This window comes from Polymorphobacter sp. PAMC 29334, from assembly GCF_019431245.1.
GTDB classification, from domain to species: domain Bacteria; phylum Pseudomonadota; class Alphaproteobacteria; order Sphingomonadales; family Sphingomonadaceae; genus Polymorphobacter_B; species Polymorphobacter_B megasporae.
In genome coordinates, this window is record NZ_CP080242.1 from 746,641 (window position 1) to 841,599 (window position 94,959).

Below are 94,959 nucleotides of genomic sequence, written 5' to 3' on the forward strand. Positions count from 1 at the left end.
CCTGGTTCTGATTGTTGATCATGTCCATCAGCACGACATCGCCAAGCTTGCCGCCACGAGCCTGCTTGATCGCTTCCCGTGCATGCGGCTGGTATTGCATGCGGTAGGCGATCATCAGGCGGACCTTGGCGCTCGCGGTAGCGGCGATCATGTCGCGGCACTCGTGCGCGGTCGTCGCCATCGGCTTTTCGCAAAGCACATTCTTTTCAGCCTTTGCCGCGGCGAGCACATCGCGATGGTGCAGCGCATTCGGGGTTACAACGTACACCGCCTCGACCGCCGAATTGCTCGAGATGCGCGCAAAATCATCATAGCCGTAACAGCAGTCGGCCGGGATCCCATACTGCGCGGCGATGGCCCGGAGCTTGTCGGGCGTGCCGCTGACGAGCGCGGCAAGCCGGCCGTGCTTGGCCTGCGCAAAGGCGGGCAATATTTGCTCGAGCGCCAGTTTGCCGAGACCGACGACGGCAAAGCCGACGCGCTTGTCACGAGGATCCGGGTTGGGCGGCTGTTGCGGCTGGCTGTCGCTGGGATCGCTGCTCGGCGGAAATTGGACTTTGCCGTCGCTCACCACGCCGGCGTCCACCGCCGGCGGGCGGGAGGTTGCGGCATTGGCGCTCGCAGCCAACCCGAGGCCGACGGCACCAGCCGTCGTCATCACAGTCCTGCGATTGGGCAAATCCACATCCTTGGACATCAGCATTTCTCCAGCGTTGTCGAAGAAATGCATCGGCTCCACGGTGGTTGCGCGGTTTTAGGAGTGCGACAGTCTGGGTCGGATCGCGCGCGCAGGAAGCTGCGTAGGATGCGTGGCTGCAGGCCGCTCCGGCCGCAGCGCTCGCTCACTCTTTCTTGATGACGGCGTCGGCCTTCTTGTCGATCTTGCCCTCTTCGGCTTTAGAAATTCGCCCAGCCTTCTCGGCCTGGCTCGCCCGCGCCTTGGCATTCTTGGCGTGAGCGGCGTCTTCGATCGGATAAGCGCGCTTGTCGGGTTCGGCGAATTTGCTCGCCGGGAGCTTGTCGCGATCGGCTTCGGATAGCTTTGCCATAGTCAGAGTCCTCCGATGGCTGAAACGCCGCAAGCCTTGTGCGGTTCAGAAGTCGAGCTCGACACGGCCTGCCAACACCAGCGCGTTGCGCACCGCGATTGTCGCTGCCGGATGGCGACGTATTGCGTATCGGGGGCAGGGTCACGCCACGTGCCGCATGCGCGCCGTAATTGAGTTCATAGACAGTCGTACGCCGGGAGCTGTCGCCGGTCATTCTCAAGGCTGGCGTCGAGGGTAAGCTGACGCTCCATATAAGCATCGGCGGCGACATCGCGACGTCGGTCGACCCGTTCTACAACAATCTGTGGGTCGACAAGAGTTTATGGCATCAAGGCGACAATTCTCGCGGGCAGGTTTCGGCGTTCGTCGAGGTCGACCTAATCTTCTACACTGAAAAATATACGGTCGACATCATCAGCTTCGACGGCATCGACAAGAGCATTCCATTTCAAAGCCAGCGCTGGGACGACATCCATGCGCTGATCCCGTCGATGATCGTAGCGAAACCCGATTGGCCGCGAGCTAAAGGCGACGACGCGGGCGTCGCGCCGACGACATCCGCGTCAGATTTGCGTTTCAAAAGTATCCACTCCGGTTTCCCACTATACGTGGCAATTGAGGTAGTTGGACCGGATGTTTGCAGGAACAGGACCGGTTGCTGCCTGTCCGCTCTCGGGATTTAAAGCGGCAAAGCGGCCATTCCAATCCCTCGCCTAACGCCGTCTGAGAACGCGATTGCGGACATCTTCTATGGATGGTCGTGCTTGCAGCCTATAATGTGGCGACATGATCACCTGCCTTGCTGTTGCCGGTTATCGCTCGCTCCGCAACGTGACGCTTGAGCTGGGGTCGCTGAACATCGTCACAGGAGCAAACGGCAGTGGCAAATCGAGCTTGTATCGAGCCCTGCGCCTGCTGTCCGACGCTGCACTGAGCCGCGCGATCGCGTCGCTGGCGGCAGAGGGCGGACTGGCATCAACATTGTGGGCAGGTCCGGAGCGTTTCAGCCGCGAAATGCGAGCCGGTACGATGCCGGTCCAAGGGACCGTTCGCGCCGGACCAGTCAGCCTAAGACTCGGGTTCGCGTCCGACGATTTTGGTTATGCCATCGATCTTGGCCTGCCGATCCCATCCATGACTCGCTTCAGCTACGACCCCGAGATCAAGCTCGAGGCGGTCTGGACCGGGCCCACACTAGGACGTTCAAACCTTTTTGCCGAACGTCGAGGCAAGCTTGTCCGGGTTCGCACTGGCGAGACCGGCGAGTGGCACGAAGTCGTCAGGGATATTTCGGCCGTCGACAGCATGATCGCGCAGTGCGCCGACACGGCGGATGGCTTGGAGCTCCTGATCTTGCGCGAGCGGATGCGCGCCTGGCGCTTCTACGATGATCTGCGGACCGATCGTGACGCACCGTCGCGGCGGCCGCAGGTCGGAACCTTCACCCCAGTACTCGCCGGCGACGGCTCGGACATCGGCGCCGCTGTTCAGACAATCATCGAGATCGGCGATGCCGAGGCACTGCGTAATGCGATCGCAGACGCGTTCGACGGTGCCATGATAAGTGTCGGCGATCGCTTCGAAGTCGAGATGCGACAGCACGGGCTGCTCCGACCCCTCAGCGCTCCAGAGCTGTCGGACGGCACGCTGCGCTACATCCTCCTCGCAGCCGCCCTGCTCTCGCCGCGACCGCCGGAGCTGATGATCCTCAACGAGCCCGAGGCCAGTCTTCACCCCGACCTGCTCGCCCCCCTGGCTCGCCTGCTCGTCCTGGCTTCGACGCGGTGTCAGATCATCGTCGTATCGCACGCGCAGAAGCTGGTGTCCGCGCTGATGGACGTTGGCGACGCCACCCAGATCGAGCTTCAAAAGAACATGGGCGAGACAACGGTCGTCGATGCCAGTGCACCAGTGTGGAAATGGCCCTCGCGCTGAGGCCGTTCCCACTGGGTCAAGCATGGGGCCGGATGCTGGGCGGCACCTCCCGGCAACCCACCGCGAAACATCCGCCGTTCGGATGCGGCCAGAACTGCCCCGTACGATCCGTGGATCGCCATTGAATTTAACGGCAATACGCCAATGTAATCGACATCTGTGGAGAATGCTGATGACCCCTGACGAGCGCCAGCGCTTGTGAAAAGCTGACTGCTTGGAAAGACTATGCGACAGCGAGCGGCCCCTCGCGGCGGCAATGATCCGTCTCGGCACGGTGTAAATAACGATATCTGCAAGGGCATCGGGCAACTCATATTTAGGGCCCGTCGGCACGGGTAGAGTGCCGCTTTGCTTTGAGAGGCCGCGCTGACGAAGCTTACGCTCGACATTTCAGCTCTCGACGAAACTTGAGTGGGGGCAGTTCGTTTCGCACTCGATGTGGCTCGCTCGCACTAGTATGGCTCTGCCCCGTCTAACTGTCGGGACGACATGTGCCGTTGCCGTGGGTGTTCCGGCCCGCGACGAGGTCGCCCATATCATCCCCTGCCTGGCCGCCCTCGATCGTGCGGCTGAGCAGGTGCCTGCGCCTGTGACGATCGTCGTCGGTGCCAACAACTGCGCCGACGATACGGCGGTCGTGGCGCGCGCATTCGCGGCCCGATGGGCGCGGATCGAAGTCGAAGAGATTGCCTTGCCCGTTGATCGCGCACACGCTGGCGGCGCGCGTCGGCACGTCATGGACCGGGCCGCCGAACGCGCCGGTATCGGTGGCGTCGTGATGACCACCGACGCCGACAGCCACGTCGACGTCGACTGGATTGCTGCAAACCTTAGCGAGATTGCGATTGGTGCCGATGCGGTCGCGGGCGTGATCGCGTTCGATGCGGCGGCGCGGGAGGCGCTGCCTAACCTCGATCACCGCGCGGATGAGTGGCAGCTGGCGGCGCTGCATGCCCGGCTTGAAGATTTGCTCGACCCGCGTGCGCACGACCCTTGGCCGCGCCACATATGGGCTTGGGGCGCGAGCCTGGCGATGACTGTCGAAACCTATCGGGCGGTTGGCGGTGTGCCGCTGATCGCGCTTGCCGAGGACCGCGCTCTCGCCGATGCTATCGAGCGCGCCGGATTTCGCCTGCGTCATAGCCATGCGCCGGTGGTATTCACGTCGCCGCGGCTGACAGGCCGCGCGCCTGGCGGTTTCGCCGATCTGATTGCCAGTCATGCCGCCAACGCCTCGCCTTGTGACGTCGCGCTCGAGCCAACGCGAGTTTTAGTACAACGTTTGATCCTCCGTGCGCGGCTCCGACGCGAGATGAACGGCGATTTTCCGGCGTATTGGGCGACTGTCGAGGCCACGTCCTTGCGGTTGCGTCGGCAACGGCTACGACCCGCCCTTCTCGCTCAAGAGGTCCGGTTGGCAGAGAGGCTTATCGTTTCGCTGAAATGCCGCGAAAACCGTCGACACGATCGTCGTGCCGACGGTGTTACCGCGTGACCTGTGTCTCAAGGCTGCAGTGATCGTCGGGATAATCGCGCTTCAACGGTGCGCTTCGTACCGGTCCTCGCGCGGTAGGCCGAATTCGATCGCCGACGCAGCGGCAACACAGCCACGCTGGTCGACTAGGAGCTTTCCAATACAGGCGATCAAAGATGCCGCGAGGATAATCTAAGCTGCAAGTAGCGCCCTTCGACAATGGTCAAGATAAGCAGACTTGTGGATGCCGACAAGGTCGACGACGCTCGACCAGAGCCATGTCGGCGCGTCGAGACTTTTGGACCTTTGCCGCGTGAGCTCGGCGGCCCATTCGGTCCGTTGATGGTTGTCGAGCTGCCGCCCATGCGCGCGCCCAACGACCGACGCCAGCGACCTTGCGACCTCCCGCGCCTCGTCTGCGGTGAGCTCATCAAGTTCGGTCTTCAGGTCTTGCGGCATCAGTTCGCGGATGACGACGGCCGTACTGCCGAGCCGTCCGGCACCCATACGCTCGCCGAGGTGCGGCGACAGCGCCCGGGCTCCGGTAACGACACGCATCGCGTTATCGCGCGGCATCTCAGCGTGCTCATCACGCGGCGCAGCAGCCTTTGTGGCTTCCTTGATGTCGAGCAGCGCCGGCGACCCATCCGGTCCAAGCCGGGCGATCACTGTATAGCGCAGGCGGCCGAGCGAACTGCAGCCCTTCATCCAGTATGCGGCATCGAGCAGTTCGAGCGCTGTGTCATCGTTGCCACCGGCATTAGATCGCCACTGACGAGCGACGGTGTCAGAAGCGAGCAGGTCGCTGAGCAGACGTCGTTCTTCCTTGGTAATCGGCCAATACTTAGAACCGAGCGGAATGACAGGCCGGATATCCTCGATGCGCTCTTCCGCCAGGTGCTTCCACCGCCGTCGTCCAGCAACCTGCAGCAGCTTGCGGATCGGAGCCGCTTGATCGTCGTCGTTGGCACCATCACGACCTGCCAGTCCCTCGACATAGCCTGCAATGATCGCCTCGATCATTCGCGCGGTTGCTGCGCCGGGGAGGTCGAACCCGCGGGCCGCAGCAGCGAGCGACAGCGCAAGTCGAATAATGTCGTGGGCTGGGTTGCCGATAACGGTCTGATCGAGATCACGGATCTGGATCTCGACCTTGCCCTTCGCATCGGCGAGCGGTCCCAGATTGCCGAGATGGCAGTCGCCGCAGATCCAGATCGACGGCCCCGTGGGCACCTTGCCGTCACTCTCCGCCAGCCATTCGTAGAACTTGACCGTGCTGCCGCGCACGTAGGCGTGCTGAGACCGCGCCATTTTTAAAGTTCGGGTTTGTCCCAAGACCTCTGCGCGGTCGGCAACGGCGACTAATTCGCGCTTTGACATCGATTATGCGTTTCCACGATCAAAGATTTGCCTGCTCATCGGTGTCGAGATCGGCGTCCGGCGGGTAGTAGAGTTGCGCGCACTCGGCGCGGAGAACGCCGCCCTCAACGGAAAGGTCGTCGCGATAGGCGTGGGTTACAAAGTCGAGCGTATCGATGCCGCGCGCCTCGAAGTACATCTTGTGAACGTCGTCGCGACCCGCACCGTAAACGATGCGTTCGACCTTTGCCCAGATCGACGCCATGGTGCACATCCCGCACGGCTGCAGCGTTGAGTATAGCGTCGCCCCCCGCATCTCGCCGCCGACGTTATGTTGTGTTGTGACCGCTATCCCTGCCTTGCGAAAGGCGACCATTTCGGCATGCGCGGTTGCATCGTGCAGCGTCTCGCACTCGTTGTGCGATGAGCCGACAATCTTGCCGTCGAGAACGATAACGCACCCGATCGGCGCCGATGCTGGATCATCGCCGCGCGAGGTGGCGACCGCGATCGCCTCGCGCATCCAGTGCTCGTACTCAGTTGTCGCCATGTTGCCTCCGCGATCTTTCTTTCCGAAACGAGCAAAGACAGTCAAGGCGCGCTGGGACCGCACCCGAGCCTCGCTGGCTCTGAGCGATCGTCATGACCGCTCGTTATTCGCGGTCCAGTTTGCGCAGGAGCGCTTCCATGGGATGAATGTTTGATCTGGGCGGAGCATGGGGCCCCTTGCGGGTGGCTCCAGAGAGCCTCCAACTTATCGTCGGCATAGCCTATGTTTTCTCCGCAGCCGCACCTGCAGCCCTCGTGTGCCAGCGTGAGACAGTATCATCGAACCAGATCTCCGGGAGAAAATGCCGACGCAAGCGAACCAGCGTCGGCGATCGGCGGGTCAGGCCACCTTGGCGGCGGCCACTGGCGGGGTGCCGAGCGGACCACGACGGTCGACCACACTGATTCGCTGCGTCCTCGCCGATTCGACGAGGCGCTCGAGAACGCCGTTGCCCGGGTAGGCAATCACGTAGCGGGGCTTGATCGACAGGAACTGTTCGTTGCGACGGAACCCGGCACGCTGGCCGAGCTTGGGGTCGAGCCCGAAGACGACCTGCGGGATCTTCTTGCGCTCGGCCCAGCCAGCAGCAAAGCGATCGATGCCCTTGGTGTCCCCACCGTGGACGAGAACCATGTCGCCGACACGGTCGTGCACCCGGTCGAGGGTGCGGAAGAGATCGTCGGCGAACTGTTTGGCCTGCGTCTCGTCGATGACCATGCGTCCGCCCGAGAATACCACCGGCGTTCCGGCTGGCATCGCCTGAGCTTTCCTGATCTCGGCGCGGGCACGGATGAACGCGCGGCCTTCGACGACTGCCGAGGTCATCCCGGGGACCGAACGACCGCCGCGCTGGGCACGCCAGCTATAGCTGGTCTCGGCGCAGTAGAGCATCGCGGCCTGTTCGCGCATGACCTGGAACGACTGCATCACCTGCTCGGTCTCGCGGGCGCGATCGATCACGGTTTCAAGGTTGGCGCTGCCGATCTCCGACTGATCGCGGTCACGGACGAGAATGCGGATCTCGTCGCTGAGGTCGTCGAGCTTGCGCTCCTGCTTCTCACCGGCCCGGTGGAAGATGTTGACGAACTGCCATGCGAGATCTTCAGCGGGTTTTTCCATGGGCGTATCGGCGAGGACACCGAACATCTCGTTCCAGGCGGCGCGGACTGAATGTTCGAGCGCGTCGTTGCCCGGAAAATCCTGCGAGGGTTCGGCGTCCTTGACGCTTAGGCCCTCGAGGCCGGCGGCGAGGAGAATGGAGGCGAGACTGGCTTGCATCGGGAAAGCTCCTTGGATGTCGCCGGCAGGAGATCCGTCGGCGTGAGCCCGACAAGACCGGTTGCCCTGGCAGCGGCACCGAGCGCGAAGACGCGAGGGGAACCCATGATACGCGGGGTGGTGCGGGCAGCGCGTTCCCCGGCCCCGCGTCAGCGGAGAGCCGGAGAGAACGAGCAACACGGCCCGCGGGTCAGGGGTTGCTGCTGCCGGGGCTGCCGGTCAGGGCTCCCTCTAAGCCGACGGACCCTCGCCGATGACTTGCAAGCCTGCTACCGTGCATGCGCGTTACCCTTCTCCTGTCGGCGGCAGAGGGATGACGGCATGACGTGCCTCAAATTATGGAGCTCGTCGCGGTCGAACAGCTCCCAGTCGCAGCTCTGATGTTCGGCCGTCGCCAGGATCGCCCAGAGAGTGTCCTAGCGCCCGGCCAGTTTGTCGTCTTCGAGCACCATGCCAGTGTGGCTGAGAAAGCTATACGGATGAGAGACGACAGGAATGTTGTGATAGTCGCGCGGACGTCACGGATCCCCGCCATCGAACAGCGCATCGATCGCAGCGAATTCGGGCTATGGCAGAGATCCGGTTGAGACATGGGCGAGGCCGCTGATACACACTGTAAGTTTCTTGGCTGGAGTGGCGCGGAGGTGTGAGGCAGGGAAGAAAGTGCTTCGACGGTGCATCGCGGTGCCGTGGCCTGTATCGAACCACGACGTTGGATGCCGCCGGGTGAAGCCGCGGCGTGTCGAGCAGGTCGGCACATGGTATTGCCGGGGAATGGACAGACGTAGAATTCAGACGCTGCTCCATATCTAACGCAAGCGTTCGAACTGTATGGGTCCTCCGGTGCTCATGCTGATCCGGGTTAAGGCCGATCGGATCTCCTCGCTTGGAGAGCCAATGGCAATTTGAGTAACTTCTTAAGCGCCTGGCATGACCATCATACTTATAGAAGAGTTATGGTCATGCCGTGTTCCGTCAGCGGCTCCGCCCGCAAATGGAGACCTGTACAGCAATTGTATAGGGGTGGGCTCAGAATCACCTGCCCGATACGTGCAAGTGATGATAGCTTGCGTGATGTGCACCCCCGATTTTCATCCAGCGGGAACTAGAGACCGGCTGTTATTGTCGCGCACGAGCGCGGGCGAAGCAACGGGCGGGGTTAACCCCGCCCGATAAGTTTCGAGACCGGCGGCGAATGCCGCTGGGTTGGCTTGCGTGGCGCGATATAGTGCCAGTCGATGCCCACGTCGCCACACGAGGCAGCACCGCGTTCGACGTCAGCTCAGTGCCATTATGGCTGACGATCATCTTGGGTGTGCCGCGCCTGGCGATGAGGTCGGTCAGCTCGCGGACCACCCACCAGACTGAGATCGACGTATCGACCACCGCGGCCAGACCCACCTGTGTCACGTCGTCGGCGATGTTGAGCACCCGGAACCGCCGCCCGGTGGCGAGCTGTCGTGGACGAACTCGAGGCTCCAGCGCCGATTAAGTAGCGCGATCACTGGTGTCGGTGCCGGCGCGCCCTCGCCCTGTCCTGCGACGGACCGTCAGCCCCTCCTCGCGATACAGGCGCTGGTTCTTCTTGCGGTTGATGGCAACGCCGTCGCGGCGGAGCAGGATGTGCAGCCGTCGATAGCCGAACCGCCGACGCTGCTGTGCCAGCTCATGCAGCCGTGACCGCAGCTCGCCATCATCGGCCAGGCACGAGCGATACGCATACTCTTACGATCCGACCCGACGACCATGCACTCACGCCATTCGCTCATGCCCAGCGTCGTCTTGAGATGCGCGACCGCCTCCCGAATCGCGGCGGGCGCTACAATTTACCGGAGCGGTATTTTCGGCCAGAAGATTAGGTATCCCGAGATAGAATCCAGACTATTTACTAAGATAGCGCGTTATCGATATTGTACTGCCGCCTTCATCGTTTTCACTGACCCCTATAGCTATTATTCCTGATGGTGTTTCGACCGTCCTCATTGACGACGATAAGTCTATCATGGAGCGTATCGGCTTGGCGTTCGAGAGATGTATTCGCCGATCGTAGAAGCTTCTTACCGTTCCTACATGATCACTACTCTGCATTATGACAACTTCTAAAGGTCCGTGTGCATAAGCACGGCCTTGTTTCTGTGATATCAAAACCTCACTTCCAGGATATACCGATACCCACGACGGTAGATCGATTGGGAATGGGACTTTTCTCTCTGGAACCATTGTGCCAGCATATTTTTTGAAATCTGTGACATCGGGCCTGCCGCTGTCATCGGCGTAACGTGTAGACTGCGATATTCCTTGTCCGCACCCGCTCAAGAATAACGAGACAAGGCATAGCCCTAGCAAATTTGTTATCGTACGTCTTTGGTCCATCCTTGGTTAGCCTTTGCAACTGCAGCGCGCCCACCGCTTGTTGTACATAACGAAAGGAGGCTCGAGGCGCTATCAGGTTAACTCGTTTCAATCATAAATATGAATCTTCCGCCTGCACTGTCCGCTCTGACCGAGGTTATATCAAGTTTGATGTATGGCGATATCGATTAAATCCGCGGAACGTCCGAAGCTGTCGGGTAACCCGATACTGGTTCGGAACTCGCAGAGCCTCGGTATAGGGGGCTAGTCATCCTTATACACTTCGGTAAGCTCATTCACTCTGACTGTCATACGTCGCGCCAGCTACCAAAGGTGTTAATTTGCAGTCCTATTCCACAAGGAACTTAAGGAATTTGCTTGCCCTACCGCACCATCCACGATCACGCTCTCTGAATAGCGCCGATCCACGCAAGGGTCCAAGCGACCCTTCCCAAATTCAAGGATGCCAAAGAGGCTACAGGAGCCAATTTATCGTCTACGACCCCGATCCACTCACTTTCGGCTGTGACAGCTGAACAGTCTTAGCCTAAATTTCAGATTCAGGTCAAGCCTCGTTCACGAGGCTTCGGAAGTGACTCGTATCTGTGCAATCTGCTGCTATGCGTGCCCTTTGGTCGTTAGGGTTGCAATGGACTCACTGATGGTACGACATCGCGCTGATATCGACGGCCTTCGCGCAGTGGCGATCGTGCCGATCGTGCTGTATCATGCGGGCATCGAAACGCTGCGCGGCGGCTATACCGGCGTTGATATCTTTTTCGTAATTTCTGGGTTTCTAATAACACAAACCTTGATGGCTGATCTTAGTATTGGCAAATTCTCGGTTTTGACATTCTATCAAAAAAGAGTCGCTCGAATATTTCCTGCGTTATTGATTGTGCTAGTCTTTGTTGTCTTATTGACCCCTGCGATAATAATAATTCCGAGCGATATCGCTGCGATTGATGAAAGTATAGTTGCTGCTGCCGCATTCATGTCAAATATGTATTTTTGGTCACAAGTGAGCTATTTTGCTCATGCAGCGGAGTCGCAGCCACTTTTGCATACATGGTCGCTCGGCGTCGAGGAGCAGTTTTATATATTCTATCCCCTACTATTGATTGTACTACATCGATTAGCGAGTAAGCATCTCATCCTTGTTTTGGCTGCTATAGGAATACTATCGTTCGGTATAGGTCTGCTGATACAGCCGCGGTTTCCGTCGAGCGACTTTTATCTTTTACCGACCCGCGCCTGGGAACTCTTAGCTGGCGCCCTTCTCGCGTTGGACGCCTTTCCAAATATAGGCCGACAACTTCGCGCGGCGCTTGCTTTTGCAGGTGCCGGTCTTGTGGTTGCCAGCATGTTTTTTCTTCCGCACTGGCTTCCCTTTCCGGCGCCATTTGCATTGGTACCGGTCGCCGGGTCAACGCTGCTTCTAGGATATGGGGAGAGAACTATAATCGGAAAAGGTCTATCGTGCGCACCTATGCGCTGGATAGGCAAAATATCTTACTCACTCTATCTTTGGCATTGGCCTCTCATTACCTTTTACAGGCAACAATTCGGAGATATATTATCACTTCGCGAAACATTATTTCTAGTAGCAATGTCGGTTATCGCTGCAACGGCCTCTTACTATATCGTCGAGCAGCCAGGCCAACGATGGCTGCGCCGTCTCCCGAAGAAACGCTCGGTGGGGCTTGGAATGGCTTGTGTTTTAGCGATTGGGACCTTTAGTTTTGTCCTCGCTAACGCCTCGAACCACCTCTGGCCAATAAATTCAGAAGCTGCGCGGATCGCTGAGTTTCAAAACTATCCCCGGATGCGACATGATCATTTCGACAACAGGATGCCGCGTTGCTTCGTAGGCAGTCCTAACGAACAATTAGATACGAGTAATTGCTTGGCCACCAAGGCCGGCATGAGAAATGTAGTGCTTTTGGGAGATAGCCATGCTGACATGTACGGCACTCAATTACGTCGACTTGCTCCTGACGTAAACTGGCTTCAGGCAACCTATTTTGGTTGCCCACCGATCGTCCGAGGATCGCGGGACTGGAGGTGCAATGCGATGATCGAGCAGGTTATTGGGCCACTTGCGGCTTCGGGAAAAATTCAGGGCATCATTCTGGCAAGTCGCTGGCGCGCTGATCAAATAGGGCGCCTCAGTGAAACGGTTCGACTTCTAAGTACTAAGGGATTACATGTGATCGTAATTGGGCCGGTTGATGAGTATGAAGGCAGCTTCCCAAGCTTGCTAGCTCGTGCGGTGCAGGCCGGAGACCCTGCATCGGTTCGGCGATTTTTGACCCCGGATCGACCGCAAGTCGACGCATTGGTTAAAGCAGCTGCAATTGCATCAGGGGCAAGCTACATCTCTGCATATTCGGTTATCTGCCCAGCCGGCACATGCCTGCTCTTCGCTGGAAATAGGACGCCGATGCATTTCGATTACGGCCATCTTACCGAACCAGGTGCCGAGATGGTGGTCCGCGCAATGCTCCCGTTGCTTAGGTTCGACGCGCCTCCTCAATCCCATGAATCCCGAACAACTGCGGCGCGCGAATCATCTCATCTTACGAGACCAGATAATTGATCCTATTGTAAAACTGGGTCTGTGCGAGTACTTACCATTTTTGACTTTTAATACCTAAAGCAACTAACTAGAAGTTAGCTAATGTCATTCTTCGGTATTTTAAAAATCCCCGGCACTGGACAATAAATGGACAATTTTGCCGCATTAGCCTTTGGCAGTTCATCGCAACGATTGTGATCGCTATCAAGAGACTTTATAACGTAGCATAACACGCTAATGAACCAAAATGTGGCTAAGCCTGTGGCAAACGCCCAACTTCCAAAACGCATAATCCGCATTTTAAACCTCACGTACCTACCGCCTTCCAAACAGTCCGCACTCCTAAGCGAAAAGTGTTATCATCACCATCTCTTCACTGATTGATGACGTGAGGATCTCGGTCACCGAACACCGACCTAGCCGTCGGTAGCTCGGGACCGAGCGCTATTAGTCGTTTATCTAGACCTCACTGAGCAGCGTGACGAGCGTCCATTCTGGCCGTCGCGGATGGCGTGTAGCTTTAAGTTCAGAAAGCCTTAGGCCCGTCCGCTAAATTTACCCATCCGGTGGAGGCCGCCTTTCGCGCGGGACTAACCTGCTGAAGTAGCACTGGCGCAAGCGAAGGTGTCAGCGACGGTGCGATGGAGCCAAGCGACAGTGTTTTCGGGCGTCGATCGGCGCCGCGTGTGGACAAGACTAGCAGAATAAGTTTCTGGTTTCAGCGTAGTGCGGGCCGGGGGCGAACGGCGCGGAAATCGCCCGGCAGGCTGACCTTCGACCAAGCTAGCTTCACTGCTGGCGGCGCGATCTTGCCGAGCCGGCGGTACCGGGGATCGCGGCGGTCACGGTCAGCGTCGAGCCGGCGCCGACGGGACCAGAACCGGCGATCGTGGTCGAGCTCGTCGGCGGCGTCCTGCGGATCGCGGCTGATGCGCCGCCGGCACTCGTTGCAGCGGTCGTGCGGTCGCTGCAGCGATGATCCCGCTCAAGAGCGACGTGCGGATCGGCTCACACCGACCACACTGACATGCGACGCGGCATGTTTGATCTGGCGTTGCAGGTGCATTTTTGGTTAAGCCGCGACCCGGATACGGGCGACCTGTATATCTTCCGGGACCGACGCGGCGATCGGGTTAAGGTGCTGTGGCACGACGGCGTCGACTTGTCGCTGCACGTCAAGCGGCTCGATCACGGCGCTTCATCTGGCCGTCGGCGAACGACGGCGTCATGGGATCACAGCGTCGCAGATGGCGTGTCTGCTCTAAGCGATCGACTGGCGTAACCCGCGTCTGACGTGGCGTCCTAGTGCTGCCGGATGCTGCCGGATGCTGCCGGATGCTGCCGGATGCTGCCGGATGCTGCCGGATGCTGCCGTCGGGGCTAAAATCTTTGGTTCGCAACGTCTTTCTGCTGGTTATGCCGGACATAACAACGGTGCCTTCAAGCGATGTCACGCCGAGCCGCACGGCGCTCGCGAACGCCTAGGACGAGGCCGCCTGGACCCGGACGATCAACGCCGATCTGGCGGCGCGGGTCGCGCTGCTCGAGCCTCAAAACGAGAAGATGCGGCGGGCGCTTTACGGTGAGCACGCCGAACGTGGCCATCTCCTCGTTGACCAGCTGGAGCTCGCGTACGAGGAAGCGAAGTCACCGCCAGCGACGACGAGGCGCAGGGCATTGGACCTGCAGCCGGCACTGGGGTGACGGCTGTTATCAAAGCGTGTCCGTCGCGGCAGCCGCTGCTCGCGCATCTGCCATGCGAGCGGATCGTCGTCCCGGCCCCGTCGAACTGCCCGTGCCGCGGGTCCGATCGGCTGTCAAAGCTCGGCGAGGAAATCACCGAGACGCTCGAGGTCGTGCAGAAGGTGCAAGAGCGCTTCGCCTTCCGCGCCTGCGAGCCGGTGACCCAGCCGCCGGCACCGTTTCACGCAACGCCGCGTGGACTGTTCGGGTCGAGCTTCCTGGCAATGCTGCTGTTCGAGAAGTTCGGGCGCACCAGCCGTTGAACCGGCAGCGCGACCGCTACGCCCGGGAAGGCGTCGATCTTAGCCCTGTCGACGCTGGCCGATCAGCTCGCCGCCACGGCGCTCAAGCCCCTATACCTGCTCATCGAAGCGTAAGTGCTCGCCGCCGAGCTAATGCACGGCAACGATACAACGATCCGGGTGTTGGCCAAGACCAAGACCGACATCGGGCGGGTGTGAAATTATGTTCACGATGACCGGACGTTTGGCGGCCCGGCACCGCCGGCAGCGCTGTTCCGCTACACGAACGACCGTCGTGCCGAGTGCCCGGTGGCGGACCTCAACGGCTATAACGGCATCCTTCAGGCCGATGCCTATGCAGGTCACAATGCCCTGTCTCGCGCTGGACGATCACCGATCCCGCTAACCCGTGCACTTTGCTGAGCGCACAGCCGGCGCAAGTTCTTTGAGCTCGCCGACGCAGCGACCTAGCTCAAGTGGTGCAAAGGGCTGCCGGTCATCTCGCCGGTCGCAGCGGAGGCTGTTTGGCGCATCGACGTGATCTTCAATGTCGAACGCACCATCCCCGGCACGACCGCCCTGCATCTGCTCGCAGTCCGCCAGGAGATCGCCGCTTACTGGTCGCGAGCCCGCGCAATTGGTGGCGCTCCCAGCGCGCGTCGCCCGCCACAACCCGGTCGCCGGCGCGATCGATTACATGCTCAACGACTGGAGCGCCGTTACCCGGTTCCTCGCCGACGGCCGCATTTGCCTGACCAACTACATCGCTGAACGTGCGCTGCGCGGCATCGCGCTCGGCCGGAAGGCTTGGCTGTTTGCTGGCTCCGACCGGGGCGGCGACGCTTTGCATTCATGTACTAGCTTATTGTCACGGCCAAGCTCAACGACGTAGATCCGCGGGCCGGGCTCGCCGCCGCCATCGCCCGTATCGCCGAGATCCCGCAGCATCGGCTTGCCAAGCTGTTGCCGTGGAACTGGCGTACCGAACAGGCCGCGACGGTCGCCAAGGCCGCCTGATGGCGTCGCCGTCGCACGCATTTACCGCCCGCTACGCCGCCGAGCAGCTCGGTGCCAATCAGGACCTGATCGAGGAGATCGAGGAGATCGCGGCGATGCAGATGAAGCCTGAAGACGGGCTGCTGTCGTTATCGACAGCAGCGACGAGACAGCCGAATCGGTTGTCGTGGTCACCGACTTCGGCATCGAGTGCCTATGAGAGCTGTCTAACGAGCACCCCTCAAGCACTTCATTAACAGTCTAATCAGCGGCTTTCACCGAAGGCATACGATTGCGAATAGCGCCGTGACATTTAGGTTCTCGACGACCAAGGACGAGTGCCGAAGCGACGTGCCCACGAACTCGATCGGCGGCTAAAGCCGCTTACGCACGTTCTCGCTAAAGACAGTTCTGAATGGAAGACCTTTGACTCCGACAGGAAGTCGAGCACCCCCTGCACAAGCCGATCGGATCCGGCGGCTGAAAACTCAGCGGCACGGACCTACCCCTTGATGCCGAATGTCCGCATTAACGCGAAAGATCGGTTTCCTCAACGCAGTCACCCACCTCTGGACGAACGAGTGTTATGGCGACGAGAACGTTCTCGCGCTGTCAGCCTTTTCGATAGCTCGACCCTCACCTGCTCGAACCACCTGTGCGTGCTCGTCCCAGTGACTAACTTAAGAATCATCTGTTGGAAATAACCGCGGTAACTGTTGACAATTAAGCGATAATCCAATACGCTAAATTCTTTTTGGTTCCAAAATGATCGAATATGTATTTAGGTTTGAGTCGAATGATTCGTAGCACTCTTATTTACTTCGCTATAATGCTTTTTTCTGCGGCATTGTTACTGGCTTTTCATGGAAATGAGGCACTCGCTTCGGATCAACACATCTTGTTGCGACTTGCGTTTATGTTGATTGCTGCATTTTCGACCGCCCTCGTTGCTGAAATTTGTCGATTTAAGCGTTCGGCAAAGAGTGAAAAAATACATTGTAGCGCTTAGTAAGTCATTTTTCGTTACTGAATGTTACAAGAACAGAGGATTTTCTTTTCAACTATCTTGTTCGTGAGTTAGACGACCATAGCATCATTACTTAGTTTAGAACATCTTTGTTATGATTTTTTCGTGATGATCACCACGAAAGTGCTTACACTTGGTCGAGTCAGCAGCCTAGAGGTTGTGTCAGAAGGCCTTAGTAACGGTGTACGATCGAGTTTCGATGTAAAACCACGATTGCGAGACCGAGCGTGGAACGCATAAATTGGTACCCGATCGTCGCGCAGGATAGCCACTCAGCAGTGCGCTATGGAAGCGACCTGACCGACGAAGAGTGGCTAATCGCCGAACCTTTCTTGCCTGGACCGAGCGACCGGGGCTGGCCGTGGCGTGGCGTGCTCGATACGATCTTCTATGTGCTGCGATCGGGGCTACCTTGGCAATATCTGTTCGACGGCTTCCCGCCGTGGCACCCGGTCTGACGCTGGTTTTGCGAGTTCAGGGGTAGGTCTGGGATTAGTTTGGAATGACGATCAGCCCGCAGAGGCTGAGCCAGGAGCTGCACGGCTCAGGCTACCGCAAGCTGACGGCGCGCCCGCCCCACCACACCCAGGATCCGAATGCCATCTCCGCTTTGAAAAAAACTTCCCCGCGCAGGTGGCAGCGACCGAAGCAACGCTCCCAAAGGGCACGCCCATAGAGATCTGGCGGCAGGACGAGGCCCAAGTCTGCCAGAAGAACAGCATCACGCGGCGATAAGTCAAGCGTGGGACCCAACAATCAGCACCTAAGGATCAGCGGACGAAGTGTGCCTATATTTATGGTGCGATCTGCCCCGCCGTGGGCAAAGGCACCAGCCTGTCACTGCCACGCTGCAATACCGAGGGAATGACGCTCCACCTCGTCGAGATATCCGCCAAGGTGACACCGAGCGCGCACGCGGTGCTGCTGCTCAACCAGCGGGATGGCACGGCTCCCGCAGCCTCGTCGTCCCCGCCAACATCACCCTGCTGCCGCGTCCATCGAAATGCCCCGAGCTCAACCCGGTCGAGAACGTCTGGCAGTTTATGCGAGACAACTGGCTAACACCCCGCATCTTCAATTCCTACGACGATATCCTCGACCAGTGCTGCTTCGCCTGGAACCGCCTGACCGATCAGCCACGGCGCATTATGCCGATCGGACTGCACCAATGGACACATGCGTTGTGATCAATGAGCGGTGGTATTAGAGATCGTTTGAACGCTGGAGACTGCCGGCATGCATGGCGGATCAACGATCAGGATTTATTTATCACGGCCAGAATCGGACGGTGGCAGCGATTGGGTTGGCTGAGCAGGTGTGATTTACGTTGATGAGGAGCACGGTCGGCAATCTACCTTGGCCGTCGGACATTTACAAACTAATGTGAGCTCTCATCGGCATTTCTCCGATCCATAGATCAGGCCCGACAGAGATCGTTGACGGATACCAACCTGAAACACTATGCCTCGATGGCTACTAAATCAGTGCCACCGCGGATTGCAGGCAGATGGATAATGGCGCGGATCGGGGGCCGCATAGATGGATAAATTGCGCACGCCGATGATAGCTAAGCAAGTTTTGTGGACGCAAGCCGTGGCGCTTCATTTAGCATCGCCGGTTTGGCAGGCTAATTATCGTGGTGTGGATGCCGCGAGGTCCCGCAAGACGCTCAAGGTGAACACGAAGCCCACTTCAAACTGCATTGCGGGGAACTTTAACGAAAATAGCATCCGCGCGACACATGTTATGCCTGACCAGTCTCACCTATACGGTGATGCGGCGGTAATTAGAAAATGAGTTTGCGCGGAAATTTGATCGAGCAAGATCCCCGAGCCCTTTTGCGGCAGCTGAAAAGCAGCCGGTCGTCTTTGGTAATTGTTTCGCAGCTACAGGCCAACGGCCGTGATCAGGCCAAACGCCGTTATCATCCTGTTCAAACGGTGGCGATCATTTATTCGTTGTAGAGTAGAGATATTCAATACCATACGATCCGGGACTCGAACGCGGCTGTCTAAGATCGTCATCCGATTTAGCTTTGGGATCATCTGAGATGTTGTACTTAGGTTCGAGCTGCTACTACGTAATCGGTATCATACTCGCGGTCTCTTTGATGGTTTTTGGTCAAAGCTTTAGGCGTAGAGCGATCAAGTGGATCTTTTTTTCTCTTGTTATCTGCATGTTTGGTTTTATCCTTATTCTCAGTCTTATGCTTAACTTATTTCCCATCCCACCGTGATTTAGGTTTTTTTGCCAGATAATAGCATCTTACCACGCCGTTACGCCGTGTCCACACGAGATACTAGTGGTTTGATCGCAACGAACGATTCCGGTTCGAGATTCTCTGCTTTGCCCGATTGTGCAACGCTGCAGCATCCGCTCGTGTATCGATAGCGTCGTCACGTGCTTGGATAGACCAGGCTTGACGCGCTTGTCGCTGCCCGCGGATCGCCGCAGAAGCAGGTGTGACGGGCCAGGATCATTCTCCTAGCAGCGGGCGACCTGGGCACTGCTGCGAACATGGCAGCGACGGGCAAGTCGAAGAACTGTGTATGGCGCTGGCAGGAGCGCTTTATGGCCCAAAGTGTCGATGGTCTGTTGCGCGACAAGACGCGGCCTCGGGCATCGCGCGCCACTCAAGGCCGCACTATCCGACAAGGTCGTAGCGTCGACCCTCGCACCACCCGACCATGAAACGACGCGCCGGATAGTCCGCGCAATGGCCGAGGCGGTCGGTATCGCTGCGTCCTCAGTCGTGAGGGTCTGGCACGACCATTGCCTGGCACCGCACCGCTGGCGGAGCTTCAACTCTCCATCGACAAGGCCGTTGCCGAGAAGCTGCATGACGTGGTAGACTTCTATGTCTGGCCGATTTACCACGCGATCGTGAAAGGTTTCACCGTTGTGCGGATTTTTTGCTAGAAACACGCTGACATTCGTTCAAATAGGACCCATCCTTTGGACAAGAACTTGCGCGCGCCATCCGGGATAAATCACCGCACAAGCGTCATAGATCGTAACGTTCAACCTCGGTCAACGGTAGCTTTAAGCATATCTCGGGCTATTATGTGTCTGATCGGATTGATGTATTTTGGCATCATCGGCTTTGCATTCGCGACTGGCCAAACCCAATCCTCAGATCTTAATCCAGTCGAGAAGAGTTTCATCCTATCGAAATACAAAGTCGCGGCGGTCTCGCCGCGCTGAGAGACCGTTTGAGAATGGGTTGAAGCAGCGGCGCAGTCGTGATTCAACCGCGGGATGTAACCCGAGCGAGCGGTAGCCGTATGGCTGGATTTGAGCAGCGATCGAAGCGCTACTCGACTGAACTGACGGACGAGAAGTGGCAGTTCATTCAGCCGTTCCTGCCGCTGGCATCAAAGTGTGGGCGCAAGTCGACGACGTACCTTCGCGAGGTGCTCGACGCCTTGCGCTACCTTGCCCGGACGGGTGGTGGCTGCAGGATATTGCATAAGGAATTTCCGCCTTGGCAGACGGCCTATCGGTGGTTTCGGCGGTTCGAGCGCCGACTGTTGTTTCGCACATTGCATGATGTCACGCTGATGCTCAACCGGGAACGCGAGGGGCGTGAGCATAGTCCAAGAGCATCATCCAAGCTAACAGACTCGTTGGGAATTCCCAAGTCGTTCGCGTTCTGATTCAAGCTGCGTGCTGGCGAAGGAGGCTGGCATGCACGACCAAGGCGCTGTCGATCAATTTTCGTGAGAATGTTATGGCGGTCATCGACGGGGGTCTGTCGCGACGCCAGGCGGCGGCCCGGTTCGGGGTCAGCGTGTCGAGCGCGATCCGGGGGCATGCGTTAGCGCGACGGACGGGGGCTGCGGCGCCGAAGCGACAGGGCGGCGACCGGCGCTCGGGTCGGATAGAGGCGTACGCAGATATGATCCTCGGCGCAGTGGCGGAGCAGCCGGACATCACCCTCGCCGAGTTGCGGATGTTGCTTGCCGGACACGGCGTCAGCGTCGGCATCGCGACGCTGTGGCGGTTCTTCGCGCGCCGGAATATCACGCTCAAAAAAATTCCGGGCATGCAGCAGAGCAGAATCGTCCCGACGTCGTAGCCCTGGCGACGTGGTCATCATGGACAACCTGCCGGCCTACAAAGGCACCGTCGTCCGTCACGCCATCGACGCGAGCGGTGCCAGGTTGGTCTTCCTCCCGCCTTACTCACCCGACTTCAATCCGATCGAGAACGCCTTCTCGAAACTCAAGGCGCTGCTCCGCAAAGCCGCTGCCCGAACCGGCGATCAACACTGGAACGTCATTGGCGATAGCCTCGACGCATTCACACCCGACGAATGCGCAAAGTACTTCAGGCACGCCGACTATGATGCGTACTGATCGGAAAAATGCTCTAGTGCAGCAGTGATCGACATTCAGTCGATCAAGGCCCCGGCGGCGCAAAACCGTGGGTTTGACGTTGGGAAGAATGTTCTCGGCCGCAAGCGCCATTTTGCTGTGGATACCGACCGGCGGCTGCACATGGTCAACCTGACGACCGCCGACATCTCCGACAGTGCGGGTGCGCAGGCGATCGTTGCCGCGATCCGCAAGCATTGGCCCTGGCTGAAGCAGCTGTTCGCCGATGTCGCTTACAACAACACGATATTGATGAACGCGGCAACCTACCGCGACTTTGTCCTCGAGATTACCCGCCGCTCCGATAAGGAGGTCGACTTCAAGGTGCCGGCAAGGCAATGGGTGGTCGAGCGAACCCTCGGCTGGATGACACTCTGATAGCGTCTCGTGCGCGACTACGAAGCGCGGGTGGATGTCCCAGAAGCCATGATCCACGTCGCCGTCGGCAGCCTCATGCTACTACGGATCGCGCACCCGTAAGCATCCTCAAACGGGCTCGGAAGTGGGACGACATCGAGGGATCCTGTACATGTTTCATCATATGTTGTCGCTCCTTTGCATTTTCCGACGACGTGACGTGACTACGTCAACGCGGTGCAACTTAAACTGCGAGACGCGGATCGTTTCGCAAATTCATTTAACCTTTACAATACGGCGGCGGCCGCTAGCCGCCGCCGCCAGTTTGAAGCGTGTTCCAAGCAGTTAGACCCACTGGAGACTTCATAGCTCTCGCGATGAAATTCGCGATGCTAGCTTGTGATGGAGAGATTAGCTCGATGATGCCGTGCGCCTAGATCAAACTCGCCAACTTGTTGACCAGCGCGACCGCAGCGACCTTCTCCGAAGTTCGCGCCAGCAGCTGCGACACCCACGATCGCCGGGAATAATGTCGTTCGACAGTGCGGATCACCCGTCTCGCCTCGCCGGTAGTGATCCAGCATCATCATCTGCCTCTCGCGGAACGCGGTGATCACGCCGTTATCGGAACAGAGCGCCTGCGCTCGGGCCGTACAGCAAGTTCAAGGCAGAGGTGTTTCATTGCTCACGCATCTCGTAGAGTATCAACAAGATGTTTCATGGTTGGCGCATCACAGGATCCTAACGTGCTCGTCGGGCACCACCCCCTGGCCGGCCCATAAGCACGAAGCCCTTCCCGGAGGATCTGCAGACTCGTTGATGTTAAGTCACTCGACGGCTATAACATGAGACCGTCAAACACATAACGAACATCGTGTCCACGCGGCCATCGTCGCGCTGTTGGGGTTGCCCGATCGCCGGCCTAGTGCCGTTGCCGACTGCGGCTGGGATCAGGTTGAATGACCGAGGACACAGCCTGCCCGAATAATGAACCGAGATCCCATCACAGCGAATTCGTCATTTGCCTCGGGTGGTGATTTAACATTACGGATGATTCTTGATAACCAGCGATTGAACATTGGCCTTCCATGCGATTTTCTTTGGTCTCATTCATGGCCGCGTCGGTCGGAACGCATTTAGCCGTCGCAACGGAACAGGCCGTTCCGACGTTCATAAATCCCGATTTCTTCGGCACCTTCGCGACGTCTTCAATCGTTTATAGCGCACCAATTACCGGCAGGACACGACGTCCCGGGATCCGGTTCGGCCAGCGGCATTATGGGCGCCGTGCCAACCGCCTTGTGGGACAACGGCGCCGCGCCAACCGGCAAGACGAACGTAGCCTTCCTGCAGAGCTAGACCGCACCACTCCAACGGACGGTTGGCGGCCTTGGCCTGGGTCACCAGTACTAGATCGAGGTGGTTGCGGATGCGCGCTAAGCGACGGGGACCACCGGCCTCAGCCTCTGCGAGAACGGCATCGAAGTCGGCGCGGAGGTGCTGACACCCGGCCCAGTAACCCCCGTCGATCCGTACGGAGTGTGTGTGACGCCGACTTACACCTTGCAAGCATTTACCGCGCATTCTGCAGCAATCCTATTTCAACTTCAGAACCACGGCATCCCCAACTCGATCTCGTCCGCCGACGTAACAGTCCTGCTCGGCGACGCGTCGATCGTCGACGTGAGCCTAGGCGTCCCCTAACCAGCGATGTGGGCGATGATGGTCGCCGGAGTTGGCACTGTTGGCGGGCTGTTGCGTCGCCGCTACCGGAACCTCGCAGCCCGCTGAATGGGGGAGGGCGGCGAGTGTATCACAAGCAACGGTCTCGTGGCCAAGCATCCGAAAGGAGGGCTAATCTCGGACTGACAACTTCCGAGAGCGATTTTGGAGAAAGCTGCCGTTGTGGAGCGTTTAGTCACCCTCCTCCTACCGCTATCGATCCTGCGGTTGGGCTGATACGATTCTCGATATTGGAGGTAGCTTGCCAGCGACCCTCAAATTGCGGTTACCTACATCGAGCTGTGAGCGTCGCCCAATTCAAAAGTCGGCGCCGCGCCAAATTGGTATATCCCAGCATTAGCAATCACCGGGGTTAAGATGATAAACGGATTTGCTTTTCGAATCGGTTTTTGATAAGAAGTGCATGTGCTGGTCCGCTCGTCGGGGCTATAGTTCTCTTTTTGCCTTATGTATTCTTTGGCGCATTCGGCCACATGTCCTTCTTCGATGACGAAGGCGCGTTAATGGTCGGGTTCCGTTCCTTGCTTGAGGGCCACCGGATGTATGACGAGATTTATTCACTCTATGGACCACTCTACAACGGAATATATCGAATTATTTATGTTACACTTCGTATCCCGCTGACGCATACCGTTGGCCGTACTATCGCGGCGTTATTATGGATCTCATACTCCGCCGCCTTTGCGATGCTATGTTTCCAAATAACAGCGTCACGGATCGCCGCCGTCCTTTGTTACTCGTTGACCCTAGTTTGGTTAAAGGAGTTGATGAATTCGCCTGGCCACCCGGAAGAGATATCTCTCCTGATCGTAGCTTTTCTGCTGTTGACAACTGGATCGCTTGGTTCTCCTGATACCAGACGCTCAGCTCGTGTAGCGACGGCAATGTACGTCGGAGGCTTGATAGCGGGTCTAGTGCTCGTAAAAATCAATCTTGGATTATTAGCAGGAGAGTGCTTAATAATTCTGCTATTACGTCTAACCGCCCCAAGTGGTTACGTTCGAGCGGGAATACTATTAATGACTGCTTTGGTTTTATTAACCCCTGCACTCTTGGCCATCCAGTTAATTGGGCAATCTTGGGTGATAATATATGTGGGGTTTGCCACTCTGACATTGGTAGCGACATTAACAGTTTTTCATAAAATAAATATGCCAATTGTGATAACCTGCTATGATTGGCTGGGATTAATGGTCGGCGGCCTAACGGTTGCCTTCGTCATTATTGGCAGCACGCTTCTCACGGGCACGTCGGCCTATGCGTTGCTTAACGCAGTTGTCTTGCAGAATACCCATTTTGTTCAAAACTGGTTTATCCCAATGAGGATCGGGCTTGCCGGCGGCGTGGCGGCAGTTCTATCGCTCGGTCTGGCACTTGCCTACACACTCGGTGTTAAACGCGCGGAGAGGACGTCGCGGTCTTCCCATCGAGAGTTAGTCTACTTGGCCATTTATTCCACGAAGGCAGCATTTTTATTGGCCGGGATCGTCCTTTTTCGCTCACCCGGGATGTTCTTTCAAGTTTTGGTACCTTTCGGTTGGCTGCTGATTGCCGGATTAGCTAACGTGAGTCCTCGTGCGATGATTCTTCGTGGAGCACTCGCGCTCATGGGTGCACTGTTGGTTTTCTATCCCTTTCCGGTTGCTGGACATCAGATCGACATCGGCGCGTTGGCTATTGTCATTGCGCTTTCGGTAATTGGGTACGACGTTATGGCCTTCGCATGGCAGCAAATTGGCGGCTCGGGTTTAATGAACGTTGGGCGTTGGGGGCTGTTGGTGTCCGGTGGACTCGTACTTGTTTTGAATGGTGCTCACATAACCGTCCGCGATGGCCGCGAGTATTTGTCGAACACACCTCTGGCACTACGTGGTACGTACTTAATACGTTTGCCTGCCAACCAAGTGGAATCGCTGCATTGGGTTACGAGGAAATTGCAGGCATGCCGCTCATCATACTCGTTGCCAGGCCTACTGAGCTTTGCGTTTTGGACCGGTCAAACGCTTCCTACCTCGCTGAATATCAATGATGTTCTTGGGTTCATTCGACCCGACCAGCAGAAGGTGATTGTGCAAGCACTTCGTCGAAGTCCTGATCTGTGTATCGTAGAATCGGACAAATTGCTTCATTACTTAGACCGCGGCCAAATAGCCCGAGATCCGCCGCTACTTCATTATATTCGTTCAGACTTTGCGGCGGTATCAAGTCATGGAAGCTACACGATTCTTGAACGTCGACTTCCTGACGCAACATATTTCCCAAAGTGACAGCGCGTCCTATCTCTTAAATTACAATATGATCCGTACGTCCGGGCGGCGACACTCTGAGCATGCGGACGGTGATCTATTCGACTGAGATCGCGAGATCACGTAACACGAGCTATCTGTCAAACCAATGAGAGCGGAGTATCCTGGGCAACCCAATCTCCTAGGGAGACTCTGTTGTTGAAGACGGTTTTATCAGCGACGCGCGTCACAGCTCGAGCCGATTGCGAACAGGAGCCATCCAAATTCTTTGATATCTGAATACTATACAGGTACGGTGCAATTGATACAGACATTTGTTTGAGGCGTCGCCTATTACCTTGGCCGAAGCAGCGGGCTAGGCGACACTCGGCGTAGCTGCTTGACGAGCATTGGCTGTGATCTAGCCGATGCCGCGGTTCGCGAGAAGACAAAGTGTACGCGAAGACCAATCTTCTCCCGCAGATTAATGCTTGCGCTATCTTGATTAGGCAGATGATTACTTGCTAATGCCGCCGAGCGATGTTCAGCTGCGGCAGCCGGCTAATCGGTGGATTTGACTGTTTGGACGATGACTGTTGTTGCGTATGCTTCACGTCCTCTTTCTGATTCGGGACCGGGATTGCGAGGGGCGTAAGAAATTCGAATGCTGCAGCGATCAATAACTTAGTCGATCAAGGCGCCCGTAACGCAAAACCGTCTTGCCGACGCCGGTAGAAGGTTTTCGGCCGCAAGCGGCCCATCGCGGTGAATGCCAAAGGGCGGCTATTGGTAACAAACTTGACGACAGTCGTCATCAGCGACAGTGCGCATGCGGAGGCAATCGCCGCCGCGATCCAAAAGCAATAGCCTTGGCCCAAGCACCTGCTCACCGATCACGCCCAACCGCGTCGAATCGACGGAGGCGGCCGTCTATCGTGACTTCGTCCTTGGCGTCATCCACCGCGCAGACACGGAGGCCAGCTTTCATTGCCACCTAAGCAATAATGGTTAAGCGCACCTTTGGCTGGACGATACGAGGAAAGCGCCTGGTGCGCGACTACGAACCGCAGTTCGACTTTCTGGACGATGGTCCATCTCACCCTGGGCCTAATGCTCCGACTTATCGTCCGTCTACGACCATTTTCTGTAAGTGTCAGCTGATCCCCGCCTTGTCGTGATTGCGCTGCCGCGGGAGTCTTCGCTGTTGTGGTTGGCGGAGACTGGCGTGGCGGATGATGAGACGTCGTACGAGACCCTTAAGACGTCTCTCAGCGAGGGGCTGGCTCTCCCGCCGCGCCCGGAACGGCGGCGCAGCTGGCATCCGCAACAGAAGATGGCGATCGTCCAGGAGAGCTGCGCGCCCGGGGCGGTGCCGACCCAGGTCGCGCGCCGCTACGACATCTCGACGGGTCTGCTGTATACGTGGCGCAGGCAGCTGCTGACCGCGGCCACCGACGGGTTCATCCGGTGCGAGGTCGTCGCCGAGTCAGCAGCGGTGGCGTTGCCAGCTCCGGACGTCAGATCGCCGCCGGCGTTGCCGGTCACTGATCGAACGCTGTCCGGCACGATCGAGGTCGAGTTGCCCAGCGGCACCAAGCTGCGCGTCGGCGGCGACGTCGATGCTGGTGCGCTGGCGCGGGTGCTCGACGTGCTTCGCCGATGATCGCGCTGCCGGCGGGGACGCGGGTCTATCTCACTTGCGGACGGACCGATATGCGGCGCGGCTTCGACGGGCTGGCGGCGCAGGTGCAGACGGTACTTGCCCGCGATCCACACGACGGTGTGCTGTTCGTCTTCCGTGGCAAGCGCGGCGACCTCGTCAAGGCGATCTGGTGGGACGGCCAGGGAATGTGCCTGTTCGCCAAGCGCCTCGAGCGCGGCCGCTTCCTGTGGCCAACGGCGAAGGATGGCTCGGTCCGATTGTCGGCAGCCGAGCTGTCGATGCTGCTTAAGGGCATCGACTGGCGCAACGTCGAGCGGAGCTGGCGACCCGAAGTCGCCGCCTGACGCCAACCCGGCATAGTGACCCGCAAGGTAGCTTCGGGGGCGATCATCGTCGCAGCGGCGGTGATCGCGGTGTAATATCGCCCCGTGATGAGCGCCGCATCCGACCCCGACGAGGTCGCCCGGTTGAAGGCCGAGCTGGCCGTCGCGCGGGGTGAGCTGACCGGTGCCAAGCTGATCATCGAACAGCTCAAGGCCCAGCTCGCCGTCCTGCGCCGGATGAGCTTCGGACGGTCCTCAGAGAAGCTGAACGCCGAGATCACCCAGTTCGAGCTGCTGCTCGAAGACCTCGAGGAGAGCGAAGCCGAGCGGATCGCAACGGAAGCAGTGACGCCTACAAGCGAACGTCAGCGCCGCCATCCGGTGCGCCGGCCGTTGCCGCCGCATCTGCCGCGCGAGGAGATTCTGCACCATCCCGGCGACGCCTGCCCGTGCTGCGGCGGCACCAGCCTGTCGAGGCTCGGCGAGGATGTGACCGAGGTCCTCGAACGCATCCCGGCGCAGCTGAAGGTCATCCGCCATATCCGGCCGCGCCTCAGCTGCCGACGTTGCGAGACGATCATCCAGGCACCGGCACCCGACCTGCCGATCGAGAAGGGTCGCCCGGGTCCGGCGCTGATCGCCAACGTCGTCGTCGGTAAATATATCGACGGCCTGCCGCTTTACCGCCAGGCCGGGATCATCGCGCGCGGCGGCGTCGATATCGACCGAGCGACGCTGTGCGACTGGGTCGGCCGCGCCGCCTGGTGGCTGGCTCCGGTCGCAGAGGCCATCGGCCGCCAAGTCATGGCCGCACCGGTGATCTTACCGACGACACTCCGATCGGCGTCCTCGTACCCGGCAACCGACGCACCAAGACCGGCCGCATCTGGACCTATGTCGTCGACGAACGACCATGGGCGGGCGAGCGGCCGCCGGTAGCGCTCTACTGGTACAGCCAGGACCGCAAGGGCGAGCGGCCCGCCGGACACCTGAGCGACTTTGCCGGCTATATCCACGCCGACGGCTATGCCGGCTATATCCACGTCGACGGCTATGCCGGCTACGAGGCGCTGACCCGGTCGAAGGCCCCGCCTGGACAACGGGCCAGCGGATCGTCCATGCCGCCTGCTGGGCGCATGCCCGGCGCAAGCTCTACGACGTCCATCAGAAGACGCAGTCGCCGATCGCGTTCGAGGGGCTGCGCCGGATCGGCGTGCTCTACGACATCGAGCGTGAGATCAACGGCCTGCCGCACGATCGTCGCCATGCCATTCGCGCCGAACGCACCGTGCCGCTGCTCGCCGATCTGCGCGTCTGGATGGGGACTGAGCGCCGGCGGCTGTCTAGCAAGAATGACCTTGCCAAAGCGCTGCAATACGCCCTCGGACGCTGGGACGCGCTCGCCTGGTTCACCGCCGACGGCCGCCTCGCCATCGACAACAATGTCGCCGAGCGGGCGCTCCGCGGCATCGCCGTCACCCGCAAGAACTTCCTGTTCCTCGGCTCCGAAAAGGGCGGCGACCGCGCCGCCATCATCTACACTGCCCTCGAGACCGCCCGGCTCAATGGCATCGATCCCGAAGCCTGGCTCACCGACGTTCTCAACCAGCTCGCCCGCGGCCAAAGCCAGCTCGACCTCGACCCGCTCATGCCGTGGAACTGGCGGAAGCCTGCGCCCCTCGCCATCGCTGCGTAAATCAGCTGACGCTTACCATTATCTAAAAGGACTCTCCACTTCTTCGATGATCGACTCTATTTGTAAGCAACTAATAAGACTTTATAATTTGTTTGCTTATTGCCCAGTGTGCGCAATGGTGGTTGCGACTTGATCAGGGCCTCGCTATCGCAGCGTCCAGCGGCTAGCTACTACCCGATAGCTTCGGTCGTGGCTAAGAGCAGCGCGCCTTCGCCGGTCTCGTCCGGCGGCTGGCCTTGCGGCGAACATAGGAGACGATGTGGCGCGACGTGGAATCATACTGGCTGGCGGTTCGGGGACGCGGCTGTATCCGTTGACCAAGCCGGTCAGCAAGCAGCTCATGCCGGTCTACGACAAGCCGATGATCTACTATCCGATGTCGGTGTTGATGCTCGCGGGCATTCGCGAGGTACTGATCATCACCACCCCGGGCGACGCCGCCGCGTTTCGCCAGTTGCTCGGCGACGGTTCTGACTGGGGCATGACGATCGCCTATGCGGTCCAGCCTGAGCCGAAGGGCTTGGCGCAGGCGTATCATATCGGTGCCGAGTTTATTGGCGACGCGCCGTCGACGCTGATCCTAGGCGACAACATCTTCTACGGCCACGGCCTGCCCGAACTGCTCGAAGCCGCCGACGCCCGGACCGACGGCGCGACGGTGTTCGGCTATTACGTCAAGGACCCGGCAGCATACGGCGTCGTCTCGTTCGACGAAGCGGGTCGCGCGGCGACGATCGAGGAAAAGCCGGTCGCACCAAAATCGAATTATGCGGTGACCGGGCTGTATTTCTACGACGGCACCGCGGTGGCCAGAGCGCGTGACATCCGCCCGTCGCCGCGCGGTGAGCTCGAGATCACCGATCTCAACCGCACCTATCTCGACGACGGCAAGCTCGCGGTCGAACTGATGGGGCGCGGCTTCGCTTGGCTCGACACCGGCACGCACGGCTCGCTGCTCGACGCCGGCCTGTACGTCCGGATCGTCGAGGAACGCCAGGGGCTCAAGATCTGCTGCCCCGAGGAAATCGCGTGGCGGCAGGGTTTCATCGACGCCGAGCAGCTCGCCCGAATTGCGGAGCCGTTACGCAAGAGCGGCTACGGCGAATATCTGCTCGACCAGCTGAAGACCGCGGCATGAAGGTCGTCGACACCCCCCTGCCCGGCGTCAAGCTGATCGAGCCGCGCGTCTTCGGCGACGACCGCGGCTTCTTCCTCGAAAGCTGGAACGCGAAGACTTTCGCCGACGCCGGTCTCGATCTCGAGTTCGTCCAGGACAACCACAGCCGGTCGGCCAAGGGCGTGTTGCGCGGTCTACATTATCAGCTCGACAATCCGCAGGGAAAACTCGTCCGCGTAACGATCGGGCGGGTCTTCGACGTCGCGGTCGACCTGCGCCGGTCGAGCCCCGATTTCGGGCGCTGGGTCGGCTACGAACTGTCGGCGGAGAACAAGTCGATGCTGTGGGTGCCGCCGGGTTTCGGTCACGGCTTCGTCGTCCTCAGCGACACCGCCGACTTCCTCTACAAGTGCACGACGCTCTACTCCCCGCCCGACGAGCGCGCGATCCGCTGGGACGACCCCGATCTCGCGATCGACTGGCGGCTCGACGGGATAACCCCGTTGCTGTCGGCGAAGGATGCCGTTGCGTCGAGCTTCGCCGATGCCGGGGTGTTCGCATGAGAGCATTGATCGCTGGATCGGGCGGGCAGCTCGGTCGCGCACTCCAGGCGACCGCGCCCGCCGGCGTCACCGTCATCGCCCCAGCCGAAGCCGGCTTCGATATCACCGACGCCGAGGCGGTTCGCGCCGTGGTCGCCGAGGCTCGCCCCGATGTGATCATTAACGCCGCCGCTTACACCGCCGTCGACAAGGCCGAGGCCGACGAAGCCGCCGCGCGCCGGGTCAACGTCAACGCGGTCGGGAAGCTCGCCGCAGCCGCGCGGATCGCCGGGGCACGCTTCGCACACGTCTCGACCGACTTCGTCTTCGACGGGACCGCGCATCACCCCTACTCGCCCGCAGGCCGCTATCACCGCTGAAAGGTTGCTGCCGGTCGATCGATGTAATCGACGACTGCGCCTCTCGCACGCTTCGATCGCAGCCCAGCAAACCCGTTGCGTCAGCGGCAAGGGATCTTAAAGAGGCCGTTACACCCACTTAATGAGACACTGCAACGTAAGCGCTGTGCTGACCCCGCCTTGCTCATGACGGCGTAACCCGCGAGTCCTGCTTGTCCCAGGGGCTGGCGGTGCTGATGCTATGATGATGTCATGTGACGATGCTGGCTCGATGGGCGGTCGTGCGGCGCGGATCGAGGTTTTCACCGGCACGAGGCGGCGTCGGCCATGGTCCGATGATGAGAAGGCGCAGATCGTTGCCGAGAGCTATGCCGGCAACGGCATCACCGTCTGTGACGTGGCGCGTCGGAACGACATCTGCCCCAGCCAGCTGTTCACGTGGCGGCGGCAGCTGCGCCGCCCGGTGGAGCCCGCCGAAGCGCCATTGTTCGTGCCGGCGATCGTCGAGCCTGAAGAGGTTCCATCGCCGCTACCCGCAACATCGGCGGCCAGATCTCCGCGACGACGTCGGTCTGCCCGTCGCGGCAGTATCCCAGCCCCGATCGAGGTGAGCATGGACGGCATTTCGGTGCGGATCGGCCGCGGTGCCGATGCGACCCTGATCGCGGCGGTACTGGATGCGCTGAAGGGCAGCCGTTGACGGCGCCGGGGCCAAGCGGTGCCACCCGCGTGCTGGTCGCCACGCGGCCGGTAGATTTCCGCAAGGGGATGGACGGCCTGGCGGCGCTGGTGACGGCCCAGCTCGGCGGCGATCCCTTCTCCGGCGTCGTCTATGTGTTTCGGGCCAAGAAGGCCGACCGGGTCAAGCTGGTTTGGTGGGACGGCACCGGCCTGTGCCTGATGGCCAAGAAGCTGGAAGCCGGCGCCTTTAGCTGGCCGTCTGTTCATGACGGCGTGATGCGGTTGTCCGCCGCCCAGCTCGCCGCACTCGTGGAAGGTCTGGACTGGCGCCGGGTGCATCAGGCCAGACGCACGAGAGTGCCGCAGATCGCCGGCTAAGCCACTGTGCCTGCGGTAGATTGACTCATATCGGCGGTAGCCCTCGACGCGCGTGCGCGCGCGTGATTCACTACCGCTATCATGCTCGCCGTAGCTGATCTTCCCGACGATCCCAAGGTGCTCCGCGCCATGATCGTCGCCGCCCACGCCGAGACGGCGCGGCTCATGGCGAAGGTGGAGCACGCGACGGCGGAGGTCGCGCGCATTAGCGCCGAAGCTGAGCAGAACGCCGTCGTCCAGGCTGAAGCCGATGCCGAGATCGCTCGGCTGAACAGCATCATTGCCGCCTTCATGCGTCACCGGTTCGGTCCCCGCTCGGAGAAGCTTGACGACGACCAGCTCGAGCTGGTGCTCGAGGATCTCGGCATCGCCCTCGCCAAGGTGGAAGCGAAGCTGGATACGATCAGTTCACCCAACGCGCGCGCCGAGAAGCAGCGCTGTACCAACCGCGGCCAGCTGCCGGCGCATCTTGAACGCGTCGAGCAACTGATCGACGTCGACAGCAAGCAGTGTGCCTGCTGCGGCGGTGATCTCCATGCCATCGGCGAGGATGTGGCCGAACGCCTCGACGTGGTGCCGGCAGCTTTCCGGGTGCTGGTGACCCGCCGTCCGCGTTATGCGTGCCGTGCCTGCGACGGCCAGGTCGTGCAGGCGCCGGCACCGCCGCGGATCGTCGAAGGCGGGCTGCCGACCGACGCGCTGGTCGCGCAGGTGCTGGTCTCCAAGTACGCCGATCATCTGCCGCTCTACCGCCAGGCCCAGATCTACGCCCGTCAGGGCGTCAACCTTGACCGTTCGACATTGGCAGACTGGACCGGCCGCGCCGCCTGGTGGCTGACGCCGCTGCGGGATCACCTGCTTGCTGTCCTGAAGCGGGGACCAAGGCTGTTCGCCGACGAGACGACGGCACCGGTGCTCGATCCAGGACGACGACGCACCAAGACCGGGCAGATCTGGGCCTATGCCCGCGATGATCGACCATGGGGCGGCACCGATCCGCCGGCGGTGGCCTTCATCTACGCGCCCGACCGCAAGTCCGAGCGGCCACTGGCACATCTCGCCGGGTTCAGCGGCATCCTGCAGGTCGATGGCTATGCCGGTTACAACAAGCTCGGCCGCCGCAATGACGTGGCGCTCGCGTTCTGCTGGGCCCATGCGCGCCGCAAGTTCTTCGAGCTCGCCAGGGCCGACGCCTCACCAACGGCCACCGAGGCACTACAGCTGATCAAGGCGCTCTACGCCATCGAGGACGAGATCCGCGGGAAGGACGCCGAAGCCCGTCGCGCTTTGCGGCAAGAGAAGAGCGAGCCGATCGTCGACGCGCTGTTCCGACTGCTCACCGCCCGGCTCCCCCTGGTCAGCGCCAAGAGCAAGCTGGCCGAAGCGATCCGCTACGCTACCTCGCGACGGACCGGCCTGACGCTGTTCGTCGAAGACGGCCGCGTTGAGATGGACAGCAACACCGTCGAGCGGACCATCAGGCCCATTGCCCTTAACCGCAAGAACGCCCTGTTCGCCGGCTCCGACGACGGCGGCGACAACTGGGCCGTCATCGCCAGCCTCATCGAGACCGCCAAGCTCAACGCCGTCGATCCACTCGCCTGGCTCACCGACACCCTCGAGCGCCTTGCCCGCGGACACTCCAGCCAGAACCTCAATCAGCTCATGCCGTGGAACTTCCAAGCCTGAAGGGCCTCGGCACATCGCTTACACTGCAACCATAGTTTACGGTCGTATACTTTGCTGGAGCCATTCGTGATGGAAACTTCGCGACCAATTGAATTTGAAAAGAAATGCTAAGAAAGCGACCGGGTTCGACCGCGCAATATATCAACAGCAATAACGATCGCGGCAAGGATCGCAAGCCAGGCAATGCGCGCTGTATAACGCCCCCAGACTCCGCCTAGGACACCTTGTATCGCGGCACTTAAGACCAGTGCGAGAAGCATAGTCGAGGCTACCTGAAGCGTCAAACGACTGATCCGTAATCTTCGACGAAATAATAGCGCGACGATGACAAATGAGACCGCTACGATATATGTTATATGCCAAATCACCGACAATAAACGTAGCGTCAGATGTTGACTGTAAATTCGCCCGGACTCGGCCTCAATTCGTTGTGCATCAAATAGTTTGTTATCAAGGGAGTGGTCAAGCTTTATGGAATACCCAAACTCATCGACATCTAGAGTAAAAAACATCCATACTAGGTTATGGGCGGAGCGCGATAATTGTTGGCCGGGATAGCGAGTAAGCGCCGCGAAAACAATCGGCCACTGCTCGCGAACGATTGCGGTTTCAGAGCTAGGGTCAATCTGGTTCCACCCGACTAGTCCGGGGCGTCCCCAAAGGAATTCGTTCTCTGTAAGCGGGAATTGATTGACAAATCGACATGTTGCGTAACCCCTGGCAGGACAGTCTTCACGCAAAACGCGAGCGGCGGTCCCGTCGCCAATGGTGCGGGCGAGAAGATATGGGATCGGAGTAACTGCGCGCCCTGTTGCGTGCTTTATCGCAAGATCCATTGCGACGCTTCCACATAGGCCGATCGCGAGGGCGCTAAATATTGATATGGCCTGATGGCGTCTATTTTGCCAGCTGCGGTGCTCGGCTAGGGCAAGACATGCCAACAGCAAAACGGCGAGCAGTAAAGCAGAGGTGTGAAAAAGAACCGCAGCCAAGATGTTAAACAGCCACCACAAGCGGGGCATCCAAGTTCTGGGCCATCGATACCATAAGACAAATACAGCTACGACTACGACTCCGATAAACACGTCTGGCATGATTACATCGATAAAGAATGCGAGCGGACTTATCATGGATATTGCAGCGACAGTCACTATTTGTGTATGAGGGCGCCGAAGGCCAAACTCGGGCAGAGCAACGACCAGTACCAACGCTAGCCAAAGCGCCTGAGCGATCGTGATTGTGCCGAGCCCGCCAAACGCGCGTGCGCCCCATGCAAATGCGCCGTAGTAAGGAGAGCGCCCCCCCAGCGTTACCTTTGGTTTTGCGACCGATGTAGGACCGCCCTGTGACGCACCGATTGCTCCAGCTGTATTTCCGGCTAGCGAGGTAGAGCGCACGCCTGTATGGCGAGCATCAATCGCATGCCATAAATTGAGGCCGTTCATCAAATATCTGCCTGTATCCGGATACAGGATAGCCGTTCGATTGAGCGCTAACGGCCATATAAGCAAAAACACAAAGATTGTAACCAGCGTGGATCGAATCATGATCGACTTTTGCATCGATTATAGCCCCATCGCCTGTCAACTCGTGGTCTGCGGTGAAGTCCATGATATCACAAATGAAATCAGTGTGAACTCGAAGATCGCAATTCAGGCGTCCAATTCCTCAATACATTTTTGGGACATCGATATCCTGTAACGCGCGGTCAGTCATATATAAAGACGTTTCGCAAGCAACTGAGTCCGAAAACAAGGCAGTTTGAGGTTGCCGCGCGCGCGCGGAAGCGAGTCACAACCCTATTTCATCAAAATCGCGAAAGGTAAGAAGCTCCTGGAAGTCTACAGTATATTTGTTTCCAACACCAAACCGATGCGGACATCGACCCGCTTCTCGCCAAGCCTCGCTGCCCTTAGATCAACGGGAAGGTCGCACGGGTGAACCGCATCCCCAAGGAAGCGACCGTCAAGCGGTATCATTACGACGCACAACAAGTTCGGGCAACATCTTCGCCAATTTGTCCCCGCCTACAATTTCGGCCGCAGGCTTAAGGCCCGCAAAGGGCTCAGCCCTACGAAGCTATCTTAAGCTTGGCTCGCCGCGCCTCATCGATCTACGTCAGATCAAACTCATCAAAATCCCTCGACCAAGCATCTAGGCCGCCAGTGCGTCACAAGAGATTTATAAGCCACCCGCATGGAGGATGCGGCGCGGTCCGACGTCACCAGCGCGCTTCGGTGAGCGTCAGCCGCGATACGCAGTCTAGTTATGGGTATTTGCCGCGCGCCTAAAATGGAGCGCGCGAACATCGAGCAACATGAACCGTTCTGTACGGGCGACAACGGTAACCCGTGACGGGAGCGGCCGCAGTCTGGGCTGCGCACCACACATCAAAACAAAGTCGAAACCGGCCCGACCCGTGTCAGATACAGGATCATTATCAATGTGACCACGGTGAGTACCGTCGCTCACACCTGCCGACAAAGCGCGCACTGCTGCCCGGACTTGTCCCTTTAATGCTAACGGCTGCTTATACTCATCAGAAAAAAGCGCCCCTACTTGACCATAATCGCGTATCAGTAATGGTCGATACATGGCGCACCGCGGCTCAGAACTGCCGCGTCTAGAATCACCGACAATCAGATCATGGACGAGAGAGCCGCGTGGGATAAGAAGCGAGATGCGCTGAAAATCGGCATAATCGGCTGCATACTCCTGCCAGCCAATCGTTATCGCGCACAGGCGTAACAAAACAATTGATCCAACTGCCCAGGTGGCGCGGCGGACGTCGAGGCAGAATGCTTGCACGGAGATCGAGCCTACCGCGAGAAGCGCGAGGAAAAGCGGCATGCGGTCGGCGACATAGCCGACCCCAAACATCGCGGGTGGGACGAGCACTACAAGAGACGCAGCGACACCAATCGCCGGCCACGCAACCGGAATTATAGCTACCCGTTTGCGCACAACCAATGTTGCTATGATCAGCACTAACGCAACGAACGTTAAGAGATCAAGCCAGAGCCACGGACCCTCGGCGACGCGTACGATCGTAAGGATCCGATAATCAAACAATTCCCATAGGCGCGTTCCAAGCGTCCCTTGCTGAGCTAAGCGTGCGATACTCGCACCTGCGTTGGATACTCCTCCCGGCGTCTCACTTGTCGGCGCACTTAAGAAGAGCGCGGTTGGCACTAATGCCTGAATTACCACCGGCAAGAGTGCGCGGATAAGATTGTTCAGCCGTCGCCCTGGGGCTTGCCATACACGACCGATCTCGAGGGAGGCGACGAGTAAACCATAAATTGCAAAAGTAAGGCCGTGAACGAAGAAGATGGCCACTGCAAGGAGACAGGCTATTGGAAGCGCCACCACCAATCGATGCCGTCGCGCGACCCACCAAGCAGCTGCTAAAAAGACGAGGCCGAGGCCAAATAAGAAACTAGCGAAACCCCAATTTAGAATGTAGCTGTAGAGCAGCGGTACGATCAGCAGAGCGACCAACAGCGATGTCCGCCCCGTCAGAGCTCTATTGAACGCAAGAACACCGCAGTACTGGACTGCGAACAGTAAGATCACAATTAATTGGGCCGAGATAGACTTCGGCACAAACCGCATCATTACGGTGCCAATGACGTCGAGCCCTATATTTGGGAGAAGAGCCCAGTTGGCGGTATAATTGGCCCGAAGGACGCCATCTGTTTCGAGATGGCCGAGAACATAGTAACGCGCTAAATGATTATAGAGATCTATGAATGGAAAAAGGGGTGTAACTATTAGCGGAATAATAGCCACGAAAAAAATAGCGATCGAAAAAGCTAACTGCGGCTGAGACTTCAATGCCATTGGCTTCAAAGACGAGAAATTCGCTTGACTGGTCGCCACGACAATCCCTTGATTTTACGTCGGCTGCGCGCTGGTTCAATTAAAAAATAAGGGCAGGTAGAATCCATCAAACAGCCGAAAAACGTAACGCGTCGGGACAAAATTAGAGATTGGGCCGCCAAAAACAAAAACGAGCGAACCAGCACCTCGCATAGCGTTACGCATCCACACTCTCCTAGGCCAAGCCGCCTCCCTAGCGTGCGCGCAACAACCGTGCCACCCCGATAGGTGGCTGAATTCCCTATGGGCGCGAGATATCAGACAATGCAACCGTAAAAGTCTCCGACACTTTGCGGACGCTTCACCCAGCTGTGCCTACTCCCACATCTATATCGCCGAGGTTCGCACCGAGCCAGGCTGGCTTTTTCTGACGGCGCGATCTACAGACCTGCAACTCGGTATTCGTAGAGCTCCGAGAGAAGGCGATCACGAGGGTCGGTGCCGAGACCCTCCAGCGCCTCAGTGCGCAATAGCGTACAAGGTTCACCGTGCTGACGGCAACGGCGTCCAACTCACCGATTGTAAGTTCCCGGGCTCGGCCGCCGAAGAGGTCAAGCTTGCTATCGTTAACGGCGAACCGTTCCGCTGCCACTCCTTCGCGCTCGACGGCGCCAAGAACGGTCTCGACCACCGGCTTACCGGCTTTGTCACCAAAGGCAACGCTAACGTAAAGTGTCTAGATACCATCGTTTCCCACTGCGTGATGTTCAATCGATGTGCGGCCGGTTGTCGAAGGTGTCCTAGCGCCAGCAATCGATTGGTAGTAGCCGTAGACCCCAACACATCATAGAAACGGAATACGAGCAACGTTCTGCTCGCGACACCGGAACACCGCTATATGATCCGCATTTGCGCATTCATCACGCTCGCCCTGTCCAGCCCGCTGCTCGGTGCGGCTGCGCCAGCCCCCATTATCGCGACATGCGCGACGCTGCTGTCCGTCCTGTCCCCCACGCTTCCCGGCGGCTCGATAATCGCTCTTACTAACAGCGCACACGCGCCTGCCCCCTGTCCACCGATAGTGATCAAGGGGCGCAACTACAGCCCATCGGTAACAATAATTGCGACCGGCATGACCCTTACCCGCGTCGACGTCGACGGCTCTTCGGGCATTGCCTGGCACGGCGGCGATTTCGACGGGAAGAATGAGGTGACAAGCGGGTTTAGCGTTGGAGAAAGCGCATTCGTAACGATCGAAGGAGCGACGATGCACAACTACCTTCGCAATAGCATCATCTACGCTAACAGCTCCGATTTCCGCGTGACCGGAAACATCATGTCGCACTCGGGCTCAGACGGCATCGACATCGCGTTGTCGCGCCGCGGGCTGATAGACGGCAACACATGCTCCGACCCCGACACTACGACGGGCTCGCACCCTGATTGCGTCCAGCTCTGGAGTCGTCCGACCGCCGCTCCGGTTGCCGACATCACGATCAGCAATAACAGCGCAACCGGCGCAATGCAGGGGTTCAACGGCTTCAATCACGTTCGCGGCGGGATCAACGACGGCGGGTTCGACCGTATCGTCGTGATCAACAACACGGCAGCGACGTTGCTAGCCAATGGCATATATTTCACTGACTGCCGGGCGTGCGTGTTTCGCCACAATCACCTTATTACGCCAAAGGGTGCGGCACACTCGACTCATTTCGTGATCAGCGGGGCGTCATCCGGTAGCATTTCAGTGGCTGATCAAACGTTTCATGACAAGCGGTGACGCTCGGCGTGTCGCTTGATTCTCTGCTTTTGGACGGTGAGTTACCCCAAATGCGCAGAGCTGTTGTTGTTATTCGCATGACAGCGGTGCCTTCCAGCGATGTCACGAGGCTGCGCACGGCGCTCGCGAACGCAGAGGCCGAGTCCGCGCTAGCACCCGGGCCATCAATGCCGATCTGGCGGTGCGGGTCGCTCTGCTCGAGCTTCAGAACGAGGAGACGCTGCGGCCACTTTACGCTCAACGTGCCGAACGTCGTCATCTCCTCGTCGACCAGCTGGGCTCTCGTACGACGAGACAGATAGTAAGCGATGTTCTGAGGTCCTTTAGCTGCGGAAGTTACAGGGAATATTCTGATAGAGGTTTTGGCTAGAGTGGCGTAGCGGATCGCTTCGGCGAGCTTGATCTTGGCACTCACCAGGCCAAGCCCCGCGGTCAGAAGCCGGTGCATTGCGGTGATTATCGGCATACTATGTTCCTGACGGACCGACCGGCGCAGGTCTAGCAACTGCCCACCGATCGCGTCCTCGATCGCGTAAAGCGCCTTGATCAGCTGCAGCACTTCGGGGCTGTCGGCGACGTGTCGTCCTTGGTCAGTTCAAAGAACTCGCGGCGCACTTGCGACCAGCAAAAGGCGAGCGCCACCGCCGGCGAGTCGGTGGCACCGCATGGTCGATCATCGCGGACATAGCCCAGATCTGCCCGGTCTTGGTGGGTCGTCGTCCCGGGTCAGCTCCGGCGCGGTCGTCTCTTCGGCGAGCAGCCTCGGTCCCCGCTCCAGCGCGGCGAGCAAATGGTCGCGCAACGGGTCAGCCACCAGGCTGCCCGGCCGGTCCAGTCGGCCAAGGTCGAGCGGTCGAGAGTGACGCCTTGGCGGACATAGATCTGGGCCCGCCGATAGAGCGGTAGATAATCGGCGTACCTGGAGACCAAAACCTGGGCGACCAGCGCATCGGTGGGCAGGCCGCCATCGACGATCCGCGTCGGTGCCGGCGCCTGCACCACGTCGCCTTTACACGACCGGCAGGCATTGCGCGGGCGGCGCGCTACCATCACGCGGAAGCTTGCCAGAACCTTGTCGAGACGCTCGGCCACGTTATCGCCGATGGCATGGAGGTGTCCGCCGCAGCAGGCACACTGCTTGCGGTCGGCGTCGATTAGCTGCTTGATGCGCTCGAGATCGGCATCGAGCTTGGCTTCCACCTTAGCGACGGCGATGCCAAGATCCTCGACCACGAGCTCGAACTGGTCGCCGTCGAGCTTCTCCGAACGGGGCGCTAAGCGGTGGCGGATGGAAACCGCGTTGATGCTGTTCAGCCGCGCGATCTCGCCATCGGCCTCGACCTGAGCGATGGCCCTCAACTCGGCGTCGGCGCTGATGCGCTCGACCTCTGCCGTAAGGAGCGCCGTCTTGGCGTTGGCAGCGACGATCATGTCGCGGAGCACCTCGGGATTGTCGGGGAGATCCGCTTCGGCGAGCATGATCGGGAAAATGCATCATGCGCGTGCACGCGCGTCGAGGGCTTCCGGAAAGCCGAGTCCACCTACCGCAGATACAACGCGTTAGTCCGCGATCTGCGATACTCTCGTGCGGATTTCCTGATGCACGCGACGCCAGTCGAGTCCTTCGAGGAAGGCCGCAAGCTAGCCGAAGGTCACTCCCGTCACGCCATAATGCACCGATGGGAAACTAAAGGCGCCGCTTTTCAGCTTCTTCGCCATCAGGCACAGGCCGGTGCCGTGCCACCAGACCAGATTTACCTGATCGGCCTTCTTGGCGAGAAACACATATACAACACCGAGACGGATCGCCGCCGAACTGGGCCGTCACCAGCGCCGCCAAGCCATCTATCCCCTAGCGAAAGTTCACCGGTCGGGTCGCGACCAGAGCCCGGGTTGCGTCAGCACGGGCCTCGTCCTGTGACCGGCTGGCCTTCAGCGCATCCAGAACCGCAGCCATCAGGGTCGCTTCGGCCCGCGGCTGATCCGCACCGAAATGCCATCCATGCTGACCTCGATCGGCGCCGGACCGCTACAGCGGCGAGCTGATCGGCGACGCTGCCGCCGCTGTGTGGGTAGTGGCGCCGGAACGTCTTCAAGCTCGACGATCGCCGACACAAACAATAGAGGTTTGGCGGTCTCCACCGGACGGCGCAATTGCGCCGCCAAGTGAACAGCTGGCTGGGACCGATGCCGTTGCGGCGCTCCACGTCACAGACGGTGATGCCGTCGCTGGCATAGCTCTCTGCAACGATCAGTCCCTTCTCATAATCGGACCAGGACCGCTGCCGCATCTTGCCAGTGAAACCTCAATCCGCGCCGCACGACCGCCCATCGCGCTTGCATCCGGAAGGCGCGGCTCTTCGCTGGCTCCGGTTCAGGCGGCGAACGCGCCGCTCTCATGTACTCGCCGGTCGTTACCGCCAAGCTCAACGACGTCTATCCGCAGGCCTGGCTCGCCGACGTCATCGCCGCATCGCCTTTATCCCTCAACACCGGCTTACCGAGCTCATGCCATGGAACTTGCGTGCCGAACATGCCGCTTGGGTTGCCCGATGGCGTCACCGTCGCACGCGTTCACCGCCTACTATGTCGCCGAGCTGCTCGGTGCCGATCAGGACCTGATCGAGGAGATCGCGGCAATGCAGACGGACCCCGAAGAGGGGATGTTCTCGATCATCGACAGCGAACCCGAGACCGCAGAATCTATTGTCGTCTTCACCAAGTGCGCCATCGACTGATTGACGAAACTGCTCATCGAGCACACCCCACGAACGCCAGCATCGGCCTAATCAGCGGCCTTTATCAAAGGCATACACATCGCCGTCTTTTGCGACAGGCATTTCATCGATTTTAATACCGACCCAGACAAAAAACGCAAATATCGCCACTGAAAACAAAGCAACGAGCCATTTACTTACTCGTGGTCGCCATCTATCGATGAGAACGAATACTGTAAATGGCGGTGCCAAGCAGGCAATATAGTACATGCTTGCTTCTATATCAATCATCTCAATTTCACTCCGTTTGGCATGCAGCTGATGGTTCTGAGCGGCATCGCCCGCGTCCAATCCCGCCTAGTGGCATCAGTGCTATAGACCATCTTGCTTAGCACGACCAAATGCCGCCGACCACCGCGCTTCGCGCGCTATCCGCAGCTACCCAAGGCAGCTACTCGTCAAGGCTTTTGCACGTCAAATCCTAGCAATGCATTTCTCGCGGGCCACGCACGAGGCGTTACTTCGACGATCCTTGGAAAGAGTGACAAGAAATATCGATTATTGGAAGCAGTGAACCGGCTGTGACCGTCACCCATGTGCCCGTTGGCGCAGTCCGATAGGCATGATGCACCACGTCTGAGCGGCGAGGTAGTTCCATGCGAAGCAACAATGGTCGAGGATGTCGCCGTAGGATTTGAAGATGCGGCTCGACAGCCAGTTGTCGCGCACGAACTACCAAACGTTTTCGACCGGGTTTAGCTCGGGACATTTTTCTGGCAGCGGCAGCAGGGTGATGTTGGCGGGAATGACGAGGCCCGCCGAGAGATGCCAGCCGGCCTGACCGAGCAGCAATACAGGACGCGCACCCGGCAACACGGCGGCGAAAGGGAATACTGAATCACGTAGCTGGCCTGTTGGGAATCGCCCGCGTGAGTCAGGCTTCACGATTGTTGAAATAACACGGCTTGGCGCGATAAATTATTTATCGGCCGTCACGAAGAATTCTTATAATTGATCAGCCTTGGCAAAAAGAAGAGGGGCCTCGACTTTAACTGTGATCAATCGAAATAATTTAAAAATGATTTGAGTGATTCTGAATAAGATTACTAATTTATCTTTCATGCACCACCTATATGATGAATGAGACGATTGTGCAATGAGGTGTCGCGTGCGATGAGGATTACGGCGCACATCGGTATCCGGCGCGAAATGAGTTTTTGGTTGCTTTGCGCTTGAGTTTTGTGCTGAGAGACATATGTTATTATGATTAATTATCTTAAACATGGCGTATTACTGTGCGCCTTCTCCATGTCGATTCCAGCTAATGCGGCGGTTTTATACGCCACGTCGGCCAACATCACGAGCATATGGAATTCGGCCGCTGCGGGAGACACGATCAAGCTCTCGGGTACTTTCTCTAAAAGTGTTGCATTGCAGAACAGGACTTTCGCATCGGCGGTCACGATCGATGCGACGACGGCTCGGTTTACCGGCACGCTCAAGTTGCAGGCGGTTAATGGCGTTCGCGTCGTCGGCGGTACGTTCGATGCGACCAGAGGTCCAAATGCCTATGGCAAGGCGATTATCGTCTACAGCAGCAGCAACGTTTCCTTTGACAAGACCAATGTCATTAGCATTCCGTCCTATGCGGAGGCCGGAATCGGCTTCCAAAATGTGACCAACGGCTCGGTCACGAACTCCACCTTTACCAACGTCGGCGTCGGTGTGGGTGTTTCGGGCTCGAACCATGTCACGCTGACTGGTAACAAGGTAATTGGATCTACCAAAGACGGTTTCGATATTTTTGACGATCATTTCGTCCTCGTCGCGAACAATAGTTGTAGCGGCAGCCAGCCCTCTGCAGGGGCACATCCGGACTGTGTCCAGTTGGCGAGCACCGCCGGTCATGCTCCGGCATCGGATATTAAGGTTATCAATAATATTGCGACGGGCAACACGCAGGGGTTTACATCGTTCATTGGCAAGGCGATCGGATCTGAGCGTGTCATCATCTCCGGGAATATTGTCAACACGACCTATTCACAGGGCGTCGCCTGCTACTCGTGCGTTGATAGCTTCATCACCGACAACTTCATTGCAGCCGAACCCAATGCGCCGCATTGGGTTGCCGTCAACGTGCTCGGCGGAACAAACAACGTTGTGACGGGCAACTCGTGGCTCGGAGGCGGAGTGTATCTCCCGACGGATTACGCTTCGGCCTACTTCAAGCTTACCGGTAATGCCTACGTGTATGATCCGGGGACTTTGCAACGCAATGGTTCGACTATGCCGGGTTCACAAAGCGACTTCACGTCGTCGAGCTCTTTCAGCAAGTCGTCGATCACCGGCGGCACGGTTCCCGAACCAGCCGAATGGATGCTGATGATGCTCGGCTTTGGGATCGTAGGCGTAGCGCACCGTCGTCATCCGACAATGCTCGCCGCCTGACAGACGCCAAGCAAAACTGGCAACGGGACGACGAAAGTTGCCCGTTGTTCGTTTCAGTTCTTCGCCTTGTCCCCTAACGCGTTCTTGCCAATCCACGGCATTATCGTACGCAGCTCAATGGCAGCAGCGAAGTCGGCGGAAGAAGCCGATATTGTTACCCCTGAAGTCCTGACAATTCCTCTCGGGTCGAGCAAGCGATGAAATCGCGGGCAGAACGATAGCCGAGCGCTCGATGCGGGTGAACCGCGTTGTAGTGCACGAACGAGCCTGGCAGCTAGTCGATGATGGTGCGGGTGTCGGGACTGGAGTTCACGCTGGCGCAGTCGTACTTCAAGGTCCGGACGAACGCCTCGTGATATTGAACGTCGAGGTCCGCTTCTTCCACTTGGCGAGGGTCCTCTGGTCGATGCCGTGGCGCTTGGCCGGCACCCTCAAGCTTACTCGACCACGCTGTATCGCACGAGGAACTGCCTCAGTCGTCGTGGCGCACCTGCGGACTTCATAGCCAATAGTGCTTCTTCAAGCAGACAGCGAATAATGCTCCTTCAAATCCCGGGTCAAACATCTAGCCGTGGGGAACCAACCAGCCACCATTTATCGCTGAGATGACAAAAGTCGAACCAGTTTCATGAACTGTCTACAATATTGTACGAAATAACGAACAAAGGCGTCCTAACTATACCGTAATGTCCGTCTTATGGTCACGAGCCGATAAAGCAAAAATTACACCGGCAAGGAGAAACATAAGCGGCATATTATTTTCTTGAGACAGCACTAATGATATTACCGCAAAAACAACTACTGAGATTGCTGCGGGTCCAGCCAGTCTTATCTCGGGGTCCGTAGAGCGTAAATATACACCGACACCGCGTCGTGCCGCGAGTACGAGCATACCGTAAAAACTGAAGAGTCCAACAACACCAAGATCGATAACCGTTGTTATGACGAAGCTGTCAACCGTATTGAAACCGGCCGGGTTTGTGTAGCCAAGAACTAACCCGCTGTTACTTAATCCGTAGCCGACCGGATTATGAACAACCCGAGGGATCGCCATCTCGCGCTGGATTCGCCGAGCGTTATCGCTCGCCGAGTGGGCGCCATTCCCGAGCACCTTCGCTGTTAGTGAATGACTACTGAGAATGATGCCGAACAGCAGTAAGAGAGCAACCGGCGTTCCGAGCAGCACTGCGGGGCCGAGAAGACCCCCATGGCCTGAACGCCACGTCTGGTATGCCCAGATTAGTAAATAGCCGGCTACTCCTACTAGCGCGCCTACGAACCCCAACCGCGAATTGGTTACGGTGATCGCCCCAAACAAAATGACGAGCGCGACGATCATGAGGAGTCGCCGATACAAACTGCCTTTAACGAATATCCAATGAATGATAAACGGCACACACATCGCCAGATACTGAGCGAAAACTAGGCTGTTTACGAAAGGTCCACGCACTCGATATAGTCCGTCCGAAGACCGCGCCTGACTCCCGAGTACATTTGCCAGCATGGACTCGTCGATACGTAGAAAGCTCGGAATGTGATTTGCCCAAGGGGGATAACCTAGCCTAAGTTCGACGAATCCATCTAAAGCAGTAAATATTGCGCACAATATGAGCGCACGCACGAACCAAGCGGCACGGCCCTTCTGCGTGAATAATATACAACCGAGGAAGAACATGCCAACCAACGAAAACTGGTTGTCAAGCAGATGTCGGACAGAAATCCCAACCGTGCGCGATACCGGGAGAGTAATGACCTGCATCCCCTCCCATAAAAGAAAGCACCAGCGAAATGTAGCTGTTGTCCGCACCACACGCATGAGGCGCGTACGTAATATCCCTGAAGTGGAAAGGCTATACGTAAACAGCAACGTCAACAAGAACAGCGCCATCCGGGTGGGCGTTAGCCAAGGCAATCCAGGCAACGCGACCGCAATGTAGGCCGGCCAGACGATACTCAATATAAAGTATATCTGCGCAACTCGCTCTATTGCGATGAGGGAAAATGTTGCACGATCTGGCAACATCCATAAACATAGTAAAAGCATCACGACGATAGGCACTGCAAGCCCGACGAGCAGGGATTGCGGCAAAGCTACTACAAGGATGCCGTACGCGCAGGCAAGAATCAGACACAACGCAAAGAATGCGGCCCGTTTCAATCGAGTCGCTTGAACCGAGCGCTGCTCATACCCCGCCATATAGGATGGCCGCGCGTTAGACACGCCGAATTCGGCTCACAAAAAAGTTTAAGCCGCAATTGACCACGCTGCTGACTCGAGACGGGCAAGGATTGGCGACTTGACTTATAACACTAACGCGGATTTCAATCTCGCGTTCTATTGGCGGAATACTTACGATAACCATCTAATTAACCCGGTGCTTGTATAAGAAAGGCGCTTCGGCACAGAATGAGAATTGTTGGCACAAATCCAATTCCTGCTGATTAAAGCGCGGCAACGCCGACTCGTGGTTATTGCTGACAAACTTTTGATCAAAAAATCCACCGCAAAAATCGAGCAGAGCGACACCCTTCCATTACGCATGATTTGGGCGAAGAATCGATGGATGAACGCGGCCACCGCTGACGCTAAGGGCATCGACTCGCCGACTCAAGCCAACCGAGAATCGCGTGATTTGCTCTATTAAGTACGCAAACTTGATAGGACATCATCGCAATTTTCATCGGTCAAATTCCGAGCTATCTTCGTTTCCTGCCATCCTTTTACGCTGGCACAGCGATTTGAGTCAACGTGAACAGCCGGCTTCGCTCCCACTCTCGAAAGGTTTGCGACCAGCCTCGCTTGCGTCTGTCGATATGCGAAGGACCTAGCGTTCTTCGGCGACAATTTTGTCGGAGGCGCAGCGGTCTCGGGAAGCCCCTTTCCGCTTCCTCGAACCAAGTATTATTGGCCTCACCCCATGCGCCTAATGGCGCGGTCCGATGGTCATGATGCGCCCCGTCCGAGCGGCGAGGCGGTTCCATACGAAGCAGCAATGATCGTGGATGTCGTCGTAGGATTTTAAGATGCGGTTCGACCGCCAGTTGTCGCGCACGAACTGCCAAACCTTCCCGACCTGGTTTAGCTCGGGTCATTTTGCTGGCAGCGGCATTACGGCCCCGCGCACCCGGCAACACGGCGACGGCGATCTTGGCGAGGTCGAGCGTCATCCTTTCGGTGTTGCAGCGCTGCAGGACGGGCGTCGCGCCTCGGATGTACAGATGGCGTCATTGATATAGGCCGAGGTCGTCCGCTGGTCGTTCGGAGCCGACGGTCGTGTTCCCCGCCGCGCCCTACGTCGGGTGATGCCGTTCTGCTGGCCCTACCCGCGCTTCGTCCTGCCACCACAGTTCTATGGCTATGCCCTGGAGGAGCGCGGCCCGGATCGCCGCCATCTGGGGGGTTATTTTTTAAAATGCCGGGATGGCGTCCGCGTCCTGCGCATAGTGGCGTGACCGCACCGTCAGCTTGCGGTGTCCCATCGCACGCAGCTCGCTGCTCAGCGTCTGGGGACTGATCGACACGGCGAACTTGTCGTGAACCCACGCCGCGAGATCGACCAGTCGCCAGCGTACGACGCCATACGTGGCCGGGATAGGACCGCTTTCGACGGCCGCCGCCAGCGCCACTCTCTGCGTTGCATCGAGCCTCGGCCGCCCCCGGGGGCTTTGCTATCGACCAGGCCAGCGGGTCCGTTGCAGTCGAACCTCAGCGCCTATTCGCGCACCGTTTGCAAGCCGACGCCACCGATCCGCGCCGCTCGATCCGACTGCCACCATCATAAATCACCGCCAGCACTAGAAGCCGACGGACCTGTCCGGCATCGCGCCGAGACTGCGCCAGCCACCTCAGTTCCGACTTCGTCAATGCGCCCTCAACCTAACCGCCGTCGCCAACGCAACCTCGCTCGACAGGGAACGCTGAATCACGTCGGCGGACTCCTGGGAATCGCCCGTGTAAGCCAGGCTTCACGACTGTTGGTGTTAGCCCTGTGCGCTGGACTCGTATCTCCCCGCCCGAGCTTGGGCCTGATCCGACGGAATGGCAAACGATGCACGATGGAGATCGCATGACGTCTTTATTATTTGTTAGGCTCTTGCCGCACTGCAACATCCATGCGAGTGTCCGATGGCCTCTGGGCAAAGGTTAACGACGAGGGGGCTGCAGTGCATGACGCGGCGGACAGTAGCAGGCAATTTGCCGCGGATCGTCGGCGGCATCCGCCATATCTGCTTTATGGTCTTCTCATTTCAGCGCTCGGATTAAGCACATACGTACTTGGCGTTTTGCTGGTCTTCCCGCGCTATATTTTACCATACGGTCATAGTCTTGACTCATTGGCCGAGTGGCTCGTTTGGTACAGCGGTGTCCCGCTCGTGCTTGGCTTGGCGCTAATTATGTTCGACCTCCTCTACTTGTTGAGGCACCGGAAACCCGATCGACCCGTTCGCTTCACAGCAATAGAGCGACGCCGCGTGACTGTTGCGCTGACCGCATATAACGATGAGGAGAGTGTCGGCCCGGCTGTTCGCGACTTCGTCGAAAACCCGATGGTCGAACGCGTAATCCTTGTGAGCAATAATAGCGTCGATCGAACATTCGAGCGCGCTTTGGAGGCAGGGGCAATTACGCATAACGAACTCCAGCCCGGTTATGGTAGATGCGTGTTTCGCTGTCTGAGCGAAGCCGCTGCGTTCGATGATACCGAATTTGTGGTTCTATGTGAGGGCGATCTTACGTTTCGTTCCTATGATATCGAGAAGCTGCTTGCGTATGCGCCACACGCCGACATCGTAAACGGTACGCGCACGGTCGAGCCACTCCGGCAGCATGAGACGCAGCTGAGCACTTTTATGTATTACGGAAATCTTTTTGTCGGAAAGCTCCTTGAAGCTAAGCATCTTGGTCGTGGGACAATGACCGACGTAGGTACGACCTACAAACTATGCCGCCGGAGCGCCCTAGAGCGCCTTCTTCCCGCAGTAGACCCGGCTATCAATCTTGAGTTCAACGCACATTTTCTTGATCGCGCTTTGGGACTTGATCTCGTCGTCGTCGAGTGTCCAATAACATTTCATCCTCGCGTCGGCATTAGTAAGGGCGGGAATATAAATAATATGCGAGGACTGAAGGTCGGGGTCCGGATGATATACGGCATTCTTTTTGATTGGCGGTGGATGACATGAGTAACGCCTATCACGATACCCGTCTGGCATTAGATCCTAAGCGCGCCAAGGTTTGGCGCGCTTTATGGCGTTTTTGGTTCAGCAAACGGATTAGCTTAGCGGACACAGTACTTGATATGGGATCTGGGTATGGTGACTTCATAAACACTGTCCGTGCGAGACGTTGCATCGCTACCGACCAATGGGCGGGCCTCCACGATCATGCTAGTCCCGGAGTAGAGGTGATCATCGGCTCAGTCGAGGAGCTGTCTGGGATAGAACTCGGTTCGGTCGATTATGCTTTTGCATCGAACCTTTTCGAACATCTCGAGCAGGAACAGTTTTCCAAGGTCCTTAGTCGGCTGCGACCGCTTCTTTCGCAGAGAGGAACGCTCACAATTCTGCAGCCCAATTATCGCTTTGCTTATCGTGAGTATTTTGACGACTATACTCATATTGCAGTCTACTCACATATTAGCCTCGTTGACTTCTTACAAGCAAACGGGTGGGAAGTACTGGAAGTGCATCCACGTTTTTTACCGTTGACAGTCAAGTCTCGATTACCGACATCCGATATGCTAATAGGTGCCTATCTGAAAAGTCCTATTAAGCCTATGGGTAAACAGATGCTCGTTGTTGCGCGACCAAGTAGTGTTGCCTGATAGATGTTTGTGCGAAAGTCTAAGTTAATCGAATCGACATATCTTGCTATCTTGTCGCTAATTACCGCGATCCCGGTTGTGGGAGTCCTTTGGTGGTGCACTGAAGCGCTGCTCTTTCCTTATGGTCTTGATTATAATGAGGGGATTGTCTGGAAACAGATGGTCGAGATCGTCGCCGGCCGAGGCTATGCACCAATCGATGGCTTTCCCGCTATCGTGTTCCACTATCCTCCTGTTTTTCACCTCGCTACTTTCACGCTCGCGGCGATGGGGCTGGACCCACTGTATTCGGGGCGGATAGTCTCTCTGGTCTCGACCGCCGGCTCTGCGTTTTTTGTCGGTGATCTCGCACGACGCATTATGCCTCAGGGCCCCGCGCTTTTCTCTCGGATTGCGACGATCGCCGGAAGTATAATGTTTGTTCTTTTCGAGGCGGTCTACCGATGGGCTCCTCAAATGCGTGTGGACGCTATTGCCTGTTTCTTCGCGATTGCTGGGTTATGGTGCGTCACGCAGTGCGACCGACGCAAGGGGCTGATCTATGTCGCCTCGGTCTGCTTTGTTCTCTCTGCTTTTAGCAAGCAAGTTTCGGTAGTTGCTGCTGCGGCAAGTTTTGTGACACTCCTACTGCTTCGTCCCCAACAGGCAACAAGAGCGATCTCGACAACCCTTTTGCTTGGTGCTCTAGTTCTTGCTGCGCTAGTTTGGCAGACGCACGGCGGAATAATATATCATCTCTTTTTGTATAATATTAACCGTTTCGAGATGGCACGGATACTTCCCAACCTTCGAGACGGAACTCGCCTCGACATCCCATTATTTCTGATTTGTGGATCGGGCTATCTGAAGATGGCTGCAGAATCATGGCGCGATCGTCGCCTCAAGACAGAACCTAAATTGACCAGGACAGCAATTCTGTTCTTCGTTCCTATTGCCACGCTATCGCTGGTGACAACAGGTAAGTTCGGATCGAGTAGTTCATATTATATTCAGTGGATTGCGGGGTTAGCGGTCTGCGGCGCGTTCGCCGTAGCATCAATCTTGCAGAGCGCCTCGAGCCAGCTCTCGCTTGGTTCACCCATCAGGGCGATTTGTTGGGCGCTAATACCACTATTGCTGGCACTCTCTATGGTGGGACACCCGAACCGATGGCTGTTAAAGTCGATTAACGCGAGACGAGGTGAGGATGCCGAACTCGTGCAGATACTCGGACCCGTCAAAGGCGATATTATATCCGACGAGATGGTCATTTTGATGCGTATGCATCGTCAAATTGTTTGGGAGCCAGCAATATTCGCCGAGCTGGCGCGGGCAGGTAGATGGGACGAGCGCATCGTGATTGCACGGATCCGAGATCACCGAGTTGGCGCGGTATTGAGTGACGGCGATCGCGGATCCACGTGGTTTGACGAACGTTACAATCCGGCCGTTGCAGACGCGATCGACGAGGCACTCCCTCGCAAAATCCGCGTTGGTTCACGCGTTGTCCACCTGCCCGCAGCTGCAGCTACGTCGACTATCGAAACACCCATATCCGCTGCGCCGCGAAGGTAAGAAGTGGCGTAAGGATCAGTGTCGGGGGCAAGGCTACCCAATTCGGCTCCATCAGGACCTTGGTCACTAGATAAGTAAGAGCGACATTGGTGACAAGGCCAGCCGCTTGGACTACGAGGAAACGCAACGGTAGCCTTACTTTTTCGTTTCGGCTGCCGTGACCCGCAAAACTCCAACGGCTATGGAGCTGGAAGCTCAGCAGCAACGAAGCTAGAAAAGCCGGAACCACAGCGAACTCAGCTTCACCCTGCGGCAGCAGCTTGTCGGCGAATATCAGATATATCAGTGAATATAATGCTGCGGCAACTGCACCTGCGATAGCGTATCGGCCTAACTGAGTGCTCATTTATGTCACCTTGTTACCGCTTGAGACGCTATAATCGAAAGGCGATGGCGCGGCTGGCCTACAACGGCACGGCGTCATTCGCCGTGCTTCTCTCGCTCCCTGTAGCGCTGCGCGGCGCGCTGGTCGAGGGTAAGCGCTGTGCTGACCCCGCCTTGCTCATGACGGCGTAACCCGCGAGTCCTGCTTGTCCCAGGGGCTGGCGGTGCTGATGCTATGATGATGTCATGTGACGATGCTGGCTCGATGGGCGGTCGTGCGGCGCGGATCGAGGTTTTCACCGGCACGAGGCGGCGTCGGCCATGGTCCGATGATGAGAAGGCGCAGATCGTTGCCGAGAGCTATGCCGGCAACGGCATCACCGTCTGTGACGTGGCGCGTCGGAACGACATCTGCCCCAGCCAGCTGTTCACGTGGCGGCGGCAGCTGCGCCGCCCGGTGGAGCCCGCCGAAGCGCCATTGTTCGTGCCGGCGATCGTCGAGCCTGAAGAGGTTCCATCGCCGCTACCCGCAACATCGGCGGCCAGATCTCCGCGACGACGTCGGTCTGCCCGTCGCGGCAGTATCCCAGCCCCGATCGAGGTGAGCATGGACGGCATTTCGGTGCGGATCGGCCGCGGTGCCGATGCGACCCTGATCGCGGCGGTACTGGATGCGCTGAAGGGCAGCCGTTGACGGCGCCGGGGCCAAGCGGTGCCACCCGCGTGCTGGTCGCCACGCGGCCGGTAGATTTCCGCAAGGGGATGGACGGCCTGGCGGCGCTGGTGACGGCCCAGCTCGGCGGCGATCCCTTCTCCGGCGTCGTCTATGTGTTTCGGGCCAAGAAGGCCGACCGGGTCAAGCTGGTTTGGTGGGACGGCACCGGCCTGTGCCTGATGGCCAAGAAGCTGGAAGCCGGCGCCTTTAGCTGGCCGTCTGTTCATGACGGCGTGATGCGGTTGTCCGCCGCCCAGCTCGCCGCACTCGTGGAAGGTCTGGACTGGCGCCGGGTGCATCAGGCCAGACGCACGAGAGTGCCGCAGATCGCCGGCTAAGCCACTGTGCCTGCGGTAGATTGACTCATATCGGCGGTAGCCCTCGACGCGCGTGCGCGCGCGTGATTCACTACCGCTATCATGCTCGCCGTAGCTGATCTTCCCGACGATCCCAAGGTGCTCCGCGCCATGATCGTCGCCGCCCACGCCGAGACGGCGCGGCTCATGGCGAAGGTGGAGCACGCGACGGCGGAGGTCGCGCGCATTAGCGCCGAAGCTGAGCAGAACGCCGTCGTCCAGGCTGAAGCCGATGCCGAGATCGCTCGGCTGAACAGCATCATTGCCGCCTTCATGCGTCACCGGTTCGGTCCCCGCTCGGAGAAGCTTGACGACGACCAGCTCGAGCTGGTGCTCGAGGATCTCGGCATCGCCCTCGCCAAGGTGGAAGCGAAGCTGGATACGATCAGTTCACCCAACGCGCGCGCCGAGAAGCAGCGCTGTACCAACCGCGGCCAGCTGCCGGCGCATCTTGAACGCGTCGAGCAACTGATCGACGTCGACAGCAAGCAGTGTGCCTGCTGCGGCGGTGATCTCCATGCCATCGGCGAGGATGTGGCCGAACGCCTCGACGTGGTGCCGGCAGCTTTCCGGGTGCTGGTGACCCGCCGTCCGCGTTATGCGTGCCGTGCCTGCGACGGCCAGGTCGTGCAGGCGCCGGCACCGCCGCGGATCGTCGAAGGCGGGCTGCCGACCGACGCGCTGGTCGCGCAGGTGCTGGTCTCCAAGTACGCCGATCATCTGCCGCTCTACCGCCAGGCCCAGATCTACGCCCGTCAGGGCGTCAACCTTGACCGTTCGACATTGGCAGACTGGACCGGCCGCGCCGCCTGGTGGCTGACGCCGCTGCGGGATCACCTGCTTGCTGTCCTGAAGCGGGGACCAAGGCTGTTCGCCGACGAGACGACGGCACCGGTGCTCGATCCAGGACGACGACGCACCAAGACCGGGCAGATCTGGGCCTATGCCCGCGATGATCGACCATGGGGCGGCACCGATCCGCCGGCGGTGGCCTTCATCTACGCGCCCGACCGCAAGTCCGAGCGGCCACTGGCACATCTCGCCGGGTTCAGCGGCATCCTGCAGGTCGATGGCTATGCCGGTTACAACAAGCTCGGCCGCCGCAATGACGTGGCGCTCGCGTTCTGCTGGGCCCATGCGCGCCGCAAGTTCTTCGAGCTCGCCAGGGCCGACGCCTCACCAACGGCCACCGAGGCACTACAGCTGATCAAGGCGCTCTACGCCATCGAGGACGAGATCCGCGGGAAGGACGCCGAAGCCCGTCGCGCTTTGCGGCAAGAGAAGAGCGAGCCGATCGTCGACGCGCTGTTCCGACTGCTCACCGCCCGGCTCCCCCTGGTCAGCGCCAAGAGCAAGCTGGCCGAAGCGATCCGCTACGCTACCTCGCGACGGACCGGCCTGACGCTGTTCGTCGAAGACGGCCGCGTTGAGATGGACAGCAACACCGTCGAGCGGACCATCAGGCCCATTGCCCTTAACCGCAAGAACGCCCTGTTCGCCGGCTCCGACGACGGCGGCGACAACTGGGCCGTCATCGCCAGCCTCATCGAGACCGCCAAGCTCAACGCCGTCGATCCACTCGCCTGGCTCACCGACACCCTCGAGCGCCTTGCCCGCGGACACTCCAGCCAGAACCTCAATCAGCTCATGCCGTGGAACTTCCAAGCCTGAAGGGCCTCGGCACATCGCTTACGGTCGAGGGGTTGCCCCGACCCCCTTATCGCGCGAGTGGCTTACGGTCTAAATCCAGAAGCCCGAAATCTGTTACAGCCTGCCATGATTCAGATATCTCTACGATTTCAAAATTCTAGGCTGGTTGACAGCGGCTACTTTGCGGTGCTTGCCAACAACTCGGAAAAATTACCTGTAAGTCTGGTTTTTGGGAACAGTCTGGCAGGTCTGGTTTCTTGTGTTGCTCAAGCACTCAGTAGTCCATCCATAGATGGCAAGGCAGGCCGATGATCGTTTCCTTAGGATTGGGCCTTACTGCGGCGCTATTGCTCTTTCAGGCGAACAGACAGTGATGTTCCCGCTGAAGGGGTAACCGTTCCGCGATGTGCAACTACCGATGCGTCGTGAACTATAACATGATCGTCTTCGTTGCTGAATTCTGGCACCGCAGACTCGGTCCAAAGGCCGACGACATACACTCCAAACATTATGGCCCAAACCAATAGGCAGACATAGAGGACCGATCGCGCGGTGACGTTGCCCATGGGCATCTCCTGACCCAGCGCTTTTTGCGACAACGCTGGTCTCTCGGCAAAATGCCACGACCCGGCGGCGAAGCATAGCGTGAAGCCGTTGGGAGCGCATTGGGCGGTCAATCACATTCTGTCGGGCTCACCACAAGGCAGGAATGCATTGCCCGACAGCTTGCGCCGTATCAAAGCTGTAACCTCGCTGTTTTTCTTTTTCCTGCAGTATCTTAGCCCCGCCTTGTGGCGGGTTCCAGCCGCGGATTGACTGCACAAAATGCTATTTAATGAAAGTGTTCTTTGTTTGTTCCGCTTGGGGAGCGTCACAGCCACGTCGTTACTCTGAAGTGAACAGACAGGGAGTGCGAGTTGATGGGGCCAACAGGTGGCATGATATGCCTTCACTACTGGGTAATCCGAGACCGATAATCTAAGCATACCGCCCCTTCACCTTTGGCTCGGGCATCTGGTTTGTCACGACCCGCGACGGCGGGTTCGCGATCGTATCGCCGCTGACTGCAATCGTCGATGATTAACTGCGCCATCACATCTTTACTGATCCGATCTGGTACGGCTAAACGCTGGTGTTCGAGATGCACTATTTTGCTCGCGTTGCCGGGGCCATTATCGCCGCAGGCTTTGTGCTTGAACGCGACGCTCCGCCAATCGGGATGGACGATCACATGCCAACGATCTTGCTTCAAGCGGACCATACGCTCCGATAACTTAAGCGAGTGGCCTATATCTTGATCCGACGAACGACCACGCTTGCAACTCCCTTGCCAAGCCCCCCTGCCCCACTGATATCCTGTGGGCGATGAAAACCGGGATCGACCATCTGCCGGCGGCGAAGCAGCGCGAGCTTGAGCGCGTTATCGCGATCCTATTCGAGGCGTTCGAGCTGGCGCAGGCCAACGCTATCGGCAAGCGGGCAGCGGGACGGATCCAAAAGGTCGTGCTCTACGGCAGTTACGCCCGCGGTGGCTGGATCGATGAGCCGCACACCGCCAAAGGCTATCAGTCGGACTACGACCTGCTGATCATCGTCAACCAGGGCGAGCTGACCGACCGCGTTGCCTATTGGGGTGACGCCGAAGAGAGGCTCATCCGCGAGTTGTCGATAACCAAGACGCTTCGGACCCCGGTAAATTTCATAGTCCATACCCTTCAGGAAGTGAACGACGGACTGGCGCACGGGCGCTACTTTTTCATGGATGTCGCGAGGGACGGCATCGCCCTCTACCAGTCCGACGACACCGACCTCCATACCCCCAAGCCCAAGACGCCTGAGCAGGCGCTATGCATGGCGAATGAGTACTTTGAGGAATGGCTGCCGGCAGCCATGGGCCGCGACAAACTTGCAAAATATGCTTTTACCCAGGGCCTCCTTAAACACGCTGCGTTCGAATATCATCAGGCAGCCGAGAGCCTCTACCACTGCGTTCTGCTCGTGCTGACGTTCTACACGCCGCACGTCCATAACATCGCCTTCCTGCGGTCGCAGGCAGAGCGGCTCGATGCCCGTCTGATCGACGCGTGGCCGCGCGATAGCCGCAAACATCGCGTGATGTTCGAGAAGCTCAAGGACGCTTACGTCAAGGCGCGTTACTCGAAGCACTACAGGATCGATGCCGCCGAGCTTGAGTGGCTCGGGCGGTGCGTCGAGACGCTCGGTCAAGCGGTCCATGCTGTGTGCGCCAGCCGCATTGCGGTGCTCGAAGCGGCGGTGACGTCGACCCAGAACGGTGCGGCCCGTAGCGCTGGGTGAAGCGAAGAAGAGGCGCCGCGGGGCCTCTCGGTCGAGCATCTCGTCACAGAAATTGAGGTCTTCGAACAGCTGCAACAGGTAGTCGAGGCAGGCTTTCTCGGCCGGCAAAGTTTCGGGAGGCGCATCCGACACGGACACCACTTTCGCGCGGTGGGATGATGGACGCCTCAAGTCGGTCAATAGCGTCGCGACGGGTGAGGGCGAGGCTATCCTGAAAGACGTTATCTCAATTGCCGCGGTGCTGCGCAGGCAATCCGCCACCGCGTCGTCGCAGCGGACAGCTCGGATAACGGACTGACGCCACGCCGCCGCCAGCGCCGCAGCAGCAGTACGGGTGTCCTGCCGCCCTCGGCGGCGAGCTGGAGGCGCCGCGTCGCGATCATGTCAGCCCGCCTGACCTCACCGACCACCGCGGCGAGCCCGCCGTGCCGGAGCGCGTCCTCCATGAGCGCCAGGACCTCCTTGTCATCGCGTCCTTCGGCAAACAGCACCTTGGCCGGCGTCAGTCCCGCCTGCTCGAGCCCCGGCGCATATAGATCGAAGCGACCGACGACCCACAGCACGCGTGCGTCGGCGGCGGCGGCAAACCGCGCGGCGGCGCCGGCGATGAAGAGGGTAGCCGCCGCATCGTCGCCCAGCGACGCCGCGGCCGGAGCGAACTCGTGCACCGCGGCAGCGTGGAGCCCGCCATCCGCCAGCCTATGGTCGAGCGCGGCAACGGAAAAGCCGAGCGCGGAAAGCCGGTTCGCGCCCTCGACGACAGCGAGATGCTCCCGGAGACGCGACAGCGATTCTGATCTGGATGCGATGGCGGACATGAAAAGCACGACTCGTTTGTTCGCTCTATGTTCTTATCAACGACCGCCGACGTCAAGCCGGGTTGTGGCTTCGGCCCTTCAGCGCGTTGGGGTCGGCAACTGAATTCAGCATCATGGAGTGGTCGTCGGCGCCTAGATGATCGACGCTCGCGGGGGTGGGAACCACTCGATCGTCATCTACAGCAGCGGTTACGTCCCCGGCTAAGATGACACGGTCGGCGGGATCGCGGATCCATCGACGAGGATTTTGGAGTAGCGCGGTGCGAGGGGACAACCCACATCGAAGAGGTAATTCGGAGTGACTTGATGAAAAAGGCGGTCGATCCCAAGCTCAAGGTATTCTCAGCCCAGATGGGCTTCTACGATTCCGTCGTCGCGGCGCGCAGCCAGACGGCGGCGCTCGAGGCGTGGGGCACCCGGCAAAACCTGTTCGCCAGCGGCCAGGCGAGGCAGACGGACGACGCGCAGGCAGTCGAGGCGGCGCGGGCGCAGCCCGGCGTGCCGCTTCGGCGGCTGATCGGGACCACAAACCCCTTCGAACTGAAGCCCCGTGGCCTTCCCGAGATCCCCGACGCGCCGCGAAAGTGGGCCGAGGACGTCCATCCCCAAAAACCGCCCGCTAAGCCGCCTAGAAAGAAGAAGCCTGCGGATCGCAGGCCGCTCGATAAGGCCGAGGCCGCGCTCCGCCAAGTCGACGAGGACCGCAAGCGCGAGGAGGCCGAACTCCGCCGACGGCAGGACGAGCTCGATGCGGAACGGGAGGCGTCGCAGGCACGGTATGTCGAGCAGCGCAAACAGGCGACCGGTGCTGTCGTCGAGGCGCGGACCGCCTACCGGAAGGCCGGCGGCACCGACTGATCAGCCGGCCTTGCGCGCCCGCGGCTTCGCCGCCGGCGCCTTCTTGGCCGCGGCCTTGTCGTCCTTCGCCGCATCCTTGGCCCCCGACTTGGCGGCACCTTTCTTACCCTCGAGGCTGGCGCGGAGCGCCGCCATGAGGTCGATGACGTTGGTATTGTCGGGCTCGGCAACGGCGGCGGGCTTGTGACCCTTCTTCTTCTCCTCGATCAGGTCCTTCAACGCCTTCTCGTACCGGTCGACGAATTGACTCGGGTCGAACGGCCCCTCGCGCTGCTCGATGATCTTTTCGGCGATCGCGATCATCCCGGCGTCGGCCTTGTCGTCGCTGATGCCGGCGAAGATCTCGTCGGACTTGCGGACTTCGGCGTCGGACCTGATCGTGTAGGCAAGGATACCCTTGCCGCGCGGCTCGAGCGCCAAGATGCGCTCGCGCGTCGCCATGACGATGCGCCCGAGCGCGATCTGCCCCGACTTCTCCATCGCGGTGCGGATGACGCCGAACGCCTCCTGCGCCATCTTGCCGTCGGGGGCGAGATAATAGGGGTTGTCCCAATAGAGCCGATCGATCTCGTCGCCGGCGACGAAGCGTTCGATGTCGATGGTCTTGGTGCTCTCGAGCTTGACCGATTTGATCTCGTCGTCGGTCAGCAGAATGTATTCGCCCTTCGACACCTCATAGCCCTTGACCAGCTTCGACCGCTCGATCGGCCCCGTGTCGGGGTCGGTCGTGATCATCTTGATCCGGTTGTTGGTCTCGGGGTTGATGAGATTGAAGTGAACATCGCCTGCGGCGTTGGTCGCGGTATACATCGCGACCGGACAGGTCACGAGTGAGAGCTTGAGATGACCCTGCCAGCTTGGACGATACGCCATGTCGCTTCCTCGCGGCGCGGACGAGGGCGCCAGGAGCGATCAACGACCCTCGCGCGAAATCGTTTCCCGACCGATATCGTCACCCGCAGGGGGTCGTCGCACCAGTCTCGAGATCGATGGTGAAGCAATGCTCGTGGCTGGTGCCGACCTCGCGCACGATCACCCGCATCTCGTTGTCGTCGGCGATGGGTGGATGGAAATCCTCGACGTAGGCGACCGCCGCCGCCTCGAACGACGCCTCGTCGAGCAATCGGGCGTGATGCTGGTCGATGTGCCGGGCGTGGACGCTGAACCGGCGGGTCGCGGCTTGAGGCATGGTCTGTTCTCCTTCACCCTCAACGCCGCGACGAGAAAATCGACTCATCGATCAAGTGCGATCATTGTGATTGTCGGACGTTTATCTGACCAGTCCTACCGAGGCGCCGATGGCCACGACCAAGCTCGAAAAATACCAAGGCATGCGGGACTTCGCGCAGACCGCTGAGCCGTCGGGCGACGACGCCAAGGTCGTGCCGTCGCAGGCGCTGCGCTTCGTCATTCAGAAGCATGCCGCTAGCCACCTCCATTTCGACCTCCGCCTCGAATTCGAAGGGACGTTTCGCTCCTGGGCCGTGCCGAAGGCGCCTTCGCTCGATCCGCACGACAAGCGCATGGCGATGGAGGTCGAAGATCATCCGCTCGACTATGGCGACTTCGAGGGCATTATCCCGAAGGGCCAGTATGGTGGCGGCACGGTGATGCTGTGGGATCGCGGCTATTGGGCCCCCGAGAAGGGGTTCGAGAACATCGCCGCGGCGCTGGCCAAGGGCGAGCTCAAGTTCGTCATGGAGGGCGAGCGGATGCACGGCTCGTGGGTCATCGTCCGGCTCAAGGGCGACGGCCGCGGCAGGCCGAAGAATGCGTGGCTGCTGATCAAGCACCGTGACGAGGGGGCGGTCGAGGGCAACGTCACCGGTCCGAGCGACGACGACCGCTCGGTGGCGTCGAAGCGCACGATGCCCGACATCGCCGCCGGTAAGGGCCGTTCGGCGAAGCCGTTCATGACCGCCGGCGGTGCCGACGCCGGCGCGGTGTGGCAGAGCAACCGCTCGACCGCGACGGCGGGACCGAAGGCGGCCGCCGGAACGAAGACCAAGTCCCCCGCGGAGCCCGGCAAGTCGGCCAAGGCCGTCGTGGCTGAAGTCATGCCGGCGTTCATCGAGCCGCAGCTGACGACGATGGTCGACAAGCCCCCGGCCGGCTCGGGTTGGGCGCACGAGATCAAGTTCGACGGCTACCGCATGCAACTGCGGACCGTCGGCGGCAAGGCGACGCTGCTCAGCCGCAAGGGACTCGACTGGTCGGCGAAGTTCCCCGAGATCGTCGCTGCCGGTGCCAAGCTCGGCGACGGGATCGTCGACGGCGAGGTCGTCGCGCTCGACCACACCGGCGCGCCCAGCTTCGCCGGGCTGCAGGCCGCTATTTCCGACGGGAAGACGGAAAATCTCGTATTCTTCGCATTCGACAGGATGTTCGAAGGCCACGAGGACCTCCGCCCGCTGCCGCTGCTCGCGCGGAAGGAGCGACTTGCCGCCAGCCTCGACGGACACGCGGCGAACCTGCGCTACGTCGATCACTTCGTCACCGCCGGCGACGCCGTTCTGCTGTCGGCGTGCCGCATGGATCTCGAGGGGATCGTCTCGAAGAAGGTCGACGCGCTCTACGTCTCCGGTCGCAGCGAGAGCTGGGCGAAATCAAAGTGCCGCCAAGGCCACGAGGTTGTGCTCGGCGGCTGGACGACCAACGGCGACGCGTTCCGCTCGCTGATCGCGGGGGTCCATCGCGACGGCGAACTGGTCCACGTCGGCCGCATCGGCACCGGGTTCGGCCGCGACGTCGTCGCCGCGATCATGCCGAAGCTCAAGGCATTGGCCAGCGACGTCAGTCCGTTCAAGGGCAAGGGCGCACCTCGCAAGACCGCCGACATCCATTGGCTGCGGCCCGAACTCGTGGCTGAGATCCAATACGCCGGGTTCACCGGCGATGGGTCGCTGCGCCAGGCGTCGTTCAAAGGGCTGCGCGACGATAAGCTGGCGGCCGAGGTCGAAGCCGAGGCACCGGCCCCGCCGACGACCGAACTGCACACTCCGGCACCGACGCCAGTCGTGACGACGACCGTCCGGTCGGCGACGGTGATGCCGCGTGGATCCACCGTCGTCATGGGCCAGACGATCTCGCATGCCGACAAGGCGCTCTGGCCCGACGCGAACGACGGCCAACCCGTGAGCAAGGTCGAGCTCGCCCGCTACTACGAGGCGGTCGGCGAATGGATGCTGCCCCACCTCAAGGGCCGACCGTGCTCGATGATCCGCATGCCCGATGGGATCACCGGCAAGCAGAACTTCTTCCAGCGTCACACGTCGAAGGGCCAGTCGTCACTGATCACCGAGGTAGAGGTCCGGGGCGACCGCCAGCCGTACATCCGGTTCGACACCGTCGAGGCGCTCGTCGCAGCGGCCCAGACCGGGGCCTTGGAACTACACCCGTGGAATTGCGAGCCCTTCCTGCCCGAGCAGCCGGGCCGCTTCGTGTTCGACCTCGATCCGGCGCCCGATGTGCCATTCGACGCCGTCATTACCGCCGCGAAGGAGGTCCGCGACCGCTTGTCGGCGCTCGGGTTGGTCGGCTTCTGCAAGACAACGGGCGGCAAGGGGCTCCACATCGTCACCCCGCTCGACGGCAAAGGCGTCGACTGGCCGACGGCCAAGGCGTTCGCCCGCGACGTCTGCAAGGTCATGGCCGCCGACGCTCCCGACCGCTATCTGATCAACATGGCGAAGAAGGAGCGCACCGGGCGCATCTTCCTCGACTACCTCCGCAACGACCGCATGGCGACAGCGGTGGCGCCACTGTCCCCGCGCGGACGGCCCGGCGCGCCGGTGTCGATGCCGATCAGCTGGTCACAGGTGAAAAAGGGGCTCGATCCTGCGAAATACACGGTGCGCACCGTGCCGGCGGTGATCAGGAAATCCTCGGCCTGGGCTGACTATTGCAGGAACGAGCGCCCTCTCCGCGAGGCGATCACAAAGCTGGGCAAGGTCTGAAGGCGGCTGCGAGAGAGTCAACGACGACGTCGCGCTGGCAATATCCAGGCCTGCTCGCTGTTGCCATTAGCGACATTCGATCAGGCTATCCTGAAGACTTCAACCGACGTAATCCTCTCGGATCGAATGCGCGATTTGGCAGGGGAGCGAAATGCCGGTTTATCTGAAACTTGGTTCGTTGCAGGGGGCCGTCACTGCGGGCCCGTATAAGGGTTGGATCGAGATCGACTCCTATAGTTGGGGTTTCTCGGTCGCCGTGCAGACGACGGCCGGTGCCGCAGGCAACCGCGCGTCGTCCGGCAAGGTGACGCCGGGCGACGTCCACCTGGTGAAGCGTCAGGATGACACGACGACACAGTTCATGCTGCAGGCGCTCGAAGGGAAAAATACGCCGGAGGCGCAGCTTGCCGTTACCATCCAGGCTTCGGACGGCGCTCAGGCGAAATACATCGAATATGTCATGAAGAACGTGATCTGCACGTCCTTCACGACTTCGGGTCAGAGTTCCGGTGGTGAGCCGATGGAGAACATCGCGCTGAACTTCAGTCAGGTCAGCTTCAGTCAGTTCCTGCGCGATGATACGAATGCGGAACGTGCGGTCCGCGGTGGATACGACTTCACGACCGCCAAGAAGATCTGACCTTAAGCTCGCCGTGGTCGCGCATGCCGTCGATCCCGGCAAGCGCCGTGGAAGCCGACTGAAGAGATTACCGTGGTCGGTGAATGCGTGTCCGATCGGCACCGAAGTCACATGCGCACGACGACAGCACCGGCGACCGTCTTCGCCGATAGCGTGCGCACACAAGATCGGATCGCAGTTCGTCTGCGCGGAGTGTGATGGTGCCCTTTACGTGTGGCGACACGTTGGTTCGCTCAGATCGCAGCGGGTCGGATTGCGGCTGACGAACGTCACGGAGATGCACCTATGACCGTCACCTTCCAGCGGCGCCTCATCGTCGATGCGTCATCGTTGAAACCAGCAGATCGCAGCGGTTGGGAAGCCGCGGTTATGTATAATCTGGGGGAGATCGCGCGGTCGAACACCGGGCTGTGCGTCCTGCACGAGTTGCATTGCCACGCCCGGTTCGTCCGGGTCGTGCCCTATCCGTCGACGGACAAGAACGCGGGGGCGCTCCCGACGAGCTTCGCGAACGCCGAATATCCAGCTCATCCGGTACGGTATGGAGACGGCAGTAAGGCCGTGCCAGCTCAAGTCTCGACCGGACTCGGGTCAGATGTGATCCTTCAATACACGCCCTGGCGCTTCACGTCGCGGCAGCACCATGCGGCGACGCTTCTGCACGAGCTGCAGCATGCCTCCGAGGACGTCGCCGGCAAGTTGTTCGCGAATCCGCTGGGCTGGTCTTTCGACACGGTGGCCGAATTCGACGCGATCCTCGTTGAGAACATGTATCGGTCGGAAAAGGGGTATCCGATACGGCGGTCGCACCGAAACCTCACCGACGTCCTGAAGACCGACCGGATGGTGCCCGACGCCGGCTATGTCCGCCTTCTGCGCTCGTTCCGCGACAGGATGCCGCGTCTGGTCCAGCAACTCGGCGATGTCGATGTTCCCTTCAATCCCTTCCGCAAGGGGGCGGCAGGGTATGCCGGCGTTCAAGGTGACGTCCCGGGGTCGACACGCTGGGCGTAAAACGAATTCGGCGTCGTCGCGCGGGGCCCGGTTCTGGCCCACATAATTTTGTTGCACCGCCAATGCGCCCCATGTCTCTCAAATTGAGAACCGGTCACATGGGCAACTCTGGAGCCTCCGGTGCCGGGCACGATCACGACGGACCCCCGACTATAATCGTCGCAGCCGATCCCGGCCTTGCGGGCATCGACGCCTATCCCTAGACGCGTCAAATCGGCCAGCTGGCCGGGATGCAAGGGGGCGACGATGCTCTACCGCATGCACGAGGCAACCTTCGAGATCGCCGACGAGCTTCACGATCAGACCGTCGGGCTGTTCACGCTGACGCCGTCCGGGCCGAGCCCGTTCAACATCGTCATTACGCGGATGACGGTGGCGGCAGGAACTTCGCTGAAGGATCACGTCGGGCACGAACTCGACACCCTCGCGCAGACCTTGAAGGATTACGAACTGCTGTGGCGGCGCGAATACGAGATCGACGGTCGACCGGCCGAGATCACCGGCGCACGCCTCGCCGGAGGTGAGGGGTTTTTGGACCAGCGGCAGGTGTTCACGCTCATCGGCCAGCAGTCGTTGACCATCACGGCCAGCGCCAATGGCGCCTTTACCGCCGAGCAGCTGCTAATTCTTGACCGCCTCGTCGAGACGTTCCGGTTCGCCGGTTAGGTCTCGGCATTGCCTAAAGCCGCCCGCCTCGGCGACCGCATCAGCCATACCAACGCCTATTCCGGGCTGATCATGGGCGCGCTGGCCGGCGCGGCGATCGCGGCGGTATGCGCGACCGGCGGCCTCGCCGCGGTGGCCATAGCCGCCGCCGGCGGGGCCGGACTTGGCGGCGTCCTCGGTGAGTTCGTCAGGGGCTTCTCGACCTACGATGCCGGCTCGATCGTTAAGGCGAGCGAGGATGCGGACACCAATCACGTCGGTGCCGCGCGGGCGACCGACGACGTCGCCTGCGACGATCACGGAAACCAGAAGATCGCCGAGGGAAGCAAGCTCGTCCACATCGACGGCCTACCGGCTGCCCGCATCGGCGACCGGACCACCTGCGGCGCGGAGATCTCGACCGCGTCTGACGACACCAACATCGGCGGACCGAAGGAGCAGCTCCTCGCCATCGACCCGGAAGTTCCGCTCGCCGCCGAACTGATCGTCGGCGCACTCGGTCTGATCGGCGGTGTCGGCGCCATTGCCATGGCGGCGAAGGGGCTCAAGCTGCTGATGGCCGCGCGTCTGGCGGCTGGGCTCGCTGGTGGAGCCGGCTTCGGATACGAAGGCAACAAGGTGGGGGGTCGGCTCTTCGGCGAAGGCTCGCGCGGTCAGCGCCAGTTTGCCCTTGGCAGCGGTCTTCTCGGCGGCGCTCTGTCATCAGGCGCCGCCGGGGGCCGGCTTGACCCCTTCAACTACCGCGTCAAGGTCGATCCCAACGCGCTCGGCATGAACGGAGGCAACGCCCATCTCCAATACATGGGCGATTACGCCCGACCGTCGGGCTTCCGCACTGGCGTAAGGGACGAGGTCTGGAATAGCGCGAAGACGACAGATGGGACCGTCATCGATCCGGTGAGCAGCAAGCCCATGGATCCAGACGATCCTTGGGACATGGGTCACAAGCCCGGCTACGAGTTCCGCAAGCATCAGGTCTCGGCCGCCGATCGGGGCATCTCGCGTCAGCAGTTCCTCGACGAATACAACAACCCCGAACACTATCGGCCGGAACTGCCGTCCTCCAACCGCGGCCACAGCGGCGAGGACGACACCGACACCTACCTTGGAGATTGAGCGATGGAAGTCCCGATCAGTCACAAGACGCTCGCCAGATACCTGAAATCGGCATTGGGCGGCGACGGCGTGAAGGTCGTCACCTACTGGGACGAGGCGGAGAAGTCGTCGATCGCGATACTATCCGCATCGGATAGCCCGACAACCGGAGTGACGACCCATGCCACGATCGGCCTGTCCGACGTCGACATCGAGACTTCGGTCGGAGATACGCCCCTGCGGGTCGAGCTGTTGATTGCGGCGCGGGACGAGTTCACCGATGCGGCGAATATTCTCTCCACATGCGCCTTCAATGTCATGAACTCCGGCGCGCCTTTGCTACCGGACTCCGTGCACATCGATGCAGTCGGCATGTATTTGAAGAACACGGCGATGCGGCACGTGATGCTATACGATCCCTTCCTGTGGAATTTGGAGACGCAGCGTCTGCCGGATCGGACCGTTGCGTGGCTGCTCGCGTTGCCGATATCTGAAAGCGAAAGGATATTCGGCGCGACCCGAGGCGCGTCGGCTCTCGCCGAACTGTTTCAGCAGATGCAGATCGACGTCTTCGACCTCGAACGCGCCGCCGCAGTGTGAGCTGCAGGTTCAGCTGATCCTTAAAGTCGGTTAGGATTCGATAATGTTCTCCACAAAATCACAAAGCAGCCGGTAATCTAACAGCTGCGAGTTTGCTACGTCGCGAACAGATTGTCGAATGTAGGGAACCCACTGCACGCTAGAGACGACCGAGCTTCCACAACACGCCAGCCTTTCAGGCTCACGAGAACGGACGGGTAGCGTCGCGAGAGCGGTACGATGACGTTCTGGCCCAGATCGTGGCGAAAATCTCCTGAAGCGGCCGGCGTGATGCTGCGGACGTGGCGTGTGTTGGCCAACCAAGATCGATGCGTGCGGACGAGGCCTGCCGAAGATACACGGTGCGCACCGTGCCGGCGGTGATCCGGAAATCCTCGGCCTGGGCTGACTACTGCAGGAACGAGCGCCCTCTCCGCGAGGCGATCACAAAGCTGGGCAAGGTCTGAAGGCGGCTGCGAGGGCAGGTCCGGCCGGCACCGCTTGACAGGATTCCAGTGCTGCACGAACGGCCTGATCGCCGGGAACTGGTCGCACAGCAGCTGGAAATCCATAGTCGCTGCCGTGCCGGAGAAGTCGCGGGCGAAAACCCGTACCTCGAGCGCGGGGAAAGCGGAGCGAAGTATCTGCCACCGCCCTTCCTCGACGCCGATGCGAAAGCTGGTCTTGCGAAGATGCACATATAGCGTCAGCCGATCGCCCTCGATAGCGCCGTCAGCCATTGGTGAAGTCTTCTTAGCGTCAGGTCGACGACCAGGTGGTGGGGGTGTCCGGGCTTGGTGAATGCACCATTGGTGCGTTCGCGCGGGCAGCGGCTGGTCGGCACCAGGCAGGATGAGGTTTGCCTTGGCTGCATTGGTCGGATCGAGACCGTAAGCGCGCTTGCTCACTGCCCATTGCAGCACCTTGAACACCGTCGCCGAGGGCGCAAATTCCTTCTTCCTGGCGTGGTGCTCGTAATGGACGGTCACGTCTACTTCAACCAGCCGCTTCTCGCAGCGGCATGAAACCGCGGACGCCCCTCTTAGCAAAGCGCCGCTATTCAGATAAAGCGAGCCACCTCTGACTGCGGTGATTAATTTTCGCGTTTCTAGACGTCTGTGATAGATATTCGCAGTCGGTGAACGGTCTTTGCAAATTGGCCGAGACCGAGTGAATGATTTTTGCGGAGAGCCCTATGGGTGAATGGCCTTCACAGTCAGTGAACGATTTTCACGAGCTCCCGCTTGCGGAGGCTGGTACGCCTGCGGGCTATGCCGCGTTGATCTCGCGCTATGACCTCGCCGTTCCCTTGCCCGCGCGGTTGACCGCGATTGCGCAGCGACATCATCCGGTCTCGACGGACCGCTGGTTGATGCAGACTCCACGCCATGCGCCCGGCAATGACCTCGCTGAGCAACTCACACATGCGCTGCGGTATGAGGGCGTCGATCTTGCCGTGCTCTCGGCGCTGTTCGGAGTGATCGACCCTGCGGATATCGCAGCGATCGTGGCGGCGGCGCCGACCGGTGCTTATGCCCGCCGGATCTGGTTTCTCTATGAATGGCAGACCGGTCTTCGCCTCCATGTTCCCGACGCCGGCAAGATCAGACTGGTCCCGGCAATCAACGCAGTGCAGCAGCTTGCACTGGCTGAAGGCGAGCCATCGCCGCGCCACCGCGTGCTTAACAACCTGCCAGGTACACCCGCCTTTTGCCCGATGGTTCGCCGTACACCGACCATCGACGCATATGTGGCACGCGCCTTCGACGTTCGCACACGAGAGACGGTCGGCCGCATCCGCCGCGATCTGCTGTCCCGCGCTGCCGCCTTTCTGCTGCTGAACGATTCTAAGTCGTCCTTTGCCATCGAGGGCGAGCGTCCGTCAGGCGATCGGGCAACGCGATGGGCCCAGGCAATCGCCCAGGCCGGCACGCGATCCTTAAGCATTGCGGAATTTGACAGGTTGCAGCGCATCGTCATTGGCGATCCCCGGTTCGTCCAGCTGGGTTTACGCGACGAGGGCGGGTTCGTCGGCGTCCATGATCGCGATACCAACATGCCGGTCCCCGATCATATCAGCGCCAGGCCGCAGGATCTCGAGTCCCTGCTCGGTGGCCTGATCGAGTATGTCGAGCGGACGGCGCGTGGGCGGTTGGATCCGGTCGCCGCCGCTGCCTGCGCCGCGTTCGGCTTTGTCTATATCCATCCTTATGTCGACGGAAACGGCCGCCTTCACCGCTGGCTCATCCACCACGCGCTCGCGCTTGCCGCGTTCAACCCGCCGGGGCTGATCTTCCCGATAAGTGTCGCGATTTACCGGCGGATCGATGAGTATCGCCGAGTGTTGGAGAGTTATTCGGCCCCCCTGCTGCCGCTCATCCGATGGCAGCCCACCGCCGATGGCAATGTCGAGGTCCTCAACGATACCGCCGACTATTATCGCTATTTCGATGCGACCGCGCATGTCGAATTCCTCTACGCCTGTGTCGAGCAGACGATCGAGCGAGATATGCCGGAAGAGATCCGGTTCCTCGAAGCCTTTGATCGGTTCAGCGACCGCATCCAGCAGATCGTCGATATGCCGGCCGCGCAGGTCGAACTCCTGCGTGGTTTTCTCGCGCAGAACGATGGTCTCTTGTCGCAGCGGGGCCGGACGAAGGAATTTGCGGCGCTCGCCGATGAAGAAGTTGCTCAGATCGAGGTAATCTACGCGGAGATGTTCGCCGCCGAGGGATAAACGCTGGCGGTTTTTCGCAAAGGAATGCGCGCGGCCGCCAACAGGCCTCGGTATCAGCCGGACGATGCAGGTCGCACTTAAGAATATTTGCTCGCTGCCCAATTGAATAATGAGATTGGTCAGCTGGCGCGAACGTTGCGCCTCAAGGTGAGCGCTCCATTGCTGTCCGTCTGTTGCCGACACGCCCATTTGAGAGGGTGAGCCACGTCTTTCACCAGCAGCTCCGCCCGCAAATGCAGACCTTCCCACGCAATGCCCAGGGGAAGGCGCAGCATCGCCTGACGGATACCGGCAGGCGTTGGATAGCCGGCGTCGACACAGCCACGCGCGAGAACCTGGCCCCCGGCATCCGAGATGCTAAGCTGAACGGTACCCGGAGGTGCCGCAACGCCGTCATTGGCGAGGCCGACGACGAGCCCGTTCGTACCGCCGTCACCAAACGCCCAGATGAAGGCAGGATAGACACGGTACCCAATCCGTCGCGCAGCACGATCAACCGGCGCAGGGTCGCGGTCGTAGAAACTGAGAATATGCTCGACCGCTTCGTCGTGCCAGTTCCAGACCGACCAATAATTGGCGCCGACGGCAAGGACATGGTCGATGATCCGTTCGTTCAGCGTGACACCCTCGTCGATGTCGAGCACATCCACGTCTCCGCGCGTCATGCCGACCTCGCTCACCGCCGCACACCATGGCGGACGATTGCTGAGGGCTTCGATCTGCGTATTCTCGATGAAGATCGTGTCGGACCGGATCCAGTTGCGGCTGCGAACGGTGCGATCGAGCATCGCCGCATTACCCACCCGGTTAAAGTCGGGCTGGGTGTTGGTCACGAGCGGCGTGCGGGTCCAGTGCGCCAGTTGCACCGCGAGCATCCGTAGCCACGTCTGCTCGGCGACGGCGTCACTTGGAAAGAGGTTGCCTTCGAACGGCCAACTGTGCCCATCGCCCCAGAAGCCGTACATCATCGTGTCCATATACTCGACGTCGGGGTGACCGTTGAGCTTGGCCGCGAGCAGCGCATTAAGGTCTTCGAACGCGGACTGATACGCCGGATGATCATAACGCGGCATGGCGTGCAGTGAGCGCGAGCGGCGCGTAGGCACGCTCATCGGGCGAGGCCGTGTCGCCTGGCTCGCCGTCGGCATCATCGGTGGTGCCGGGTGCGCGACCGGCGCGGGCGAGAAGGAAGGTCGCAGCTTCTTCGGCGCGGGCCGCTGCGGTCATGAGCGCGCGCTCGTCGGCGCGCAGGATGCGCAGCCAATGGTCGATATAGCTGGCGTGATTGTCGAGGTGGGTGACCGGCAGGCCGAGGTCGGCGCCGAGCAGGGCCGAGCCGAGCTCGGCGACGAGCTCCTCGGCAGCGTAGGCATCGCTGCCGAACCGGTTGGCGAGGTCGCGGTCGAGGCGGCTTGGGTGCCCCGTCCAGTGCGTCAGCTCGTGCGCTGCCGTCGCGCCGTAATCGGCGTAGGTGTCGAACGCCGCGGACTGTGGCAGGTGGATCGTGTCGAAGCTCGGATAGTAGCATGCCTCGTTGCCGCCGTGGACGATTGCGGCGCCAGTGCCGGCGATGAATGCGTCGATCTCGGCGCGATGGGCCTCCTCCTGCGAACTGCCAAGTTCGACCGCGATGGACGCAGATGACGAAAATCGGTCGGGAAGCCCGTCGACCTGCGCGAGTAGGGTAGGCCGGCAACGTCTCATTGAGAACATTGCTCGGCCCCCCTCCGAACCGGACGTGCACCTTTCAGCGCATCCGGCTCTCCACGACTGCGTGCTATCCGCCGTTGGCGGTCGGTTGGTTGTCCGGCGTGGACGGCGTTGTGACAAGGCACGCAGAGAACCGCGCGCTTGCGCTGTCGTGCTGCTCGCATGGAGCGAGACAACCCGGCATGCGCCATCTCAGCGATCCGGCGGACGTGATGGACTTCGCAGGGAAGATCTTCACGACCGCAACGCTCGCACTGACGCGCGTTGAGCCGTTCGACTAACTCCGTTCTGCTGAACACGAACTGGGTGGACCGGGGTATGTCTATCCCTCCCCACGTTCGGACGTGCTGCCGAAGGTCCTTCAACTGCCACAGCTTGATCGCTCGGGCTTCGTCTCCCACCTCGAAGCGTATGAAGAAGTCTGTCCCACGCCGCATTCTCGCGAAGACACTGCGAACCGATGTCCGATGCTTCGAAGCGATGGTTTTGACGCAAGAGAACAGGGCGAAGTAGCCGCCTTTATTCAGCTTGCGCTTCACATCGTCGGCAAGGGCATAATAGTTCGCAAAGCCGCGCCATTGTGCATTGTAGGCGAGAACGATCTCCACATCGCTCGCGAAGCGCAGTTCAGGTCGGCCACGGGGTTGGAAGGCTTCATAATCCCCCCAACCCTTGTCGTTGACGAACCGGACAACCCGATCTCTTGGAACTCGGAGCCGCAACCGATCCGCCAAGCCGCGCCGCAATGTCGGACGACCACTGAAGATCGCCTTATGCGGGTTACGGTTGGTGCTGGTGCAGACCTGATATCCAAGGAACCGCGCCCCGTCCGTCGCTTTTCGGATTCCGCTTTTCTCAGCAGAGATTTCCAGCTTTAGAGTATCGGCCAGGAAAACCCTGACCTCGTCCATGAGCTGGCGAGCTTCCGCCTTGCTGCCGGTCACCCCGATGAGAAAGTCATCGGCGTAGCGACAGTATCGCAGTCTCCGATAGTTTGGGTCAAGGGCGTCGGATGCCGGAACGGTCGCCCGTTCTGCTTTAAGCCGACCTATCTCCTCCAACATGGAGTCGATCTTCTGGGGGTCAGCATGCCCTTTGGCACGCTTAGCATCCAGTTGCTTCCGAAGGTAGCAAGTTCGTAGGCCTATACGCCTGCTGTCTTTCGACCGCGCGCGTTTGTCCCCCTTGGTAAAGCTGGCGATCCGCTCCTGCACGAACAAATCGAGTTCGTGCAGGTAGATATTAGCCAGCATCGGGGAGACGACCCCACCCTGCGGTGTGCCACTGTAGGTCCGATGATAGACCCAGTCCTCGATATAGCCTGCCTTCAACAAGCCGCGGACGAGACGCACAAAGCGCCGATCCGCAATCCGTCTTTCCAGCAAACCGATCAGAACATCATGATCGATGTTGTCAAAAAATCCGACAACATCAACGTCGATCAGCCACTTCACCCCGTCCATTGGGCGCGGATTGACTCTAACGCCGTATGGCACGAACGCCTCGTTCTAAATCCATGAGAGTGCTGTGAGAACAGCGGTTCATAGATTTCTTCAAGCAGCGTCCGCACCACTTCCTGGACGAGCTTGTCCTCCGTGGTCGGCACGCCAAGCGGCCGCTTCTTGCCGTTGGCTTTCGGAATGTAAACCCGACGTACCGGCTTTGGTCGATAGCTTCCATCCGCCAGCCGGTCGATGATCGACGAGACCTTCTCCGGCGAAAAGCCGTCGAACGTCTCTCCGTCAACACCCGGCGTCATCGCCCCCTTATTAGGCGCGATCTTTTGATAAGCATGCTCCCATAGGAGCGGGCTTTTCATCAAGCGGAAGAGACCATTAACCTGCCGACCCGACCTGATTATGGTCGGGAGTGACCGGACGGCCCTCTCAATGGTATCTGGCAGCATTAGCACACCTCCTTGTGAGGACGTCTGATCGCAGTCGCTGCCGCCCTTCCCCCGAGCGTTGAGGCGTTTCGCGCCGGTTGCCCTGCGCTTATGGCCGCGCCCGTCCCCCACCAATTGTGGGGGCTGTCCCGGTCGTTACACCGGGCTTTCGAGTACTATGGCGGCTCCGTCGCCGTGCAGGTCTGGCAAGCCATCCTGTTTAGGCGATCCCGTAATTACGGAAGTTGGAGTTCCGACGTGGTTAGGTGCCCCGTTCGTTCACTTACCCCTCCCTACAGAGGGTGCGCCGGAGAGGCTGGCAGGCTTACGGTAAAACCGTTCGCTCGGGAGGAACTCAACGCCCTTTCCTCCATCTCTCCGATGTGCCGCGTCAACCATTCTGCGACACCGCTCCGTTATTTGCCGCTGCAAACTGGGGTTCAGGCAGTATAGCTTTCACCTTACACGTCTTGCCCTGATCCATGACGCCGCAAATGGTTTTGGCGCTTCCGGACCTTTTCTGAACATGCTACTTTTCCCCGCCCCTTTCGGGGTTACAGCCATTGCTGGCCGAGGTTAGTCCAGTGGACATGATCTATAACCAGCAAGATCATCTACTCATGGTAGAGCTCCTCTTTACTTCCGCCGTTACGGCGCACCATTAAACACGTTGTAGGACTTCATGACTCGGCGGGTGCGGTCGTCGTCACCGTTGTTTGCATCGGGGCCGGGGGCTGTGTCGCGGGCGATGTAGGTCTTGTAGAACACGGCGACCGTACTGCGTTCGCCCTTGCGGACTTGTCCGCCGAGTTCGGCTGCCTGACGGTACGTCATCCACGTCGGGCTGACATAGCCGTTGGTGTCGGCGACGACCCACAGCCACAGCGCGTTGATGCCGCGGTACGGTTGTCCGCACGCGCGCATCGGTCGGCCGCTATGGCCGCGTGACAGTGCCCATGTGCGCCGCCACGGGCTCACCCCGGCTTCGAGCCGAGCGATAATTGCGTCGGTGATCAGCTTTGCTGGACTACTTGTCTCGGCGCGGGTGCGAGCGACACGGGTGGGGGCTGGCTTCATCGGGGGTCTCCATGCCCCGTCGAAGAAGTCGCGGGGTCAACCCCGGGCCGCCCCCTCCCCTCTCGGCGATGTATTCAGGCCATCAGCTCGGCGATGATCGCCTCCGTACGGTCAACGGGCGTGAACAGGCGCGTTTTGTACGAGACGATCTCGGTGAAGCAGCCGAGCGACTTGTACCAGTCGAGCCGGGCCGCAACGTAATCCTTGATCTCGATCCTTAACAAGAAGTTGACCAGCACCGACGCGAGCGTCAGCGGGGTGCCGGCGCGCTGCACCTTCGTGCCGCGACGAGCCAGTGCGGCGACGAGGGCGGTGCCGTTGAAGTCGAGATCGATCATGATGCCAAGCGTGCTCGGAAGCTTGCCGAGGTCGGCCTCGGCGACGTCGCGGCAATCATCTGAACGGTCATGAGAGTCTCTCCGGTCGAGCACGCGCCGCCATGGCCGGCTCAATCCGGCGCAGCCCCCTCCCCTCTCCCGGCCATCAGCACGTCCGCCCAGTCATTGTGCGCCGAAGGTGGCCAGATAACATCGATTGTCCGTCCATCGCTGTGTTGGCCATCAAGTGCGAGTTGCGCGGCGCGCGCGCCGCCGGCGTCGTTGTCGGCGAGGATGACGAGGCGTTCAACACGCGGCGGGATTGTAACCAAGCCAAAGCGCTCGTTGCCGAGCACCGCCCACACCGGGATGCAGTGGATTTTGCTGGCAGCCAGGGCGGTCTCAATGCCCTCGGCGAGGCCGAGCACGCGAGTGGCCACACCGATGCGCACCGCACCGGCACCGGGCACCGCGAGCAGTCGTTTGGGGTTATCGAAAGCGGCCTTGGATCCAGTTCCGCTGTTGAGGAACGTCCGGTGGACGGCAACGAGCCCGCTATCATCTCGAACGGCGGCGACCATCGCCGGCTGAAAGGCGGCGTCCGCGCTGCTCCCGAGCTGAACGCGGGGGTGAAAGCGGATTTGGGCGCTCCGCGAGACGAGGCCGCGCGACTCAAGATAGATTGCGGCGGGTGATCCTGATAGGGTGCGGGCGCCGATCCACAGTCGCTCGGCAAGCGGCTGCAGATTGTGGGGCTCGACGCGCTGCCGCTCGTGGCTCGTCTTGACACCACCGCTGTCGAGCGCTCGTAGCTCCTTCAGGACATCGATCGCGTTGCAGCCGGCGAAGCAGTGGACGAGCAGCGTGGTGTCGCCGAGTCTGACCGACAGGCTCGGACTACTGTCGTCGTGTGCCGGGCAGCGGCACATGCCGCCGCGCGCCGTCCATTTTCCGCCGAGCTGGTCGACGATTGAACGAGCTTGTTGTTCAAGCTCAACATGGGAGACGGTCGCACGGTTCACGACCAGACTCCGGCGCGGGCAAGCTCGAGCGTGAATCGTGACAGCCATTCTGCTGCCGCATATTCGCTCGTCCACGGTTCCCAGGCGACATAGGTTCCGCGATCGATCCCATAAATGAGCGGATCTCGGCCAAGCGGCTCGTCTGCAATGTTCAAGGTGGTGCTGATCTGTTCGGGCGACCAGCGAACCACGTGAAGCGCCTCGCTCGCTGCTGCGCGGCGATCGGCCAACTTGTGAAGGCGGCGCTCCTCGGTCGTCAACGCGGGTAATTTGTAGCGTTCAGCGATCCTGGCTGTCAGCCGAGCGCAGAGTTGAGCGAACGGCGCGCCGAGGAACTGCTTGAGTGGGTACACGCAGTCCCATCCGATCAGCCCCTCCTCTGCATCGTGGACCAATTCGTAAAGCGCGAGCTCGGGCGATAGCGGGCCGTCAAGCTCCCGAATTGCAAGTACGGTGAGACAGTGCTGAGCGACCGACAGTGGGTTCTTCCACGCCGAATGACCACCCCACCGGTATGTTCGCGATAGACCGACCGCGAGGTCATTGTTCGACCAGCTCATCGGCGACGGATCGACGAGGTCGATTACGTTTCCGCTTGGCAGCAGCACATAGGGCCGCACGATCGGCTCCTGATCATTGTCAATCATCCAATATTCCTTGTCGTTCGCAGGGTCGCTAAAAACAGGCCCCCTCCCCTCTAATTTCTGACAGTTGACCGGCAACTGGGCGAATTTTGCTATTCTGACCCTTGACGAATGCAAGACGTGAGAAGATTCTTGAGCAATGCAGGTGAGGCATCTTGCCGTCTTAGGACTGCTGGCGGGGACGGCGCACGCTGGCACCGTCAGCTCGGTAACTTTTGACGGCACCGCGCCGACTGAGATTGCGCGCGCGAATGGAGTTGAGTCGCGATCGACCGGCGACTTTGTCGTCTATCAACACGGTTCATGGGCGGTGCCAGCGTCAGCGGACGTTTCTGCTCGCGCAGAAGGGCGCAGCGACGCCAGCGACGCATCGGCCACGTTGAGTTGCGCGAAACGGCCAGCTGCGCCGCATCGTGGGCTTGCGGCAGCGACGATTGCCGGTCGCTTAGCGTACTGGCCGCTGGTCCGCGACGCCGAGTGCCGCCACGCGCTGCCCGCCGGGCTGCTCGACGCTTTGGTAATGCAGGAATCGCGTTACCGACCGTCCGAGGTCAGCGCCGCCGGTGCCGGCGGACTGACGCAGCTGATGCCGCAAACCGCAAATGACCTCGGCGTTATCGACCGCTTCGATCCGGCCGCGAATATCGAAGGCGGTGCGCGTTATTTGCGATCGATGATCGACCGCTACCAATCCGTGCCGCTCGCCCTTGCCGCGTACAATGCCGGACGCGGTGCGGTCGATCGCTGGCGCGGTATCCCGCTCAACCATGAGACGCCGAGCTATGTCGAGAAGATACTCGGCTACTTCAATGAGGTTACACCGGCCCCGCAGCTAAACTTGCCGGCGCTCGTATCGCATGCCGTGTCGATGTCATTTGAGCTACACACGCAATATTGAGATCGTCGTTAGTCTGACCAGGCCCCAATGCGTTTGCGCATGCTACAAGAAACTTTCGGGGAAAAGTCTATCCGGTATTACGAATACCACTCGTTAAGGTACGCTGTCGGTCGACAGAGACAGCGTGCACGCGTGACCTGCTTTACCAGTCGAAGCTAAATACTGCGGATCCGGCGTCAGGATGTCCTTTTTTGGCCCTGCAGCAACTGTCGGCAAAACTCAGCGAATTCGGCCTCTGGTGCCAGGTCGAGCCAGTATCGCAGTCGAGTTAGGTCTCGCTTTTCGGACAGGCAATCGCTCGTCTTCGCATTGCCTAGGTAGATTGATAATCCGCCTCAGAGCATCGAAAACTATACCGGTCCGCGTCGCTCGGCATAACTGACGCAGAACATCCGAAAGGATTTCTCCAGACGCGGGCCTGACAGCATCGGCAGCTTCTCGCCAACTTGGTTGCGATACGCACCTGCGATCGAGTCGACGTCGTAACCACCGCCATGTTCGCGTGCGATCTGACGAAACAGACGCTCCGCGTCGCCGCCAAAGGACAACGAGCCGCTCGGAAATGCCGCGGGCAGTACTGACGGTTGAGGAACAGCAATTGGGGTCAGGATGATATCCGCCTTGCCGCTCTCATAAGTCACTTCTTGTGGAGGTTTGACGAGGTGCAGGTGCGGCCCGACAAGACGTTTCTCGACCGGTGGCGGTGAACTCCACATTTTGATGACCGGTCCATTGAGATCGATATGCGCGTTTGGATATACGCCTGATACGAGATCCCAACTTTGCCGGATCGTGCTGCGAAATTTGCGCGGCGATTCGGTCGCGTTCCCGAGGTGGCACGCGAGTTGTTGCCAGGACAAGAGCTGGGGGCGATCGCCACTGATGCGTTGAAGACGATAGGCAAAGTAGGTGTAGAGATCGAGCGCGGTTGGATTGTTCTTCAACTCTCGGATTGCTGCCTCATTGAGCGGGACAGCGTGTTCGCGCAGATGTTCGAAGAACGCATCGGCGAGACGGATTTCCTTGATGAACTGTCCGTCCTTCCCCCTCAAGCCAGCATACTCATTCGCCAGCTTAACCTCCTTGACCGCAAAGGCCGCGTCGTCCGAGGCATTGTCGTCCCAGCGGATCATCCACTCACAGGCCAACAAGCGCTCTAACTGGCCCCGAAGCAGACTGGCGGTACCCCGTGAGCCGTGCGTCGCCTTTTCATAGCCGAGTCGGCGCAACCATTCGGCGAAGCTACCGCCAAGATAGACGTCGCGCGATCCGGTACGAACTGCTTCTGACATGATGTAAATAAGGATCACGCGAGGGTAAGACCCGAATGGCACCCCGAGGCTTTGCAGCGTCATCTCGCCGTCAATGCGGCGCAAGACAGGCTTTGGTGTGATCGCAAGCGTATATCGACCGTCCTGGCGAATGATTGGCGCCATCTCGTCTTTTGGACGACGTGCGGGCAGCGACATGGCACACAGCGCCGAATGCAGATAGGCGGGTACGAGATCGGCGTCGTTGACGGCGCGCATCGCATCGAAAATCAACGTATGGCCGGCTCGCTGTGCCTCGAGACGAAGCGCTGGCGGATCCGTTACCGTGAGTTGCCGAGCATAACGCTGTCCGATCGGCAGTTCAAATTGCATGGCCCCACCTTGGCTGTTCGCCGCGAATAGGACCACACAACGTTACAAAAGGCGGTTTGGCAAGCCTCTTGGCGATTTTGAGGGCAGAAGGGGTCTAGAACTACCAAATGTCGGGCTGATGTCGGTACGCTCGATCGAGTGGCTTTCGAGGTTTGCGATTCGGTTTCTTCATCGACCTGACCCCTGCCCTATCGGAATCCTATCGGAAAAGACTCTATAGGAGTGTGTACCGACATCAGCCAGTTACCCTAGATCGGGTGCACCGACATCAGCCCTCGAAGCCTGTGGATAGAACCAACATCAGCCTTGGCACCCCGTCGTCTAAAGCGAGCGTACCAAGATCAGCCCTTCGCGGCGGGTTGGTGGCGACGTCAGCCGTTCTTGGCTAGGCGTACTAACATCGGCCATGAGATTGGCGAAATAGACTCAGTTCCGCGTGACTTGGCACTTTTATGGCGCTAGGGCTTTTCAAACTGCCAAACGGGGACCTTATGCCTGACGCCTTTTCGAGCTTTGGGGGGCATGACGACATCACTGACCTCTACGATGCTGCGCAGAATGTCCTCGGGCAGCTGCGGGCCAGCGGACTCGATGCTGCGACCGGAACGAAGCAAGCTCCCCGCTTCGCGATTTCGAAAGCAGCTGAGATGGTCGGTCGCGGCGCGTCGGCGATCCGCGAGGCGGAGAAAGACGGGCGGTTACCGGCGCGCGAGCGAACTTCGACCAATCGTCGTGTCGGCTATACGCTTGCGGACATCAATCATATGCGCGGCGTTTTCGGGACGCGGGTATCGCGCGAGCGAACTGACCCGCTTTCGATTGTAGCTGTGCAGAATTTCAAGGGCGGCGTTGGTAAGTCCACCATCGCCGTGCACCTGGCCCAATATCTGGCAATGCGCGGCTATCGCGTTCTGCTGATGGATTGCGATAGTCAGGCCTCATCGACGATGTTGTTCGGCATTGTGCCCGACACCGATCTCGGCGACGAGGACACCCTTTACGGCTATCTGCACGACGACGGCATCGTTGGTCTCAGGCCGTTGCTGCGACGCACGCATTTCGATAATCTCTGGCTGCTGCCGGCGAACCTAAAGCTTTACAACGCCGAATACGAGATCGCGGCAGAGATCGCTCGGCGCGGTCGCGACGGGTTCGCTTTCATCGACAAGATTGGCGAGGCGATCGAGACTGTTGCCGATGACTTCGACATTGTCATTCTCGATCCGCCGCCGGCACTGGGCATGATCTCGCTCGCAGTGCTTACCGCCGCCAACGCGATGATCATTCCCATGCCTCCAAGCATGATCGACTTCTCGTCGACTGCGTCCTTTCTCAGCATGCTGGCAACCACTATGAAACAGCTCGAGGAACTGCGGGGGAAGCGCCCGATTTACAACTTCGTCAGGTTGGTTGCGAGCAAGGCCGACGACGGTAAATCGATGCACCGCGAGATCATGAAAATGGCGCAGCGGCTTTTTGGGGCCGCCATGCTGCGGGCCAGCCTGAAGGATTCTGCCGAGATCGACAACGCGAGTTCGCGCCTTAGCACTGTCTACGAGCTCGAGCGTCCGATCACGAGCCATGAGGTTCACGCTCGCTGCATCGGCCACCTTAATGCGGTCAATCGCGAGATCGAAATCGAGATCAGAAGGACGTGGCCGAGCCATGAGGCGGCCTTGCGCCGCGAGGGGGCGCTATGAGCGTTGTCGATCGACAATATTCGGGTAAGCCTCTGACGTCGCAAGCAAAACCGACGCGACAAGTGCTTCGATCTGAGTATCTGACGGTTTCGACAGCTCATGATGGTCTACAGCTGGAAAAGTCGCCTTCTGCAGCGTGCGAAGATGTCGGTATCCAACCAAAAGCTGTGTTATTACAGATACATACGTCTAAATTGTCGATCGACAATTTATCGGCGCTAGTGGACGGGCGGACGGGGCAGGGAGCACAGTATGGGAAATAAGGGATTCGGGGACCGTCTCGCCGATTCGTATGTCGAGTCGGCGCGCGATCGGCCGGCGCGCGGGGCGCTTCCGACCGATAGCGTCGTCGCAAGCCGCTCGTCGGCGTTTACCGAGCTCGCGACGGGCAAGGTTGTCAACGATCGTACCTTGTGGGTCGATCCCGCTCGCTGTCGACTGTGGGAGCATCACAATCGAGATCAGGCGCTACTCGACGAGGTAAGTTGCGCCGACCTGATCGACAGCTTTAAAGCCGAGGGGAAACAGCGGCTTCCAGCGATCGTCAGGCGGGTTAAGGGCGATCCTGACGTCGATTTCGAAATCATCGCAGGCGCGCGTCGGCACTGGACGGTCATGTGGCTGCGATCGCATAATTATCCAAATTTCGAATTTCTCGTCACGGTTTTGGCACTGACCGACGAGGAGGCCTTCCGGCTGGCAGACGTCGAGAATCGTGCTCGTAAAGACCTAAGCGATCTCGAGCGGGCAAGGGACTACGCCAAGGCGCTCACGTTATTTTATGGCAACAAACAAGCAGATATGGCGACCCGCCTAAACCTGCAGACGGCGTGGCTCTCACGGTTGCTCGATCTCGCAGCCTTGCCACCTGAGATTATCGCCTGCTTTGCGGATCCGCGCGAGCTGAAGGTCGAGCACGCGAAGGTCTTGGGGCCACTGTTGCGGCAGCCGCTGGCGGCGCGTAAATTGCTGGCAGAAGCACGTGACCTTGCCGATGCTCAGGCCGGGTCGCTTGCTGCAGGGCAGCCGACTATACGGCCTGCCGATATCGTTCGGCAGCTGCAGCGCGCGACACTCTCCAGATCCGTCCGCCCCGCAGCGGTGATTGTCGATGAGTGGCAAAGCAAGTCCGGTCGTCCAATGATGCGAGCGACGCGCGGGCAGACGCGAACGACGGTCGTTCTGCCAACGCGCAGCGGGGCGACGCGCGCAGATCTCGTTGCAGCTTTTGCTGAACTACTTGATCGTCTCAAGGTTGGGGAAGGCTGATCTCGGTACGCATCGCTTTGGGCGGCCGGATGCATTTGGCGATGTCGCTGGTGCGCAGCACAAGGTGAAATATCAAAGAGCTGCAGCGAAACGGCGGCAATTCGAGTAGACCGCGTGTCGATCGACCGGTTAGCCCTCTTGGCGTCCGGGTCACATACATGCACGATTCCGCCGCGAAACTAGCGGACCACGATAGTCAGTGAGCCTGACTCGATGCAATCCCGGCAGACTAGTAATGGGGTCACCGCGGTCGCTAAGTAGCTGCGCAGAAGGGCTGTGGGCTCATGATCGCGCCGCGAAGCCCGTACCAACATCAGCCCAAAATGAGCTCGAACTTTTTAGGCTACTGGGTCAGTTCGACAATGACTCCTAGCGCCGCGAGCATGGCGTCGATCTCGGCCATCTCGTCGTCGAATCGCGCGAGTGCGCGTGCGTCTGGCTCTGGTAGACGCGACGGCCGCCCGGCAGGCTGAGCCGCAAATCCAAATTTAACCGCGAGGTCGGGGGCGAGATATGCACGCCATGCCTGGCGTCCGCTGATCTCGACCACGAGGCCCTGATGGGCTGCCCGCGTTAACAACTTGCCCGCCCCGGAGATGGTCAGCCCGAGCGTACGCGACACATAAAGCGGGCTCAGCAGCGGCCGGCGCTGGAGCAGCACTACCAGCGACACCAACTTGCCGGGACGCCGCGCCGCGCCGAGGGTCGCGGCTGCCCGCGTTCGGTCTCCCTCGACGGCATTGAGCCGCTCGAGCCCGTCCTCGGCGGCTTTCGTCAGCGCTTTCAGGTATCGCGGGACGATCGCTCGACGATCGCGCGGCGCGTATCGCAGGGCCTTGTCTGCGGCGACGAGGCAGGGGAGGGGGGTCCGGGTCACGCCGAGGGCCTTGAGCAGCGACGGTATGCCGAGCCACGGGGCCGCGCTGCGATCGGCGCGCGCGTGGATCGCGGTCAGTTCGAGCGCACGCAGCAGAGCAGGGCGATCGCTCCACTCTGGCGGCAAGTTGAGCGTCACCGGGATCAGCTCGCGCCAGTGTCGTCCGTCGGGCCTGGCCAGCGCCGCCTGCCAAGCTGCGAGCGCGGCGTGTTCATCGGCGGCGAAGGCGGGTGGCCCCCGCCCGGGCACTGCGACCCCGCAGGCAAGAGCAAAAATGTCGATTTCGTCGATCTCTGCGCCCTGGCCGCGCCGAGCCTCCGTGAACCCGATCCACGACGCCCGCTCGACCCACGACCACCGTGTCGATGCGCCGGATACACGAGCGTCAAGGCGGCCGATTGCGAGCGCTGTCGCTTCGAGCAGCCCGGCCAAGAGCGGTGTCCAATCGGGCGCGGAAAGGTCGGGAAGGGGATACGTCACGCACCCTTAGTAGCGCCAAAAGGACCTTCCAGTCTACTGTACTAGTGTTTGTAGTCCTGATAATGAAGCGTTATCGTGACCCTAGCTTTTTGGGGTTTTTGAGCGTAATCGGCGGCGATGGCCGCTTCCGCCCTCACGACCCTGCCGCCGACGGCCTCGCTCGGCATCATCGTCGATGAAATCACTGCGCTTGCGCCCCAGCGTCAGCTACTCGACCCGACACTCGTTGCTGCCGCGGCGCGCGCGTGGTCGGCGAACACGGTGCGGGCGTTCCTGTCGGATCTGCGGCTGTGGGACAGCTGGTGCCGGCGCTCGGGGGTTCAGACTGGCAGCGCCACGGCCGGCACCGTTGCGACCTATGTCCGTGCGCTGTCGGGGCAGGACCTCGGGAGTGACGCGGCGCGCGCCACCGGCGAGCGCGCCGCGGCCACGATCGGGCGGTACCTCGTCCATATCGGCTGGGCGTACCGGATGGCGGGGCGCGACGATCCAACTGCAGCGCCACTGGTGCGGTTCGAGCATAAGGCAGCGCGCAAGATCCTCGGTGTGCGGCAACGCCAAGCGCGCGCGATCCGGTTCAAGGGCGACGTCACCGACCTCGACGGGCCGCCGGCGGGGGTGTGCCTCGCGACGCTGCTGAAGGCGTGCCGCAAGGACATGCTCGGCGCGCGCGACCAGGCGCTGCTGCTGCTCGCCTATGACACCGGCTGCCGGCGCTCGGAACTGGTCGCGATCGAGGTCGACCACATCGATGGGCCCGATGGCGAGGGGGCAGGGACGCTGTTGATCCCGCGGAGCAAGACAGATCGGGAGGGGGAGGGGGCGCTCGCCTATCTGTCGCCGGCGGCGATGAAGGCGATCAAACGCTGGCGCGAGATGGGGCATATCGACCGCGGGGCGCTGTTTCGTCGGGTCGAGACCTACTTCGACGGCGGCGTGCGCACGGTGGGGGAGGGGGCCCTTCACCCCGGAACGATTGCGATCATCTACAAGCGGCTGATCCGCGCGGCGTTCGATAAGAAGCTGCTCGGAACCATGAGCGAGGCCGAGCTCGAGCGCTGGGTCAAGGCGGTGTCGAGCCATTCGATCCGGGTCGGGGTGGCGCAGGACAATTTTGCGGCAGGGGAGGGGTTGCCGGCAATCATGCAGGCGTACCGCTGGCGCGACGCCAAGACGGTGATGCGCTACGGGGCGAAGTTGGCGGCGAAAAGCGGGGCGAGCGCGCGGCTGGCGAAGCGGTTCTCGGCCGAGTAGACGCTCTTCTGGACCAACGCGCCGCCAAACTGTCCGACACACTGCAATGTCATTTTTAAGCGGGGGGCGACATGGCCGCGATGTTCAGTTTTAGACATGTCGAACGGATTTGCTCGCGGCCAAATCGAGTACCCGACCCCACCCATCAGGCGATATCCGACTCCAACGACGCGATCCTCTTGTCAGAGGATGTTGCTAAGTGCGGGGGGAGCGGGTTTTCTTTGCGCCGCCGGCCCGTGCGGTAGATGCGCGCTGCGCGGTGGAGTTCATCCGCCCGAGCCCGATTTTTAACGCCAAGTTGCGACGCTTTTCCGCATAAGCGGGGGCGACCATCGGGTAATCTGCAGGTAAGCGCCATTTTGCGCGGTACGCGTCTGGCGTCAAACCGTAGCCATTCATCAGATGTCGTTTGAGCATTTTAAAATGTCTGCCGTCCTCAAGACAGACAAGATAGTTGGGCTTGATCGACGCGCGGATCGAAACCGCCGGTGTCTGCTGGTCGGGTTGCGGTTCGACCTGGGCGCCAAGGCGAGCGAGGGCCGCATAGACGTTCGCAATCATCCCTGAAAGGTCGGAAAGCGCGACAGAGTTATTGGAGACGTGCGCACTGACGATATTGGCAGTTAAGGAAAGCGTTCCACTTTGAGCAGATAAAATGTTCACGCAAAATTCCTTAATTTAGGCCGGTTGACCTTTTCCGTCGTCTGTATAACTCGTGCTGAGTAGCGACGTTCCAATCGCACTTTTAGTGGCTCATCGGCGCTGGGCGCGTTCGATTATTTAGTTCTAAAAGATGAAAACTATTTGAACCGTCTCAGACGGACTGAAGGGACAAAATAACGTAAACGGTCATTCGGTCGAAAGACGTCTCGTCCGCTGTACGTCCATTTCTCGCCGTACAACTTTCCTGAGTCCGAAAGCCGCCGTCCGTTCAGGTGGCTCAGCTTACTTAATTGGTGGATTACGGCCGGCCGCTTTCGAGCGCTGAGGTGATGCAAACGGCCTTTCGTTCAGATGTCGCCGGCCGACAGCTTCGCGTCCGATTTAAGGCAATCGCGATGGACGATTCGAGCCTGGAAGCGGTGGTTTATGGCAATGTGCAGGCGCTTGCGCGCTCCGCCTCGGATGTGACGCGATCCCGCTGAAGGCGGATGGTCGACACGACTTTACGACCGCGCGAACGCGATCAACGGCTAAAAGTCTTCGGCATCGGCTGCTTTAAGCTTGGCAATGTATGCCTTGCGGGTCTCGGTCGGATCGACGAGATTGACCTGTCCCCAAGTGAAACGCGGTTGGGCAAGTTCGATCGCGAGAAGGTCGCCGACCATACGGGAAAAGCGACCGTTGCCGTTTGGATAGGGATGGATCGCGACAACGCGGTGGCTGAAGCGGATGGCAATCTCGTCGGCCGGAAAGGTCTGGTTTGCGGCCCAGTATTTGGCGGCATCGATTGCTTGGTAAAGCTCGACCGGGATGCGGTGGGCGTCGATGCCAATATTGCTCGCGGTGGTGCGGTAGGTGCCCGCCCACCTCCACACATCGCCATTCATTCGTTTATGCAGCGCATTTAGAAAACCGGGATTGAGTACTTCCCGCTTTCGCCACGACAGCCAGTTCCTCGCGTCTGCGATGTTTGTCAGTTCGGCTTCGTTCAGTTCGGCGCGCAGCGTGATGTAAGATGGGAACGGCTTGCCCCGCTGATCTCGGACACGGCAACTTTTGATCGTCCGGAAAGGCGACCGCCTCCGCCGCTCGTCGTCGCACCCTCTGACGATCATCACCGACTTGAAAACGTAGTCTCGCGTTCCGCTCAATCTCCGAGCAGATGAATACCACCACGTCACACGGGGAGGTCCTGCTCAAAGTTTTTGGGTCACCGGGGTGGTCGCCGACATATCCAAACTGATCGGTTCGGACATGTCGGCTAAGACGTTGACTCGCTGATGAAGCGCAGCCGGAAAACCTCCACAAGACGGGGTACGGACCTCTTAAGCCGCCGGCGCGTCGAAGGCGGGCGCCAGCTTGGCGCGGGGGGAGCGGGGCTTCTTTGCCGGTGAGGCCTCGACCACGGGTGCGGGCGGCGCGACCGAGGCCTTGCGCCCAAGTCCGATCTTCAGCGCCAGGCTGCGACGCGTCTCGGCATACGCCGGCGCCACCATCGGATAATCTGCAGCGAGCTTCCACTTTGCGCGGTATGCGTCGGGCGTCATGCCGTATGTAGTCATCAGATGTCGCTTGAGCATTTTGAGCTGCTTGCCATCCTCAAGACAGACAAGATAGTCGGTCTTGACTGACGCGCGGATCGAAACCGCCGGAGTCTGCTGGACGGGTTCCGGCTCGACCTGGCTGCCGAGGTTGGCGAGCGCCGCATAGACGTTGCCGATCAGTCCCGGAACGTCAGAAAGCGCAACCGAGTTATTGGCTACATGCGAGCTGACGATATCGGCGGTCAGGCTCAAAAGCTCATTATTAGACGCAAGATCGTTCACACCAGATTCCTTGTTTGAGGCCGATCGTTTGTCTCATCGATCAGTACATTCGCATTTAGTTCGGCAGTTGAAAGATTACCAGATGCTTAACCAATATCTTTGATCTGGAGCCTCCCCGGAGCTGCAACAACTGCCCAAACCGACGCAGTGATCAGTCGTCGTCTCCTCACGGGAGCGATCTTTCCAAGCGAGCTGCAGTGTCGCTTGGTTGACGGTACCGTCGTTTGAAGTCTAGCGATGTGCCGAGCACGACCTGCAAACCTTAGAATGTCTGTTGGAGATCAGAATGCCTTTGAAGGATTATCTCGGCGTTATCGACAATGCCCTCAAGCATGTGTTCGACCGCAAGGCAATTGATCCGACGAAGGCACGCCGACCACTGCTTCGCGGTATCGACCGCACGCTGGCGCAATTCAAGACCGGCTCTGCGGGGACGCCAACCGGCTGGTACCGCCTTAAGAATGGCGTCGTCGCACTGACGGTGAAAGTCGCTGGTAACACGCTTGATATTAACGGCGAGGCGACCAACCATTTGCCGGCCGAGCGCTTCGAGGAGTTCCTCGGGAGTATGCGTGCAGCGGTCGAGGCTGGCGAGTTCGACAAGGAACTGGCCAACAAGGGCCACGGCGACGCTGAGGTGCAAATCCCCAAGCGCACACCGGGATCCATCTCGCCCGAAGCCGCGAAGCTGCGCGGGGCCAAGGCAGCGGCAACCCGCAAGGCGAACCGCGAGAAGACGAAACCCGTTAAATAACGAAGGCTAGCAGCCGCCAGATGCCGGCGAAGGCGAACACGGGTCGGCTCGGCAGGTCGAACCAACAGAGAGGCAGCTTCGCTAGAACGCCCGGGCCATATTCACTGAATGACGAAACGGTAACGAGTTACCGACATTCAGGGCTTGCCATAGCCGATCGCCAGAAAGTGCCCGCAAGATTGCGGAAGTTGGTCACCGGCTTCTCGCTCAATATGCCAGTCTTTGGCGATCTGACCCTGCGGGGGAAGCCCTACGGCATGACGTTGAGGATGCGCCGACAGCCTACCGAACGCGTCCTTTCCACGCATAACGTTCCCGTCAACGTGACGGCGGTAGCCGGGCTGGGCGAAGAGTCACAAGGCTAGGTCTGATGCCAGAAGACGAATACCTGGGTCCGACCCGAATTGGCTGCGGGAATGATGCCGACGTTCAGGCTTTCGGTCCCATGAGCCCACGGTACCTGACCGGTCTGCAACCCGGCGGTGCGGGACGATCGCCAGGCATCGCTATCGCTCCCGAGGAGGAAGTTGTCGTCGGCGGAAAATGTTATATCGCGCCCCGCCTTCTGGCTTATCCGATGAAGCAGGAGGGTCCGGTCGCTGGCCGACATGACAATCATCAGCTTGGCTGAATCGTCCATTCCCGCTTCGCTTGCTACATGCTCGATGGTCGCCGATGCAGGAAGATCAAGTCCAATCCGCTGAAGCAGCGCAATCGTGGCCGGCGTCGAGGAGTCGTGCATTGCATGCCTTTCTGGCGGGGTAGCCGCTCCACAGCCCGCTAGCTGCAGGAGCAACGCGGACGCGACCACAAAGCGACCGAGTCGGTACGTCATCGACCCGGCGGCTTCAAAACGACCGAATCATCGGGGGCTCCGAAATCGCCGTCCCACGCTAATTTCCGATGGATGGAGCCGAAGCAGTCGTACTCTCGCGCGAGACCCTGGCGATGGAACTCCCCCATGGTCTGGTCGGTCACCTGAAACCCCGCGATCGTGACCGACTTCCCGCCGTCCCAGTTGTAACGATCGTAGAAGCGGTACTCGAAATCCACCTCGTAATGCCGACCGAAACTCCCGTTGGAGATGATCGCTTCGCCTTTGCCCCATCGCGTATAACCACCCGTAGCGAAGAACCAGTCGGCATTTTCAGACTTCTCGTCGTATCCTGACCGATTAAAAATGGCGGTGAAAGTGTGGCGACCGGCGGGTAGGGTCTGTAAAAAAGCACGTGCCAGACGAAACTCCGAAATCACCGCGGCCCGTGCGCTTGGCACCACGCGGACCATGTTTTCCAGATCGACGGTGTAATCAAGGCCCGTATTCTGCAGGTAATGGCCGAGATGCTTGGTAGCATTCGGGCCGGGATACAGATTTGTCGCGCCTTGTATGATCAATGCCGTCAACGCCACCTTCTCGGCCACCACCGCCGCAGTCTTTGGGTGCGAGTTCCATCCACCCGCCCCGGCATCGGCGAAATGCGGCGGGTCGGCCGTGCCGGTGCGATAATTGCGATCGCTGCCGGAATAGTTCGACAGAGGCTCATGGGGAACGGGGGAAGAGGGATGTCGAGCGCTAGCCGCACGCATGTGATCGTCCAATCACGTTTCCCAGGACGAGATCCTGCGGATCGATAGCCAGGATAGCAACGGCGAGGGTGACGGTCGACGAAATAATGTGCGACGGAAAGCGCCGCTGGCGGGGGCGCTCATCAACGGTGCGGCTCGTTGCTTCCGTGGAAGCGGCCGAGTGCCGCGCGCAGAAGAGGCCGACCGCGACGATCCCAAGGCCGAGCGCTGCCAACTGCGTCAGGTTTCGCAGGGCCGAATCCCCGATGCATCAGATCAGCAGATAGAACAGGGAGAGGTTGGCGGTCGGCTGGTTTGCGCCCAAACTCGGTCGTTCAATCAATAATCCCACTGTCTCAAAAGCTGCCGTAGCTTAAGGAGATAAGCGCTGGGTTGACACATAGACCCCGCCGTTCATGCGGTGGCAACGGTAATTGAGGCTGAGAAGTGACCACGCTCGATGAGAGCCCCGAGGACGAGCAGCCTGGCGACGGCGCCGATGCTTGGCTTGCCGAACTGACACCATCGGAGCTCACAACCGAGTATCTCCGGTGTCGCAGAGAATTCCGAAACCTAGGGACCCGGGCTAAGCTCGTTTCGATGGGCAGCGGGCATGTCTGGGTGGAGAGCAACCGGCTGGCCTACGCCTCGGTTCTGTTCACAAGAATCGTCGTCACTGCCAGGAGCGTCGAGCGACTGCTGCCGGATTGTGCTCCTCGGGAGCATTGGGACTTCAGCGCCGTGGCGTCACTGACCCGCAATCTCTCCGAGGCCTACCTCTGGTATTTCTGGCTTTGCGAGGACGAGATTGATCTTGACATCCGGCAGGGTCGGTTCGTCCTGCTTTACTGTCACGACCACGGTTCCCGCGGACGGCTCTTCCCGCCCGACGGGGACGACAGCGAGGTTATCGCCGACTTCGAACGCCGCTTCGACGAGAACCCGTGGCTCCGCACGTTCGATCCGAAGGCGCGACGGGAGGCGATGCGCGGTCACAAGACCCCGTTCGTGCAGGACAACGTGCTCGAGCGGATGGGCGAGGACAAGGAGCCGTTCCGCCTCGCCTACAGATTCTTCTCTCAGCATACCCACACCGGACCGGTGGCGTTCTTCCGTCTCTTCGAGCACGACCGTGGCAAGGGCTTGGAGACCGCCCACGAGAAGCGATATATGATCCATGCGATCCTTTTCGCTACCGCGATACTTGAGCGCGCCGTCACCGGACATCTGAAGTTGTTCCCCGATGCGTATACGCGGCGCCCGCCCTTCAGTGAGGCTGACGTTGCGAAGACTGTGGAGCGCAACCAAGGGCGTGGTCGCCGCCAACGTCGCTAGTTCCGGCTTCCGCGACGGCGATTTGGCTGACACCTGTTAGACGGTCGAAGCCGGACCTGCCCGTCGACTACGCGCCCTCATGTCGGTCATTGCGGCCCGCCTGCCGATCGGCTGAGGCGGCCAAGGTTACCAATTTTTCTAGATGGCCGGGTCTGGGACATTGCTGCCCTTCCCGCTGAAGGGTCGTGCGGCTGAGCGGAACAGAAAAGTGTAGCTATGCTGCGTTCCACGCCCGTAAGCGGTCAGGCGGCAACCGGCCCCCCTGCGGTCTGCGCTGAGACCAGAGCTGAGGCATCGAGCGATCGGCGGCTGTCTGCCGTCTTACGGACATATGCCGGCGCACATATCCTGAATGAGGCGAGCGCGGTTTTAACGCATTCGCGAACTTTTGTCGGCCGCAATTGTAGGCGTTCGGGCTTACGCATACCCGCAGGTAAACCCCGGCGAGCTTGCGACCGCGCTTTGAGAAAATGTCGAGCTCGCAGAGTTAATCCACGTTTGGCCCTCCCGGAACGGTCGTCTCCTGCATCATTATGGCTGCGATGCCGCCGCGCGCACATGGAGATCAAAGCAGTCACGCGCGCCTTCGATCGCGGCGTCGAGCCACACTTGTCCTTCGCGAGCCCCAAGGGAGTCGATCGAGCAGACGAGGGTCCGCCATTCTCCGGTGCGATGTCGTGATGACAAAAAGGCGCTCGGCACGTCGGCTGACAACCGCTTGACTAGAACGGCGCCGCCGAGACGGGACCCTTCGAGGACGTACAGCACGCCCCACAACCAACCGTCGCGGTCTTCCTGCGCGAACCGGAGTGGCCGTGGCACGGCCAGTCCCAGCAATTTAAGATCCTCGGCAAGCAGATGCGCGCGCGGCCGCCAGGCTGGGAGCGTCTGGTCGAGAACCAGGCCTGCTTCTGCGGCGCCTGTCGCCTGCGTCTGGGCGAGAAGAAAACGCCCATAACTGGTTCGGTCGGTCAAATCGAAGCGGCTGTATTCCTTGTCGACTTTTAGGTGAAACGAAGAGGTCGCCTCGCGCAGACGCCCGATCGCGCTACCCTGCTCGCCGGGCCTCGGCATTATTGTTCTCCGACCGCCATGAGCGAAATCTGAGACATTCGTCCCGGTTCCTGCAAGTTTATGACTCGCGCCGGAAGTTGCGGAGATGGAGCTGGCACTATCGTGTCCGCTCGTATTCGGAACGACGTGAAGTTTCGTCCTGATTGGGGCCGATCCGGCCTTTACGGGCGAGTTTCATCGCATCCGGCGCCAGCAGCGGGCGACCGAACATGAACCCCTGAACCATGTCAGCCCCCGAGACTTTGGTAATGGCAAGTTGATCGGAAGTCTCGACGCCTTCCTGAATGACGGTCATGCCCGCGGCATGGATAAGCGCAACGACCGCGCCGACGAAATCGACATCGTCGCGGTCTTCGTCGGTTTGATCAAGAAAGCTGCTGTCGAGTTTGACGATATCGGCGGGCAGCCGACGCAGATATGACAAGGACGAAAAGCCGGTACCGAAGTCGTCAATGGCAACTCTGACGCCGAGGGATCGGATGTTCCGCAAGACGACTGCAATTTCCTTGTCACTTACCATCGATTCGGTGACCTCAAGACATATTGCCGACGCCGGTAGCTCCGCTTCGAGTAAAATCGAAGCCAGACGCCGGTCGAAGCCGGGCTCGGCAAGCTGCCGTACCGAGACGTTGATCGTCAGCACCAGGTCGATGTCATCGACCGCATCGCGCATGGCCTTCGCTTGACGCGTTGCGGTCACGATAATCCAGTCACCTAGCGGGATGATAACGCCCGATTTTTCGGCGAGGGGAATAAACATATCCGGCGACACCCAGCCGAGCCGAGGATGACGCCAGCGCAGCAATGCCTCGAAGCCGATCAGCCGGTGATCGGCATTCTTGAGAGAGAACAGAGGCTGATAGACGAGCATCAGCTGCCCGGTTTCATTGACTGCTTTGCGCAGGTCGTGGTCGAGCTCAAACTTGCGCACGGCATGGTCGTAAATTGCTTGTTGAAAAATTGCATGGCGGTTACCGCCTCGTTGCTTAGCCTCGTACATCGCCATATCTGCCGCCTGCAAGATATCGAGCGCGCCGACCGCTTCCGCCATCGCCAGGCCAATGCTTGCCGAGACGTGGGCAGCATGACCATTGAGATCGAATGGCAGTTCAAGTGTCGCGAGGATGCGCGCGGCAAGGTCGCAGACACCGCTTTCGTCCAATCCCTGTGAGAGGACGACAAATTCGTCGCCGCCGAGACGCGAAACCATGTGCCTCGGGCCTGCTACTGCTAGCAGACGTTCGGCGACTTGGATGAGCAGCATGTCCCCCGCGGCGTGCCCGACCGAATCGTTCACCGCCTTGAACCTATCGAGATCGAGGAATAGCACGCTTATCTCGGGGCAATTGGTGCTATCGGTTGACCTTTCCCGAAGTCGCTCTTCCATCCGGCGGCGATTGGCCAAGCCGGTCAGGGGATCGAAATGCCGAAGCTTGGCGAGGCCGGCGCTGGCACGCGCCGACATCTCGGCTTGAATCGCGAGACGAAGATCGCCGGCGATCGTCAGATCGGCTGCCGTCCAGGGCGCTGAATGACCGCTTGTCGTTTCGTTCCAGGCCGCAAACGACTCGCGTGGTGACAGCCGACCGGTTGATGGATCGACGGAGTGATGCTTTGCAGGATCTCCACCCCAAACAATGTTGCGCTTCAGTTCGGGCCGAAACCACAGGATAGACTCATCGACACTCGCACCAAACCGCATGATCATGGCGCCGCTGCCGGCCAGAAAGCACTCGGCATCTCCCGCAAGTCGCAAGCCGAGATCATCGGCAGCGACGATCGCGCCGTCAGCCGTTCGCTCGAAATGTGTCAATATCTGCTGTTGAGCGGCCAATGGCGGAAGAACGCCATAACAACGTCTTTCATCTCCAGACCGGATGATGACGCCGCCGGCATCAACCAACTGCAGCAACGCCGGGCCGGCCAGCATCAGCCCGTCGCCGAAAGGCCGACCACCAGAGATCGCTTCAACAAGCGAATGCAGCGCAGCCTGCCGTGCTAATCGGTCGATATAGGCTTCGGCTTCGCCCAGATTATTAATTAGCAGCGACATGATTTGCCCGAGTAGTCTGGCGACCGATCGGAGCTCTGGCCCAACGATACGCGGCAGATTATGGTGGCAGACCAACATGCCCCATAACTGGCCCCCGTGGACCAGTGAAATCGTCAAGCTTGCGGCGACGTTCATGTTGCGCATGTACTGGCAGTGGATCGGCGACACGCCGCGTAGAGCACTCAGGGTCATGTCAATCGGCATGCCGTCGTCGAAAGCCGGATCGACGAGCAGCGGGACCGGATCGTAGCCGAAATCGGCGATCGCGCCGACACGGTTGAGCATAAACAGCCGCCTCGCCTGTGGCGGAATATCGGCTGCCGGGTAGGTCATGCCGAGAAACGAGTCGAGAGCGTCAATTTTCGACTCGGCGATAATGGTGCCGTCGCCGACGGTGTTGAATCGATACGCCATTACGCGGTCAAAGCCCGACAGGCTCCGCAGCCCCATTACGGCAAGTTCGCAAATTTGCGTGCGCGATCTGGCGTGCATGAACATTTCAAGAAGGGGGTGAACCGCGGTCAAAGGCGTCACCTCCAACACATCCATCGCCGGCTGCAGGTCCACGAAGATGTATGACCCCGACCGATGCGCCTGAAGGTTGAGCAACCGGCCACCCTCCCCCCGCACGCTGATAACTTCGCCGATCGAAGCGCCGCTCTCGCCCTGCTCGGTCGCGGTGTGGGTCAAGTCGGCTTTACCCACGACATCCTCGAGCGTGTGGCCGATCGCCCACGCAGGTAGGCATCCAAGGATCTCCTCGAGGTTGGCACTGGCGTGGGTGATCCGGCGACTGCTGCAGTCTGCGAGCAAAACCGCGCCATGCCCCTGAATCACATTCGGCGTATGAATTGCTTCTTGTTCGCAGGTCGCGAAAGAAGCAATCGACCGCTTTAGTTCGCGCAATTTAATTCTCATGCGCCGATGCTCCTTGAGACGCATTAAGCTGGAGCCTACCACCCACTAATATACTTCGCGAGTAGTTTTTAGCGAAAAAATGAATTAATACATGGTAAATAATCGCACTGCCGCCGATATTAAACGTGCTGTCGCTCAGTTTGGGATGCTTGCGTCACCGACTTCGCTGGAGGAACGCAAGGTAGTATCTTGCCTTTTTTAAATCGCTGATGCTTCTGCGATTGACGACCTTAAAACCGCGTCCACCCGCCGATCGTAGAGATCAATGCAGTGGCAGCTTTCCCGCATTCGATGTCTGGAAGCTGCCAGGCCGCTTCCGGCCCCTCAACCCTCCGCGAGCAGTGACCTACTTTAGTGAAAACGGTTGTAACGCTATTTCAATTTCGCCGCTG

The 94,959-nt window shown here is 59.7% G+C and carries 79 protein-coding genes and 13 pseudogenes (1 of these 92 only partly in view); 52 read left to right on the top strand and 40 right to left on the bottom strand.

Annotated elements, in window-relative coordinates:
- Both KZX46_RS03390 and KZX46_RS03395 read right to left on the bottom strand, forming a co-directional pair.
- On the bottom strand, positions 1–697 hold the 5' portion of the coding sequence (locus KZX46_RS03390) for a Gfo/Idh/MocA family protein (protein WP_219773901.1). 587 nt of this gene lie to the left of the window's left edge; the window shows 697 of its 1,284 coding nt (coding positions 1–697); it begins with the start codon at positions 695–697; its stop codon lies off the left edge, out of view.
- A gap of 145 nt (positions 698–842) precedes the next feature.
- On the bottom strand, positions 843–1,049 hold the full coding sequence (locus KZX46_RS03395) for a hypothetical protein (RefSeq protein ID WP_219773902.1): 207 nt from the start codon (positions 1,047–1,049) through the stop codon (positions 843–845).
- Positions 1,050–1,835: 786 nt separating this feature from the next.
- Between KZX46_RS03395 and KZX46_RS03400 the strand changes: the two genes are divergently transcribed.
- Both KZX46_RS03400 and KZX46_RS03405 read left to right on the top strand, forming a co-directional pair.
- Positions 1,836–2,984, top strand: a complete 1,149-nt coding sequence (locus tag KZX46_RS03400; protein ID WP_219773903.1) for an AAA family ATPase — start codon at positions 1,836–1,838, stop codon at positions 2,982–2,984.
- Between the two features lie 502 nt (positions 2,985–3,486).
- Positions 3,487–4,479, top strand: coding sequence for a glycosyltransferase family 2 protein (locus KZX46_RS03405; protein WP_219773904.1), 993 nt, complete (start codon positions 3,487–3,489; stop codon positions 4,477–4,479).
- Between the two features lie 171 nt (positions 4,480–4,650).
- Here the strand turns inward: KZX46_RS03405 and KZX46_RS03410 are convergent, their stop codons facing one another.
- The 4 genes and pseudogenes from KZX46_RS03410 to KZX46_RS03425 all read right to left on the bottom strand — a co-directional run.
- Positions 4,651–5,838 (bottom strand): DUF2252 family protein, encoded by a 1,188-nt coding sequence (locus KZX46_RS03410; RefSeq protein ID WP_219773905.1) that lies wholly within the window; start codon positions 5,836–5,838, stop codon positions 4,651–4,653.
- Positions 5,839–5,857: 19 nt separating this feature from the next.
- The gene (locus KZX46_RS03415; RefSeq protein WP_219774263.1) at positions 5,858–6,367 is read right to left on the bottom strand and encodes a nucleoside deaminase; all 510 of its coding nucleotides are present in this window, start codon (positions 6,365–6,367) and stop codon (positions 5,858–5,860) included.
- A 339-nt stretch (positions 6,368–6,706) separates the two neighbouring features.
- Positions 6,707–7,645, bottom strand: coding sequence for a DUF2493 domain-containing protein (locus KZX46_RS03420; protein ID WP_219773906.1), 939 nt, complete (start codon positions 7,643–7,645; stop codon positions 6,707–6,709).
- A gap of 1,201 nt (positions 7,646–8,846) precedes the next feature.
- Positions 8,847–9,471: pseudogene (locus tag KZX46_RS03425) on the bottom strand (DDE-type integrase/transposase/recombinase); the annotation flags it as partial.
- Between the two features lie 1,187 nt (positions 9,472–10,658).
- On the opposite strand from KZX46_RS03425, the gene KZX46_RS03430 reads away from it, so the two are divergent.
- From KZX46_RS03430 to KZX46_RS03535, 22 genes and pseudogenes are all read left to right on the top strand, one after another.
- Positions 10,659–12,596 carry an acyltransferase family protein gene (locus tag KZX46_RS03430; protein WP_219773907.1) on the top strand — a complete coding sequence of 646 codons (1,938 nt, stop codon included), beginning with the start codon at positions 10,659–10,661 and terminating at the stop codon, positions 12,594–12,596.
- A 1,000-nt stretch (positions 12,597–13,596) separates the two neighbouring features.
- Positions 13,597–13,857: pseudogene (gene tnpB, locus KZX46_RS03435) on the top strand (IS66 family insertion sequence element accessory protein TnpB); the annotation flags it as partial.
- A gap of 227 nt (positions 13,858–14,084) precedes the next feature.
- Positions 14,085–15,577, top strand: a pseudogene (locus KZX46_RS03440) (IS66 family transposase).
- Positions 15,529–15,813 (top strand): hypothetical protein, encoded by a 285-nt coding sequence (locus KZX46_RS03445; RefSeq protein ID WP_219774268.1) that lies wholly within the window; start codon positions 15,529–15,531, stop codon positions 15,811–15,813. Before KZX46_RS03440 ends, KZX46_RS03445 begins: the two are co-directional and overlap by 49 nt.
- A 997-nt stretch (positions 15,814–16,810) precedes the next feature.
- Complete coding sequence (locus tag KZX46_RS03450) at positions 16,811–17,041, top strand: transposase (protein WP_219773909.1); 231 nt, start codon at positions 16,811–16,813, stop codon at positions 17,039–17,041.
- Between the two features lie 41 nt (positions 17,042–17,082).
- A pseudogene (locus KZX46_RS22710) lies at positions 17,083–17,770 on the top strand (IS630 family transposase); the annotation flags it as partial.
- A 352-nt stretch (positions 17,771–18,122) separates the two neighbouring features.
- Positions 18,123–18,380 carry a hypothetical protein gene (locus KZX46_RS03460; RefSeq protein WP_219773911.1) on the top strand — a complete coding sequence of 86 codons (258 nt, stop codon included), beginning with the start codon at positions 18,123–18,125 and terminating at the stop codon, positions 18,378–18,380.
- Between the two features lie 618 nt (positions 18,381–18,998).
- Positions 18,999–19,469: pseudogene (locus KZX46_RS03465) on the top strand (leucine zipper domain-containing protein); the annotation flags it as partial.
- A 398-nt stretch (positions 19,470–19,867) separates the two neighbouring features.
- Complete coding sequence (locus tag KZX46_RS03470; protein ID WP_219773912.1) at positions 19,868–20,239, top strand: transposase; 372 nt, start codon at positions 19,868–19,870, stop codon at positions 20,237–20,239.
- Positions 20,240–20,313: 74 nt separating this feature from the next.
- A pseudogene (locus KZX46_RS03475) lies at positions 20,314–20,941 on the top strand (transposase).
- A 3-nt stretch (positions 20,942–20,944) separates the two neighbouring features.
- Positions 20,945–21,439, top strand: a pseudogene (locus KZX46_RS03480) (transposase); the annotation flags it as partial.
- 1,422 nt (positions 21,440–22,861) lie between these two features.
- Positions 22,862–23,020, top strand: a complete 159-nt coding sequence (locus KZX46_RS03485) for a hypothetical protein (RefSeq protein ID WP_219773914.1) — start codon at positions 22,862–22,864, stop codon at positions 23,018–23,020.
- 512 nt (positions 23,021–23,532) lie between these two features.
- The gene (locus KZX46_RS03490; protein WP_219773915.1) at positions 23,533–25,326 is read left to right on the top strand and encodes a hypothetical protein; all 1,794 of its coding nucleotides are present in this window, start codon (positions 23,533–23,535) and stop codon (positions 25,324–25,326) included.
- Positions 25,327–26,509: 1,183 nt separating this feature from the next.
- Positions 26,510–26,947, top strand: coding sequence for a transposase (locus KZX46_RS03495; RefSeq protein ID WP_219773916.1), 438 nt, complete (start codon positions 26,510–26,512; stop codon positions 26,945–26,947).
- Entirely contained in the window at positions 26,944–27,291 is a 348-nt protein-coding gene (gene tnpB, locus KZX46_RS03500) for an IS66 family insertion sequence element accessory protein TnpB (RefSeq protein WP_219773917.1), read from the top strand. The genes KZX46_RS03495 and tnpB (KZX46_RS03500) overlap by 4 nt, the downstream gene beginning before the upstream one ends.
- Positions 27,292–27,378: 87 nt before the next feature.
- Positions 27,379–28,966, top strand: a pseudogene (locus KZX46_RS23430) (IS66 family transposase).
- A gap of 259 nt (positions 28,967–29,225) precedes the next feature.
- Positions 29,226–30,104: a glucose-1-phosphate thymidylyltransferase RfbA gene (rfbA, locus tag KZX46_RS03510; protein WP_226895845.1), complete on the top strand. Its 879-nt coding sequence runs from the start codon at positions 29,226–29,228 to the stop codon at positions 30,102–30,104.
- Positions 30,101–30,646, top strand: coding sequence for a dTDP-4-dehydrorhamnose 3,5-epimerase (rfbC, locus tag KZX46_RS03515; protein ID WP_219773918.1), 546 nt, complete (start codon positions 30,101–30,103; stop codon positions 30,644–30,646). The genes rfbA and rfbC overlap by 4 nt, the downstream gene beginning before the upstream one ends.
- Complete coding sequence (locus KZX46_RS03520; protein ID WP_219773919.1) at positions 30,643–31,005, top strand: sugar nucleotide-binding protein; 363 nt, start codon at positions 30,643–30,645, stop codon at positions 31,003–31,005. Before rfbC ends, KZX46_RS03520 begins: the two co-directional genes overlap by 4 nt.
- 220 nt (positions 31,006–31,225) lie before the next feature.
- Positions 31,226–31,684, top strand: coding sequence for a transposase (locus tag KZX46_RS03525; protein WP_216711671.1), 459 nt, complete (start codon positions 31,226–31,228; stop codon positions 31,682–31,684).
- Positions 31,681–32,043, top strand: a complete 363-nt coding sequence (gene tnpB, locus KZX46_RS03530; RefSeq protein WP_255614771.1) for an IS66 family insertion sequence element accessory protein TnpB — start codon at positions 31,681–31,683, stop codon at positions 32,041–32,043. The genes KZX46_RS03525 and tnpB (KZX46_RS03530) overlap by 4 nt, the downstream gene beginning before the upstream one ends.
- A gap of 81 nt (positions 32,044–32,124) precedes the next feature.
- Positions 32,125–33,732, top strand: a complete 1,608-nt coding sequence (locus KZX46_RS03535; protein ID WP_219773920.1) for an IS66 family transposase — start codon at positions 32,125–32,127, stop codon at positions 33,730–33,732.
- A gap of 107 nt (positions 33,733–33,839) precedes the next feature.
- On the opposite strand, the gene KZX46_RS03540 is transcribed toward KZX46_RS03535, so the two are convergent.
- Positions 33,840–35,294 carry a hypothetical protein gene (locus tag KZX46_RS03540; RefSeq protein WP_219773921.1) on the bottom strand — a complete coding sequence of 485 codons (1,455 nt, stop codon included), beginning with the start codon at positions 35,292–35,294 and terminating at the stop codon, positions 33,840–33,842.
- A 357-nt stretch (positions 35,295–35,651) separates the two neighbouring features.
- Here KZX46_RS03540 and KZX46_RS22715 point away from each other — a divergent pair.
- Positions 35,652–35,793 (top strand): annotated as a pseudogene (locus KZX46_RS22715) (IS481 family transposase); the annotation flags it as partial.
- A 201-nt stretch (positions 35,794–35,994) separates the two neighbouring features.
- Here the strand turns inward: KZX46_RS22715 and KZX46_RS03545 are convergent.
- Positions 35,995–37,614: a hypothetical protein gene (locus KZX46_RS03545; RefSeq protein ID WP_219773922.1), complete on the bottom strand. Its 1,620-nt coding sequence runs from the start codon at positions 37,612–37,614 to the stop codon at positions 35,995–35,997.
- Between the two features lie 838 nt (positions 37,615–38,452).
- On the opposite strand from KZX46_RS03545, the gene KZX46_RS03550 reads away from it, so the two are divergent.
- On the top strand, positions 38,453–39,334 hold the full coding sequence (locus tag KZX46_RS03550; protein WP_219773923.1) for a right-handed parallel beta-helix repeat-containing protein: 882 nt from the start codon (positions 38,453–38,455) through the stop codon (positions 39,332–39,334).
- On the opposite strand, the gene KZX46_RS03555 is transcribed toward KZX46_RS03550, so the two are convergent.
- From KZX46_RS03555 to KZX46_RS23435, 4 genes are all read right to left on the bottom strand, one after another.
- A complete protein-coding gene (locus KZX46_RS03555) occupies positions 39,273–39,893 on the bottom strand; it encodes a transposase (protein WP_219773924.1) in 621 nt (206 codons plus the stop codon). The two genes, KZX46_RS03550 and KZX46_RS03555, sit on opposite strands and share 62 nt — an antisense overlap.
- 167 nt (positions 39,894–40,060) lie before the next feature.
- Positions 40,061–40,813 carry a transposase gene (locus KZX46_RS03560; protein WP_219773925.1) on the bottom strand — a complete coding sequence of 251 codons (753 nt, stop codon included), beginning with the start codon at positions 40,811–40,813 and terminating at the stop codon, positions 40,061–40,063.
- Positions 40,814–40,975: 162 nt separating this feature from the next.
- The gene (gene tnpB / locus KZX46_RS03565; protein WP_219773926.1) at positions 40,976–41,119 is read right to left on the bottom strand and encodes an IS66 family insertion sequence element accessory protein TnpB; all 144 of its coding nucleotides are present in this window, start codon (positions 41,117–41,119) and stop codon (positions 40,976–40,978) included.
- 113 nt (positions 41,120–41,232) lie between these two features.
- Positions 41,233–41,625 (bottom strand): transposase, encoded by a 393-nt coding sequence (locus KZX46_RS23435; protein WP_219773927.1) that lies wholly within the window; start codon positions 41,623–41,625, stop codon positions 41,233–41,235.
- A gap of 53 nt (positions 41,626–41,678) precedes the next feature.
- Here KZX46_RS23435 and KZX46_RS22720 point away from each other — a divergent pair.
- Positions 41,679–41,863 (top strand): annotated as a pseudogene (locus KZX46_RS22720) (transposase domain-containing protein); the annotation flags it as partial.
- Positions 41,864–41,886: 23 nt separating this feature from the next.
- On the top strand, positions 41,887–42,072 hold the full coding sequence (locus KZX46_RS03575; protein WP_219773928.1) for a hypothetical protein: 186 nt from the start codon (positions 41,887–41,889) through the stop codon (positions 42,070–42,072).
- A gap of 51 nt (positions 42,073–42,123) precedes the next feature.
- Here the strand turns inward: KZX46_RS03575 and KZX46_RS03580 are convergent, their stop codons facing one another.
- Both KZX46_RS03580 and KZX46_RS22725 read right to left on the bottom strand, forming a co-directional pair.
- A complete protein-coding gene (locus KZX46_RS03580; RefSeq protein ID WP_219773929.1) occupies positions 42,124–42,342 on the bottom strand; it encodes a hypothetical protein in 219 nt (72 codons plus the stop codon).
- 297 nt (positions 42,343–42,639) lie between these two features.
- A pseudogene (locus KZX46_RS22725) lies at positions 42,640–42,930 on the bottom strand (transposase); the annotation flags it as partial.
- A 384-nt stretch (positions 42,931–43,314) separates the two neighbouring features.
- Between KZX46_RS22725 and KZX46_RS03585 the strand changes: the two are divergent.
- Positions 43,315–44,499: a right-handed parallel beta-helix repeat-containing protein gene (locus KZX46_RS03585; RefSeq protein WP_219774265.1), complete on the top strand. Its 1,185-nt coding sequence runs from the start codon at positions 43,315–43,317 to the stop codon at positions 44,497–44,499.
- 154 nt (positions 44,500–44,653) lie between these two features.
- Here KZX46_RS03585 and KZX46_RS22730 read toward each other — a convergent pair.
- Positions 44,654–44,851 (bottom strand): annotated as a pseudogene (locus KZX46_RS22730) (integrase core domain-containing protein); the annotation flags it as partial.
- Positions 44,852–45,175: 324 nt separating this feature from the next.
- Positions 45,176–46,657, bottom strand: coding sequence for an O-antigen ligase family protein (locus KZX46_RS03590; protein ID WP_219773930.1), 1,482 nt, complete (start codon positions 46,655–46,657; stop codon positions 45,176–45,178).
- 259 nt (positions 46,658–46,916) lie between these two features.
- Between KZX46_RS03590 and KZX46_RS03595 the strand changes: the two genes are divergently transcribed.
- Positions 46,917–47,144 (top strand): hypothetical protein, encoded by a 228-nt coding sequence (locus KZX46_RS03595; protein ID WP_219773931.1) that lies wholly within the window; start codon positions 46,917–46,919, stop codon positions 47,142–47,144.
- A 279-nt stretch (positions 47,145–47,423) separates the two neighbouring features.
- On the opposite strand, the pseudogene KZX46_RS03600 reads toward KZX46_RS03595, so the two are convergent.
- Positions 47,424–48,364 (bottom strand): annotated as a pseudogene (locus KZX46_RS03600) (winged helix-turn-helix domain-containing protein).
- 254 nt (positions 48,365–48,618) lie between these two features.
- On the opposite strand from KZX46_RS03600, the gene KZX46_RS03605 reads away from it, so the two are divergent.
- From KZX46_RS03605 to KZX46_RS03615, 3 genes are read left to right on the top strand one after another with little or no spacing between them, the layout of a single operon-like run.
- Complete coding sequence (locus KZX46_RS03605; RefSeq protein ID WP_226895847.1) at positions 48,619–49,683, top strand: glycosyltransferase; 1,065 nt, start codon at positions 48,619–48,621, stop codon at positions 49,681–49,683.
- Entirely contained in the window at positions 49,680–50,324 is a 645-nt protein-coding gene (locus KZX46_RS03610; protein WP_219773933.1) for a class I SAM-dependent methyltransferase, read from the top strand. Before KZX46_RS03605 ends, KZX46_RS03610 begins: the two co-directional genes overlap by 4 nt.
- A 9-nt stretch (positions 50,325–50,333) precedes the next feature.
- The gene (locus KZX46_RS03615) at positions 50,334–51,878 is read left to right on the top strand and encodes a hypothetical protein (protein WP_219773934.1); all 1,545 of its coding nucleotides are present in this window, start codon (positions 50,334–50,336) and stop codon (positions 51,876–51,878) included.
- Here KZX46_RS03615 and KZX46_RS23440 read toward each other — a convergent pair.
- Complete coding sequence (locus tag KZX46_RS23440) at positions 51,841–52,224, bottom strand: GtrA family protein (RefSeq protein WP_219773935.1); 384 nt, start codon at positions 52,222–52,224, stop codon at positions 51,841–51,843. The genes KZX46_RS03615 and KZX46_RS23440 overlap by 38 nt on opposite strands.
- A 44-nt stretch (positions 52,225–52,268) precedes the next feature.
- Here KZX46_RS23440 and KZX46_RS23190 point away from each other — a divergent pair, with 44 nt between their 5' ends.
- From KZX46_RS23190 to KZX46_RS03635, 4 genes are all read left to right on the top strand, one after another.
- On the top strand, positions 52,269–52,394 hold the full coding sequence (locus KZX46_RS23190) for a hypothetical protein (RefSeq protein WP_255614772.1): 126 nt from the start codon (positions 52,269–52,271) through the stop codon (positions 52,392–52,394).
- 43 nt (positions 52,395–52,437) lie between these two features.
- On the top strand, positions 52,438–52,896 hold the full coding sequence (locus tag KZX46_RS03625; protein WP_216711671.1) for a transposase: 459 nt from the start codon (positions 52,438–52,440) through the stop codon (positions 52,894–52,896).
- Positions 52,893–53,255: an IS66 family insertion sequence element accessory protein TnpB gene (gene tnpB, locus KZX46_RS03630; protein WP_255614771.1), complete on the top strand. Its 363-nt coding sequence runs from the start codon at positions 52,893–52,895 to the stop codon at positions 53,253–53,255. The genes KZX46_RS03625 and tnpB (KZX46_RS03630) overlap by 4 nt, the downstream gene beginning before the upstream one ends.
- Positions 53,256–53,336: 81 nt before the next feature.
- Positions 53,337–54,944 (top strand): IS66 family transposase, encoded by a 1,608-nt coding sequence (locus tag KZX46_RS03635; protein WP_219773920.1) that lies wholly within the window; start codon positions 53,337–53,339, stop codon positions 54,942–54,944.
- A gap of 931 nt (positions 54,945–55,875) precedes the next feature.
- On the opposite strand, the gene KZX46_RS03640 is transcribed toward KZX46_RS03635, so the two are convergent.
- On the bottom strand, positions 55,876–56,184 hold the full coding sequence (locus KZX46_RS03640; protein ID WP_219773936.1) for a hypothetical protein: 309 nt from the start codon (positions 56,182–56,184) through the stop codon (positions 55,876–55,878).
- A gap of 104 nt (positions 56,185–56,288) precedes the next feature.
- Between KZX46_RS03640 and KZX46_RS03645 the strand changes: the two genes are divergently transcribed.
- Positions 56,289–57,239: a HEPN domain-containing protein gene (locus tag KZX46_RS03645; RefSeq protein ID WP_219773937.1), complete on the top strand. Its 951-nt coding sequence runs from the start codon at positions 56,289–56,291 to the stop codon at positions 57,237–57,239.
- A 221-nt stretch (positions 57,240–57,460) separates the two neighbouring features.
- Here the strand turns inward: KZX46_RS03645 and KZX46_RS03650 are convergent, their stop codons facing one another.
- Positions 57,461–58,057 carry an ImuA family protein gene (locus KZX46_RS03650; protein WP_219773938.1) on the bottom strand — a complete coding sequence of 199 codons (597 nt, stop codon included), beginning with the start codon at positions 58,055–58,057 and terminating at the stop codon, positions 57,461–57,463.
- 306 nt (positions 58,058–58,363) lie between these two features.
- On the opposite strand from KZX46_RS03650, the gene KZX46_RS03655 reads away from it, so the two are divergent.
- Positions 58,364–58,915, top strand: a complete 552-nt coding sequence (locus tag KZX46_RS03655; RefSeq protein ID WP_219773939.1) for a hypothetical protein — start codon at positions 58,364–58,366, stop codon at positions 58,913–58,915.
- Here the strand turns inward: KZX46_RS03655 and KZX46_RS03660 are convergent, their stop codons facing one another.
- Positions 58,916–59,788 (bottom strand): Ku protein, encoded by an 873-nt coding sequence (locus KZX46_RS03660; protein ID WP_219773940.1) that lies wholly within the window; start codon positions 59,786–59,788, stop codon positions 58,916–58,918.
- A 79-nt stretch (positions 59,789–59,867) separates the two neighbouring features.
- Positions 59,868–60,104 carry a DUF5961 family protein gene (locus KZX46_RS03665; RefSeq protein WP_216710504.1) on the bottom strand — a complete coding sequence of 79 codons (237 nt, stop codon included), beginning with the start codon at positions 60,102–60,104 and terminating at the stop codon, positions 59,868–59,870.
- A 109-nt stretch (positions 60,105–60,213) separates the two neighbouring features.
- Here KZX46_RS03665 and ligD point away from each other — a divergent pair, with 109 nt between their 5' ends.
- From ligD to KZX46_RS03695, 6 genes are all read left to right on the top strand, one after another.
- Positions 60,214–62,871, top strand: a complete 2,658-nt coding sequence (gene ligD / locus KZX46_RS03670; protein WP_219773941.1) for a DNA ligase D — start codon at positions 60,214–60,216, stop codon at positions 62,869–62,871.
- Positions 62,872–63,022: 151 nt separating this feature from the next.
- Complete coding sequence (locus tag KZX46_RS03675) at positions 63,023–63,511, top strand: type VI secretion system tube protein Hcp (protein WP_219773942.1); 489 nt, start codon at positions 63,023–63,025, stop codon at positions 63,509–63,511.
- A gap of 285 nt (positions 63,512–63,796) precedes the next feature.
- Positions 63,797–64,525 (top strand): hypothetical protein, encoded by a 729-nt coding sequence (locus KZX46_RS03680; protein ID WP_216710501.1) that lies wholly within the window; start codon positions 63,797–63,799, stop codon positions 64,523–64,525.
- A gap of 246 nt (positions 64,526–64,771) precedes the next feature.
- Complete coding sequence (locus KZX46_RS03685; RefSeq protein WP_216710500.1) at positions 64,772–65,191, top strand: DcrB-related protein; 420 nt, start codon at positions 64,772–64,774, stop codon at positions 65,189–65,191.
- A gap of 72 nt (positions 65,192–65,263) precedes the next feature.
- Entirely contained in the window at positions 65,264–66,307 is a 1,044-nt protein-coding gene (locus KZX46_RS23310; RefSeq protein WP_219773943.1) for a GH-E family nuclease, read from the top strand.
- Between the two features lie 54 nt (positions 66,308–66,361).
- A complete protein-coding gene (locus KZX46_RS03695) occupies positions 66,362–66,886 on the top strand; it encodes a suppressor of fused domain protein (RefSeq protein ID WP_219773944.1) in 525 nt (174 codons plus the stop codon).
- Positions 66,887–66,981: 95 nt separating this feature from the next.
- On the opposite strand, the gene KZX46_RS03700 is transcribed toward KZX46_RS03695, so the two are convergent.
- Entirely contained in the window at positions 66,982–67,854 is an 873-nt protein-coding gene (locus tag KZX46_RS03700) for a LytTR family DNA-binding domain-containing protein (protein WP_219773945.1), read from the bottom strand.
- Between the two features lie 206 nt (positions 67,855–68,060).
- Here KZX46_RS03700 and KZX46_RS03705 point away from each other — a divergent pair, with 206 nt between their 5' ends.
- Positions 68,061–69,602 (top strand): Fic family protein, encoded by a 1,542-nt coding sequence (locus tag KZX46_RS03705; RefSeq protein WP_226895848.1) that lies wholly within the window; start codon positions 68,061–68,063, stop codon positions 69,600–69,602.
- A 119-nt stretch (positions 69,603–69,721) separates the two neighbouring features.
- Here the strand turns inward: KZX46_RS03705 and KZX46_RS03710 are convergent, their stop codons facing one another.
- From KZX46_RS03710 to KZX46_RS03740, 8 genes are all read right to left on the bottom strand, one after another.
- A complete protein-coding gene (locus KZX46_RS03710) occupies positions 69,722–70,714 on the bottom strand; it encodes a hypothetical protein (protein WP_219773947.1) in 993 nt (330 codons plus the stop codon).
- Positions 70,662–71,306, bottom strand: a complete 645-nt coding sequence (locus KZX46_RS03715; RefSeq protein ID WP_226895849.1) for a zincin-like metallopeptidase domain-containing protein — start codon at positions 71,304–71,306, stop codon at positions 70,662–70,664. The genes KZX46_RS03710 and KZX46_RS03715 overlap by 53 nt, the downstream gene beginning before the upstream one ends.
- Positions 71,303–72,766: a reverse transcriptase/maturase family protein gene (locus KZX46_RS22750; RefSeq protein WP_255614776.1), complete on the bottom strand. Its 1,464-nt coding sequence runs from the start codon at positions 72,764–72,766 to the stop codon at positions 71,303–71,305. Before KZX46_RS22750 ends, KZX46_RS03715 begins: the two co-directional genes overlap by 4 nt.
- The gene (locus tag KZX46_RS23195) at positions 72,763–73,071 is read right to left on the bottom strand and encodes a reverse transcriptase domain-containing protein (RefSeq protein ID WP_255614777.1); all 309 of its coding nucleotides are present in this window, start codon (positions 73,069–73,071) and stop codon (positions 72,763–72,765) included. Before KZX46_RS23195 ends, KZX46_RS22750 begins: the two co-directional genes overlap by 4 nt.
- A gap of 774 nt (positions 73,072–73,845) precedes the next feature.
- Entirely contained in the window at positions 73,846–74,274 is a 429-nt protein-coding gene (locus tag KZX46_RS03725) for an ArdC-like ssDNA-binding domain-containing protein (RefSeq protein ID WP_219773948.1), read from the bottom strand.
- 74 nt (positions 74,275–74,348) lie between these two features.
- Positions 74,349–74,612 carry a hypothetical protein gene (locus tag KZX46_RS03730; RefSeq protein ID WP_216710487.1) on the bottom strand — a complete coding sequence of 88 codons (264 nt, stop codon included), beginning with the start codon at positions 74,610–74,612 and terminating at the stop codon, positions 74,349–74,351.
- A 110-nt stretch (positions 74,613–74,722) separates the two neighbouring features.
- Entirely contained in the window at positions 74,723–75,661 is a 939-nt protein-coding gene (locus KZX46_RS03735) for a toprim domain-containing protein (protein WP_219773949.1), read from the bottom strand.
- Entirely contained in the window at positions 75,610–76,335 is a 726-nt protein-coding gene (locus tag KZX46_RS03740; RefSeq protein ID WP_226895850.1) for a hypothetical protein, read from the bottom strand. Before KZX46_RS03740 ends, KZX46_RS03735 begins: the two co-directional genes overlap by 52 nt.
- Before the next feature lie 301 nt (positions 76,336–76,636).
- On the opposite strand from KZX46_RS03740, the gene KZX46_RS03745 reads away from it, so the two are divergent.
- Entirely contained in the window at positions 76,637–77,155 is a 519-nt protein-coding gene (locus KZX46_RS03745; RefSeq protein ID WP_226895851.1) for a lytic transglycosylase domain-containing protein, read from the top strand.
- A gap of 350 nt (positions 77,156–77,505) precedes the next feature.
- Here KZX46_RS03745 and KZX46_RS03750 read toward each other — a convergent pair whose 3' ends face one another.
- Entirely contained in the window at positions 77,506–78,798 is a 1,293-nt protein-coding gene (locus tag KZX46_RS03750; protein ID WP_219773950.1) for a replication protein RepA, read from the bottom strand.
- A 491-nt stretch (positions 78,799–79,289) separates the two neighbouring features.
- Here KZX46_RS03750 and KZX46_RS03755 point away from each other — a divergent pair, with 491 nt between their 5' ends.
- On the top strand, positions 79,290–80,498 hold the full coding sequence (locus KZX46_RS03755; RefSeq protein ID WP_216710482.1) for an AAA family ATPase: 1,209 nt from the start codon (positions 79,290–79,292) through the stop codon (positions 80,496–80,498).
- A 252-nt stretch (positions 80,499–80,750) separates the two neighbouring features.
- On the top strand, positions 80,751–81,767 hold the full coding sequence (locus KZX46_RS03760; protein ID WP_219773951.1) for a ParB/RepB/Spo0J family partition protein: 1,017 nt from the start codon (positions 80,751–80,753) through the stop codon (positions 81,765–81,767).
- Between the two features lie 343 nt (positions 81,768–82,110).
- On the opposite strand, the gene KZX46_RS03765 is transcribed toward KZX46_RS03760, so the two are convergent.
- Entirely contained in the window at positions 82,111–83,124 is a 1,014-nt protein-coding gene (locus KZX46_RS03765; RefSeq protein WP_219773952.1) for a hypothetical protein, read from the bottom strand.
- 117 nt (positions 83,125–83,241) lie between these two features.
- Here KZX46_RS03765 and KZX46_RS03770 point away from each other — a divergent pair, with 117 nt between their 5' ends.
- Complete coding sequence (locus tag KZX46_RS03770; RefSeq protein WP_219773953.1) at positions 83,242–84,378, top strand: tyrosine-type recombinase/integrase; 1,137 nt, start codon at positions 83,242–83,244, stop codon at positions 84,376–84,378.
- Positions 84,379–84,573: 195 nt separating this feature from the next.
- Here the strand turns inward: KZX46_RS03770 and KZX46_RS03775 are convergent, their stop codons facing one another.
- The 3 genes from KZX46_RS03775 to KZX46_RS03785 all read right to left on the bottom strand — a co-directional run bounded on the left by KZX46_RS03775 (position 84,574) and on the right by KZX46_RS03785 (position 86,867).
- On the bottom strand, positions 84,574–85,041 hold the full coding sequence (locus tag KZX46_RS03775; protein ID WP_219773954.1) for a MucR family transcriptional regulator: 468 nt from the start codon (positions 85,039–85,041) through the stop codon (positions 84,574–84,576).
- A 530-nt stretch (positions 85,042–85,571) separates the two neighbouring features.
- Positions 85,572–86,156, bottom strand: a complete 585-nt coding sequence (locus KZX46_RS03780; RefSeq protein ID WP_219774266.1) for a mobile mystery protein B — start codon at positions 86,154–86,156, stop codon at positions 85,572–85,574.
- Between the two features lie 210 nt (positions 86,157–86,366).
- The gene (locus tag KZX46_RS03785) at positions 86,367–86,867 is read right to left on the bottom strand and encodes a MucR family transcriptional regulator (RefSeq protein ID WP_219773955.1); all 501 of its coding nucleotides are present in this window, start codon (positions 86,865–86,867) and stop codon (positions 86,367–86,369) included.
- Between the two features lie 274 nt (positions 86,868–87,141).
- Here KZX46_RS03785 and KZX46_RS03790 point away from each other — a divergent pair, with 274 nt between their 5' ends.
- Positions 87,142–87,621 (top strand): hypothetical protein, encoded by a 480-nt coding sequence (locus KZX46_RS03790; protein ID WP_219773956.1) that lies wholly within the window; start codon positions 87,142–87,144, stop codon positions 87,619–87,621.
- Positions 87,622–87,982: 361 nt separating this feature from the next.
- Here the strand turns inward: KZX46_RS03790 and KZX46_RS03795 are convergent, their stop codons facing one another.
- Both KZX46_RS03795 and KZX46_RS03800 read right to left on the bottom strand, forming a co-directional pair.
- Positions 87,983–88,363 (bottom strand): hypothetical protein, encoded by a 381-nt coding sequence (locus KZX46_RS03795; protein ID WP_219773957.1) that lies wholly within the window; start codon positions 88,361–88,363, stop codon positions 87,983–87,985.
- A gap of 89 nt (positions 88,364–88,452) precedes the next feature.
- Positions 88,453–89,220 carry a hypothetical protein gene (locus tag KZX46_RS03800; protein WP_219773958.1) on the bottom strand — a complete coding sequence of 256 codons (768 nt, stop codon included), beginning with the start codon at positions 89,218–89,220 and terminating at the stop codon, positions 88,453–88,455.
- A gap of 414 nt (positions 89,221–89,634) precedes the next feature.
- On the opposite strand from KZX46_RS03800, the gene KZX46_RS03805 reads away from it, so the two are divergent.
- Positions 89,635–90,522, top strand: coding sequence for a DUF5677 domain-containing protein (locus KZX46_RS03805; protein WP_219773959.1), 888 nt, complete (start codon positions 89,635–89,637; stop codon positions 90,520–90,522).
- Positions 90,523–91,053: 531 nt separating this feature from the next.
- On the opposite strand, the gene KZX46_RS03810 is transcribed toward KZX46_RS03805, so the two are convergent.
- The gene (locus KZX46_RS03810) at positions 91,054–91,596 is read right to left on the bottom strand and encodes a biliverdin-producing heme oxygenase (protein WP_219773960.1); all 543 of its coding nucleotides are present in this window, start codon (positions 91,594–91,596) and stop codon (positions 91,054–91,056) included.
- A 97-nt stretch (positions 91,597–91,693) separates the two neighbouring features.
- Positions 91,694–94,567: an EAL domain-containing protein gene (locus tag KZX46_RS03815; protein ID WP_219773961.1), complete on the bottom strand. Its 2,874-nt coding sequence runs from the start codon at positions 94,565–94,567 to the stop codon at positions 91,694–91,696.
- Positions 94,568–94,959: the final 392 nt, after the last annotated feature.

Excerpts from the sequence above, each read along its gene's own strand:
- KZX46_RS23310 (WP_219773943.1), top strand. The coding sequence starts at position 65,264 with ATGGGCGCGCTGGCCGGCGCGGCGATCGCGGCGGTATGCGCGACCGGC.
- KZX46_RS03580 (WP_219773929.1), bottom strand. The coding sequence starts at position 42,342 with ATGATTGATATAGAAGCAAGCATGTACTATATTGCCTGCTTGGCACCG.
- KZX46_RS03470 (WP_219773912.1), top strand. The coding sequence starts at position 19,868 with ATGGCTGGATTTGAGCAGCGATCGAAGCGCTACTCGACTGAACTGACG.
- KZX46_RS03550 (WP_219773923.1), top strand. The coding sequence starts at position 38,453 with ATGATCCGCATTTGCGCATTCATCACGCTCGCCCTGTCCAGCCCGCTG.
- KZX46_RS03520 (WP_219773919.1), top strand. The coding sequence starts at position 30,643 with ATGAGAGCATTGATCGCTGGATCGGGCGGGCAGCTCGGTCGCGCACTC.
- KZX46_RS03400 (WP_219773903.1), top strand. The coding sequence starts at position 1,836 with ATGATCACCTGCCTTGCTGTTGCCGGTTATCGCTCGCTCCGCAACGTG.
- KZX46_RS03585 (WP_219774265.1), top strand. The coding sequence starts at position 43,315 with ATGATTAATTATCTTAAACATGGCGTATTACTGTGCGCCTTCTCCATG.
- KZX46_RS03540 (WP_219773921.1), bottom strand. The coding sequence starts at position 35,294 with ATGCAAAAGTCGATCATGATTCGATCCACGCTGGTTACAATCTTTGTG.
- KZX46_RS03420 (WP_219773906.1), bottom strand. The coding sequence starts at position 7,645 with ATGCAAGCCAGTCTCGCCTCCATTCTCCTCGCCGCCGGCCTCGAGGGC.
- KZX46_RS03640 (WP_219773936.1), bottom strand. The coding sequence starts at position 56,184 with ATGGTCCGCTTGAAGCAAGATCGTTGGCATGTGATCGTCCATCCCGAT.
- KZX46_RS03725 (WP_219773948.1), bottom strand. The coding sequence starts at position 74,274 with ATGAAGCCAGCCCCCACCCGTGTCGCTCGCACCCGCGCCGAGACAAGT.
- KZX46_RS03705 (WP_226895848.1), top strand. The coding sequence starts at position 68,061 with ATGGGTGAATGGCCTTCACAGTCAGTGAACGATTTTCACGAGCTCCCG.
- KZX46_RS03680 (WP_216710501.1), top strand. The coding sequence starts at position 63,797 with ATGACCGTCACCTTCCAGCGGCGCCTCATCGTCGATGCGTCATCGTTG.
- KZX46_RS03770 (WP_219773953.1), top strand. The coding sequence starts at position 83,242 with ATGGCCGCTTCCGCCCTCACGACCCTGCCGCCGACGGCCTCGCTCGGC.
- KZX46_RS03660 (WP_219773940.1), bottom strand. The coding sequence starts at position 59,788 with ATGGCGTATCGTCCAAGCTGGCAGGGTCATCTCAAGCTCTCACTCGTG.
- KZX46_RS03815 (WP_219773961.1), bottom strand. The coding sequence starts at position 94,567 with ATGAGAATTAAATTGCGCGAACTAAAGCGGTCGATTGCTTCTTTCGCG.
- KZX46_RS03430 (WP_219773907.1), top strand. The coding sequence starts at position 10,659 with ATGGTACGACATCGCGCTGATATCGACGGCCTTCGCGCAGTGGCGATC.
- KZX46_RS03715 (WP_226895849.1), bottom strand. The coding sequence starts at position 71,306 with ATGAGACGTTGCCGGCCTACCCTACTCGCGCAGGTCGACGGGCTTCCC.
- KZX46_RS03675 (WP_219773942.1), top strand. The coding sequence starts at position 63,023 with ATGCCGGTTTATCTGAAACTTGGTTCGTTGCAGGGGGCCGTCACTGCG.
- KZX46_RS03610 (WP_219773933.1), top strand. The coding sequence starts at position 49,680 with ATGAGTAACGCCTATCACGATACCCGTCTGGCATTAGATCCTAAGCGC.
- KZX46_RS03535 (WP_219773920.1), top strand. The coding sequence starts at position 32,125 with ATGCTCGCCGTAGCTGATCTTCCCGACGATCCCAAGGTGCTCCGCGCC.
- KZX46_RS03650 (WP_219773938.1), bottom strand. The coding sequence starts at position 58,057 with ATGTCCGCCATCGCATCCAGATCAGAATCGCTGTCGCGTCTCCGGGAG.
- KZX46_RS03525 (WP_216711671.1), top strand. The coding sequence starts at position 31,226 with ATGATGATGTCATGTGACGATGCTGGCTCGATGGGCGGTCGTGCGGCG.
- KZX46_RS03730 (WP_216710487.1), bottom strand. The coding sequence starts at position 74,612 with ATGATCGATCTCGACTTCAACGGCACCGCCCTCGTCGCCGCACTGGCT.
- KZX46_RS03760 (WP_219773951.1), top strand. The coding sequence starts at position 80,751 with ATGGGAAATAAGGGATTCGGGGACCGTCTCGCCGATTCGTATGTCGAG.
- KZX46_RS03710 (WP_219773947.1), bottom strand. The coding sequence starts at position 70,714 with ATGAGCGTGCCTACGCGCCGCTCGCGCTCACTGCACGCCATGCCGCGT.
- KZX46_RS03410 (WP_219773905.1), bottom strand. The coding sequence starts at position 5,838 with ATGTCAAAGCGCGAATTAGTCGCCGTTGCCGACCGCGCAGAGGTCTTG.
- KZX46_RS03750 (WP_219773950.1), bottom strand. The coding sequence starts at position 78,798 with ATGCAATTTGAACTGCCGATCGGACAGCGTTATGCTCGGCAACTCACG.
- KZX46_RS03655 (WP_219773939.1), top strand. The coding sequence starts at position 58,364 with ATGAAAAAGGCGGTCGATCCCAAGCTCAAGGTATTCTCAGCCCAGATG.
- KZX46_RS03625 (WP_216711671.1), top strand. The coding sequence starts at position 52,438 with ATGATGATGTCATGTGACGATGCTGGCTCGATGGGCGGTCGTGCGGCG.
- KZX46_RS03490 (WP_219773915.1), top strand. The coding sequence starts at position 23,533 with ATGTCCTTCTTCGATGACGAAGGCGCGTTAATGGTCGGGTTCCGTTCC.
- KZX46_RS23195 (WP_255614777.1), bottom strand. The coding sequence starts at position 73,071 with ATGACGCCGGGTGTTGACGGAGAGACGTTCGACGGCTTTTCGCCGGAG.
- KZX46_RS03460 (WP_219773911.1), top strand. The coding sequence starts at position 18,123 with ATGGATAAATTGCGCACGCCGATGATAGCTAAGCAAGTTTTGTGGACG.
- KZX46_RS03780 (WP_219774266.1), bottom strand. The coding sequence starts at position 86,156 with ATGATCGTCAGAGGGTGCGACGACGAGCGGCGGAGGCGGTCGCCTTTC.
- KZX46_RS03735 (WP_219773949.1), bottom strand. The coding sequence starts at position 75,661 with ATGGCTGTCACGATTCACGCTCGAGCTTGCCCGCGCCGGAGTCTGGTC.
- KZX46_RS03415 (WP_219774263.1), bottom strand. The coding sequence starts at position 6,367 with ATGGCGACAACTGAGTACGAGCACTGGATGCGCGAGGCGATCGCGGTC.
- KZX46_RS03395 (WP_219773902.1), bottom strand. The coding sequence starts at position 1,049 with ATGGCAAAGCTATCCGAAGCCGATCGCGACAAGCTCCCGGCGAGCAAA.
- KZX46_RS03795 (WP_219773957.1), bottom strand. The coding sequence starts at position 88,363 with ATGCACGACTCCTCGACGCCGGCCACGATTGCGCTGCTTCAGCGGATT.
- tnpB (WP_219773917.1), top strand. The coding sequence starts at position 26,944 with ATGATCGCGCTGCCGGCGGGGACGCGGGTCTATCTCACTTGCGGACGG.
- KZX46_RS03645 (WP_219773937.1), top strand. The coding sequence starts at position 56,289 with ATGAAAACCGGGATCGACCATCTGCCGGCGGCGAAGCAGCGCGAGCTT.
- KZX46_RS23435 (WP_219773927.1), bottom strand. The coding sequence starts at position 41,625 with ATGCGGCAGCGGTCCTGGTCCGATTATGAGAAGGGACTGATCGTTGCA.
- KZX46_RS23190 (WP_255614772.1), top strand. The coding sequence starts at position 52,269 with ATGGCGCGGCTGGCCTACAACGGCACGGCGTCATTCGCCGTGCTTCTC.
- rfbC (WP_219773918.1), top strand. The coding sequence starts at position 30,101 with ATGAAGGTCGTCGACACCCCCCTGCCCGGCGTCAAGCTGATCGAGCCG.
- KZX46_RS03635 (WP_219773920.1), top strand. The coding sequence starts at position 53,337 with ATGCTCGCCGTAGCTGATCTTCCCGACGATCCCAAGGTGCTCCGCGCC.
- KZX46_RS03560 (WP_219773925.1), bottom strand. The coding sequence starts at position 40,813 with ATGCTCGCCGAAGCGGATCTCCCCGACAATCCCGAGGTGCTCCGCGAC.
- KZX46_RS03665 (WP_216710504.1), bottom strand. The coding sequence starts at position 60,104 with ATGCCTCAAGCCGCGACCCGCCGGTTCAGCGTCCACGCCCGGCACATC.
- KZX46_RS23440 (WP_219773935.1), bottom strand. The coding sequence starts at position 52,224 with ATGAGCACTCAGTTAGGCCGATACGCTATCGCAGGTGCAGTTGCCGCA.
- ligD (WP_219773941.1), top strand. The coding sequence starts at position 60,214 with ATGGCCACGACCAAGCTCGAAAAATACCAAGGCATGCGGGACTTCGCG.
- KZX46_RS03685 (WP_216710500.1), top strand. The coding sequence starts at position 64,772 with ATGCTCTACCGCATGCACGAGGCAACCTTCGAGATCGCCGACGAGCTT.
- KZX46_RS03575 (WP_219773928.1), top strand. The coding sequence starts at position 41,887 with ATGGCGTCACCGTCGCACGCGTTCACCGCCTACTATGTCGCCGAGCTG.
- KZX46_RS03755 (WP_216710482.1), top strand. The coding sequence starts at position 79,290 with ATGCCTGACGCCTTTTCGAGCTTTGGGGGGCATGACGACATCACTGAC.
- KZX46_RS03810 (WP_219773960.1), bottom strand. The coding sequence starts at position 91,596 with ATGCCGAGGCCCGGCGAGCAGGGTAGCGCGATCGGGCGTCTGCGCGAG.